Consider the following 115,343-nt stretch of genomic DNA (forward strand, 5'->3'; position numbering starts at 1 on the left):
ACCACTCTGGAGATAGAGTTTTCCCTTCGGGGACAAAGTGACAGGTGGTGCATGGTTGTCGTCAGCTCGTGTCGTGAGATGTTGGGTTAAGTCCCGCAACGAGCGCAACCCCTATTGTTAGTTGCCAGCATTGAGTTGGGCACTCTAGCAAGACTGCCGGTGACAAACCGGAGGAAGGCGGGGATGACGTCAAATCATCATGCCCCTTATGACTTGGGCTACACACGTGCTACAATGGATGGTACAACGGGCAGCGAGCTCGCGAGAGTCAGCGAATCCCTTAAAGCCATTCTCAGTTCGGATTGTAGTCTGCAACTCGACTACATGAAGCCGGAATCGCTAGTAATCGCGGATCAGCACGCCGCGGTGAATACGTTCCCGGGTCTTGTACACACCGCCCGTCACACCACGAGAGTTTGTAACACCCGAAGTCGGTGAGGTAACCTTTTGGAGCCAGCCGCCGAAGGTGGGACAAGTGATTGGGGTGAAGTCGTAACAAGGTAGCCGTAGGAGAACCTGCGGCTGGATCACCTCCTTTCTAAGGATATTATGGAATACACATTGCGTTTTCTTTGTTTAGTTTTGAGAGGTCTAACTCTCAAATTTAACTTGTTCTTTGAAAACTGAATACTATAGTAAATTCCACCTTATTATTTCTACCAGGAGATAATAAGGAAACAAACCAATTTTTACCAAGCGTAAAAACCGAAAAAGAGTTTTAAAAAACTTTTCGCAATCATACAACTTAACCAGTGGTTAAGTGAATAAGGGCGTACGGTGAATGCCTTGGCACTAGGAGCCGATGAAGGACGGGACGAACACCGATATGCTTCGGGGAGCTGTAAGTAAGCTTTGATCCGGAGATTTCCGAATGGGGGAACCTCATTGTTTTAATCGACAATGGCAAGTAAGTGAATACATAGCTTATGATGTGGTAGACGTGGTGAACTGAAACATCTCAGTAGCCATAGGAAAAGAAAGAAAAATCGATTTCCTAAGTAGCGGCGAGCGAACGGGAAAGAGGCCAAACCAAAGTGCTTGCACTTTGGGGTTGTAGGACTGAAGGAAGGTATGACAAGATCTAGCCGAATGATTTGGGAAAATCAATCGAAGAAGGTGAAAATCCTGTAGGCGAAAGATCGCGGCAGCCTGTCAGTATCCTGAGTACGGCGGTACACGTGAAATTCCGTCGGAATCCACCGGGACCATCCGGTAAGCCTAAATACTACCTAGTGACCGATAGTGAACCAGTACCGTGAGGGAAAGGTGAAAAGCACCCCGGGAGGGGAGTGAAAGAGTACCTGAAACCGTATGCCTACAAGCAGTCAAAGCCCGTTAAAGGGTGATGGCGTACTTTTTGTAGAACGGACCGGCGAGTGACGATAGCAAGCAAGGTTAAGCGGAAGAAGCGGAGCCTTAGCGAAAGCGAGTCTGAATAGGGCGTCAAGTTTGTTGTCGTCGACCCGAAACCAAGTGATCTACCCATGTGCAGGGTGAAGGTGTGGTAAAACACGCTGGAGGCCCGAACCCACGTCTGTTGAAAAAGGCGGGGATGACGTGTGGGTAGCGGTGAAATTCCAATCGAACTTGGAGATAGCTGGTTCTCTCCGAAATAGCTTTAGGGCTAGCCTTGGATGATGACTATTGGAGGTAGAGCACTGTTTGATCGAGGGGTCCATCTAGGATTACTGACATCTGATAAACTCCGAATGCCAAAAAGTTTTAGTCCAGGAGTCAGACGGCGAGTGATAAGATCCGTCGTCGAAAGGGAAAGAGCCCAGACCACCAGCTAAGGTCCCAAAGTATCAGTTAAGTGGAAAAGGATGTGGGGTTGCACAGACAACTAGGATGTTGGCTTAGAAGCAGCCATCATTTAAAGAGTGCGTAATAGCTCACTAGTCGAGTGACCCTGCGCCGAAAATGTACCGGGGCTAAACTGAACACCGAAGCTGTGGATCCGTGAGGATGGTAGGAGAGCGTTCTATAGGCAGAGAAGCTGGATCGTGAGGACCAGTGGAGCGTATAGAAGTGAGAATGCCGGTATGAGTAGCGAAAGACGGGTGAGAATCCCGTCCACCGAATGACTAAGGTTTCCTGGGGAAGGCTCGTCCTCCCAGGGTAAGTCGGGACCTAAGCCGAGACCGAAAGGGATAGGCGATGGACAACAGGTTGAGATTCCTGTACTTGTTTTATTTGTTTGAGCGAAGGAAGGACACAGGAGGCTAAGCTGAGCGCGGAGATGGAAAGACGCGTCCAAGCAGTAAGTGTGATGGTGAGTGAAAGGCTTGCCACAGAGTACACAAGCTGTGACGGGGAGAGAAATCAAGTATCGAAGCAGCCGATGTCACACTGTCAAGAAAAGTTTCTAGTGAGAATAAAGCAACCCGTACCGCAAACCGACACAGGTAGTCGAGTGGAGAACACTAAGGTGAGCGAGCGAACTCTCGTTAAGGAACTCGGCAAAATGACCCCGTAACTTCGGGAGAAGGGGTGCTGACCGCAAGGTCAGCCGCAGTGAATAGGCCCAAGCGACTGTTTATCAAAAACATAGGTCTCTGCCAAATCGGAAGATGACGTATAGAGGCTGACGCCTGCCCGGTGCTGGAAGGTTAAGAGGAAGGGTAAGCTTTCGAGCGAAGCTCTGAATTGAAGCCCCAGTAAACGGCGGCCGTAACTATAACGGTCCTAAGGTAGCGAAATTCCTTGTCAGGTAAGTTCTGACCCGCACGAAAGGCGTAACGATTTGGGCACTGTCTCAACGAGAGGCTCGGTGAAATTGTAGTACCAGTGAAGATGCTGGTTACCCGCGACAGGACGGAAAGACCCCATGGAGCTTTACTGTAGGTTGATATTGAATGTTTGTGTGACATGTACAGGATAGGTAGGAGCCGAAGAGATCGGGACGCTAGTTTCGAAGGAGGCACCCGTGGGATACTACCCTTGTGACATGACCATTCTAACCCGCGACCATAATCTGGTCGGGAGACAGTGTCAGTCGGGCAGTTTGACTGGGGCGGTCGCCTCCTAAAGAGTAACGGAGGCGCCCAAAGGTTCCCTCAGAATGGTTGGAAATCATTCGAAGAGTGTAAAGGCAGAAGGGAGCTTGACTGCGAGACCTACAAGTCGAGCAGGGACGAAAGTCGGGCTTAGTGATCCGGTGGTTCCGCATGGAAGGGCCATCGCTCAACGGATAAAAGCTACCCTGGGGATAACAGGCTTATCTCCCCCAAGAGTTCACATCGACGGGGAGGTTTGGCACCTCGATGTCGGCTCATCGCATCCTGGGGCTGAAGTCGGTCCCAAGGGTTGGGCTGTTCGCCCATTAAAGCGGTACGCGAGCTGGGTTCAGAACGTCGTGAGACAGTTCGGTCCCTATCCGTCGCGGGCGTTGGAAATTTGAGAGGAGCTATCCTTAGTACGAGAGGACCGGGATGGACACACCGCTGGTGTACCAGTTGTTCCACCAGGAGCACAGCTGGGTAGCTATGTGTGGACGGGATAAGCGCTGAAAGCATCTAAGCGTGAAGCCCCCCTCGAGATGAGATTTCCCATCTCAATAAGAGAGTAAGACCCCTGAAAGACGATCAGGTAGATAGGTTCGGAGTGGAAGCCTAGTAATAGGTGAAGCGGACGAATACTAATCGGTCGAGGACTTATCCAAAGGAAAAGTTGTATGACAAAGAGGAAGAGACTATAGATTCAGTTTTGAGCGAATAAGGCTCATATTGTGCGGTGACGATAGCAAGAAGGATACACCTGTTCCCATACCGAACACAGAAGTTAAGCTTCTTAGCGCCGAATGTAGTTGGGGGTTTCCCCCTGTGAGACTAGGACGTTGCCGTGCAAGAAAAAACTCGTATAAGATCAGCATTTTGTTGATTTTTATACGAGTTTTTTCTTGCCATGAGATAATTTTTATTAAATAAGAGTAAGGAGTGGGATGAAAAGGAAAAAGAGCCCTATAATTACAGTTTTGTACCGACTCCCAAAAGTTAAACCAAAAATCTAACCTTTGGAGGTCGGCATTTTTATGTCAAAGTATAGTTATCAATTTAAGAAAGAAGTTGTTCAAGCTTACTTAGAAGGTAAAGGTGGCTGCGCATTTCTTGCTAAACAATATGGAATAAAAAGTAAAAGTCAAATTCGACGATGGATAAACAAACAAGAGAAAAGAAAGAGAAGAAAGGCAAACGCCCAATGGGGCAGATTCAGTAGATACGAGTACAGATCGGATTACACAGTTGGAAGATGAATGATATTGGACCAAGTTAGAGAATGCTTTTTTAAAAGAGTTGAGGAGGTTGCGTTTAGAGGAAGAAACCAAAACGAAAAAAAGCTAACATCATACACAGCCTCCGAGGACAATTCAAACTGAAAGATCTTCTCAAATATACAGGTATGCCAAAAGCCACTTTTATGTACTGGCAGAAAAGATTCAATAGAAAAAATCCAGATCAAGAAATTGAAACAAAAATCATAGAAATTCGTCAAGAAAATAGAGATTACGGCTATCGGCGTATGACCGCTGCGATGAAAAATCAAGGCTTTCTGATCAATAAGGAAAAAATTCAACGACTCATGCAAAAATTAAAGCTTCAAGTTACTTCATATACGAGAAAAAGTCGAAAATATAATTCCTATAAAGGTAAATATGGTCGAATAGCGCCTAATAGAATCCATCGTCGTACTTTTCATTCAGATCAGGGTTGGGCTTATCAGATGAAAAGTTATACAGATCGCTTAAAGGCAGAACGAATTTTCCAAAGTATGTCCAGGAAAGGCAACTGTCACGATAATTCAGTGATGGAAAACTTTTTTGGCTTACTAAAACAAGAAATTTATTATGGGGTTATCTATTACAGTTACGAAGAATTAAAATCCGCCATAGAGAAATATATCAAGTACTATAACGAAAAACGAATCAAAGAACGACTAGGATGGATGAGTCCTGTTCAATATCGGATCAGCCTTACGGCTGCATAGAAAAACGTAGCAGTCGATAAAACTACTATGTTTAAAAAGTCTAACTTTTTGGGGTCACATCAAATTACAGTTTTCTAGGCTCTTTTTGAGAAGAAAGGTCTAAGTTAGTTTTTTGAATAAAATACAGAGGACGTTTCTTGCTCTCCATAAAAGTTTTACCTACATATTTGCCAACGATGCCTAAGGAAAGCATTTGTAGGCCTCCCATAGCTAAAATGACAACAATTGTTGAGGTCCATCCAGAGGTAGGATTTCCGAAAAGAAGGGTTCGTATAGCTAAAAAAATAGCATAGCTAATAGAAAGTATAAAAACTAAAAATCCTATAAAGGCTATAATGTCTAAAGGAACTTGTGAGAAAGAAAGAATACCTTCGATAGAATAGGTGAAGAGAGAAGTAAGATTCCATTTACTATCTCCAGCGCTTCGTTTTTCATTAGGAAAAGAAAGATAAGTTTTACGATAGCCTACCCAATTAAAAAGTCCTTTAGAAAAACGATGGACTTCTTGGAGAGCAAGGAGACTATTAACGATTGGCTTGTCCATGAGTCTAAAATCTGTTTCATTTTGGCAGAAAGGAATATCTGTCATGAGTCGGAGAAGTTCGTAAAATTTATGAGATAAAAAGGCTCGAATAGCAGCTTCCCCTTGGCGGTTTTGCCGTTGAGTAGCAATCATATCATATTGTTCCGTTTCCATTTCTTTTATCATGAGAGGAATGAGACGGGGAGGATGTTGCAGATCGACATCCATCGTAATCACCCACTCTCCTTGACTATAGGTAAGCCCAGCGACCAGTGCGGCTTCTTTGCCAAAGTTTCTTGAAAAAGAAAGATATTGAACGTTTGAATGCTTGGAAGATAATTTTTCTAAAACGGATAAAGTTTGATCAGTGGACCCATCGTCCACAAATAAATAATGAAAACTATAAGCAGGACAGACTGCTTCGATAGCCTGCATGGCTGCAAAATAGGGATTAATAGTTAATTCTTCGTTGTAACAAGGTACGATGACAGTAATAGTTTTCAATGGATCACCTCATAATCTTTTTTCATTATAACGAATTTTTTAGAATAAACATAGTCTAAGCAGGAGAGAAAAACAAGTAATCGCTAGATAAGCAGTAGTCGAGAATACATGGTATAATGTAAAAAAAGAAAAGGGAATGATTCGCATTAACAAGAAAAAACTGGGATTAATTTTCCTAACACTTATCTTAAGTATATTTGTTATTTTTCAATTGTCGGGACGGCGACTTCATTTTGTTCAACCGACTCCTTCTGCTAATACCCAAATGCAGGTGCAATATAGGGAAATTTATCGGGATGTTGAGCATGTCAGCCGATATGTGCATGAATATAAAAAATTGCCGCCTAATTATATCACCAAAAAGCAGGCCAAAAAAGCTGGTTGGAACAGTGAAACTGGAAATTTATGGGAAGTGACAGATAAAAAGACAATTGGTGGAGACGTGTTTGGCAATTATCAAGAAGAACTGCCTGTAAAAGAGAAATATCATGAAGCGGATGTTAACTATTATGGGGGCTATAGAGGTTCTGAACGGATTGTGTATTCAGATAAGGGAGCTATTTATTACTCTAAAGATCATTATAAGAATTTTAAGCGTTTGTATTAGCAGAGGGAAGTGGCGTTGTGACTCAAGAACGAACAGTAGTGGTTACTTGGAAAGCACTCAATCATTTCAGTGATCTGTACTGTATTTTTAATCCAATATTTTTGTCTCAAAAAGCAGAGGTTGATAATTTAGATGCTTTGTATGATCAACTAACAAGTGTTTCTCGACCGTTAAAAATTATCATTCAAGGAAGAGAGCACATCATGCAAGAACAAGACTGTCCCGCTCAGCGAGTGGTAGATCTTTTAGAGAATGCTGCGGAGGAAAATGAGACCTTACAACTTGAATGGGAGTAGATAAAATGATGATAAGTGTCTTGATGGTAGAGAGCAAAGTGAAATCTGATTTGCGAGTAAAGGCCTTACTTCCTAAGGCTTTTTCGATTATCCAAACGATTTATCAACCCGGAATTGTCATTGCACCTCAACAAGTGACGTCGACTCAATGGATAATTGGGTTTAATCATACTTCTCTTAGTTTTTTAGCTTATCGCTTTTTAGAACAACTCCTGTATCCATTAGATTTAAAAGGCGGAATCTCTTATGGAAAATGGGATAAAGAGGAGCTATGGGATAGTCCTGTGGTGGTTTATGCAGCCTATGCTTTAGATGAAGCTAAGGACCTCAAAACGATTCAAGTGTTATATAATGCAAACTATATGGAAGACCAATTAACCAATATGCTATTAAAAAGTTGGAGCCATATTCTTTATGAACAGTCTGAAATTCAGAGAACGCTAAGATTTTCATATGAAATTCAAAACCCACTCTTTTTGTCATATGGAATGATAAAAGAAGATTGGCCGTTTGATGAGATGGAAGCTGTCGAATTACTAAAAGTTCCATTTTATCAAGCGTATGAAAAATTGCAGGATTACCAAATGATGGATTTTAAAAAGAAAAAGGCTTTAAGATGTATAGATTTGCATCAAGCTATCTCTAGTGAAAGTTATTTAGTTACAGGCTTGTTTAAAAAGGGCTATGCCACTGCGATGGCGGCTATGAATCATACGACGCGGCAAAATATTGATTATCATATTCATAATGGGAGCTTTGCAGATGAGAGAAATTATGCAGCGGCATTAGTTTTACAATTAGAACGGGAAGAATTGGCGATTTAAGTCGATTTATGGGTAATATTTTTGTTACAATAGAAAAGAAGTAAAAATAAGGAGGCTTATTATGCAATATCGTTTGGATCTATCCAATGCAACGATTAAACGAAGAGCGGGACAAAGTTTAAAGAATAATCAAATAAAATTTGGACTAGCCGTTCTTTTGAACGCTGTGATTATTTTAGGAATAACAAGTGGAATAATGGGACTGTTGAAGGTAAAAATCGTTTTGCCTGAGCAGAGCTTGGATCAATTTTATGTTCAAACTCCTTCTTTTTTAAGGACGCTACTTGTTACTTTTAAGAATCAATGGGCAGCTCAAGATCTCATGATAATGGGAGGAGCCATCTTTGTATTGACCTTTTTATGTACACAATTGCAAGTTTTCGGCTTGACTTGGGGCAGTTTAAACATGGCAGATAGTGGGAAATTTAGTTGGAAATCGGTGTGGAGTCCGTTCACACATCGCCCTATTCGTCATTATTTTTTATCTCTTTTATCAGGTATTATTCAATATATGGCTACTTTTATTTTTGTAGGGACTTTTGTTTGTTTACTTGCTTTTTATTCTGTAGTCATTGTATCAACAGGACGTGCAGCAATTGGCCAGTGGACCTATTATCTTATTCATGCCTTGTATTTGACGATTATGGCCTTGGTAATGATCTTAGTGGGATTGTTTTCCGGATGGCTCTATTATGGCTTTAGTTTAATGACTTATCCATGCTATGATAATAGAAAGACAGGATTCTTCCGTGCTTTAAGAATGAGCTGGAGTTTGATGTCCGGTAATCGTGTGAGACTATTTAAATGGCGGATTTGGTACCGCCTACTCCCCGCTGCTTTAGTGACCGGCGTATTGGCTGGAATTATTGGAGCAAAGGATATTTTTATGACGAAGGGAACATCTTCTCTAGGAGAAATCGGCATTTGGACAGGTACAGGGGCTATAGCCTTTCTCTATATTTTATTCAATTGGCTGAAATCTTATGCAGTTGAAGCTGTCTTTTACCGCGAATTAACGTATCAGTATGCTTTTGCTCTGAATGAAAAATATCCAGGATTTGGAGCTGCTCCTGCTAAAGATCTTTCCACTTTTTATCACACAGAAGAGAGACCACAATTTACAGCAGATACGGTAGCTGTTGATGCAGGCATGCTCTTGGGACAAACAGCGGATTTGAAAGTTGAAGAAGATACGCTTTCAGAGGAAGCCTTTAAGGAACACTTTGGACCAGCTGAATCGGAAAAAGAGAGTGAAACGTTAAAAATTAAGAAACCCCAGGAGATTCCTCCTTTGTATGATTGGAATGTGACAGAAGGAGAAGAAACGAAGACAAGTCTTACGCCCCCTCCAGAAACAGGGAAAAAGTTAGCAGAAGATGATCATCCGATTTTGGTGATGTCGGATGTGGGAGAAGAAGAAAAGATCTCTTACGTTCCTGTCAAAGATCCTGATGAGATAGAGCCAATAGAAGAACCTAAAAAAATTCTTGAAAAGGAGGAGGAGTATGACTTTGTTGATCCTGGCTATGTCCTTGATAAAAGTCAACAAACTCCTGTGCAGCCTGCAGCTACTGTATTTGCACCATCGGAAGAACCAGAAATTGAAAAAGCTGAACAGCCTTTACAGCCTGAGCATGTGGAGCCTATTTTGAACATTCAGGATAAGAGAGATGTTCAAGTTAATCAATTAAAAAGTGAGGAGAAGATAACTATGGAAAAACAACCTTATAACCCTTATGGATACAATACACCTAAACGGACTAATTTTAAGAAAACTGAACACACTGAAGAGATTATTTTAGGTGCAGATAAAGCACAAGCAGATAATTATAAAAACAGTTTGATTCGTCCAGGAGATTTTGAAAAAGAAGATGACAAGAAGTAGAGATTTCTTGGAAGAGATGTAAAAAATCCATCTAGTCGTTAAAAGCAAACGACTGGATGGATTTTATTTTTGGGAAGAAGTTAATGCGATAGCAAGTTCATGAATAGCTGTCGCTTGTTTTAGTGGAATGCCTAAGGATTGAATGTCCTTAATGGAAGCATTACGAATATTTTTAAGACTTTTAAAGTGATTTAATACTTTTTGACGTGTTTTAGGGCCGACACCTGGAAGATTTTCTAAACGCGATTTGAAGGAATTTTTACTATGAAGTTGCCGATGAAAAGTTTTAGCGTAACGGTCGACTTCTATTTGAATGCGTTGTACGAGATGGAAAGCTTGAGATTTGGGATCCAGCGGGACAGCAGAGAGGCCTTCTCCAAAAATTAAATAGGAAGTGCGATGCTTATCATCTTTAACCATGCCTGCCACGGGGAGGCTTTCTAACCCTAATTCTTCTTTTAATACTTGACGTGCAGCATGAACTTCAATACTTCCTCCGTCCATTAAAATTAAGTGAGGAAGGGGCTTATTTTCTTTCAGAAGGCGACTGTATCGTCTGCGAATAACTTCTTGGCTAGCTGCAAATTCATTGGCTCCTTGGAAGGATTTGATTTTAAATTTTCGATAAGCGGATTTTTTAGGTTTCCCTTCTTCATAAACAACCATCCCACAGACATTATCGGCCCCTTGGATGTTAGAAAAGTCAAAACTTTCAATAGTATGTAGATAAGGCAAGCTAAGAGCTTGACTCAGCTCTTGGACTGCCCCTCGAGTTTTTTGTTCGTTCATTTCTAGTAATTTAAATTTTTGCTCATGGGCTAACTGGGCATTCTCTTGGGCGAGGATGAGCATTTTGTGCTTATCTCCACGTTGAGGTGTGACGACAGAAATATTAAGAGCTTCTTTAAGTAGAGATTTATCGATCGTTTTAGGGACGAGAATTTCTTTGGGTAAAGTATGACAAGAATTATGGTAGAACTGGGCAATGTAGGTCGTCATTTCTTCTTCGGGGGTATTATAGCAAGGGAAGAGAGCAGATTTACGCTTGATAATTGAAAATTGTCTGAGGAGAAAGACTTGAATACTTATCCAGCCATGATCATAGTAATAGGCAAAAACATCTCGATTATTATAATGCTTACTCATGATATTTTGCGGTTCTACAGTTTGTTCAATATAATGGATTTGATCTCTATAGTCGGCAGCTCTTTCGAATTGGAGGTTTTCAGCAGCTAGTTGCATTTTCTGTTGAAGATCTTTTTTTATGGTTTTCACATTTCCATTTAAAAATTGAGTAATGTGTTGAATTTGTTTTTGGTAAGTTTTGGGATCAATGGGATGATCACAGCAGCCAATACATTGTCCCAAATGGTAGTAAAAGCAAGCTCTTTTTTCCTTTCTTGAACATTTCCTTAGAGGATAAATCTTTTGGAGGAGATCTCTGGTTGCAGTGGCCGCGTTGATGTTAGGATAAGGTCCAAAATAAAGGCCACCATCTTTTTGAACATTGGAAGTGATAAGAAGTTGAGGATCTTTTTCTCGAGTAATTTTAAGATAAGGATACATGGTCCCGTATTTTAATAGGATGTTGTAATGTGGTTTGTAGCGCTTGATGAGATTGATTTCTAAGAGAAGGCTTTCCTTATTTGTAGTGGTCATAATAATTTCAAAATCAGCAATTTCTTGAACAAGTTGTGCAGTTTTGCCTGTATGATGACTTTTAAAATAGGAATGCACGCGATTAAAAAGATTCTTGGCTTTGCCAATATAGATAATACGCCGATTTTTATCTTTCATGAGATAACAGCCAGGTTTTTTAGGGAGTAATTTTAATTTTTTTTCAATCCATTCGCTAGCCATGAGTGACTTCCTTTCCTTTGTAACGCTTTTATTATACCAAGAGCTCGGAAGAAATGACTAGAAAAGACTTTTGCAAGGAAGCTTTTAGGGACGAAAGGGGCGGCTTATGCTAGAATAGACTTATTGGTGAACGAAAGTGAGGGAGGTATTATGAAACATCGATTAGGGTCACTTGTTAAAACTGCCCTATGCTTAGGCGGGGCGCTGGCGTATTACTATTATCAAAATTATTGCTTGCAATCGACACATTATATCTTGGAGAGTCCGGTTTATCCTTCACAAATGGAAGGATTAAAAATCGTTCACTTATCAGATTTAAATCTTCCAGAGCAGAGAGTTCCTTTCTCTCAATTAATTCGAAAAGTGAAAAAAGAATGTCCAGGGATGATTGCCCTTACAGGAAATCTCATTCATCAAGAATTAGCTTTTAATCCTCAAGAATTAAAAGCTTTTGCTTCGGAATTGGTGGCTATTGCACCTACCTTTATGGTCTATGGCGATCATGAAGTGCAAAGTACTTATTCTCGGCTTATGGAAGAATGTCTACAAGCAAGCGGGGTAAAAATGTTGCATGATCAAGCCATTACTTGGAACTATCAGGGAGACTCCATTACCATCATGGGCTTGATGGAAAAAGTGAATCGTCATTTTTTGAAGCGAGATCCTTTAAAATTTATTCGCTTAAGTAAGGAGCAGGAGGCTTTGCCTAAAATCCTTCTTGCTCACCATCCGGAAGCCTTCCTTCGTTATCATGATCAAGATGAAAAATCTCCAGATCTGGTTTTGACGGGTCATGCTCAAGGTGGACAGATTCAAGTTCCAGGAATAGGGGGCCTTTATGCTCCCAATCAAGGCTATTTTCCTTCGTATACAGAAGGGGTTTATCGCTTGCCAGGAAACCGTTACAAAGGAATGGTTATCTCACGGGGAATTGGACAGCCCCAATGGGAATTTCGTCTCCACAATCGTTCAGAGATGGTGTGTGTTACCCTCGTGAAGGATTGGCAAGCCTTTAAGAGTCGCTATATGAAGTGAGAGGGCTCTACTAGAAATTAAAAAGATAGGTGACCTATGGAAAATCAAACAAGATATCCTTTAAATGTAGAAAATCAAGGAAATTTAACTGAAAATGAGAGAAAATTACTTCTTATTTGGCAAAGCCAGGGATTTGATAAAGCAAGCTTGATCCAAGAAAAAGCTTATCTCCCTATTCGACAAGGGGAAAATATTCAAGGCATTTCACCTACAGGAACTGGTAAAACATTAGCTTATTTGTTACCTCTATTAGCAAATACTGAAGCCAATCATTATTTACAACTTGTGATCGTAGCCCCAACTCAGGAATTAGCTGGGCAAATTCAAACGGTTGTGAAAGTGTGGAGCAAACCTTTAAATTTACATTCTCAGCTATTGGTTGGAGGGGCTAATCTCAAACGGCAAATCGATCAGCTAAAACATAAGCCAGAGATCATAGTCGGAACGCTCGGAAGGCTAAATGAATTAGCAGATAAGAAAAAAATAAAATTAAATCAAGTGAAAGCTTTTGTCCTAGATGAAGCGGATCAACTAGGAGGAGAAGAGCGGTTAAGCTTTGTGAAAGCTTTCTATGATCGATTACCAAGAAGCTGTCAAACCTTAGCTTTTCAAGCTACGGTTCAGGAGAGCGAAAAGTTAAGTCAGGTGATGGATTTAACAGAAGTTATTGACGTGAGAAATCAGGTTGGCCCTAATCAGAATCGAAAATATACCTATATAAAAATGCCTGTCAGGAAACGCATAGACGGGCTCAGACGATTGGCTCATTTAGAAGGAATGCAAGCCTTAGTCTTTGTTCGGGCAAAAGCAGATATTGAAAAAATTAAAGCTCAGCTAACCTACCACGGGATTCCTTGCGAAGGGTTACATAGTGATTTATCTTCTCAAAAGCGTCAACAGATCATGCAGGCGTTTCATCAAGGAAAATTAATTTATTTACTAACGACAGATGTGACCAGTCGGGGAATTGATATTCCTCATTTACCTTATGTGATTGAGTATGATTTAGCGACTGATCAAGAAAGTTATATTCATCGAGCTGGGCGTACAGCAAGAATGGGTAAGTCGGGAACGATTATTAGCTTGGTCAATAATGACCATGTTATTCGAGAGTTGAAACATTTATTGCCTAAAGATCAAGTTCTCGTCGAATATTTCTTGTATGAGGGAGAACTTAGGGATTGCCCACCAGAGAAGACTTTTGACAAAACAAAAGCAACCTTGAAAAAGAAAAAAGAAAAGAAAAATAAGGCAAGGCCAAACGTTCTTCTCGGTAAGGAAAAACCGCATAAAAAGAAAAATAGAAAACGACAGCAGAAAAATAAAGGGGCAGGTCGCTTTAAAAAGTGAGAAGACTTAGCCAATGAAAAGGAGAACAAGAAATGAAACGTTTTGCTATTATATTAGCTGCAGGTAAAGGGACAAGAATGAAGTCCAAAAAATATAAGGTGTTACATGAAGTGGCTCATAAGCCTATGGTTGAACATGTCTTGGATCATGTGTCTTCAGCGGGATTTGAGAAAGTTATAACGATTGTAGGATTCGGAGCTGAAGAAGTGAAAAAAGTTTTAGGATCACGGACGAAGTTTGCTCTGCAAGAAGAACAATTAGGAACAGGCCATGCGGTTTTACAAGCGGAACAGTTTTTAGGCCGAGAAAAGGGAACAACTTTAGTGATTTGTGGGGATACGCCTTTAATTAGCCAAGAAGTTTTAGAATCTTTAGTCCAAAAGCACGCGGAAGAAGGAGCGAAAGCAACGATTCTTACGGCTCAAACGGAGCACCCTTTTGGTTATGGACGGATTATTCGCGACCAAGATGGATTGGTTCAAAAAATTGTGGAAGAAAAAGATTCGACAGAAGAAGAGAAACGTGTGACAGAAATTAATACGGGAACCTATGTATTCGATAATGAAAGTCTCTTTGAATGCTTGCACCAAGTAGGCAATGATAACGCACAAGGAGAATATTATCTACCAGATGTGATTGGAATTCTTCAAGCACAGGGTGAGCGAATTGCTGCGTATCAAATGGAGGATTTTAGTGCATCTTTAGGAGTAAATGATCGTGTAGCTTTGGCGAAAGCTAACCAACTTTTCTATCAAAGAAATAATGAAAAGTGGATGAAAGCAGGAGTTACCTTAGTAGATCCCTCTTCTACTTATATTGATCCAGAAGTGGTTATTGGAGAAGATACAGTGCTAGAGGCTAATGTCCGCCTCTTAGGTAAAACGACAATTGGACCGGATTGTGTTATTGATGCCTATTCGACAATTAGAGATAGTCAAATTGGACAGGGAGTGGTTATTCAATCCTCTCAAATTGAAGAGTCTCAAGTAGGCGATTATGTCACGATTGGACCAATGGCACACCTTCGGCCAAAGTCTAAACTTGAGGATTATGTTCATATTGGAAATTTTGTGGAAGTGAAGAATGCTACTTTAGGCAAACATACCAAAGCCGGCCACCTCACTTATATTGGAGATGCTGATCTCGGAGAAGATATTAATGTTTCGTGTGGTGTTATTTTCTGCAATTATGATGGTGTTCAGAAATATCGGAGTCAAATCGGAGACCATAGCTTTATCGGTTCCAATGCTAACCTGGTGGCACCAGTGAATGTCAGTGATCATAGTTTTATTGCAGCGGGGTCTACAATTACCAAAGATGTGCCTTCTAAGGCGCTGGCTTTAGGACGCTCCAAACAGGTAAACAAGGAAAATTATTGGGATAAACTCCCAATTTCTAAAAATCAATCGAATTCCTGAACAACTTCCTGTAGAAGTATGTTAGAATAGATACTAGAGACGTTTTAGTATTTATTTGATTAGGAGGAGCCTACGATAATGTCTGATATAAAAGTATTTTCTCTTAATTCCAATGAACCATTGGCTGAGAAGATTGCGGCATGTATGGGAGTAGAATTAGGAAAGATTGTGGTTAACCACTTTAGTGATGGTGAAATTCATATTAACATTGAAGAATCCATCCGTGGGGATCATGTCTTCATTATTCAATCTACCTCAGCGCCCGTAAACGATAACTTGATGGAGTTATTGATTATGATTGATGCTTGCCGTCGAGCAAGCGCTGAACAAATTAATGTGGTCATTCCTTATTTTGGTTATGCTCGTCAAGATAGAAAATCAAAACCACGGGAGCCGATCACATCCAAATTAGTTGCTAATATGATTGAAAAGACTGGAGCAACTCGTGTGCTTGTTTTGGATTTACATGCAGCACAAATTCAAGGATTCTTTGATATCCCAGTAGATCATCTCTATGGGGCGTCCTTATTAGCTAATTATTTCCTAGATAATCCTAACTATGTTGAAAAAGATATTGTAGTGGTTTCTCCTGACCACGGTGGAGTAACGCGTGCGCGTAAATTAGCTGAGTTCCTTAACGCGCCTCTAGCTATTATTGATAAACGTCGTCCGCGAGCTAATGTGGCAGAAGTAATGAATATTGTTGGAGATGTTCGGGGTAAGGACTGCATCATTATTGATGATATCATTGATACAGCAGGAACTATTACAGTAGCTTCTAAAGCTTTGATGGAAGCGGGGGCAACTTCTGTGAATGTTTGCTGTACCCATCCTGTACTTTCCGGCCCTGCTATTGAGCGGTTGCAAAATTCAGATATTCGAGAAATTATAGTTACAGATACTATCAATCTTCCAGAAGAAAAGAAGATTGACAAGATTAAAGTGGTAACAGTGGCAGAACTGATTGCAGAAGCCATTATTCGGATTCAAAATAATGAATCTGTGAGTCCATTGTTCAGAGAGAAATTCAAAGGCATTCGACACTAACACTTATTTATAAAATAAGAAAAGGGACGAATAAAAAGCTATCGGAAACTCCCGGTAGCTTTTTATATGGTGTGATTTTTTATAAAAATGGATTAAAATATAGAAATGAAGAAAACATCTGTACTTCTTTTTGGGGTACGGCTTTTCTTGCGTGAAAAGGAGTTAAAAATGAAGTTAGTAGTAGGGTTAGGAAATCCAGGCAAAGAATATGAAAATACACGACATAATGCCGGTTTTATTGTGGTGAATGAATGGGCTTATCGCAGTCATGAGGAGTTTAATCGGCAGGCTTTTAATGGCGTTTATTTTCAAAAGCAAGTGGCTGGCGAAAAAGTTCTCGTAGTAAAGCCTACAACATTTATGAATTTATCCGGACAATGTGTGGCTGGCTTCATGAATTATTACAAATTAGATTTAGAAGATCTTTTAGTGGTTTATGATGATATGGATATGGAAGTTGGACGTTTACGTTTAAGGAAAAAAGGTTCTGCTGGCGGACATAATGGAATGAAAGATATTATCAAATGCTTAAGCAGCCAAGAAATTCAACGGATAAAGTTAGGAATTGGGCATCCTAAGGGCAAAGGCTCCGTGGTAAACCATGTCCTTGGGCACTTTTCAACTGAAGAAAAGGAAGACATGTTAGAAAGTACTACCTTAGCAGCAGATGCTATTGAAGATTGGATACAGGGTGTTTCCTTTGAGCAATTGATGAATCGTTACAATCACTAACAACAAAAGAAGAGGAATGGTATGGATTTAGAAAGGTATTTTCAAAATTATATTTTTACAGAGAATGTGAAAAAGAGCTTAAGTAAGGGACATAGAGTTTTATATTTAGGCTTACAAGGGACAGCGAAGGCTTATGTTTGTCAAGCCATTGCTTCTTCAGCTAAAGGGCGAAAACTTCTCGTTATCGTAAACAATTTGCTCAACGCAGAGAAATTGAGTGAAGATCTCGCTAATTTTTATCCAGAAGATCGTATAAAAGTCTATACCACGCCGGAAACTGTTGTTGAGGATTTGGCGATTCAGAGTCCAGAAGCTTTAAGTGACCGTTTACAAGTGATGGAGTGGTTGGCTCAAGAGGATCAGGATGGTATTGTGATTTGTTCTTTATTTGCTTTGAAAAGGGCAGTTTTGCCACTCAAAGAGTGGAAAGAATGGACTTTATCTATTGAAAAGGGGCAAGACTTATCCGTTTCAGATCTTCAGGAGCGGCTGAATAGTTTAGGCTATGTACGTACGCAGGCAACTATGAAACCGGGAGAGATGAGTGTTAGAGGAGATATTGTAGATTGTTATCCCCTCCATCTGCCTTACCCTGTTCGCTGTTCCTTAGGTTTTGATGAAGTGGAGAAAATCACATACTTTGATCCTAATACGCAGAAAAGTATAGAAGAAAAAAACCGTGTGACGATTATCCCAGCTAAGGAATGGCTGATAAGAGGAGAAAACTTATCCCAAGCACTAAAGGATCTTCAAACCTATAAACGAAATTATTTAGCAAATCTTTCGGATGTAGAAGTTCGCGAACGATTAACTGCTGCTTTTGAGGAAGAAGAGCAAGTTTGGAAAGAAGGGAAAATCACTGAGAAAACGCCTTTCTTTTATCAAGCGATATGTTCTAAACAAGAAACTTTGTTAGATTATTTTTCGAAAGAAGATAGGATCGTAGTGGATGATTTGCCAAGATTACTGGAGATTAACCATGAAATTGATCAATCTGCGGCGCTCTTTTTCCAAGATAAGTTAGAACAAGGGCTTCTGCCAGGACTAGAAAACTACTATCAGAATTTTGCTGAAGTCATTCATCACGTTTCGCAACCTCTTTTTTATTTCGCACAATGGCAACGCGGGTATGGCAATATTCATTTTGATTGTGTTCATTCTTTTCAAACGCGGCCTATTACAACCTTTCACCAGCAGATGGAGAGTTTAAAAATAGAAATTGAAGCTTGGCTCAACAGGAAACGGACGGTCGTTATTTATATCAATCAAGCTGATAAGTTAAGAGAACTTGAAGAAACTTTAAATGCCTTATCGATTTTTTCGCAAGTGAGTTTGTCTGGAGAAATTTTTGAAGGGAAAGTGAATCTCCTTTTAGGACACTTGAATGCAGGTATTGAGTTTGTAGAAGGTCGATTGGTCTTAATGGGGGAAGGAGATATCTATCACAGTCAGCCAAAACGTCGGCGGCAGTTTTCCTCTGTCTTATCGAATGCAGAACGGTTAAAATCTTATCAAGAATTAAAACCGGGAGACTATGTTGTTCATATTAATCATGGAATTGGACAGTTTATAGGTATAGAAACACTAGAAGTGTTAGGAACACATAAAGATTATTTGACGATTATGTATGCCGATAAGGCAAGTATTCATGTTCCTATTGATCAAATGGACTTGGTTCAAAAATATGTTTCCTCTGAAGGTAAAGCTCCTCGTTTGAATAAAATGGGAGGCAGTGAATGGCATAAAACCAAGCAAAAAGTTAGTCGGCAGATTGAAGATATTGCAGATGATTTAATTGATCTTTATGCCAAGAGACAGATGGAAGAAGGCTATGCTTTCTCTCCAGATACTTCGGAACAAGCAGAATTTGAAGCGGCTTTTCCCTATGTGGAAACAGAAGATCAGTTACGCTCTATTCAAGAAATTAAGGCGGATATGGAAAAAATTCAACCCATGGATCGTTTGCTTGTGGGAGATGTCGGTTTTGGAAAAACAGAAGTAGCTATGCGGGCAGCTTTTAAAGCCTTAATGGATGGCAAACAAGTAGCCTTTTTAGTCCCGACGACTGTACTTGCTCAGCAACACTACGAAACGTTGAGTGAACGATTCAGAGAATATCCTTTTACGGTGGAATTGTTAAGTCGCTTTCGGACAACTTCTGAACAAAAAGAAGTGATTGCTGGCTTAAAGCAAGGAAGTGTGAATCTTGTTGTAGGGACTCATCGCTTACTTTCTCAAGATGTTTCATTTTTGGATTTGGGACTATTAGTCGTAGACGAAGAACAACGCTTCGGTGTGAAGGATAAGGAGCGATTAAAGAAGCTTCGGGAAAATGTGGACGTTCTTACCTTAACAGCAACCCCTATTCCTCGTACTTTAAACATGTCGATGATGGGGGTAAGAGATTTAAGTGTGATTGAAACGCCCCCAGCTAACCGTTATCCTGTTCAAACCTATGTAATGGAGCAGAATTATGGAGCGGTTAAGGATGCTATTGAGCGAGAATTAGCCCGAAACGGCCAAGTCTTTTATCTTTTTAACAATGTGAAAGCGATCCAAGAAAAGGCGTCAGAAATTCATCAATTGGTCCCAGAAGCTCGAGTAGCGATTGCTCACGGACGAATGACAGCTAATCAATTGGAAGAAGTCTTAATGGACTTCTTATCTGGAGATGATGATGTGTTAGTGACTACAACTATTATCGAAACAGGAATTGATATGCCGAATGTTAATACCTTGCTCGTTGAAAAGGCGGACCGCATGGGCCTTTCGACACTTTATCAATTAAGAGGAAGGGTTGGTCGGTCTAATCGAGTAGCTTATGCTTACTTTATGTATGAACCCAATAAAATGTTGAATGAAACGAGTGAAAAACGACTCATGGCCCTAAGAGATTTTACAGAATTAGGGAGTGGTTTTAAAATTGCTATGCGAGATTTATCTATTCGCGGAGCTGGGAATCTCTTAGGAAAACAACAACATGGCTTTGTGAATTCTGTGGGGTACGATCTTTTCCAACAAATGTTAGAAGAAGCGATTCAAAAGAAACAAGGTAAGTTGCCTAAGAAACGTGCCTTAATTACAGAATTAGATTTACAAGTGGATGCTTATATCCCGTCTACTTATATTTCAGATGAAAATCAAAAAGTGGAAATTTATAAACGGGTGAATCGCTTGACAACGATAGATGCAATGTGGGACTTAGATGAAGAATTATTAGACCGTTTTGGAGAACCTCCAATAGAAGTTCAGTGGCTCTTAAACGTAGGGGGGATTAAAGGGCTAGCGAGTCAAAATGGAATTGAAAAAATTCAGCAAAGAGGACATGCTCTGACTTTAATTTTTGCAAAACAAGAAGATCCACAAACACTTACTTCCGAAATTTTCCAAGCTTTATCTGATATTCCCATGAAAGTGCAAATGAAAATGGATGAGCAAAAATTAATGTTACAACTCAATACAGGAGAGTTAAAAGTAGATGCTTGGTTAGATTATTTAATACAATTTAATGACCGATTAAAAACGTTACATCAAAATAATCAGAAAAAAGAGGCCAATGAAAACAGCTAGACGAACAGTTTGTTTTATGTCTCAATAGAAAGAGGTAAACAGCGATGAGATTAGATAAATTTTTGAAATTAGCGCGTATTATTAAACGGCGAACAGTTGCCAAAGAAGTGACCGATCAAGGGCGGGTTCTGATTAACCAGCACCCAGCTAAATCCGGAAGTCAGGTTAAAGTAGGCGATCAAATTACGATTGATTTTGCCAATAAGGAATTAACGATTGAAGTTTTAGCCTTGATGGATTCTCCTAAAAAAGAAGAAGCAAGCAGTATGTACAAAATTCATTTGGAAAAATACAAAACAAACTCTGCTTATCCAGAATTTTATTAAAAATAGCCCCATATCAATCTTTGTGAAAAGAGTCGAAAAAAGGCGCTATACATTTATTAAAAATAAGGGTACAATTATAGAGATTACAAGAGGTTAGGAAGGATTCTTGAAATGCAGGCAGGAAATCAAAAAAAAGAGCACCGAATAACTTCCATATCACGTTATGCTAGCTCTAAAAATCTCAAAGAGACTTCTAGAGATCGATTGCATCGCTATGTGATGCGAACTATCTTAAGTGTATGTTTAGGAATTGCAGTTTTGTGTTTTGCAGGAGTCATTCACGGAGAAATAGCCTTAAAAGATTATCAGGCCCAAATTAAAGCTGCGGTAATGGCGCGAAATAATGAACAAAAACAGGTCGATCATTTGAAAAATCAAGTAGCGCTTCTTCATGATGATAATTATCTTTTGAAATTAGCGAGAGGACGTTATTATTTAAGCAAAAAGAATGAGATTATTTTCTCTACCCCAGAAGATAATGATTCGATTCAAGCTAAAAATCTCAATAAGGCCTATCTTCAAGCCCAAGAGAATCAAACAAGTAAATGATATTTAAAATAATCACAGGAGGATATGGAGTATAGATGACTATAAAAGTAGGAGACAAAGTAACTGGAAAAGTTACAGGAATTGTTAAATTTGGTGCGTTTGTGGATTTAGGAGAAGGAGAAAACGGACTGGTTCATATTTCAGAAATATCTGATAACTATATTAAAGATATCCATGATTTTGTAGCCGAGGGAGATGAAGTAACCGCAATTGTTACGAAAGTCCAAGAAGACGGCAAAGTGGCTCTCTCCATCAAGAAAGCAAAAGAAGATAATTTGAAGAAAGAGACTATTTCTGGAAAAGAAAATTTCCGTCACCCACGACAAACTTCAAAATTTAGTTCTAAAAAGCCTTCGAAAACAAGTGATTTTGATACCATGATGAATGATTTCTTAAAGGCAAGCGATGATCGTTTAAATGATTTAAAACGGAATACAGAAGGAAAGCGCGGTGGCCGAGGAGGTCGTCGGAGTTAAAAGAAACCGGATCTTCATCCGGTTTTTCTGCTTTAAGGGGTTGTTTTGTTTTAGGGAAGGAAGAAAAGAATGCTATTAGAAAAACTGAGTCGGCAATTAGAACAATTTTTACAAGAGGAAGATGCAGACTATTTTGAAAGTCAAAAGCCTTATGCTTTGGCAGTGTCGACAGGGGTAGATTCTATGGCCCTTTTGAAGGTGATGAAGCATTTATTTGATCGATTAAATCGCTCTTTTTTTGTTATTCATATTAACCATCGTTTACGGCAAGAATCTGAAGAAGAACAAGCGTATTTAATTCAATATTGTCAGAGAGAATCGATTGATTTAGTGGTAAGGATTTGGAAACATGCCCCTCTCAAAAGTAATATTGAAGGGCAAGCACGATGGTTTCGCTATCGAACCTTTGCACACGTATTACAGGAGAAAGGAAGTCTAAGACTCTTAACTGCGCATCATGCCGATGATCAAGTAGAGACGATATTGATGCGATTTTTAGATGGTTATGATTTATCTAGTTTACAAGGAATTCAGAAAAAATCGCCACTTTATACCTTCCCTAAAGCTCAAATCCTTCGTCCGTTTTTGACCGAATCGAAATTGAATTTTTATCAGTTGGTCAAGGAAGAAGGTGTGACCTTCTATGAAGATGAGAGTAATAAAGATGTGCACTTTAAGCGTAATCGCTTTAGACAAAAGATTTTACCGTATTTGGAGGAAGAGAGCCCGCATCTTAGAGAATACTTGTCTCAATTTGCCTATGATCTTCAAGGAATTCTAGAATTTGCTCAACCTGCTATAGAAAATTTTTGTCAAGAAACCCTTACGCTTAAAGAAGGGAAATGGGCGTTAGATATAGAATCTTTAAAGAGTCTTTCCGATTCTCAGCAAAGATTAGCCCTTAAGCAAGTTTTGAATAAGATAGCGCCTGAAGATTTTGGATCGTTTGGCCGACGGGGACAGGAGCAATTGCTGCAATTCTTGAAGGAAGGCGTGCCTCAAGGAACATTTGATTTGCCTGGACAGTGGCAAGTGGATAAGGTTTATCAGTGCGCCTATTTTTATGAACCTGGGCAAGAGGCTTCTCTTTTCAAAGCGCAAGTAGGTCTTTTAAAAGCGGGGCAAACCTATTGGATAGACGAAAAATGGGGAATAGCTTACGGAAAAACAGATTTAAAAGAGGCTGATTTATATCTTCCAGAAGAGTTAGGAGACCAAAAACTTTTGGTGAGACATCGGCAGGCAGGAGATTATCTTTTTTTACCTTCTGGTGATCGTCAAAAACTTCGTCGTTACTTTATTAACAACAAGTGGCCGGCAAAAGACCGCCAAGAAGCTTGGTTACTTGTCTTAGAAGATCGATGGGTGATTGGTATTCTTACAGCAAGTGGTGAGTGGAAATATCGCTATCCACTTTTTAAAGTTAAAGAAGAATTAAGCGGTTGGAAGATCAAAAGCCTTAAGAGAGCTTGTTATAACTTTTAATTTCCTTTAAATGTAAGAGGAAACTGTTGCGTATTGATTAGGACGTTTGCTACAATGAGTCATATTGAGTGCTAGGGAGGAAAATTTTCCTTCGGATTTAGCTCGAAAAAGGTTTCTAAAAAGGACAAAATTTTGATGACATAAGAACTGATTTTTAGAGACAAAAAAACTTTATTATACTTCATTCGCAAATAATGGTAGAATAAAGCAAGGATTTTAATAGAAATGGAGCGAAGACATGCAAAGAAAGCGACCGAAAAGACCGAAAAGCCTATTTACAAGTGGGTTGGTAATTATTGTCATTTTCTTAGCACTGCTTGGAATAGTGAATCTTTTTTCTAATGGAAGTGGTTCTAAGGCGACAGAAGAGATCAATCAATCTGAATTCTTACAAAAGTTAACGGATAAAAGAATTCAAAAAGTTCAAATCAAGCCACGAGCAGGCGCTTACGAAATTACCGGAGAATATCGTGAAAGGGAGCAAAAGACTGACCATACGACTTCCGGCAACATTCCAATTATTAACAATAAGAAACAAGAACCAGCCAATAAGTTTAGCGTTCATGTGTTAGCTAACGACTCCACGCTCGCTTTGATTAATAAGAAGGCACAAGAATCTGATACAGAAGTCGTTGCTTTAGAGAAAGATCAAACGAATATGTGGATTTCGTTATTGATGAATGCTCTTCCGATTCTGTTTTTCATCTTTATGATTTATATACTTACCTATTCTGGAGGTTCTGGGATGGGAAGAGGAAATCCAATGTCTATCGGCAAGAGTCGGGCAAAAGATGTCTCTAAAGTTTCGACAGTTCATTTTTCTCAAGTTGCCGGCTGTGAAGAAGAGAAACAAGAATTAGTAGAAATTGTTGACTTCTTGCGTAGTCCACAAAAATATCATGAAATCGGGGCGCGTATTCCAAAAGGGGTACTTTTGGAAGGACCTCCAGGAACAGGGAAAACTTTATTAGCGCGTGCAGTCGCTGGTGAAGCGGGCGTACCTTTTTATTCGATTTCTGGATCTGAATTTGTTGAAATGTTTGTAGGGGTAGGGGCAAGTCGTGTGCGTGACTTGTTTGATACTGCTAAGAAACACTCCCCATCCATTGTCTTCATTGATGAAATTGATGCGGTTGGACGTCGTCGCGGTGTAAGCACGGGTGGCGGTGGCCATGATGAGCGTGAACAAACCCTTAACCAATTATTGGTAGAGTTAGACGGATTTAATGAAAAAGATAACGTGATTGTGATTGCTGCAACCAACCGTTCGGATGTATTGGATCCCGCCTTACTTCGTCCAGGGCGTTTTGACCGCCAAATTTTAGTGGGAAGACCGGATGTTAAAGGGCGTGAAGCCATTTTGAAGGTTCATGCACGGAATAAGAAGTTATCTCAAAAGGTCAATTTAAAACGTCTTGCTCAACAAACACCAGGCTTTACAGGGGCAGAATTGGAAAATCTATTGAACGAAGCCGCCTTATTAGCTGCTAGAATGGATCGAAAAACTATTTCTGAAGAAGATGTAGATGAAGCTCAAGACCGCGTGGTAGCCGGACCAGCTAAACCAGGCCGTCAAAGCGGTAGTGATGAATTGAGAATGACTGCCTTTCATGAAGCAGGACATACAGTGTGTGGATTAGTCTTAAGCGACGCGCGTGTTGTTCATAAGGTAACTATTGTGCCGCGTGGACGTGCGGCGGGTTACGCTATTATGCTTCCAAAAGAAGATCAAGCCCAATTAACGAAGAAGACCTTGCGTGAGCAAGTGATTGGTCTATTGGGAGGGAGAGCGTCAGAAGAATTATTCTTCCATACACAATCTGCAGGAGCATCTAATGACTTCGAACAAGCAACCGCTATTGCGCGAGCAATGATTACGGAATACGGAATGTTTGAAGAATTAGGAACCGTATCTTACGAAGGAAACCATGGCATTAAAGGCAGTGTTTCTGGGCAAAAGACTTATTCTGGTGAAACGGCTGCTAAGATAGACCAAGTTTTACGTCAGTTTATGGATCAATGTTTAGAAGAAGCCAAAGAAATTTTAACCAAGCATAGTGATCAGGTAAAAGTGATTGCTGAGCACTTGTTAGAATTAGAAACTTTAAATGCTGATCAAATTAAGAGCTTATTTGATACGGGTGAATTACCACCAGAGAGTGAGGAAGAGGATCAAACAAATGAGCCTACTTCCTTTGAAGAAGCCAAAGAGAATCTAAAAAAAGCGACCACAAAGCGCCGGTTAGATAGTGAAAAATCAGACGGTAATCGATCGACTCTCCCAAAAGAAGAAGGGGAAGAGACCTCTGAAAAATAAGTCTTTAGATGGAAGCAGATAATTAGGAAGAAGCTCGAGCTTTAGAAGCTTGAGCTTTTTCGTACATTAAGAAGAATAGCGAAAAAGGAGTTTGAAAATGGAAGACCAATTGATTAAAGCCGTCGCTTATGATGGACAGGTGCGACTAAGTAGTTTAGTAGCCACGCACATGGTTCAGGAAGGCTGCCAAAGACACGATACTTGGTCAACAGCGAGTGCTGCTTTGGGGAGAAGTCTCATGGGAGGCGCTTTATTAGCTTCAGATATAAAAGATGATGCCATTATTACTTTGAAGATTATGGGCAATGGCCCTGTTGGTAAAATCTTAGTGACTGCTAATGGAAAAGGAGAAGTGAAGGGCTACTTAGACCAACCACATGTTAGCTTGGAAGAAAATTCGGAAGGAAAGTTGGATGTGAAAGGGGCTGTTGGAGAAGAAGGCAGTCTTACTGTGATTAAAGATTTAGGCTTGAAGGAGCCATTTTCAGGGCAAGTCCCTTTAGTTTCTGGGGAATTAGCAGAAGATCTAACTTATTACTTAGCAGTTTCTGAACAAATTCCATCTGCTGTAGGACTCGGAGTTTTAGTTAATCCTGATGAAAGTATTCAAGCCGCGGGAGGATGGATGATTCAGATGATGCCAGGAGCAACTGAGGAGACGATTCAAGCTGTAGAAGAAGCTGTCCAATCTCTTCCTCACGTCACTCAGCTGATAGAAGAGGGAATGGATGCTTCACAAATCGCAAATCGTCTCTTACCTCAAGGAGACGTCAAAATCTTGGATACAAGAACCGTTACTTTCCAATGCTCTTGTAGCAAGGAACGCTTTTCTAAAGGATTAATCAGTCTCGGAGAAAAAGAAATTCAACAATTAATAGACGAAGATGGGCAAGCAGAGGCCGTGTGCCATTTTTGTAATGAAAAATATGCCTATAATCGTCAAGAATTAGAGGATTTATTGGCTCTTTCGCGCTCATCCTCAGACAAGAAAAAGTGAAAAGGGCACCGTTGAAAAAGATGAGCTTTTGAGGAAGGCAGGGCCATGACTTTCTTTTTAGCGTGTTTTCTGATAAAATCAACAAGTATGTCAAAAGGAGAGAAGGAAAGAACCAATGATAAAGATAGGACCAATTGAAATTAAAAATCCTATTGCTGTGGCTCCTATGGCTGGAATCTCTAATGCCGCTTTTCGAACGATGGTCAAACAACAGGGAGCAGGCTTAGTGGTTTGTGAGATGATCTCTGACCAGGGAATCCATTTTCGAAATAAGAAAACATTGGAAATGTTGCACATTAAAGATGAAGAATGGCCGCTATCTGTTCAGATATTTGGTGGACATGCAGAATCTTTGGCTGAAGCGGCTCACTTTATCGAAACCCATACCAAAGCTGCTATTATTGATATTAATATGGGGTGCCCTGTTCAAAAGGTTGTGAAAACGGATGCTGGCTCTAAGGCCCTTTTGGATCCCAATGAAGTTTACCGACGGGTAAAAGCTGTCAAAGAGGCTGTTCATTTACCTGTAACGGTTAAAATGAGAACGGGTTGGGATGACCAACATATTTTAGCAGTAGAAAATGCATTAGCTGCCCAGGAAGCGGGAGCAAATATGATTGCTATGCATGGTCGCACCCGTGAACAACTCTATACAGGCAAGGCCAACTGGGAAATTATTAAAGAAGTGGCCAGTCATTTGAGCGTGCCATTCTATGGAAACGGGGATATTAGGACACCTGAAGAAGCAAATTTTGCGCTGGATAATTATGGCGTGGATGGGGTGATGGTCGGACGAGGCTGTTTAGGCAATCCGTGGGTGATTCATCGGATGGTTCATTATATTGAAACAGGAGAACTTTTACCTGAAAAAACAGGGGTTGAGCGAATTCAAGCGGCTTTGGAACACTTAGACCGTTTGGTTGCCTTAAAAGGAGAAAGAGTGGGCGTTAGAGAATTTAGAGGGATGGTGGCTTACTATCTAAAAGGAATTCCTCGCGCTGCTAAGGTGAAAGTGGCTTGTACACAAGCCGAAACAAAGGCAGAGGCTGATCAACTTTTAAATGATTTTAAAGCGTTCACAGCTTCTAGAGAAAAAGAAGTTCGCCCTAAACGCCTATCACGAGCGGAACGTCAAGCACAAAAAGAGGCTGAACAAAAGAATGTTTAAAAGAAAACTTGAAATTTGAATGAGAAACTGAGATTATAGACATAGTATTAGGAACTAGGGAGTGTTACGGAATGGCAAATGAAACAGAACACCATGAAGATATGAATGACCAAATGTTAGTCAGACGCCAAAAGGTAGAAGAATTAGAAAAAAATGGCTATAATCCTTTTGCGTCTGGTTTTGAACGAGATGCAGTCGCTCAAGATCTTCATGATAAATATGGGAACTTAGAAAAAGAAGAACTTGAAGATAAAGGGATTTATGTTCACCTTGCAGGACGTTTAATGACAAAGCGCGGCAAAGGGAAAGTAGGATTTGGTCATATTCAAGATATAAGTGGGCAAATTCAAATTTATGTACGTAAAGATGAAATTGGAGAAGAAGACTACACGAATATCTGGAAGAAATCTGACCTTGGAGATATTATTGGCGTATATGGTTTTGTTATGCGGACCAATACAGGGGAACTTTCTATTCATGTCAAAGAGCTCAAACACTTAACTAAAGCCTTACGTCCTTTACCAGATAAGTATCATGGCTTACAAGATAAGGAGCAAATTTATCGGCAACGGTATTTGGATTTGATTACCAATAGAGAAAGCTTCGATCGCTTCGTTAAGCGCTCTCATATTATTCGCGAAGTTCGTCGTTTCTTAGATGAACGCGGTTATTTGGAAGTAGAAACACCTGTTTTGCATAACATTCCTGGTGGAGCTAACGCGCGTCCATTTATTACCCACCACAACGCTTTAGATATGGATCTCTATTTGCGGATTGCTTTGGAACTTCATCTTAAACGTTTAGTGGTTGGAGGAATGGAAAAAGTTTATGAGATTGGTCGAGTATTTAGAAATGAAGGTATTGACCATACTCATAATCCTGAATTCACCCTCTTAGAAGTGTACACCGCTTATTCTACCATGTGGGATATTATGGATTTAGTTGAAGATCTCTATCGTTATGTCTCACAAACAGTTTTAGGAACAACAACTGTTACCTATGGAGAGGCTTCTCTTGATTTTGGAAAAGAATGGTGTCGGGTACATATGGTAGATGCTATTAAAGAGGTCTGTGGTGTAGATTTCTGGCAAGAAATGTCTGATGAACAAGCCCGTCAATTGGCGAAAGAACATCATGTAGAAATCAAGGAAACGGATGATTTCGGGCATGTCGTGAATGCCTTCTTTGAACATTATGTGGAAGAAACTTTAACGCAACCAACCTTTATATACGGACATCCAAAATCTATTTCTCCATTAGCAAGAACAAATGAAGAAGATCCACGGTTTACTGATCGGTTTGAAGCGTTTATTTGCGGAGCAGAAGCCGGAAATGCCTTTACCGAATTAACCGATCCAATTGATCAACGTCAACGTTTCGAATCTCAAGTAAGAGAACGCGAATTGGGGGACGATGAAGCGCAACATATGGATGAAGATTTTGTGGAAGCTTTGGAAACTGGTTTACCACCAACGGGAGGATTAGGAATCGGTATTGATCGTATGGTTATGATTTTAACGAATTCAGATTCCATTCGTGATATTCTCTTATTCCCAACTATGCGCAATAAATAGAAAATATTCTTTGACAATGAGGAATGGATGGGGCTCCATTCCTTTTTTTGTAGAGTTAAAAAGATATTTTATTAGTTATTGTGTAAGTTGTGTTACGCAGATGAAGAAAATGATTAAAATGATTTTTCAAGACAGCTTATAAAAATGTTGAGAAGGTCTTGACAGAAGAAGATGGAAATGTTAAATTAGACAAGGTGCTTTTTGTATACAGATTCCTGTAAAAGAACAGTCGTGCTGACTGATACATATGGCACAGATACAACGTCTGATAATCGATAGTTTTATCGGTTATTTCTTTTTCGTAAGAGATGACACACCAGGATGTGTGGCTTTAAAATGATTTTTTGGAAGGAGGAATAATAGTACATGCCTACTATTAATCAATTATTACGTAAACCTCGTAAATCAACCAAGGCAAAATCTAAATCACCTGCCTTAAATCGAGGCTACAACTCAATGAAGAAACAATCAACACATACAAATTCTCCTCAAAAGCGTGGAGTATGTACCCGTGTCGGGACGATGACACCTAAGAAACCTAACTCCGCTTTACGGAAATATGCGCGTGTTCGTTTATCCAACATGATTGAAGTAACGGCTTATATCCCAGGGATTGGGCACAACTTACAAGAACACAGTGTGGTATTGATTCGTGGTGGCCGTGTAAAAGACTTACCAGGGGTTCGTTATCATATTGTCCGTGGGGCTTTAGATACCGCTGGTGTTGATGAACGTCGTCAAGGTCGTTCTAAATACGGTACCAAGAAACCTAAGAAATAATTTTAAATCAGAAAGGAGGGCATTGAATGCCTCGTAAAGGACATATCGCTAAACGCGATGTATTACCAGATCCAATTTATAATTCAAAAATGGTGACCCGTTTAATTAACCAAATTATGCTTGATGGGAAACGTGGAATTGCTGGATCCATCTTATATAATGCTTTTGATATGATTAAAGAAGAAACAGGCAAAGATCCGATGGAAGTTTACCAAGAAGCTATGGAAAATATTCAACCTGTTTTAGAAGTTAAAGCTCGCCGTGTTGGGGGGGCCAACTATCAAGTACCTATGGAAGTTCGTCCAGAACGTAGCCGTACTTTAGCACTTCGTTGGTTAGTACAAGCAGCTCGTAGCCGTGGCGAAGGAACTATGCAAGTTCGTTTAGCTCGCGAAATTATGGATGCTGCTAATAATACAGGTGCTGCTGTTAAGAAACGTGAAGACACGCACCGTATGGCTGAAGCGAATAAAGCTTTCGCTCACTTCCGTTGGTAATAACTGCCCTGCTTTTTGCAGAGGGTTTGTTTATTAAAGAAAACTGAGCATATCATATAGAAAAGGAGAATGAAAGATGGCAAAAAGAGATTTCCCTCTTGAAAAGACAAGAAACATCGGAATCATGGCCCACATCGATGCAGGGAAAACCACTACAACCGAACGTGTCTTGTACTATACTGGTAAAATCCATAAAATTGGTGAAACTCACGAAGGTGCTTCCCAAATGGACTGGATGGAACAAGAGCAAGAACGTGGGATTACCATCACTTCTGCAGCTACGACTGCTCAATGGAAAGGTTATCGAGTAAATATTATTGATACCCCAGGGCACGTAGACTTCACAGTTGAAGTGGAACGTTCTTTACGTGTCTTAGACGGTGCGGTTACTGTTTTGGATGCACAATCAGGTGTTGAACCACAAACAGAAACCGTATGGCGTCAAGCAGATACTTACCATGTCCCACGTATTGTGTTTGCAAACAAGATGGATAAAATTGGTGCAGACTTCCTTTATTCTGTATCTACCATTAAAGATCGTTTAGGAGCAAATGCTCACCCTGTTCAATTACCAATCGGGGCAGAAGACAACTTCAAAGGAATTATCGACTTAGTTAAAATGAAAGCCGAAGTTTATGAAGATGACTTAGGAACGGTTATTGATGAAAGTGATATTCCAGATGAATACAAAGAAGAAGCTGAAAAATGGCGTACAGATTTAATTGAAGCTGTTGCTGATACTGATGAAGAACTCATGATGGCCTATTTAGACGGCGAAGAAATCAGCGAAGAAGAATTAAAAGCTGCTATCCGTAAGGCAACTTTGAATTTGGATTTCTACCCAGTTTTATGTGGCTCTGCCTTCAAGAACAAAGGGGTTCAAATGATGTTGGATGCTGTTATCGATTACTTACCAGCTCCTACTGATGTTCCTCCAATTGAAGCTCAAATGGCTGATGACCCAGATAAGACTTTTGAAGTGGTTGCTGATGATACCGCTCCATTCGCTGCTTTAGCCTTTAAGGTGATGACAGACCCATTCGTTGGACGTTTAACCTTCTTCCGTGTATATGCAGGAACTTTACAAGCAGGTTCTTATGTTCAAAATGCAACACGCGATACCCGTGAACGGGTTGGACGTATCTTATTGATGCACGCTAACTCCCGTTCTGAAATTGAAGAAGTCTTCTCTGGAGACATCGCAGCTGCTGTTGGTTTGAAGAATACCACAACTGGGGATACTCTATGTGATCCTAAGAACCCAATTATCTTAGAAAAAATGGAATTTCCAGAACCAGTTATTGAAGTTGCTATCGAACCAGATACCAAAGCTGACCAAGATAAGATGCAAATTGCTCTTGGTAAATTAGCTGAAGAAGACCCAACCTTCCGTGCTAATACAGACCATGAAACTGGTCAAACCATTATCGCTGGGATGGGTGAATTACACTTAGACATTATCGTGGATCGTTTGAAACGTGAATTTAATGTTGCCGCAACTGTTGGTGCACCTCAAGTTTCTTATCGTGAAACCTTCACCAAACCTGCTACTGCAGAAGGTAAGTTTGTTCGCCAATCTGGTGGTAAAGGACAATACGGGGATGTTTGGATTGAATTTACGCCAAACGAAGAAGGGGCCGGTTTTGAATTTGAAGACGCTATCGTTGGTGGGGTTGTTCCACGTGAATATATTCCATCTGTTGAAGTAGGTTTGAAAGATGCTATGGAAAATGGTGTCTTAGCAGGCTTCCCATTAGTTGACGTGAAAGCAAAACTCTTCGACGGGTCTTACCACGATGTCGACTCCAGTGAAGCAGCCTTCAAAGTCGCAGCATCTCTTGCTTTGCGTAATGCAGCTAAAGATGCCGGCGCTGTTATCTTGGAACCAGTGATGAAAGTTGACGTTGTTGTACCTAAGGACTACATCGGAGATGTTATGGGACACGTTTCTGCACGTCGTGGACGTATCGAAGGGCAAGAACCTCGTGGAAACGCAATTACTTTACACTCTTATGTTCCATTATCTGAAATGTTTGGATATGCAACCACTTTACGTTCAGCAACGCAAGGACGTGGTACCTTCACCATGACCTTCGACCACTACGAACCAGTTCCTAAATCTGTTGGTGAAGAAATCATCGCTAAATATGGAAAAGGTTCAGAAGAATAAAAAACTTAAATAAGAGACAGTCCTTGACTTTCTCAAGGACTATCTCATATAATAAAATTACTGAATCTATGATGTAAAATAGAAATTTAGTGTAAATTTTAGGAGGAATCATTAATAATGGCAAAAGAACATTTTGATCGTAGCAAACCCCATGTAAATATTGGTACTTTAGGACACGTTGACCACGGTAAAACAACCTTAACCGCAGCTATCGCAACTGTTTTAGCTAAAAAAGGCCTTGGTGAAGCTAAAGATTACGCTGCTATCGATAACGCACCTGAAGAACAAGAACGTGGTATTACCATTAATACTTCACATATCGAATATGAAACAGAAAATCGTCACTATGCTCACGTTGACTGCCCAGGCCACGCCGACTACGTTAAGAACATGATCACTGGTGCCGCTCAAATGGACGGTGCGATCTTAGTAGTTGCTGCTACTGATGGTCCTATGGCTCAAACTCGTGAACACATCTTACTTGCTCGTCAAGTTGGGGTTCCTTACTTCGTAGTCTTCTTAAACAAGACCGACATGGTTGATGACGACGAATTATTAGAATTAGTTGAACTTGAAGTTCGTGACTTATTATCTGAATATGGTTTCCCAGGAGACGAAATTCCAGTTATTAAAGGTTCCGCTCTTAAAGCTCTTGAAGGCGATGCAGATGCAGAACAAGCTATTGTAGACTTAATGGCTGCTGTTGACGAATACATTCCAACACCAGAACGTGATACCGACAAACCATTCATGATGCCAGTTGAAGACGTATTCTCCATTACCGGTCGTGGTACTGTTGCTACCGGTCGTGTAGAACGTGGTAAAATTGAAGTGGGTAACGAAGTTGAAATCGTTGGTCTTAACGAAAAATCTGAAAAGACAACCGTTACTGGTCTTGAAATGTTCCGTAAAACTTTGGACTATGCTGAAGCAGGGGACAACGTTGGTGCTTTATTACGTGGGATTACCCGTGACCATATTGAACGTGGTCAAGTTTTGGCACAACCAGGAACCATTACCCCTCACTACGAATTTGAAGCTGAAGTTTATGTTTTAACTAAAGAAGAAGGTGGACGTCACACACCATTCATGAACAACTACCGTCCACAATTCTACTTCCGCACAACCGATATTACCGGTGAAGTTATGTTACCAGAAGACACACCAATGGTTATGCCTGGTGACAACGTTACTATGCGCGTTAAATTGATTCACCCAATCGCTATCGAAGAAGGTACTAACTTCTCTATTCGTGAAGGTGGACATACTGTTGGTGCCGGTGTCGTTTCTAAAATTGATGCTTAATCATAGAGTTTGATGATGTAACAAGAAAAAGGGTTGAGAATTTTCTCGACTCTTTTTTTATTTGAAAATTTTCGCTATAATGGATATTGTTAAGCTTCAGCTTGGTGAGGGATTTAGGCTCGCTTGCTGAAGAGGGACGATTCATTCATAAGGAGGATGGTTATGAACACAAAAAAAGGTTGGCTTTTCAAAACAAGTTTGGCCATTGTAGGAGTATTAGTGATAGGCTATTTTGCAGGCTGCTATTATTATCATGATCATTTTTTGGCACATACACAGATAGCTGGCATTAATATAGGAAGAATGACACCCCAAAAAGCGAGTGATCACGTTCAAAAAGATCTAGATCAGAAGACGGTGACACTTACAGAAGCTGGAAAGGTTCTTAAAGAAGTGAAACCGAGTCAATATGGGCTCAATGCAGAAATTAAAGGAAGTTTAGATCAGGCGCTTGCACAGCAGAATAGATGGAAGTGGCCGCTGTCAATAGTTCCTTCTGCACATACACAAATTCAATTACAATTTAATGAAGCTCAAAAGGGGAAAATGGTCGATTTGTTGAAAGAATTGGGGATTAATAATAAGAAACGGCCTGCAAGCGAAAATGCTCGACTAGTAAAAAATAAAAAGGGAAATCAATTAAAAATAGAACCTGAAAAAGATGGCAAGCAAGTTTCTCCTGAACGATTAGGGGAGGCTTTAGCAGAAGCTTTAAGTCAAGTCAAAAATACAGTAGCGCTTGAACAAGCTTACCAATTAGCAGAAATTCGCCAAGACGATCCTTCTTTAACGCAAAAAATAACAGACTATCAAAAAGTTATCGGTAGTGATGTTAAGTTGTTGGTAGAAGATAAAGAATATCCTATTAAAAAAGAAGATATTCAGGATTGGGTTCTTTTCGACAATCAATTAAAAATGACAGTCGACAAAAAGAAAATTTCTGCTTATTTAAAAAATTTGAATCAAAAAATCGCAGGGTTATTAATCCCTCATGAATTTCAATCGACACTCTCAGGACAAGTCACTATTGTCCCAGGAATTTATGGCTGGCATATTGATCGCGATAAAGCTGTAGATCAAGTGGCTGAGGCTGTTTTATCAGGTGAAGGGAAAACCTTTGAACCAGCAATTGCTGGGAAAGGATACAAAGTTCCTAATTTCTTTGGGGATACTTATATAGAAGTAGATATTCCTCATCAAAAGCTTTTCTTCTATGAAAAAGGAGAAAAGACCTTAGAAACAGATGTTATTACAGGTCAAGACAAATCTCCAACGGTTCCAGGAGCAAACGAAATTTGGAATATGCAATCCCCGAGTGTTCTAAAAGCAAACTCTCCTATTACAGGAATTCCTTATGCGCAACCTGTTGATTATTGGATGGCCTTTGACTATCATGCGGAAGGTATCCATGATGCTCAGTGGCAACCCGCTTTTGGGGGACAACTCTATCGCAATATGGCAGGTTCTTATGGCTGCGTGAATACTTCCATTAAAATTATGCCGACCATCTATTCTAAATCTTATATTGGACTTCCTGTTATTATATTTAATGAAGAATCCCTTCATTAATATAGAAGAGAAATAACTATAGAAAAAAATAACGAGTTAAGAAGGGAAGCTTAACTCGTTATTTTTTGAATTTGAGTAAGTTGTAAAATGAAGTGCATAAAGAAAAGGACGACAAAAAACCAGTGAGGCTCTATACTTAAAAGCGTCTAAACCCAAGTAAAGGAGCACTCACCGGCTATGAAACACCAAGGTCATATGCACACCTTTCTGCAGAAAAACGCGGAATCATCCAAGCAATGCACCATGAAAGACATAAACAGAAAGAGATTGCTGTCGCCATCGACGTTAATCAAAGTACCATATCGCGTGAATTAAAACGCGTCAAATGACCTACGATCATCAATATGTTGATGTCTATCTAGCAGAGACTGGCTCGCGTGTTTATAAAGAAAATCGGTCAAATTCAAAGGAAAAAGGTGCTTTGTTCGGAAAGTCTACTTTCATAAAAGCTTTTGAAGAAGCTTTACTGACGCATAAAAAAGATCGTGTCTTCAGTGTTGATACTTTCACTCATAAGTACCGTAGAGAGCATCCTTTAGAAAGTGTCCCTTGCCCCAAAACGATGTATAAATATATCAACCTTGGGATATTAAGAGTGAAAAATATTGATCTTCCTATGAAAACACGGATTCGCCCAAGAAAGCAATCAAGTGAACCACGAGGAATGAATAAAAAGTTATTAGGAAAAAGTATTGATCAACGATGCCCAGCCATTCTTTCCAGAGAAGAATTGGGTCATTGGGAGCTTGATCTCGTGATAGGAAAGAAGAGCCGTGTATTATTACTCTAGTTGAACGGGAAACGCGAAAACTTCTCACCAGGAAGACTTGGAAGTGGGATGCCGCTTCAATTGTAAAGTCCGTAAAAAAGATGATTCTCAAAGAGGACCAAGAGTATTTAAAAACTTTAATGACCGATAACGGAAGTGAATTTTCTAATCTGTCACAACTTGAAAACGGACTAAAAGATATAAAGGCCTTTTTCACTCACGCTTATTCTGCCTGGGAAAAAGGAACTAACGAAAGGCATAATCGCATGTTAAGAGAATTCTTGCCTAAAGGGACCAGCTTTAAAAATCTGATATACCAAGAGTTGGCGCACTACACGAATACTATAAACAATCGCTTCAGAAAGATCTTAGATTATCAAACGCCCAATGACTGTTACATCATGGGAGTTGCGAAACTTCAGGATACCCTTAGAGAAGTAGGTTAAAGTGCTTAACCAAGTTTAGAGATTCAGGGTGGGCCAGTCAAGGTCCGCTACGCTTTCCCCTTGAATCTCTAAATAGTAATCAAGCACTTTAAGCTTGAGAAAATGGGCCAAGAATGATTGATTTTATCAGTCTTTTAGCTATTTTGCATGAAACTGAAATTTTTGAATTTAAATATGCATTTGATATTGCAATTTACCTTTTTTGAATTTGTTAAAAAAGATACTCAAAAAGCTTGCTCTCTAAAGAAAAAATCTGTATAATGGAAAGAGTGCTGCTGAATACAGGGGTAACTCTGTCTTGGTAGCCAGCTTTGAAATATGAGGTTGCGACACACCCGGATGCTTTGCCAAGAGGGTGTACCGGTAATTCATATGGAGCTAGTCAATATAAAATACTGACGAGGAGGAAAAAACATGGCAAAACAAAAGATTCGTATCCGCTTAAAAGCTTACGAACATCGTGCACTTGATCAATCTGCACAAAAAATCGTAGAAACCGCAAAACGTACAGGCGCTAAGGTAGCAGGTCCTATTCCACTACCTATCGAACGTTCACTCTTTACTGTTATTCGTGCGACCCACAAATACAAAGATTCTCGTGAACAATTTGAAATGCGTACTCACAAACGTTTAGTAGATATTGTCAATCCAACACCTAAAACTGTTGATGCTTTAATGAAGCTTGACTTACCATCTGGTGTTGATATTGAAATTAAGCTTTAATTAGTTAACCCAAATAAAAAACAAATAATTATGGAGGTGTAATCATGACTAAAGGAATCTTAGGAAAAAAAGTAGGTATGACGCAATACTTCACTGAATCTGGAGAATTAGTACCAGTTACTGTAATCGAAGCGCAACCAAACGTTGTTTTACAAGTTAAAACAATCGAAAGCGACGGCTACGAAGCTGTTCAAGTTGGTTTTGATGACAAACGTGAAGTGTTAGCTAATAAACCTCATAAAGGTCATGTAGCAAAAGCAGAAACTACTCCTAAGCGCTTCATTCGCGAATTTAACGGTGTTGAGCTAGGAGAGTACGAAGTAGGTAAGGAAATTACAGTTGAAACTTTCCAAGCTGGGGACATCGTTGATGTAACCGGTACTTCAAAAGGGAAAGGTTTCCAAGGCGCGATCAAACGTCATGGTCAACAACGTGGCCCTATGGCTCATGGGTCTCATTACCATCGTGCACCAGGTTCAATGGGTATGGCTTCAGATGCTTCTAAAGTATTCAAAGGTAAAAACTTACCAGGACAAATGGGTGGTCATACAGTAACTATTCAAAACTTGGAAGTGGTTAAAGTGATTCCTGAACAAAACGTTATCTTAATTAAAGGTAATGTTCCAGGTCCTAAACAATCTATGGTAGAAATTAGAGCTGCAGTGAAAGCTCAAGCAGCAGAATAATTGGGGAAGGAGGAAGAAAACAATGGCTAAACTTAAATTATTCAAACAAGACGGTTCACAAAACGGTGAAATCGAAGTAAAAGATGAAGTCTTTGCAATTGAACCAAATGAAACAGCAATTTTTGATGTGATTTTGATGCAACGTGCTTCTTGGCGTCAAGGCACCCATTCCGTTAAAAGCCGCGGCGAAGTGAGCGGTGGTGGACGCAAACCATGGCGTCAAAAAGGAACGGGTCGTGCTCGTCAAGGATCCATCCGTTCTCCTCAATGGGTAGGTGGTGGACGTGCGTTCGGACCAACTCCACGTTCATACAGCTTCAAATTACCTCGTAAAGTTCGTCGCTTAGCTTTACGTTCTGCTTTATCACGTAAAGTAAGCCAAGAAAACTTATTGGTAGTTGATGCTTTATCTTTTGACGCACCAAAAACCCAAGCTTTTAAAGAAGTATTAAACAACTTAAACGTTAATGAAAAGGTATTAATTGTTATCGACAAAGATAACACCAACGCTGTTCTATCTGCTCGTAACTTAGAAAATGTGACAGTGGTTGATCAAGAAAACGTTAACGTTTATGACTTAGAAAACAATGCGAAAGTGATCATGACTCAATCAGCACTTTCAAGCGTAGAGGAGGTACTTGCATAATGGCTGCTCAAGACATCATTCTTCGACCAATCATTACAGAAGCTTCTATGGAAGCGGCAGACGACAACAAGTACACTTTTGAAGTGGCTGTTAACGCAAACAAGACTCAAGTGCGCCAAGCAGTTGAAGAATTGTTCGATGTTCATGTCGTTAAAGTGAACATTTTAAATGTTCGCGGCAAAATGAAACGTATGGGGCGTTATGCTGGTTTTACTCGCAAACGTCGTAAAGCAATCGTAACAGTAGCAGAAGGGCAATCAATCCAACTTTTCGCTGCTGATGCAGAATCTGAAGAATAGGAGGGATTCAAGTGGCGATTAAAGTTTATAAAGCGACCTCCAATGGCCGACGTAATATGACAGGTTCTGACTTCTCAGAAATCACAAAATCAAAACCTGAAAAAACACTCTTAGACAAGCAACACCGTAAAGCTGGCCGTAACAACCAGGGCCGTATTACTGTCCGTCACCAAGGCGGCGGTCACAAACAAGCTTATCGGATTATTGATTTCAAGCGTATTAAAGATGACGTAGAAGGCGTTGTTAAAGCAATTGAATACGATCCAAATCGTTCTGCTAACATCGCTTTAATCCATTATACAGATGGTGTAAAAGCTTATATCCTTGCACCTAAAGGCTTAACCGTAGGAGCTCGTATCCAATCTGGTGAAGATTCAGATATTAAAGTAGGGAATGCTTTACCATTACAAAATATTCCGGTTGGTACTGTTGTTCACAACATTGAAACTAAACCTGGAAAAGGTGGACAATTAATTCGTTCCGCTGGTACCAGTGCACAAGTTTTAGGTAAGGAAGATAAATATGTCTTAGTTCGTTTGAACTCTGGCGAAGTTCGTTTGATCTTAGGTACTTGTCGTGCAACAATTGGTGCTGTTGGGAATGAACAACATGAATTGATTAACTCTGGTAAAGCTGGACGTTCACGTTGGTTAGGCAAACGTCCTACTGTTCGTGGTTCCGTAATGAACCCTAACGATCACCCACATGGTGGTGGTGAAGGTCGCGCACCTATCGGACGTAAAGTTCAAATGACCCCATGGGGCAAACCTGCTCGCGGTGTTAAGACACGTAATACAAATGCACGTAGCAACAAGTTAATTGTTCGTCACCGTAGCAAAAAACGTTAGAACTTAGATCATCCAGAGGAAAGGAGCCATAGCTAATGAGTCGTAGTATTAAAAAAGGACCTTTTTGTGATGACCATTTAATGAAAAAGGTTCTCGAACAACAAGGTAACGAGAAAAAGCAAGTAATTAAAACCTGGTCCCGTCGTTCAACAATTTTCCCTAATTTTATTGGGTTAACAATTGCTGTTCATGATGGACGTAAACATGTTCCTGTTTATATTCAAGAAGATATGGTTGGTCATAAGTTGGGCGAATTTGTCCCAACACGTACCTACCGTGGACACGCTTCTGATGACAAGTCAACAGGCCGTTAAAGCGAGAGGAGGATAAGTAAATAATGTCAGAAAAAACATTATCTGCAAAAGCTACTGCTAAAACTGTTCGAATTTCAGCACGTAAAGCGCGCTTGGTTATTGATTTGATCCGTAATAAAGCAGTTGGTGAAGCAATTGCTATTTTGAAAAACACTCCTCGCGCAGCGAGCCCAATTATTGAAAAAGTGTTAATGTCAGCAGTTGCTAATGCAGAACATAACTTTGAATTAGATACAACTAAATTAGTAGTTAGTGAAGCTTTTGTTAACGAAGGGCCAACTATGAAACGTTTCCGCCCACGCGCTAAAGGTTCTGCTTCACGTATTAACAAACGTACAAGTCATATCACTATTGTGGTGAAAGAAGTAGAGGGGGAATAATTAGTGGGTCAAAAAATTAATCCTACCGGTTTACGTATCGGAGTTATTAAAGACTGGGATGCGCGCTGGTATGCAGAAAAAGATTACGCAGATACTTTACTTGAAGACTTAGCAATTCGTAAATATGTTGATGAAAATCTTAAAGATGCAGCTGTTTCTAAAATTGAAATTGAACGTGCTGCTAATAAAGTGAATGTGAATGTTCATACCGCTAAACCAGGTATGGTTATTGGTAAAGGCGGAGCAGAAGTTGAAAAACTTCGCAAGAATTTGGACGTTTTAACTGGTAAACGTGTTCACATCAACGTTATTGAAGTTAAACAAGCTGACCTTATTGCAGGTTTAGTAGGCGAAAGTATTTGTGAACAATTAGAAAACCGTATTGCTTTCCGTCGTGCGATGAAACAAGCTATTCAACGTACAATGAAAGCAGGGGCACAAGGGATTAAGATTCAAATCTCTGGCCGTTTAAATGGTGCCGACATGGCGCGGACTGAAACATTAGTTGAAGGAACTGTTCCATTACATACCTTACGTGCAGATATTGATTATGCCTGGGAAGAAGCAGATACTACTTACGGGAAGATCGGTGTTAAAGTTTGGATTTGTCGTGGTGAAATCCTTCCAACAGCAAGTAATCAGGAGGGGGAATAATCATGTTAGTACCTAAACGTGTAAAACATAGACGTGAATTCCGTGGAAAAATGCGTGGAGAAGCTAAAGGCGGAAAAAAGGTTGCTTATGGTGATTTCGGTTTACAATCTTTAGATTCTAAATGGATTACCAATCGTCAAATCGAAGCAGCTCGTATTGCAATGACACGTTATATGAAACGTGGTGGGAAAGTTTGGATTAATATTTTCCCTCACAAACCTTATTCAGCTAAAGCTATCGGTGTTCGTATGGGTTCTGGGAAAGGTGCACCTGAAGGATGGGTTGCTCCTGTAAAACGTGGCAAAGTTTTATTTGAAATTGCTGGCGTTCCTGAAGAAGTCGCTAAAGAAGCCTTACGCTTAGCTTCTCATAAGTTACCTGTTCGTTGTAAAGTTATAAAACGTGACTTAGGTGGTGAATCGAATGAATAAATTTTCTGAATTAAAAAATCTTTCCGTTGCTGAATTAAATGCTAAGGAACAAGAGTACAAGCAAGAGTTATTCAATTTACGATTCCAATTGGCAACTGGTCAATTAGAGAATACCGCTCGTATTAAGCAAGTGCGCAAACAAATTGCCCGCATTAAAACAGCGTTACGTCAAGAAGAACTCGCTTAAGCAGGCTTAGACAGTAAAGGAGGATACCCCAAAAATGGCAGAAGAACGTAATAAACGTAAAGTCTTACAAGGCTGTGTGGTTTCTGACAAAATGGATAAAACGATTGTTGTTCAAGTAGACACTTTCAAGTTCCATCCAACTTACAAAAAACGTATTCAATATTCTAAGAAATACAAAGTGCATGATGAAAAAAATTCAGCAAAAGTTGGCGATATCGTAAAGATTATGGAAACACGCCCATTATCTAAAGACAAGTACTTCCGTCTTGTTGAAATTGTTGAAGAATCCGTTATTATTTAATAATTACTGGAAGGAGGATACTTAGAAAATGATTCAAACAGAAACTCGTTTAAAAGTTGCTGATAACTCAGGTGCTCGTGAAGTACTCTGTATTAGTGTTTTAGGTGGATCAGGTCGTAAAACAGCTAACATTGGCGATGTCATTGTTTGCTCTGTTAAGCAAGCTACACCAGGTGGCGTTGTCAAAAAAGGCGAAGTCGTAAAAGCTGTTATTGTTCGTTCAAAGAGTGGTTCTCGTCGTGCAGACGGTTCTTACATTAAGTTTGACGAAAATGCCTGCGTGATTATTCGTGATGATAAAACCCCACGTGGGACCCGTATCTTTGGCCCAGTAGCTCGTGAATTGCGTGAAAATAACTTCATGCGTATTGTTTCACTCGCTCCAGAAGTGCTTTAGGAAAGAGAGGTGTTCGGGATGCATATTAAAACAGGAGATAAGGTAGAAGTGATCGCTGGTAAAGACAAAGGGACCCAAGCTACCGTTTTAAAAACACTTCCAAAGAAAGATCGTGTAATCGTGGAAGGCGTTAATAAAGTTAAAAAGCATGAACGTCCTTCTCAAGCAAATCCACAAGGTGGAATTATTGAACAAGAAGCGCCTATTCATGTGTCCAATGTACAATTAGTAGATCCAAAGACAAATGAAAAAACACGTGTATCTATTCAAGAAGTTGATGGTAAACGTGTTCGCGTTTCTAAAAAGTCTGGCGAAGTCCTAGATTAATTCGGGAAGGAGGAGCAAACGGATTATGACAAATCGTTTAAAAGAAAAATATCTAAACGAAGTTAAAACAGCTTTAACTGAAAAGTTTAATTATACTTCACCAATGCAAGTCCCTAAAGTAGAAAAGATCGTTCTTAATATGGGTGTTGGTGACGCTGTTCAAAATTCTAAAAACTTAGAAAACGCAGTGGAAGAATTAACAAAAATTGCAGGTCAAAGCCCAATTATTACACGTGCTAAGAAATCTATCGCTGGTTTCCGGTTACGTGAAGGTATGGCTATCGGAACTAAAGTTACCTTGCGTGGTGAACGCATGTATGACTTCTTAGACAAGTTAATTAACGTTTCACTTCCTCGTGTGCGTGATTTCCGTGGAATTAGTAAACGCTCATTTGATGGACGCGGAAACTATACTTTAGGTGTTCGTGAGCAATTAATTTTCCCTGAAATTGATTTTGATGATGTTGATAAAGTTCGTGGATTAGACATTGTTATTGTAACCACAGCAAATACTGACGAAGAATCTAAAGAATTATTGGCACAACTTGGAATGCCATTCCAAAAATAGGACAAGGAGGCGAACGGTTTGGCTAAAAAAGCAATGATCGAAAAGAACAAACGTAAACCAAAATATTCAACACAAGCTTATACGCGTTGTGAACGTTGTGGACGTCCACATTCAGTTTACCGTAAATTCAAATTATGCCGTATTTGTCTTCGTGATCTTGCCCATAAAGGACAACTGCCAGGAGTTAAGAAGGCTAGCTGGTAATCTTAGTATAAGAAGGAGGGTTTACTTACATGGTATTGACAGATCCAATCGCGGACTTCTTGACACGTATTCGTAATGCAAACATGGTGCGTCATGAATCATTTGAAGTTCCAGCATCTAAAATGAAAGAATCAATCGCAAAGATTTTGGAAAGAGAAGGCTATATTAAAGGCTACGAAGTCATTGAAGATGGTAAGCAAAATATTATGCGTATTTTCATGAAATATGGCCAAAATAATGAACGTGTAATCACAAACTTAAAACGTATTTCTAAACCAGGTTTACGTGTTTATGCGCAAAGTGATGAGATTCCTAAAGTCTTAAATGGATTAGGGCTTGCGATTGTCTCCACATCAGAAGGCGTTATTACAGATAAAGAAGCTCGCCAAAAACATGTTGGTGGGGAAGTATTAGCTTACGTATGGTAAGCCATTATTAAAAAAGAAAGAGGTGCAGCCTAGATGAGTCGTATTGGTAAAAAGCCAGTCGAAGTGCCTAGTGACGTAACCGTTGAAATGAATGGGCATACAGTTACCGTTAAAGGGCCTAAAGGTGAATTGACTCGTGTATTTAGTACATTAGTTGATATTAAAGAAGACGGTAATCATTATACATTCGAACCAATTAATAATACGAAAGAAGCAAGTTCCATGCATGGAACTGCTCGTTCTATTTTCTTTAACATGGTGCAAGGCGTTCACGCTGGATACACAAAAGAATTAGAATTGACAGGGGTTGGGTATCGTGCCCAATTACAAGGAACTAAATTAGTTTTACAAGTTGGTTTATCCCATCATGTAGAATTTGAAGCTCCAGAAGGAATTTCCTTTGAAGTACCAAGCAATACAGAAATTAAAGTTCATGGTGCTGATAAAGAAAAAGTTGGTGAACTTGCAGCAAATATTCGTGCAGTTCGTAAACCTGAGCCTTATAAAGGTAAAGGAATTCACTATGTTGGTGAACATATTCGTCGTAAAGAAGGTAAAACTGGTAAGTAATTTTCTTAAAATTATTTATCATTATAAATATTTAATAGAGGTGACATAATGATTAGCAAACCAGATAAAAATGCATTACGTCAAAAGCGTCATGCACGTATTCGTCGTAAACTTTCTGGAACAGCAGAGTGCCCACGCTTGAGCGTTTTCCGCTCAAATAAACACATCTACGCTCAATTAATTGATGACGTAGCGGGTGTTACGCTTGCAAGTGCCTCTGATGATCATTCAGATTTAAATGTAGGGAATAAGACTGAAAATGCCGCTGCTGTGGGTAAAGCCATTGCAGAGCGCGGGAAAGCTGCAGGAGTAACAACTGTTGTCTTTGACCGTGGTGGTTACCAATATCACGGTCGTGTTCAAGCTTTGGCTGACGCTGCTCGTGAAAATGGATTAGAATTTTAAGCAAAGGAGGATACCCACACATGGCAAAAGATTTCAACCAAGTTGAGGAAAATAAAATTGAAGATCGTGTCGTAGCCATTAACCGTGTTACTAAGGTTGTAAAGGGTGGACGTCGTATGCGTTTTGCTGCCTTAGTGGTTGTTGGTGATAAGAACGGTCGTGTTGGTTTTGGTACTGGTAAAGCGGCTGAAGTTCCAGCTGCAATCAACAAAGCGATTGAAGATGGTAAGAAAAACATGATTTCACTTCCACTTGCTGGTTCTACCATTCCTCATGAAGTGATTGGTAAATTCAACGGAGGCTGCGTCATGTTAAAACCGGCTAAAGTCGGTTCTGGAGTAGCTGCTGGCGGCCCAGTTCGTGCGGTTGTTGAATTAGCAGGTATTTCAGATATTACATCTAAATCTCTCGGTTCGAATACGCCAATTAACATGGTTCGTGCAACCATTAAAGGCTTATCTGAATTAAAAGATCCAAAAGATGTTGCTCAATTACGTGGTAAATCCGTACAAGAACTATTGAGTTAAGGGAGGAGTATCCATGGCTGAAGTAAAAGTTACTTTAAAGAAAAGCTTAATCGGTCGTAAACAAGACCAAATTAAGACTTGTCAAGCATTAGGATTAACACGTCCTGGTCGTACTGTGGTGAAAACCCGTAATGCAGCGATTGATGGAATGCTTAACAAAGTTTTACATTTAGTGGAAATTGAAGAAGTTAAATAATTAATCAAAAGGGAGGTGCAGACGAAATGTCATTACACGAATTAAAAGCCGCTGAAGGAGCACGTCACAGCCGTAAACGTGTTGGTCGTGGTTCAGGTTCTGGTTTTGGAAAAACCTCTACCCGTGGTCAAAAAGGACAATTAGCTCGCTCAGGTGGCGGTACGCGCTTAGGGTTTGAAGGGGGACAAACACCTTTATTCCGTCGTATTCCTAAACGTGGTTTTACAAACATTAATCGCAAGGAATATGCTATCGTAAATTTAGATGATTTAAATATCTTTGAAAATGGTAGTGAAGTAACGCCTAAAGAACTTTTTGAAGCTGGTTTAATCAAAAAAGAAAAAGCTGGGGTAAAAATCTTAGGTAATGGAAGCTTAGAACGTAAATTAACCGTTAAAGCTGCTAAATTCTCAGCGTCTGCTAAAAAAGCAATTGAATCCGCTGGGGGAACTTGCGAGGTGCTCTAATGATTAGCACCTTGAAACAAGCCATTAAAGATAAAAATATAAGAAGCCGTCTTTTTTTTAGTTTATTGATGCTCATTGTGTTTCGAATAGGTTCACATATTACTGTGCCTTTTGTTAATGCAGAAGCTGTTTCAACCTTAGCAAGCTCAGGGTTGTTTGGGTTATTGAACACCTTTGGTGGGGGAGCCTTAGCGAGTTATTCGATTTTCTCGTTAGGGGTTTCTCCGTATATTACAGCTTCCATTGTTATTCAGCTGTTACAGATGGAAATTGTTCCTTCTTTTACAGAATGGTCAAAGCAAGGGGAAGTAGGTCGCCGAAAGTTAAACAAATGGACCCGATATTTTTCTGTTGTTATTGCGTTTTTCCAAGCAATTGCCATTTCGTTTGGTTTTAATTCGTTAGCGCAATACGGGTTAATTCAGAATCCTTCAACAGCAACCTATCTTTTAATCGGGTTGATTATGACTGCAGGTACTATGTTTGTGACTTGGATTGGAGACCAAATTACGCAATACGGAGTTGGAAACGGGACGTCATTAATTATTTTTGCTGGGATTGTTTCTCGTGTGCCAACAGAAGTAGTGGCTTTTGTTAATCGAAATATTTTGAATAGCCAAGCGGATAAATTGACGAATAATCTTCTCTATGGATTTGGTTTTATTCTGATGATGATTGTCGTTATTACTTTTGTGGTTTTCATGAACCAAGCTGAAAGAAGAATACCAGTCCGTTATTCAAAGAGAGCCAATGCTACAAGTCAAAAAGCACATATGCCGTTACAAATTAATTCCGCAAACGTGATTCCGGTGATTTTTGCGAGCTCCTTGATTATGGTACCTCAAACCCTTCTGAACTTTTTCAGAGCTTCTTATGGAGAAGCTGGGTGGTTTGAGTTATTAAATCGAGTATTTAGTTTAAAGGATCCTATGGGTATTGCGGTTTATGCAATCACCATTATTCTTTTCACATTCTTCTACTCACACATTCAGATTAATCCTGAACGTGTTGCAGAGAATTTTCAAAAGTCTGGGGCCTATATTCCAAGCGTTCGTCCGGGCTTAGCTACCGAACGTTATATTTCGACCGTTTTGAATCGGTTGAGCTTATTTGGATCAATCTTTTTAATGGTAATTTCTACAGCACCGTTGTTAGCTTCCTATTACTTAGACATGTCACAAAGAGTTGCTTTAAGTGGGACTTCTTTATTGATTGTCGTAGGGGTAGCGTTAGATACCTACAAACAGATTGAAGGTCGTTTAATTAAACATCGTTATGTTGGATTTATTCGCGAATAGAAAGTCTGGAGAGATACGAATGAAGCGTAATATTATTTTGATGGGCTTACCAGGAGCTGGTAAAGGGACACAGGCAGAACGTATTACAGAGAAATATGCAATTCCTCATGTTTCTACTGGAGATATGTTTCGTCAAGCAATGGCAGAAGGAACAGCTTTAGGAAAAAAAGCAAAATCCTACATGGATGAAGGTTCCCTTGTTCCTGATGAAGTTACAAATGGCATTGTAAAAGAACGTCTCTCACAAGCAACAGCTGAAGAAGGTTTTATGTTAGATGGATTTCCACGGACTTTGAATCAAGCCAAAGCACTAGATACAATTATGGCGGAATTAAAAACTAGCCTTGATGCTGTTTTATATATTGACGTTCCAGCTGAAGAATTAAAGAAACGACTAACTGGACGTATCATTTGTCGTGGTTGTGGATCAACTTACAATGTGAATTCTAATCCTCCAAAGGAAGAAGGCACATGTGACCGTTGCTCTGGGCATGAATTTTATCAACGCGATGATGATAAGCCAGAGGTTGTTGAAAATCGAATTAAAATAAACATTGAACAAACAGAACCACTCGTTAAGTTCTATGAAGAAAAAGGAATTTTGAAACGAATTCCTGGCGATATCGGTATCGATAATGTATTTCAACACATCAGCCAAATTATTGAAGAATAGTCTTGAAATAATAGCTGTTTTGTAGTAAAATGCATTAGTTAGTCGAAAGATAAAGCCTACTGATTGAAGCTATTACTTGAATAGACTGGGAGGATATGTTGTGGCTAAAGAAGATATGATCGAAATCGAAGGTACTGTTACTGAATCGTTACCAAATGCTATGTTCAAGGTTGAGTTGGAGAATGGCTTTGAAGTCTTAGCTCATATTTCTGGAAAAATGCGGGTCAATTATATTCGTATCTTACCAGGAGATCGCGTGAAGGTAGAGATGTCTCCTTATGACTTGACAAAAGGACGTATTACTTACCGATTCAAGTAATGGTGATAACAAGGAGGTATAAGAGTGAAAGTTAGAGCATCTGTTAAACCTATGTGTGAAAAATGTAAGGTGATTCGTCGTCATGGTCGCGTTATGGTGATCTGCGAAAATCCTAAACATAAACAACGTCAAGGTTAATTATTAGAGTAAGGAGGGACCAATTACATGGCACGTATAGCAGGAGTAGATATTCCTAGAGATAAACGCGTAGTTATCTCATTAACCTATATTTTCGGAATTGGAACAAAAACTGCAATGGATATTTGTAAAGCAGCTGATGTTAATATCGACACTCGCGTATGCGATTTAAGCAATGATGAATTAGATCGTTTGCGTAAAGAAGTAGATAAAATTAAAGTTGAAGGTGACTTACGTCGGGATATCAATATGGATATTAAACGTTTGCAAGAAATCGGTTCATACCGTGGTATGCGTCACCGTCGTGGTTTACCTGTTCGTGGGCAAAACACTAAAAACAATGCACGTACCCGTAAAGGTAAACGGGGCTTAGCAATTGCTAAGAAAAAATAGATAATATTTAAAAAGGAGGTTTCTATTCAACATGGCAAAAGCAAAACGTCAAACATCACGTAAACGTCGTGTCAAAAAACATGTTGAAAGTGGTGTTGCACACATCCATTCAACATTTAACAATACCATTGTTATGATTACCGATGAACAAGGCAATGCGATTGCTTGGTCATCTGCCGGGGCATTAGGTTTTAAAGGTTCACGTAAATCTACACCATATGCCGCTCAATTAGCATCTGAAACAGCTGCTAAACAAGCAATGGATCATGGGATGAAGACAGTAGAAGTATCTGTTAAGGGACCTGGTTCTGGTCGCGAATCAGCTATTCGTGCTTTACAAGCAGCTGGATTAGAAGTAACTGCTATTCGTGACGTCACCCCAATTCCTCACAATGGTTGTCGTCCTCCAAAACGTCGTCGTGTTTAGTCTTTAAAACGATTGATGCATGTGGACTTATTACAAGGTGCAAGTTTTCACGTTTTGAAAGGGGTAAACTATTAGGATGATCGAAATTGAAAAGCCAAATATCGAAACCATTGAAACGAGCGCGGACAACAAATTTGGTAAGTTTGTAGTTGAACCATTAGAAAGAGGTTATGGGACAACTTTAGGCAACTCTCTTCGTCGAGTACTCTTATCCTCATTACCAGGGACAGCTGTGACATCCATCAAAATCGAAAATGTTTTACATGAATTTTCAACGATTCCAGGTGTCCGAGAAGACGTTACACAGATCGTTTTGAATATTAAGCAATTAGCTTTAAAGCTGTATGATGTCGAAGAAAAGCAAATTGAAATTGATATGGTAGGGCCTGCAGAAGTAACAGCAGCAGATATTACTGCAGACGCGGACTTTGATGTAATGAATCCTGATTTACATATTTGTTCGCTGGCCGAAGGAGCTAGATTCCATATGATTATGACAATCAAAAATGGGCGTGGCTTCGTAAGAGCGGAGAATAATAAATCAGAAGATATGCCAATCGGCGTGATTCCTGTTGATTCCGTCTACACACCAATTAAAAAAGTTAATTATCAAGTAGAAAATACCCGTATTGGGGAAGTTAACAAGTATGACAAATTAACTTTGGATATTTGGACAGATGGTACGATTGCCCCACAAGACGCTTTAAGCCTTGCTGCTAAAATCTTAACCGAACATCTTGTTATCTTTGTGAATCTCACTGATGAAGCTCAAGAAGCTGAAATCATGGTAGAAAAAGAAGAAACGCAAAAAGAAAAAATGCTTGAAATGACAATTGAAGAATTAGATTTATCTGTTCGTTCTTACAATTGTTTAAAACGCGCTGGTATCAATACAGTGGATGAATTAACTCAAAAGACAGAAACTGAAATGATGAAAGTTCGTAATTTAGGACGCAAGTCTCTTGATGAAGTGAAGGCAAGACTCGATGCCTTAGAATTGTCTTTAAAAGATAATGATTAATTTCTTACAAAAGGAGGATATTGAAACATGAGCTATCGCAAATTAGGTCGTACCAGTTCACAACGTAAAGCGATGTTACGTGATTTAACTACTGATTTGTTGATTAATGAGCGCATTACAACAACTGAAACTCGTGCGAAAGAAATTCGTAAAACGGCTGAAAAAATGATTACTCTTGGTAAAAAAGGTGACTTAGCTGCTCGCCGTCGTGCTGCTGCTTACTTACGTAATGAAGTTGCAGAAGTACGTGCTGAAGAAGACAAGATTGTTATTGAAACAGCTTTACAAAAATTATTTAATGATTTAGGGAAACGTTATGCAGAACGTAATGGGGGATATACCCGTATCCTTAAAACAGAACCACGCCGTGGAGACAATGCTCCAATGGTAATTATTGAATTAGTCTAGCACGCTGAGTGTTATGATGGTAGTTATTTATTAATAACTCAGTCTAGCTCTTTCACCCTTAGTCGAAATATCGATTAAGGGTGAAATTTTTTTTGCGGAAAACTTTTAGATAAGGGTTTCTTAAAAAGGAGAAGCTTTATTCAAAAGGACCGCTATTTTTTTATTCTAAAGAATCTAAAATCCTTTATTTTGGAAGAAGGTATTTGATAAAATAGAGACATTGAAAGGAAGAGAGAGATGGATAAAAGAAGAAATTATTTTCCTCAGTTAGATGGCGTGCGCTTTCTGTGTTTATTAGCTATTATTTTATATCATTATTTTCCGAACCAGCTGTCAGGTGGTTTTTTAGCAGTTGATTTGTTTTTGATTTTATCTGGCTTTTTGCTGGCCAATCAGTTGACTGTATATGAAGAAGGCACTATAAGCTTCGGACGATTAATTTCTCATTTCTTTAAACGATTAGGAAAACTATTAAAACCTTTGTTGTTGTTTTTAGTGGTAAGTTTGATAAGTCTTGCTTTGTTTCGAAGGGATTTATTGACCAATGTGCGTTCTTCCGTTTTATCTAGTTTGTTCTTTGGAAATAATTGGGAACAGATTTGGCAAGGAAAGTCTTATTTCTCTAATTTTTTAAATCCTTCTATTTATACGCATTTGTGGTATTTGGGGGTCTATGCTCAGTCTGTCTTACTCTTCTATGGAGTGTATGCTTTTGTAAAAAAACGAACGAATCAAACGCAAGTCTTACGAATGGTTTTAATCGGTATTTCTCTTCTTTCAGCGATTTTGATGGCGGTATACTTTCAGGCAGGACAAGATCCGACTCGAGTTTACTATGGAACAGATACTCGATTGTTCTCTTTCTTTTTAGGAGCTTTTGGAGGGATTGGAATCCCTAAGAGTTGGCGACGGTTTCGGTCACGCTTTTCTTGGACAAAAAATTTAGATTTTTTCTTAGTAGGAATAGAGATTATTCTCTTCCTAGCAATGAAGTTTCTGACGGATGCTAGCCCACTGGCTTACTATGGAGGAATGTTTTTATGGGATCTTTTCGCTTTATGGTTTATTTTAGGTTTAACGATCAGACCCTCTTTTATCTCTAAATTGTTCAGCTTTTCTCCATTGGTGTGGTTAGGACAAAGGACGTATCCTATGTATTTATGGTATTACCCGATTTATATTTTATGCAGTGCAAGTGCTAGTGAGAATAGCTGGATAGGAAAACATATTTTCCTACAAATTTTGTTTATCTTAGTTTTAGGAATTGGCAGTCAAAGACTGTTGCAGGGGCCAACATTTGAAGTCCCTATCTTCTTTCGAAAAAAAGGTGAGCCCTTACATTTTAAAACAAGTATGAAAAGAATGTGTCAATCAACAGCTCCCCTTCGACAACGCTTTGTTTTTTGGTTATGTATGGGGAGTGTAGTTTTAGCTACAGGGATTCTGTTTCTGGCTCCAACGTCTGATCTTGCACAAGAATCGGATCGGTTGATGAAACAAAAGGCCCAACATCTCAATGTCCAAAATAAAAAAGAACTTGTCAATAATAAAGAAGAAGTGGAAAAATATAAAAACGAATTAACAGAGGACCAGAGTAGGTTACTAGAGCACTTTAGTGATGAAGAATTTCTACAAGCTAATGGGAAAGCCTTTACTTTTTTAGGAGATTCCTTAACGATAGATGTAGCGTCTGGGGTGACAGCTTTGTTTCCTCAATCGAACGTTTGTGCAAAGGTCGGACTACAAGTTTGGCAGGCTCCTTCCTTATTAGAAGAATTTAAAGGAAAAGAATCTATCCATGAAGACTTAGTGGTTGCTTTAGGATCTAATGGAACATTTACAGAAAAACAAATGAAACATTTATTAGAAATGACACAAGCAAAGAAAGTTTATTTTGTGACAACACATATTAATCGCCCTTGGAGAGAAAAAGTAAATGGTGATTTGAAAAAAATGTGTGACGAATCGCAAGGAAAGTATCGCTTAATAGATTGGTCTTCCTATTATCAATCGCATGCTACTGCGGATTGGCTAGCTCCAGATAAATTTCATTTTGTCGAACCAGGAATTCAAGCTTGGATTGATTTTGTGGGACATGCTCTTTTGGAAGACAAGGTCAACAATTCCTAAAAAGGTGAAAGAGTGTGCGTTCTAACTTGTAAAAGTATTTTTCATCAGGTATACTAAAATATGATTGATTGGCTTCGGGGCAGGGTGATATTCCCGACCGGCGGAAAAAGTCCGCAAACCGCGCACAAGCGGGAGAACTAGTGAGACTCTAGTACCGACAGTATAGTCTGATAGGAGAAGGCCAAGTGTAATATGATAATGTTAGCCCCATTTTTTGAAATGGGGTTTTTAGATAGAAAGAGGTAATCGTTTGGAATCGATACTCTCAGTAAAAGATGTTTGTTTTCGTTATGACAGAGAAGATAAAAAAAGAACGATTGATCACGTGTCATTTGATATCCAAGCAGAAGAATGGGTGGCTGTAATTGGGCACAATGGCTCTGGAAAGTCAACAATGGCCAAATTAATCGATGGGCTTTTGGAAGCAGAAAGTGGTCAAATAAAAGTTGCAGGTTTGGAATTAAATGAAGAAAATGTATGGGACATTCGCCATTCAGTAGGGCTTGTTTTTCAAAACCCAGATAATCAGTTTGTAGGGGCAACGGTAGAAGATGATGTGGCTTTTGGTTTAGAAAATATAGGTATGCCTCATCAACAAATGGTTGAACGTGTTCATTGGGCTTTGGAACAAGTGGGCATGTTAGCCTATCGGGAATATGAACCGAGCAATCTTTCCGGAGGGCAAAAACAACGCGTAGCCATTGCCGGCATTCTGGCTTTAGGTCCTGATATTATTATTTTGGATGAATCAACTTCTATGTTAGATCCTGCGGGGAGAAGAGAAGTCATGGCAGTTATTCGACAATTGAAGAAACAATCTAATTTAACGGTGCTTTCTATTACGCATGATTTAGAAGAAGCTTCGTGGGCAGATCGCATTCTAGTTTTCCGCGAAGGGAAAATTGTGCAAGAAGGCACACCAGCTGAGATTTTTTCTTTTGGAGAACAACTGATTGAGATGGGTCTAGGCGTTCCTTTTAGTGTACAGTTAAAACATGAACTCGAAAAAAGAGGGTTTGCCTTTGAAGAAGGCTATTATTCAGAGCAGAGGATGGTGGATGACTTATGCGTATTGAATTCCAAAATGTAGATTTTGCGTATGGCGTAGGGACGCCTTTTGAAATTCAGTCTTTGCATGAGGTTAATTTGGTGATCCCTGATGGAAGTTTTACAGCCTTTATTGGACATACAGGGAGTGGAAAATCCACGGCTATCAAACATTTAAATGGCTTGAATAAGCCGAGTAAAGGTTTAGTTAAATTGGATGATGACGTGATTACTGCATCGACTAAGGGAGAAATTTTAAGACGTGTTCGTCGAAAAGTAGGAATGGTTTTTCAATTTCCAGAATCTCAATTATTTGAGGAAACAGTCATTAAAGATGTGATGTTTGGTCCTAAAAATTACGGAGCCAGTGAAGAAGAAGCCGAAGAAAAAGCTACAAAAGCTTTAAAATTAGTAGGAATAGAAGAATCTATTTATAAAAAATCCCCCTTTGATTTATCAGGGGGACAGATGAGAAGAGTAGCTATTGCTGGTATTTTGGCAATGGAGCCTGAAGTTTTGGTATTAGATGAACCGACAGCCGGATTAGATCCACAAGGGCATCGAGAGATGATGGCGATGTTTTATGACCTTTACCAAAAACATCATCTAACAGTGGTCTTAGTGACACATCAAATGAATGATGTAGCTAAGTATGCGAACCATGTGATTGTAATGGCAAAAGGAACAGTAGCTAAAGAAGGTAGCCCAACGGAAATTTTTAAGGATCCAGCTTGGTTAAAAGAGCATAGCTTAGGGTTACCGGATGCGTTAAGTTTTAAGGAAAAGCTAGAGCAGCAAGCAGGTTTTTCTTTGCCAGGCAATCCTTTAACTTTAGAGACGTTAGCAGATAGTATTCAAGCGTATTTTAAAAGGGGAATGAAAGATGAAGAATAGTTTTATCATGGGGAGATACCTAGCAGGAGATTCTGTGATTCATCGTTTGGATCCTCGAACCAAATTATCTGTGATGTTTTTGATTTTGATCTTTATCTTTTTTGCTAATAATTTAGCCTCGTATGCGCTGTTTGGTGTCTTTACTATAGGAAGCGTGCTGCTGACAGGAATCTCTTTAAAAGTTTTTTTGAAGGGGTTAAGGCCGATGATTCTGTTAATCTTATTGACAGTAGGCTTGCAATTATTTTTCACGCGAACGGGAGAAATATACTGGCAATGGCGATTTTTGGCACTGACGGATGAAGGAATACGAAACGCCATCTTTATTTTTTTACGGTTTGTTTTCATCATCTTTATTTCTACGCTTTTAACGTTAACGACAAAACCTCTGGAAATTACAGATGGTTTGGAAAAATTATTATATCCGTTCAAACACTTTTTACCGGTTCATGAGATTGCTTTGATGTTATCGATTGCCTTACGATTTGTTCCTACTTTGCTAGAAGAAACAGATAAAATAATGGATGCTCAGTGGGCAAGAGGGGTTGATTTTAATACAGGAAGCTTGCTTCAACGTATCAAAGCTATCATTCCTATCTTAGTGCCTCTATTTGTGAGTGCTTTTGACCGGGCTTATGATCTCTCCATTGCGATGGAAGCAAGAGGTTTTCAAGGGGGAGAAGGTCGGAGCAAGTATCGACAATTAATCTGGCATTCCAAGGACACGTGGGCTGTATGGCTTACCGTCATCGTATGTTTGGTCGTCTTATACTTAAGAACTTAAAAGGGCAGCTTCTTTGAGGAGCTGGCCTTTTTGAAAGAAAAGAAAGGAAATAAAATGGGAAAGCGTTATAAAATTACCATGCAGTACGATGGCACGCCCTTTGTAGGCTTTCAGGTGCAACCCAACGGCAAAACCATCCAAGGCGAATTACAAAGAGCTCTCTCTATTATGACCAAGGGACAGAAAGTTTTTGTGCATGGCTCTGGTCGAACAGATGCAGGAGTTCATGCTTTAGGACAAGTCGCACATTTGGATTATCCAGGAGAAATTCGGTCAGAAGCTTTAATGAAGGCTCTTAATAGTATGACTGATGATGCCATTCAAATCTATCAAGTGGAAGAAGTTGAAAAGTATTTTCATGCGCGGTTTCATGTGCTTAAGAAGCGGTATATTTATCGCGTATCCTTGGCCCCATTCATTTCACCTTTTGAAAGAAATTATGTCTTACATCATCCTTATCGCACAAATATTAATCGAATACAGCAAGCCTTGCCTGTTCTATTGGGAGAACATAATTTTAAAAGTTTTTGTTCTACTAAAACAGATAAGACCGAATTTGATCGCATTCTTTATCGGGCAGAAGCCACTCTTTCAGAGGATGGAAAATCTCTGACGTTCACTTTTGAAGGCAACGGATTTCTTTATAATATGGTCCGTATTTTAGTGGGGACACTTTTACAGATTGGAGATGGCTTACGTCCGGTAGAAAATATGGTTTATCTTTTAGAAGCTCAAGACCGTCAGCAAGCTGGACCAACTGCGCCAGCCTGTGGACTTTATTTGGAACATGTTTCGTATATGGATTTGGCTCAGCGAATTCAGAAATCTGAGGCAGCAGGTTTCATCGAATGAAAGAAAGGGACGTCAAGCGATGGGGGTAGGCCTTTTATTTTTAATAGCGACTGTGTTAGTGGGCTTTTCTTATTATTTGTACAGGCATACGCGCCAAAGACGTTTTTTATGCTTTATTGGCGTAGGTTTGACTTTATGGGTGATACTCTGTGTTATCAGCTGGATATATTGGTGTGGCTAGAAAAGTATTTAAGAAATTAAGAATAAACAATTGACAATCAAAAAAAATACAGGTATTATATAAGACGGTATTGTTTGCCCCACGATCGGCCCCGGAAACCAATTGTGTTATGCAACAATCGTAGAAGTAAACGGAGGAAAAGAAACATGCGTCAAACTTATATGGCAAAAGCTAGTGAAGTTGAACGTAACTGGGTTGTTTTAGATGCGACTGATATTCCATTAGGTCGTTTAGCAGCTGTAGCAGCCAGCATGTTACGTGGTAAGAATAAACCAACTTTCACCCCTAACGTAGACACAGGTGATTATGTTATCATCGTTAATGCTGAAAAGGTTAAATTAACTGGTAAAAAAGCGCTCGATAAGAAATATTATCGTCACTCAGGTTATCCAGGTGGAATCAAAGAAACAACTGCTGGTAAACTTCGTGAAGAAAAACCAGAACGTTTAATTGAAACTGCTATTCGTGGGATGTTACCTAAGAGCCGTTTAGGTCGTAAGCAATTTACACATTTACATGTGTATGCAGGTAATGATCACAAGCATCAAGCTCAACAACCACAAGTTGTTGATTTAGAAAAGTTAATTTAAGGAGGGAACAGCAGTGGCACAAGCAAGTTATCAAGCAACAGGACGCCGTAAGGATTCTACTGCCCGCGTACGCTTAGTACCTGGTACTGGTAATATCTTCTTTAATGGAAAACCTATGGAAGAATACTTACCATACGCATCCTTATTTGTTATTGTTAAACAACCTTTAACTGTTACACAAACTGAAGGTCAATATGACATTCATATCAATGTTCAAGGTGGTGGATTCTCTGGTCAATCTGGTGCAGCTCGTCACGGAATTGCACGCGCATTACTTGAAGTAGATCCAGACTTCCGTAAACCATTAAAAGCAGCTGGTTTATTAACACGTGATCCACGTATGAAAGAACGTAAAAAACCAGGTCTTAAGAAAGCTCGTAAAGCTCCACAATTCTCCAAACGTTAATTGGGAGATCTTTACAAGTTTGGAAAGGTATTCAAGAAATTTTCTTGGATACCTTTTTTGTATGGACTTTTTATTATTGAAAAGAAGGTGTCCATTCTAGAAGGAAGAGCTGAAAAGTAGGTGCAAAGTAATGCTGAAAGCGCTTTTTTGCGTAGTATGCTATCTTTGCAGAATAGAACTTGATTTTATGGAAAGGTGACATGTGATGAGTAATTTTTAGAAATGTTACTGCTAGAATATCCAAGTGATGCTAAGTTCACGCCAAAGCATTTAAGAGATTCGGGAATGTTAATCGCTGAAATGAGTAATATTTCTAATAAAAAAGGTGTATACCTAGCTTCTATGGATGTAGCAATAAAGAAAATAGATAAAATAAAAGATATAGACAATACATCAGATGTGAGTTCATTTATTGTTCATTCTTCTAACGAAAATAAAATTTTGTTTGAAGAATTTGATCAATTTAAACGTACGTCAACATATTATCTGTATAATTTTTTTGATAAACAATTAATTAAAATTCATTATATTCAAGAAGTAGTACCCATCCATTATACTCAGGTAACGTGGATGTCTGATGGAGTAATTTTCAATTGTTATGATTCTGAAACCAAGCAGTATCTTACTTATATGTATTATTTTACGGATAGAAGGCTAAAACTTTTAATAGATCATAATAGCTCTAGCCTAATTAGTAAAGGGAAAGACATAATCTATATAAGTATTGATAATGTAAATTTAGAGACAAATATTGTAAGAAAAGATCTTGAAACTCGTCAAGTAAAAGTGATGGAGAGTATCAAGGATAAAAATAAATATATAGAAAGTTTACATGATAATGATGAAAAAATATTAAAAGTGATTAATGATAATGGAATGAAAAAATTTTTGAAATAGAGGATATGAGCGAGAGAGAAGTACAAATTTATGAACTGCCTTGGATTGAAAGTTTGACGTATAAAAAAAGATTTGTCACGTTTTTAGGAAATCCACGTACAAAAACAAGAGTAAGATCTCAATATTATCTGTTGGATGTCGAAAATAAAATAGATTATGTATATGTACCGACCCCCAAAAGTTAGACCAAAAATCTAACTTTTGGAGGTCGGTATTTTTATGTCGAAGTATAGTTATCAATTTAAGAAAGAAGTTGTTCAAGCTTACTTAGAAGGTAAAGGTGGCTGCGCATTTCTTGCTAAACAATATGGAATAAAACGTAAAAGTCAAATTCGACGATGGATCGCTAATTACAAGGCTTATGGGGATAAAGGCTTATTGAGGTCTAGAAAACAAAATTCTTATTCTTTTGAAGCGAAGCTAGCTATTGTACAATTATATTTATCAAGTGAACTCTCCTATCAGGACATAGCGATTAAGATGGGGATAATGAATGCAGCCCTTGTTGCTCAATGGGTTTCTCGCTTTCGATTAGCTGGTCCTGATGCATTGAGAAGCCATAAGAAAGGGCGTAAACCGACGATGGATAAACAAACAAGAGAAAAGAAAGAGAAGGAAGGCAAACGTCCCAATGGGGCAGATTCAGTAGATACGAGTACAGATCGGATTAAACAGTTGGAAGATGAATGATATTGGGCCAAGTTAGAGAATGCTTTTTTAAAAGAGTTGAGGAGGTTGCGTTTAGAGGAAGAAGCCAAAACGAAAAAAAAGGTAACATCATACACAGCCTCCGAGGACAATTCAAACTGAAAGACCTTCTCAAATATACAGGTATGCCAAAAGCCACTTTTATGTACTGGCAGAAAAGATTCAATAGAAAAAATCCAGATCAAGAAATTGAAACAAAACTCATAGAAATTTGCCAAGAAAATAAAGATTACGGCTATCGGCGTATGACCGCTGCGCTGAAAAATCAAGGCTTTCTGATCAATAAGGAAAAAATTCAACGACTCATGCAAAAATTAAAGCTTCAAGTTACTTCATATGCGAGAAAAAGTCGAAAATATAATTCCTATAAAGGTAAATATGGTCGAATAGCGCCTAATAGAATCCATCGTCGTTTCTGCACCTCGATTCCTCACCAAAAGGTGACAACTGATACGACTGAATTTAAATATTACGAAGTCGATAAAAAGGGGCGTATGACGATGCACAAGCTAAGCTGTATTTAGATTCCTTTATGGATATGTTTAATAGCGAAATCTTAAGATATAGTATCGATAGAAGCCCTTCTGCTATCAATGTGATGACAGCTTTAGATCAAGCCATTCAAGTAACATCAGATTGTCCTTATCGTCGTACTTTTCATTCAGATCAGGGTTGGGCTTATCAGATGAAAAGTTATACAGATTGCTTAAAGGCAGAACGAATTTTCCAAAGTATGTCCAGGAAAGGCAACTGTCACGATAATTCAGTGATGGAAAACTTTTTTGGCTTACTAAAACAAGAAATTTATTATGGGGTTATCTATTACAGTTACGAAGAATTAAAATCCGCCATAGAGAAATATATCAAGTACTATAACGAAAAACGAATCAAAGAACGACTAGGATGGATGAGTCCTGTTCAATATCGGATCAGCCTTACGGCTACATAAAAAAACGTAGCAGTCGATAAAACTACTACGTTTAAAAAAGTCTAACTTTTTGGAGTCACATCAATAATAAAGAGAGTGTTCTTTTTTTATCTAGTAAAGGAATCTTTTGGGTTCAATTTAAAAAGGAAGAAGATCAGATTCCTAAAGGAGAAATTTTTACGAATGAGAATAGCGTGATGAGGATGTATTGGTTTAAGGAGGAGAAATCATGAAACAGCAGAGCTTGAAATTAATTTTTTCGTTAGTCTTTTTACTTGTCAGCTTTGGCTGTTCAGATTGTCGAGTAGGCGCTCCGACTGAAGAGACTTTCAGAGAGAAAGTAGCGACAGAGCCCCGGACGTTAGAAGAAGCGCCTTCTTCTGCAGGCATTGCTCCCGGAGACCAATCCTCTGATCAGGAAGCATCCCTTCAAGTAGTCGCAAGTCGTCAGCCCTCTCAACCCTCCAGTGAGAAATCCCAGACAGAAACGAAAGCAACAGATTTACCTCAGCAGGCTTCGCTCAAGCAGGTCTTGCTGGTCTCTCCCCAACTGCAAGAAGTCTGGTATTATTGTGCGCCAACAACTGTTAGTATGATGCTATCCGCGAGAGGGATTCGGATCGACCAACACACGTTAGCGATGAAAATGAGAACTTATGAACCCTATGGGACGCATAACCGAAATATCAAAGATGGCTACCCCATGTATTACACGATTGATTCTGGGTGAGTGTATGGTGGCAAGCCAGGAGATCATAATGTGATAGGGATTGGTTACAAGTGGCGGGAAGATAGGCGGTCGATTGAGTATGTCTACTACTTAGATCCTTCGACCAGGGCGCAAGATCCCGTATATGGCGGTTTAAAAATCATGCCCCCAAGAGAGTTGCTCGAGGCAACCGTTATCTGTGGTGAGCCTAACTATGGCGGGTAGTGCCATTAAGAATGCGGAGCATCGTTATAGAAAAAGTGCTAGCTTCTTTGTATCAATCGACAAAGAGGCTAGCGCTTTTTAGGTTGGTGTAGCAATTTGTTGAAGGAAGGTTTTTGCTCTTATGGGAGAGGTTCTCCTGTTCCCCTTTTTTTAGAGGAAGGGACTAATTTTTAAGCTTGCATTTATAAAGAAGACCCCTTAAAATTAAGCAATACCATTGAGTTAATAACATTCTAAAAAGATAGGGGAATATGAATGGTAAAAAAATTTAAAGCAAGACTCATCAGTGGAGGAATAGCTTTTCTTTTAGGAACAGTGATTTTGACAGGTGTAGTTGGCAATTATTTTGTGAATTATGCTTTAGTGCCTCAGCATGGAGGACAGGAACGAAAAGTGAAAGATCCTAAACAAGAGAATGAGGGACTCGCTCGGAGGAAAAAAGAAGAAAAAGAAGCGAGAGATCGTTGGTTAACGGCAGTTAAGGAGCAAACAGAAGAAGTAAGTATTTCTTCGAAGGAAGGCTTACGCTTGGCGGGTCACGCTTATCGGCAAATTTCACCTACGCACAATTGGATGATTGTGGTTCACGGCTATCAATCGAGTGAAGAGGAGTCTCAAATTTTAGCTCAACATTTTTATCAAGCGGGCTATCATGTGCTCACCTATAGTCAGAGAGGATGTGGGAAGAGTGAAGGCGACTACATTGGGATGGGGCTTTTGGAGAAGGAAGATCTGAAGAGATGGACTCAGTGGGTAATTGATCAAGACGCGGACAGTCGGGTGATTTACCATGGAACGTCAATGGGCGGAGCAACTGTGCTATTGGCGAGTGGCGAACAGCTTCCAGATCAAGTGAAAGCTATCGTTTCGGATTGTTCTTATACAAGTATTTGGGCGATCTTTGCTTCTGAATTGAAGGCTCGTTTTTCTCTACCGAGTTTTCCAGTCTTGGATATGGCGAGAGCTGTGGGGAGATTTAGAGCGGGATATGACATCAAAGAAGGCGATGTAGAGCAGGCAGTCAGCCAGAGCCAGCTTCCTATTTTCTTCCTCCATACAAAAGAGGATACATTTGTTCCTGTAGAGATGGTCCAAAGTCTCTATCAAGCTAAAACAGGGGGTCAGAAAGATCTCTTCATTTATGAAACAGGAAAACATGCAGAAGCCAAGTATCATCCCGATTACTATGAGAAAATTCAGAGCTTTATTGAAAATATCAAGCAAAATAAAGCAAGGACGTTCGATTTTAAACGAACGTCCTTTTAAATTAGAGATGAGGAAGTTGATCTTCTTCCTGTTTGAGTGGAAGGGTAAAGAGTTGTGGATAGTCAAAACAATGGGGTTGACGAGCGGTACAGATATATCGGCCAAATCGGACAAGGGCTTGGTGAGCTTGGCGCCATTGGGTGGGAGGAAGAAGAGAAGTGACGCGTTGTTCGACTTGTAGAACGGTAGCGTCTTTGGGCACAATGGCGTGATGTTTACAGACACGTTGAACATGGGTATCTACTGCAAAGGCGGGAATATCAAAAGCGATACTGAGCACCACACTCGCTGTTTTTCGACCTACTCCACTTAAACTTTCTAAATTCTTTCGATTGGAAGGCACTTTTCCGTTAAAACGCGTCACAATTTGTTGAGCGGTTTGTTGGATATATTTGGCTTTGTTTTTGTAGAGACCTATGGTATGAAGGTAAGGTTCTAAATCTTTAGGATGAGCTTGAGCGAGGGCTTCAGGGGTTGGATAGTCACGAAATAACGCAGGTGTAACTTTATTTACCCCTTGATCGGTGGTTTGAGCGCTTAAAATAACAGCTATTAAAAGTTCAAAGGGATTGCGGTGATGAAGTTCGGTTTCTACTTTTGGATAGAGAGCAATAATCTCTTGGAGTAGGTAATAAGCATTTTCGTTAGATAACATGAGCATTTTCCTTTCTTTTTGTCTATTGTAGCAAAGACAGAGGAAAAAAGGAGGAATCTTGCTTCTATAAAAAAGGGCTCTATAAAGAGCCCTAAAAGGTGATGACTGCATTAAAATTGACAGGCACTTCTACCCGCAATGCGTCCGAAAGTGAAGATGTCTGAGAGAGAATTCCCACCTAAACGATTGTTTGCATGGATGCCACCGGCAACTTCGACACAAGCGAATAGTCCAGCAATAACTTGATCTTGACAATTCAAAACTTCTGCATTCGTATTAATTTTTAAACCACCCATGGTATGGTGAACAGCTGGTTTTCTAAGAGTAGCATAGAATGGAGCAACTTCAATCTTGAGATCGAAAGCATTCTTATGGAAGTCAGGATCTTCCCCTTGATCAACGTAGTGGTTATAAGTGTCTACCGTTTTTTTTAAGACAGCAGGGTTCTTGCCAAATCTTCAATGGTATCTGCACGGAAAAGAGCGCCTGAAGCAATTTGTTCTTCCGTTTTTTCTTGATTGGTGTTGTAAGCGGTCTTCTTAATTTCATCGTCAGCAATCAAGTAGAATAGACTGCCGTTAGCGATGGCAGCTTTGGAGATTTCATCGCGAGTTCCAAATTCATTTACGAAACGTTTCCTTTGTTGGTTCGCCATTAAGAAGTTAGCAGGAGGAACCTGTAAACCAGTGAAAAGTGCTCCTGTTTGAGGATCACAAGTTGGTAACATTTGAATCATACCCATGTCTACGAGATCTACGTTGACTTGTTGACCTAAACGAATCCCGTCCTCTGTAAGAGCAGGTGAATTAGAGGTCTTAATATCGTCATCAATTTTTTCCCAAAAGGTATTGTATTGTTGCAACATCTTAGTGTTGGCACCAAAACCACCTGTGGCAAGGACAACAGATTTCGCGTGAACGGTGATTGGTTCTCCCTTGATGCCGCCATACGCCCATTTTCATCCGTTAAAAGCTCAGTAGCACGTGCATCGAGGAGAATTTCGCCGCCGTTGTTCGTGACATATTTTTCTAGAGCACTAATAAAAGCGTATCCTTGGTCTGCTTTTGGTCTATGTTCACGTCTCCACACAGCACCTACTGGCATTTCAACAGTTCCTTTATCAAAATCAACCCCAATTTTTGCAAGCCAATGAACAGATTCTAGAGCATGGTCGGTTAATTCTTTCACTAAATCATAGTTACCGTAGACTTTGTTGCCATTAGGATCTGTTCTTTTTCCGCCTAAGTAGGTTTGAATACGGTGAAGTAAGGTGGAATCGAATAAGTAATTTTCACCTTGTTTTGTTTTTTCGAGATAAGTGTGAATTTCTTTTTTCAATTGACGGAAATCTTCAAGATATTCTGGATCAATTTCTTTTTCATCTGTAGCAGCGATATTTTCGAGGGTGTGCGCTTCACCTGCTAGAGCTGAGAATTCTTTTTGCCATTCTGGATCAGCCGCATTTATGGGGCCGCCTGTCCGAATAGTGTTGCCTCCTAGAGCAGGGAATTTCTCAAGTAAAATAACTTTTTTATTGTTTTGAAGAACAGTAGCTGCAGCTGCTAGACCAGCTCTGCCTCCCCCAATAACTACAACATCTGTGGTTAAATCTTTGGCTTCGTCTGCTTCTTTTTTAGGTTTTGGACGTTTTTTGAAGATTTCGGGATCTTCACCTGCTTCTCGGATAGCATCTGCTACTTCTTCAATAATTCCTAAACTTGAAATGGTGGCACCAGAAACAGTGTCCACATTCAGCGCTTGTCCTTCAATAATAGAAGACGGAACAGTGGTAAAGACAGGATAGGAAATGCCCTTACTTTCTTTACTAGAGTCCACGTCGATCTTTTCAATCCGATCTGAGGACAAGGTCACTGGCAAGGAGCCGTTGTGACCTTTCGCGCGAACATGATACGTGCCTGCTTGAAACATTTCTTTCATAATATCTACCTTCCCTTTATGTGCTTATTATATTATAAAAAGATAAAACTAAGCTGTAAATAATGAAAGCGCTCTCAACAACTTTGTGAAAAAGGTTAAGATATAAGGCAAAAATAAAGCAAAAAAATTGTAGATATATTTACAAAGAATTATTAAAAAAAGACTTAAATTTTATAAGAAAAGTGGTATATTAGTAACAATTTAAATAAAAAGAAGGGATGAGTGAGATGACAAGAAGAGTCGCTATTATTGGAATGGGAAATGTTGGCGCAGCTGTCGCCCATCAATTAATTATCGAAGGAAAAGTAGATGATTTGGTATTGATTGATAAGAATGAAAATAAAGTAAGAGCAGATGCGATTGATTTTGAGGATGCTTTAACCCATTTGCCTTACCATGTGAATATCATCGTGAATGATTATGAACGATTAGGGGAGATGGATGTGATTATCTCTACCTTAGGAAATATGAAACTTATCGATCCTCAAAGGCCAGATCGTTTTGCAGAGCTTCGCCATAACAAGGAAGAAGTGGCTAAAGTGAGCGAAAAAATTAAACGTTCAGGTTTTAAGGGAATTCTTGTGGTCGTAACGAACCCTTGTGATGCGATTTGTATGCTTTATCAAGAAGGCACAGGACTTTCAAAGGAAAGAGTGATAGGAACAGGAACTTTACTCGATTCAGCTCGCTTGCATCGATCTTTAGGGAAATTTTTCAAGGTGCATCCTAAGTCTGTACAAGGTTACAGTTTAGGAGAACATGGAGATTCTCAATTTGTGGCATGGTCTAATGTTTCTGTTTTTGATCGAAATATATATGATTTATCTGAAGAGATGGCTGCCGATTTGGAAGCAATTGAAGAGGAGACGCGTCAGGGTGGACATACGGTATTTTTCGGAAAGCACTACACAAATTATGGAATTTCGGCAGCGGTTGTGAGATTAGTTTTAATCATACTTTCAGATGCCCATGAGGAGTTGCCGGTTTCAAATTATCGAGAAGAATACGGCACTTATCTTTCTTATCCTGCAATTGTGGGAAGACAAGGAATTATAAAACAATGTCAGTTAAAATTAACCGATGAGGAGTTAGAAAAGTTAAAACGTTCTGCAGAAACGATTCTTGCAAAAGCGAATTATTCAGAGTAAAAAAGCATAAATAAAGCAGCAGAGTATTTTTGAAACCTGCTGCTTTATTTTGATTTAATGATAGTCTTTAAAGTAACTTATAGAATTTTGAGGGGAAAGCTGACGAAGGTCATTTCTAGTTTCTTTAGGGAGGGACCCACCGTAATCCATAAATTCGACTAAATCTTTAAAGGCTTTTTCAGGAATTGCTAAGTCTTTTAGCCGTTCCGAACGGTAAGAAAGGTCGAGCTGATCTTCTTCCCCACGTTCTAGTTTGTCAACAAAGTCTGGTTCCATTACAAATACAGAAGATAATCCCACCATATCTGCATTTTGTAGAGCTTCTAGGGCCTTATCAGGGGTGTTAATGCCGCCGGTTGCGATCAGAGGAACTCGACCATTAAGATGATCTTTGACAATACGGTTGACGTATTCTCCTTTATATTTTCCGCCTCTTGCCTTATCTAAGTAAATGTCGTGCCCCCAAGAAGCACTGGCGTAGTATTGAATATCTGCTACATCAAGTAATCGATCAAAGTAATCGTTGAATTCATCGACGGTGTACCCCACTTGCATGCCTCTTCTTTCTTCTGGGGTTCCTCTAAACCCGAGAATGAAATGTGTAGCGTGACAAGCATCAATCATTTTTTGGATAGCTTGGGTAGCTTTTACTCCAAATCTTGCACGGTTTTCTAAGGTTTGTGGTCCGTACTGGTCGGTTCGCTTATTCGAAAAAGGAGAGAAGAATTGTTGAGGAAGTAAACGTTGGGCATTAGAAATTTCTACTCCATCAAATCCGGCTTCAATAGCTCGTCGGGTAGCTTGTGCGTATTGTTCTACAACGTGTTTAATTTTTCGCTCACTCATAGGTAGGACATCATGCTCCACTGGAGATTGGAGATGCATGTAGGAAGGCCCATAAACGACGTGATAGTCTTTTAAGGTAGCTTTTGCGAAACGTCCAGCATGAGTTAATTGAAGAATAGCTTTGGCTCCATTTTGTTTCATGGCGTTAGCCAGTTTAGAGAGTCCTTCGATAAATCGGTCATCACGGACACTTGGGCCATATTCAAAGAGTTGACCATAATCCTCGATGTAAGCTGCAGTAGTGACTTGGAGAGGGGCAGAGTGACTTCTCCTTTTAGCGTAGGCAATATCTTCTTCACTGACAAATCCTTCGAGACTAGAAGAATTTGTCGTTAGAGGGTTGAGGGAGAAGCGATTAGCAAGCTCAATGCCATTGGGTAACCGAATAGGTTGGAACAAGGGTTGATATTTTTGTGTGGTTTGTGCATTCATATAAATCTCCTATCTTTATCAATTAAAAAGTCTTTTTCTTTTATTGTAAGCTCTAATAGAAAAAAATCAATTCAGAGAAGGCTGAGGAAGGTTATAAAAGTTTTATTCTCACCTTAAAAATGATAGTATAAGAAGGAAGAGGTTAGGGATTAGACGGGAGGATAAAATGATAGATTATAGTGTGTTAGATTATGCGATTATTGATGAAGGAGAAACGGCTCAACAAGCCTTAGGGCATACGATTGAAATGGCCCAATTAGCAGAGGAGTTAGGCTATAAGAGATTTTGGATAGCAGAGCACCACAATTTACCCGCTTTCGCTTCGGCCAGTCCAGAAATTATTATGGGGGAAGTGCTGAATAAGACCCAGCATATTAAAGTCGGGTCAGGAGGCGTGATGGTTGTTCATTATAGTCCCTATAAAGTAGCAGAAATTTTTAAAACGTTAGCGGCTTATCACCCAGGACGAGTTGATTTAGGCTTGGGCAATAATCAAGGAACTGCGGTAGTTCATAAGGCTTTGGATACCAAAGATAAAACTTCTTATGAAGAAAAGTTAGCAGATGTTTATGACTATCTAACGGATAAGTTAACTGAAGAAGGCTCACCAAGTAAAGAAAAGACCTGTTCAGCTATTTTACACTGTAATCCCAAAATTACAGAGGTTCCGGAAATGTGGGTACTCTCTAATTCTGTGAAACGAGCTAAAATTACGGCAGAGTTAGGCTTAGGGTATGTCTATGGGATTTTCCCTCAAGCTCAAGAAAAAGCCTTAGAGATTGGCCGCCAAGCAGCAGAGGCCTATCGAAAATATTTTAAACCTTCAAAAGCTCTGCCAGAACCACATGTCATTTTTGCGGCTTTTGTTGCGATTGATGATGAAGAACAAAGGGCTAAAGAATTAACTAAGATTTTGGATTTGTGGTTAATGGGAAAAGATCAGTTTTCTTATTATAAACATTTCCCAACGCTTAAAGAAACTCGACAAACCACGATCAGCGCAAAGGAAGCAGTTGTTATTTCTCAGAACAAACATCGGATGATAACTGGGACTAAAGAAGAAGTAAAAGAGCAGCTTCAAAAATGGTGTCAAGGGATGCAGGTGGATGAAGTGCTCTTAATGCCTTTAATGCCCGGAGTTGAACAAAGAAAGAAAAGCCTGAAACTTTTGGCAGAATGTTGTCAAGAAATTCAGTTATAAATTCTAATTAAAAAGAAGGGCTGTTTAATTTAAAAGAATATGTTACAATGGAGTGAAAGCTATTAAAAGAAGTGAGGAATGATTTTATGATAAAACGTGGGAATTACCTATTTGTTGAAAAGGAAGGCGATACTTACACACTTTCTATGACACCAGAGTTACAAGATGATATCGGAACTGTGGGTTTTGTGGAATTTGCAGCTGAAGATTCTCTTCAAAAAGATGCTCCTATTTTGAACCTTGAAGCCTCCAAAACTGTTATGGAAATTCAATCCCCTATCTCAGGAAAAGTGGTTGAACGTAATAAAGCCGTAGAAGATAAGCCAGCACTTTTGAATTCTGAAAAAGCTGAAGAAAATTGGATTGTTCGTTTAACAGATGTTAACGAAGCAGATTTTGACGCATTAGAAGAAGCTTAAGACATTCTATGTGGAAAAGACTTGTCTTTTTCACATAGATTTTTTTGATTTTGAAGGCTATACGAAGAGGAAAAGAAATGGAAGAAAAAGCTAAAACGCTACTTAAAGAAATGATTAGGTATCTCTTAGAAGAAAAGGGCGAAGAAGTTTCTTTTCAAGAAGACGGTTTATTGGATCAATGGCGGGGGTTAATCAATCAAAGACCCGCTTCTGCTATTGATCCAGTTTATCTTCAATTAGAAGATCAATTCTTGCCGATATGGAACCAAGCGGGAAGAGTGAAGGTCCCTTTAAGTAAGATCTCTTTAAAAAAAGAAAATTTGTATCTTTTTAAAGGAGATATCACTAATTTAGAGGTCGATGCGATTGTCAATGCCGCTAATTCGAAATTATTAGGCTGCTTCATTCCTAATCACCAGTGTATTGATAATTGGATTCAAACACGAGCAGGCGTACGCATGCGTTTGGAGTTAGCTGATCAGATGGCGAAACAGGGTCATGCAGAAGCCATCGGTAAAGTGAAATGGACGTTAGGCTATCATTTGCCCGCTCAAAAAGTTTTTCATACGGTAGGCCCTCACGTGGATAAGCTTCCTGTGAGTGGATTAAGGCAAGACCTCCTAAAGAAATGTTATTTATCTTGTTTAGAAGAAGCAGATAAACAAAGGATAAAGACAATAGCCTTTCCTTGTTTGTCTACAGGAGAATTTCATTTTCCTAAAGACTTAGCTGGACAAATTGCTTACCGGACTGTGAGAGATTATCTCGAAAAAAATCAATCTTCTCTTCGAGTCATATTCAATGTCTTTACATCAAAAGATGAAGAAATTTATCATCGCTTATTAGAAGATCACGTGAAATAGGAAAGGAAGTTATTATGGAAGAACCATCTCTTTGGCGTGCTATGCAATTATCGGCTGATAAGGAAGCTGATTTTTTACGAACGGCTTTAGAAGAAGCCGAAGCGATTGTAGTTGGTATTGGCGCAGGAATGTCTGCAGCTGATGGATTTACCTATATTGGATCGCGCTTTGAAAAAGCTTTTCCTGACTTTATTAAAAAATATCATCTCTTGGACATGCTGCAGGCTTTTTTATATGATTATCCTACCTGGGAAGAATACTGGGCATTTGCGAGTCGCTTTGCTATTATGAACGGTATTGAGCAAGAAGCTGGTAAGTCTTATCAACACCTGAATCAATTTTTGCAAGGGAAAAATTATTATGTGATCACCACAAATGCAGATAATTCTTTTCCGAAGGCAGGTTTCTCAGAAGATAAAGTTCATTACTATCAAGGCAAATATGTGTTGATGCAATGTAGCAAGCACTGTCATCCAAAGACTTATCGAAAGGATGACCTACTTTATCAAATGCGCGATCAACAAAAAGACATGAAGATCCCTAGTGAACTCGTGCCTCGTTGTCCGGTGTGTTCTGAACCTTTAGAAGTAAATAAACGAACTGCTGAAAATGGTATGGTAGAAGATGCAGACTGGCATCGTCATCAAGCAGATTATGAGGCGTTCATTCAAGCCAATAAAGGTAAGAAAATCCTTTACTTAGAAATTGGGGTAGGGAATACGACCCCTCAATTTATACGGGAACCTTTCCAAGAATGGACAGCAGAAAATCCAAAAGCCCTATATGTGATGATGAATCAGAAACCTTACCATATTCCAAAGGATATTCGCTCCCAGAGTCGTCGATTAAAAGAGAATTTAGCGGATGTGATTCAAGCCTTGTAAATGAAACAGCTCGTCTTCCTTTAGAGAGAAGGCGAGCTGTTTTAAAAGAGAAAATTCTAAAATAATTTGTGTGTTAATGAAGTGAGGACTTTTTTTCTAGAAGATGAGATGCGATATCTTTTAGAGAACTAGCAAAGATATAGTGATCGAACTCTTCTTGAGGGATTAATCCAGCTTCACACATGGTTTTTAGAGTGGTTTTTAATGGGTCATAGAAATGATCAAGATTATAAATGATAATTGGAGTAGTAGCGTGGTGGAGTCGTTTCCATACTAAAGCATCGAAAAGTTCTTCCATTGTTCCAATCCCTCCTGGAAAGACAATCATAACATCTGGACTTTCGATGAGTTTAGCTTTTCTTTCATCCATTGTTTTTAAAACGTGGAGTTCACTCAAATGTTGATGAGGCTTTTCGCGGTGAACAAGGATTTCGGGAATATAGCCGATAACATAAGCGCCGTTTTCTAAGGCGCTGTTTGCTAAAACGCCCATCAAACCTGTCTTAGCTCCTCCATAGATTAATTGATGATTATTTTGACCGATCCATTGGCCGAGTTCTTGGATAGCGGTTTTAAAATTCAATTTTTTCCCAGAATTTGCACCGCAAAAAACAGTAATTTTCATGACATAATGTCTCCTTTTTGACAATAAATTGATATAAAATATTTTGAATTTAAAGAATTGAAAATCCAGTCCTTTAGTGAAGAAAAAAGTCTAAAAAGTGATGCGACTTTGAAAAACGGACTTTGACAAAAAAGTTTAAAAACGCTACAATAACTATATGATGATAACTCCTATTTAAAGGAAATGTGACCAGATTCACAGTTCGTCATCATGATTACTAACCCCTTAAAAACAGGTTGGCCTTATGACCAGCCTGTTTTTAATTTGTGTTAAAAGGTTGGAGACTATTCATCATAACCATGAGGGCTAGATTCTTGCCAATGCCAGGAATCTCTACACATGTCGTCTAATGTTTTTTCTGTTTGCCAACCGAGTAATTCTTTGGCGTAAGAAGGATCTGCATAGCAGGAAGCCACATCTCCTGGACGTCTAGGATCAATCACATAAGGAAGGGAAAGATGGTTAACTTTTTCAAAAGTTTGAACTAAATCGAGAACGGAGTAACCTTGCCCCGTTCCTAAATTAATAGTTTCTAATCCTTCATGTTCTTCAGCATATCGAATAGCGGCCACGTGACCTTTGGCGAGATCTACGACATGAAGATAATCGCGAACACCGGTCCCATCAGGAGTATCGTAATCATTCCCAAAGATATGGAGTTTTTCTAATTTACCGATGGCTACTTGGGTAATATATGGCATTAAGTTGTTTGGAATACCTTGAGGATCCTCGCCGATCAATCCGCTTTCATGGGCACCAATTGGATTAAAGTAACGCAATATGGTGATTGACCAATTAGGATGGGCTTTGGAAGTATCCTTTAGAATTCGTTCTCCCATTAACTTGGTATAGCCATAAGGATTCGTAACTTGACCAGTTGACATTTTTTCAGAGAGAGGAGAAGGATTCTCTGTTCCATATACTGTTGCGCTTGAAGAGTAAACAATACGCTGGACCTTATGTTTATTCATGGCTTTAAGAATGGATAATAATCCGCCTAAGTTATTAGAATAATATTTAATAGGTTTTTGAACAGATTCGCCGACCGCTTTAAAGGCAGCATAATGAATGATAGCTTCAATCGTTTCTGTTTGAAAAATATGGTCAAGCTTTTCTTCGTCCAGAATATTCACTTGATAGAAACGTGGACGTGTGCCAGTAATTTTTTCGATGCGATCAATAACGGTTGCCTTACTATTAGAAAGATCATCAACAATAACGACATCATAACCAGCTTGAATTAATTCAACAGTTGTATGGGAACCGATATATCCCGCTCCACCAGTAACTAATATGGACATAATTTTCTCCTTTTTTCTTTGCGTTTATCTTTGCGTTTAATTAATTGTATTATATCATCGAAAAGGAGAAAGAAATTGAAAAAATTCGTTAAACATTATTAAAAGCGCTTTCACAAAAATTGTTCTTCTTGGAAATATTTTGTATACTTAATAAAGAAGAGTTTTTTTAACAATGAAAATAAAAATAGGGCGATAAAAAAATTGGTGATAAATTTTTTATAAAACATTGTGAAGTATTCACCTTTTCTGTATAATAAGAATTGTGAAAATATGTTTATTTAGGAGGCGAAATTATGGGAAAAGCGGTTAGTGACTTGACGCTTGATGAAAAACATTTTGCTAGGCAGCAAGCGAGCGCGAAAGCCTCCGACGTTTTGCTAAAAATACGTCGAGAAAGGGGCTTATCCCAAGCACAGTTAGCAGAAGTTTCAGGACGAAAGCAGAGTTATATTTCGAGAGTAGAATCTCGTCAACAAAATATAAGTTTGGGGACTTTACAAGAAATTGTAAACTCTGTCGGAGCCGAGTTAATTATAGATGTTGATCTGCATTAAGTAAGCAAATCAAAGAGACAAAAGTAACTATTGAGGAAAATTTTCCTTGATAGTTATTTTTGTCACAAGGGGAATGATAGCTTATGCAAAATTGTCAAAAGGATCTTAAACTATGTGTGGAAAAAAATATAAACCAGAAAAGTTAATTGATCTTTCAGATTATGCTAAAGTTAGTTATTATTACAAAGAGGCAAAAGAATCTGAAGGATATTTCGTTAATTTTTGTAATCAAAGTTTATTGATTTTTGAATGCAAAGGAACTTTAGAGACAGTAACTAGACAGAAAGCTATTATTTTAACGGATAAGGGAGATTTTATACAAACCGGTGAGAAATTGGAAAAGCTACTGTCTCTTGCGGTCACCAATTCTGTAAATAGTTTAAATATGAAAGAGGATGTTAAAAAACATATTCCGTTAATCATTGATAAAGGTTTGTTTGTTTATTTTAATCATAAAAGGAATCCTGTAAGGGCTTATGTCAATATATCTTTATTTCGAGATATTATTCCTCGAAATAACCAAGTTGTTTTAGTTTCATTAAGTGAATTGAAGCTAGTTTTAAAGTCTTCTTATTCTTCGATGATGAAGAGTTTGAATAAAGCCTATATTCCGTTGGTGTTACTTTATGATTTAATTCGAAGTAATCCTTTAGTAAAAGACCCTTTAATTCGAGAAAAAACGTTATTTGAGCATGTTCTTTATTATGGAAGACAGTCTAAAGTAATTTCTCCAGAGGATGTTCGTGAAGAATTGAAGAAGATTTATCGCAAATTGATATCTTTTGAGTAAAAATCTATAAAAAGGAGACAAAGCAATGAAGAATGGACCGATTAAACTGAGTGAGTTAGCTTCTCAGGGAGAGAAACAGCAAAAGCCAGTCAAAAAAAATATGAAAGGGACGGTCCAAGGAGAAGGTAGAGCGGATGCATTTACTGGACGTGTGATTAGTGAGATTGAAGTTCAACAAAGACATAAAAAGAGATATAATCTTTATGTGAATGAGCGCTTCTTTTTGGGCATTAGTGAGGAGACTCTCGTTCATTTTGGCTTATATAAAGGGATGGATTTGACAGAAGAGCAGTTGTTGGCTATTCGTAACAAGGAATTAGAAAATCGAGCGTATCAAGTGGCTCTGGTGTATTTGTCTCATAGCTTACGTTCCAAAAAGCAAATTGAAGAACGACTTGAAAAGGAAGAAACTGAGCCGGAATACATTGAACGAACCTTACACCGATTAGAAGAATTGGGATTGGTGGATGATGTTTCTTTTGGTGCTTCTTATGTTCGCACGCAAGCTTTGATTAGTCGAAAAGGCCCCGAATTTATACAGAAAGAATTGAAAAAGAAAGGACTCACAGAAGAAAATATTCGCAAGGCTTTAGAAGAATATCCAAGACAGCAGCAATTAGAGAATTGCCGTTATTTAGCAGATAAGAAATGGTTTGCTAATCAAAAGCGATATTCTTTTCGGAAAAATCAAGAAAAAACGTGGTTCTATTTATATAGTAAGGGCTTTGAAAAAGAAATGATTCAAGCAGTAATTAGTGAATATAAAGAAGAAGTCGGGAGTAATCAGGCGACTTTGAAGAAAGAGCTAGAAAAGTATTGGCGAAAGTATCGTTATTTAGATAAAAAGCAGAAAATTTATAAAGTAAAATGTGCGCTCTATCGAAAAGGTTTTGAGAGTGATGAAATTAATAATTGCCTAGATCAAAGGCAAGAAGAGGAGGAATTAGGTGACTGCGATTAATCAAGATTTTTCTCTAAAAGGCTGGTTAGGGAAATCAGCAATTGAAGACATTGGGCCAAACATTGAAGGGGTAGAGGTCTGGGGCCCTAAGACGGTTCAAGCATTTCGCAAGCAACTCTTGGCCTGGTATGATCAAGAAAAAAGAGATCTTCCCTGGCGAAAAGAAAAAGATCCATATGCCATATGGGTATCAGAAATTATGCTTCAGCAAACGCAGGTGAATACAGTAATTCCCTATTATCACAAATTTATGCGGCAATTCCCTCATGTCCAAGCTCTTAGTCAAGCGAGTGATGATGATCTTTTAAAAGTATGGCAAGGTTTAGGCTATTATTCACGTGTTAAGAATATGAGACAGGCTGCCCAACAAGTGATGGAGGAATACGGAGGAAAATTTCCAAAGACACAAGCGGAGTTAAAAAAGTTAAAGGGGATTGGACCTTATACCTCTGGGGCAATTGCTTCGATTGCGTTTAATGAAGCGGTCCCTGCGATAGATGGAAATGCTATGCGGGTGTTTAGTCGCTTATTTGCGATTAATGCAGATATTAGTAAGGCTAGAAATCAACGGATTTTTAAAGCAGTGATCGCTTATGTGTTAGATCCCAAACGCCCAGGAGATTTTAATCAAGCTTTGATGGATTTAGGTTCTTCTTATGAATTGCCTAAGCAACCTTCAGATCCAGAAAGCCCGATTAGGAATTTTAATCTGTCTTATCTTACAAATACCAGTCAAAATTATCCTGTTAAGCAGTCTAAAATAAAAACAAAGACTATCTCGTTGAATGCGCTGTTGGTTCGTAATGAACGGGGACAATTTCTCATCCAGAAAAGGCCAAGCAAGGGCTTATTGGCTAATTTATGGACTGTTCCCCTTTTTGAACAAACCACGCAGGATAAGCCATCTTATGAGAATTTGGTTGAAGAAACGCAGGAAATTTATCACTTTCATCCTATTGTTATGAAGACACCTATTGGTCATGTTAAACATGTTTTTTCGCATCGTATTTGGGAGATTGATCTCTATTTTGCTGAACTTTCTTGGACGAAAACGGAGCTAACGGAAGTTGAAAAGACAGACTGGCTTTATTTACATGATCTTGATCAACATGCTTTTCCGACGGTTCAAATGAAAATTTGGAAAGCTCTTTATGATTATTTGAAGAATGATGAATAACAAACTAAAATGGCTCTTTTTGAGGGGCCATTTTAGTTTGGTTAAGTTTTATTTGATATGCACAATTTCTTATTTATAAGATAGACATTTGTATAATTTTTGCTAAAATAGGGAAAACAAATTGATTTGAAGGGAAGTTTGCTATGACGAAAGCATTAACTGATACTGTGACTTTACGCCATGGAGCGAGGATAAAAGGACGAATTGTACAACCCCCTATGTTGACAAATAGTGGATTAAGTGGTGGATTTGTGAGTCAAGATACGCTAAATTACTATACAACACGTTCAGAATCAGCAGGAATGGTTATTGTAGAATATTGTTACGTGATTAAAGATGGAGGCCCTTCTCATACTTGGGCAGCTAATAAAGAACAACTAAGTGTGCAAAGTGATGAACATATTGAAGGACTTCGTAAAATTGCTCAGTCTCTTCAATCTAAAGGCAATAAAGCTATTCTACAAATCAATCACTCAGGGAGAGAATCGAACTTTCCAGCTAGACATGGCGGAAGAGCTTTAGCCCCAAGTGCTATTGATTTTAGTTTCTTAGATTATCCTGTTGAAGAAATTACTGAAGAAGAAATTTATAAAGTTATTGAAGCTTTTGGTTTGGCTACAAGACGCGCTATTCAAGCTGGATTTGATGGTGTAGAAATCCACGGCGCTAACCATTACCTTCACCAACAATTTTTCTCTAAATGGTCGAATCAGCGCCAAGATAAGTGGGGAGGTTCTTATGAAAATCGTACTCGCTTTATTAGAGAAGTAAATGATCAAGTGTTTAAAGTAATTCGTGAAGAGGCTCCTAAAGATTTTATCGTTGGCTACCGAATTAGTCCAGAAGAAATTCATGGAGTGAATGTGGGATACACTTATCAAGATTCTACACGTCTCGTGGAAGATCTTGGTAAACATTATGATTTTGATTATATTCATATCTCTAATTTAAATTATAAAAATAAACCAGCTGGGCAAAGTTCTACATATGCTCAACTTTATCGGCAGGTCCTTCCTGATGATGTTAAAATTATTGTAGTAGGTGGAATCACTAATGAAGAAAAGGCCAAGGATGCTTTGAATTATGCTGATTTTGCTGCAGTAGGGCGTGGCACTTTAATTGATCCACAATTTGGTAAGAAAATTATGGAAGGTCGCGGAAATGAGATTGTGACTGAAATTTCGCCAGAGCAGGCGGAAATTTCTAAATTACCACCTGCCTTAATTACTCTTTTTTCTGATGAGAAAATGCCCCTTCAAATGCCGGGGAGAGAATCTTTATTCCATTTACATGGTCAAGATAAAGAATATTACCGAGAAGGTTACTAAATTTTGAAGGAAGAATATAACAAAAAACGTTGTTAGTAAAAACTAACAACGTTTTTTGTTACAAAGTTAATAGTTTTGATAGAGAACAGATCATCACAGTCGGAGGATGATTACGATTTTTTACGCATTCTTTTGTTATAGCGTCTACGGCGATTACGTTTTGCTTGAGTGAGTTGGCAATAACGCGAAAACCATAATTTAACATAAGCCTTTGAAAAAGGCCCCTTGCCCTCTTCGATCCAACGAACAAGTTCTTTAAGATGACTTTTGATGATAACATCTAGCTCTTTAGAATAATGCATGTAGGCACCGTGTTCGAGATATTCATCGATATCAAGTAATTTTTTTTCACCGTTAGGGAAAATCTTTATATCTAAGTCATAGTCGATATACTTTAATCCTTCTTCATCGATGACATAAGGGGAAGCAAGGTTGCTATAATAAGACACCCCATTCGATCGAATCATAGTAACGATATTGAACCAATATTTTTTATGGAAATATAGCAAAGCGGGTTCACGCGTTACCCAACGCCGACCATCAGATTCAGTGACGAGAGTATGATCATTGCAAGCGATGATACTTTGATCATTTGTTTTAAGGACCATGCAATCTCTCCACGTTCGATGGAGTGAACCATCGTGTTTATAACTTTTGACTGTGATGAACTCTCCTTCTTTCGGATGATACATCACATGACCTACTTTCTACACTCAGGTATTAAAAACCAAAGTCAGAACTAGTATAACATAGTCACTAAAGCGAGTGTATAGGTAAAATAAATTTTTCTCGTTTTCTCTTTAGGATCATGTTACAATCAAAGGAAGAATAGGGAGGCGGTTGTGAGAGATGAATGCATCTAGTCAGCAGCAAAAGAAGATAGCCTTGATAGCTACTTTAGTCACTTTAATTTTGGTGAGTGTGACATACTATGTTGGTCAAGTCAAAGGAAAAGAAACGTGGAGAAATGATCAAGCACAATTAGCGGAGAAACAAGAAGATAAAAGTCCGCTGACTTTTGAGCAAACCCGTCAAAAAGCAAAAGTGAGTGATTATTTAGCTTATCTGAAAGCACAAGGGCAAATACCTAAAGTCACGTTTGTAAATACAAAAAGTAAAATGTTAGAAGGAATGACTCAAAGCTTAAATCAATTCAAGAAGGAAGATTTGAAAGATTTAGTGGTAAAGGTGGATGATCTTAAAAATTACAATAGTAAAGATCTATTGGCCAGTTCTTGGATTAAGAATTTTCCTAAAGAGAAATCACATTTGTTGGTACTCCCTCTACCCACTGTAGATGATTATCATGATGGCATTTCGATGGAAGACTCTGTCGAAATTTTGGAACATATCTATGCTCAGATTCGGGTAGATAGTCCAGAGACGAATATTTTATTTGTTCATTTGCCGAGTTTAACGCAGGCAGATCATTCAGATGAGAAATATGGAGAGTATGTCAACAAAGTTTCGGAGGCTTTGAAAAATAAAGGGTATAATGTTTTGGATATTAGTCAAAACTTTGAAAGAGCAGCAAAAGAAGCTAAAGGAGATCTCTATGAAGCTGAAGGCACTTTTACTGATAAAGGCTTACAAGTTTTGAAATCAGAGTTTGAAAAAGCTTTGTTAGAACAAGAATTTGATTTTAGTCGAGGTTATAAGGGAGATAATGAAGACTGTCAACAATTAGAAGAAAAATTGGCTCAAAAGAAAGCAGAGGAAGAATCACGAAAAGCGGAGCAAGCGTCTGCTCAAGAAGCAGAGAAAGAAAAACAGCAAGCAGTTCGTCAGTCTCAGGAATCTGCAGTATCTCGCCAACCTTTGCAATCCCAAGCCCAAGCGGCGCCATCTCCTAATGGAATTTATTCACCCAACAGAGGGGGAGCGGTGTATCAGCATCCTGTACCTGTTAATCCGCCAACAGGTGCCCAAAGCATTGGAGGACAATCGGCCCCGGTAAGACAACGATAAATCGGATAGCATTCATTCAAGAGTGGAACTCTTTAAGAAAAAATGGACATTATCCATAAAAGATAGAAAAGCAGCTAAGAGGCTAATCTCTGTAGCTGCTTTTTGTTTATTCAATATTTGCCTTTATGATTGGGAGTGAAGTTTATCTTCTAGAGCATAGTGTTGACGATCTTCGTCGTGATAAGTATGGTAGGAACGAACCAGTGTATTTAAATGAATTAAGGAATTTTCTACTTCAATCATAGCCCCAGATAAAAGAATCAGCGCATTACTTTTTTCTAACTGAAGGCGGACAGCTTCAGGCTCATCGGTTTGTATGATTGTAATTTCTTCTAGAATTTCATCCATTAATTCATTGCGTCGCGCTTTCGTTGGTTGAAAGAAATTAACTTCTGAAGGCGAGATACGCCCGTCGAATTTAAGGAAAATTTGTTCATGAGCGGCACAAAGTGTTTCGATCCGTTCTCGAATAGAAGCTCTTAAGTGATCATCGAGGACAAAAAGAACATTGGTGTGGGTATGAATGATATAGAGAAGGTTTGTAATATCTTTAAGGGCTTGAATAAAGCTTCGATAAACGACAAGTTGTCGCTTGCGGGCAATGACGTGGTCAGGAAGCCAGATAGGTTCTTCTTTAGTCAGAAGAAAGCGCTCATTGATTCCATTAATCTTTTTATAGGTCCATTCCAAATCTGAAGTTAAGGAAGAATATTCACCATTTTTTCTAAGGATGGCACGTAAGCGTATGAGAATTTCAGAAGAAGTCGATGTAATCTCCTGATAAAGGACATTATCATACTTAGGAGGCATGATGAACGCATTAACAGCGATCGCTATGGCAACACCTAAAATGTTTTCAAATACACGAAAGGTCGAAACAAAAATTAATTCTTCGATACCACTGACTTGCCTTAACATAATAATGACGACAGTAATGGCTGCTAATGAAATCACTTCTTGAAGTTTTAAAGCGTTCATAATAGCGATAAAAATGATGACGGTTAAGCCTACCACAATGGCATTATTGCCAAAAAAGTAGTACATCACAACAGCAGTTAATCCACCAGAAAAAGCAGCGATTGCGCGTTTGAATAAGGTATCCCATGTCTTTCTAACGGATTGCTGGAGCCCTAAGATGACTACAAAGGTTGGCTGCATGACGTCTATATTGGGGAGTAAAGAGGAAATGAGCATTGCTAAGATAACTCCAATTCCTGTTTTTATGGTTCGTGCACCTAATTTCATGAAGATCTCCTTTTCATTAGTTGGTTTATTAATATCATACAGGCTAAAGGCCGTAAATGCTAACAAATTATGATAGAATAAGATAGAAAATGAACGTTAAGGGCTTTCTTTCAAGAAAGGGTGTGCAAAATGACAAATCCTGGTCAAATCTACCAAGAAGCTATTCATTATCTTCAACAACATAAGTTGCGATTGACACGTTCTCGTCGAAGAATACTCAAGTATTTAATTGCCAGTGAATGTCACCCAACGGCAGAAAGAGTCTATAAAGAACTTGTTCAAAAAGAGGAAGAAGTTTCTTTGGCAACTGTGTATAATACTTTGAATCAATTGGCATCTATTGGTTTAGTTAAAGAAATTCGATTGCAAGATGGAAGCCGTCACTTTGATTTCTTTTTACAAGAGCACTACCACTTGATTTGTACTGAGTGTGGACAGATTGTTGATTGGTATGAAAGGGAACAACGATTGAAGGATGCGATTAATCAAATAGAAAATTCGGGGGATCGCTCTACAGATTTTCAATTGGAAGGTTATCGTATAGAGTTTTATGGAAAATGTGCGCATTGTGTGGATTCAAAAGAAAACCAGAGTTAAATGTTAACTCTGGTGATATAGAAATTAACTTTTGGCTTTTTGGCAGGCGGCAATAACTGCTTCAATCACTGCAGAACGTAAACCTTTATCTTCTGCTACACGTACACATTCAATAGATGTTCCAGCAGGCGAACACACATCATCTTTTAATTGCTCAGGATGGTTATGTGTCTCTATAACCATTTGAGCAGATCCAGCCACGGTTTGAGCAACTAAGGCAAGGGCTTGCTGACGAGGAAGTCCTTGCTGACAGGCTGCATCTGCCATCGCTTCAATAAACATATAAACCAATGTTGGACTAGAACCACTAACGCCGGTAATAGTATCCAATTGAGCTTCCGTGACTTGCTCAACGAGCCCCATTTCAGATAAAAGCTCTTTCGTAAGAGCTACTTCATCCGGACTAAGCGCTTCGTTAGGTGTAAATCCGATCACTCCTGCCTGGATAGCAACGGGAGTATTTGGCATCATCCGAACAATTTTATGACCCGTTGAAAGGAAAGAAGCAATAGAAGCAATAGAATATCCCGCGGCGGAACTAATGATTAAACTTTCTTTTTTAAGAGAAGGAGCGATTTCTTTGAGGACATCGTCCATATTATAAGGTTTAACAGTTACAAGCACGATGTCTGCATTTTCGACAGCTTTTAGGTTATTAGTAGAAGCCTCAATTCCATACCGTTCAGCCACTTCTTTAGCTGACACTTCTTCGTGTGTTGTGGCATAGAGATGTTTGGTGTCGACAAAATGGTTACTCAATAGGCCTTTTATAATAGATTGACCAATTTTACCAGCTCCGATAATAGCTATATTTTTCAAAATAAAACTCACTCCTTTGAAACATTTATTACATATCTATCATATCAGAAAGAGCCACTTATGCGATTAATAAATTTATTAAAAGCTTCCTTTTCGATTACAAAACTCTATGATAGGCGTCAAAAATTTATTATATGTGGCTTATTTTTTACTTTAGGAAAGAGGAATCTTCTTTTTTAGTTGGAGATAGCAATTACCAAGCGAATTATTTTTGTTTTTGCGGCAATTTTAGCAAAAGAGGTTCCTTCTCCATTTTGGGCCGTGATTGTTTTGAAAATTATTGTGGGATTTATGCTAAGAGAACTATATCTTCGAATGCATTTTTTGTAGTATGGAAGGATCATTAAAAGAATTTTTCTGGTGATTGATTTGGCAAAATCAAAAAAATAAAAAAATTTGTTGACAAGAAGATCAAATCTTGATATTCTAAATAGGCTGTTTCTGAGAGAGCGGCAAGATACTTATCAGTGTTTAGCTTGTAATGAAAATTACACGTCAAACAAAATAAAAAAAGTCCTTGACAAAGAAACGCCTAACACTGTATAATAGCTCTTGCTGGTTAATCGTTTAAGCGGTCCGAAACTGCTTAAACATGCAGCAAAAAAAGTTTTAAAAATATGTTGACATCTAAAATGAGATGTGATAACATAATTGGGTCGCTGTTAAACAGCAACTGAAAGATAGACCTTTGAAAACTGAACAAAGAAGACGAACCAAATGTGTAGGGATAGTTAGAAATAACTAAACCAACAATTCAAGCAATAAGTCTAGACTAGACTCAAACAAGTCAGCAAAAATGAGCTAAGAACAGTTCATGAATTCTTTCATGAGAGTTTGATCCTGGCTCAGGACGAACGCTGGCGGCGTGCCTAATACATGCAAGTCGAGCGAACAGAGAAAGTGCTTGCACTTTCAAAGTTAGCGGCGGACGGGTGAGTAACACGTAAGGAACCTACCGATAAGCGGGGGACAACATCCGGAAACGGGTGCTAATACCGCATAGGAAGTTTGTTCGCATGAACAAACTTAGAAAGATGGCTCTGCTATCACTTATCGATGGCCTTGCGGTGCATTAACTAGTTGGCGAGGTAACGGCTCACCAAGGTGATGATGCATAGCCGACCTGAGAGGGTAATCGGCCACATTGGGACTGAGACACGGCCCAAACTCCTACGGGAGGCAGCAGTAGGGAATCTTCCGCAATGGACGCAAGTCTGACGGAGCAACGCCGCGTGAGTGAAGAAGGTTTTCGGATCGTAAAACTCTGTTGTAAGAGAAGAACAAATTGTAGAGTAACTGCTACAGTCTTGACGGTATCTTACCAGAAAGCCACGGCTAACTACGTGCCAGCAGCCGCGGTAATACGTAGGTGGCAAGCGTTGTCCGGATTTATTGGGCGTAAAGGGGGCGCAGGCTGCTTCTTAAGTCTGATGTGAAAGTCCACGGCTTAACCGTGGAAGTGCATTGGAAACTGGGAAGCTTGAGTACAGAAGAGGAAAGTGGAACTCCATGTGTAGCGGTGGAATGCGTAGATATATGGAAGAACACCAGTGGCGAAAGCGACTTTCTGGTCTGTCACTGACGCTGAGGCCCGAAAGCGTGGGTAGCAAACAGGATTAGATACCCTGGTAGTCCACGCCGTAAACGATGAGCGCTAGGTGTTGGAGGGTTTCCACCCTTCAGTGCCGCAGCTAACGCATTAAGCGCTCCGCCTGGGGAGTACGACCGCAAGGTTGAAACTCAAAGGAATTGACGGGGACCCGCACAAGCGGTGGAGCATGTGGTTTAATTCGAAGCAACGCGAAGAACCTTACCAAGTCTTGACATCCTTTGACCACTCTGGAGATAGAGTTTTCCCTTCGGGGACAAAGTGACAGGTGGTGCATGGTTGTCGTCAGCTCGTGTCGTGAGATGTTGGGTTAAGTCCCGCAACGAGCGCAACCCCTATTGTTAGTTGCCAGCATTGAGTTGGGCACTCTAGCAAGACTGCCGGTGACAAACCGGAGGAAGGCGGGGATGACGTCAAATCATCATGCCCCTTATGACTTGGGCTACACACGTGCTACAATGGATGGTACAACGGGCAGCGAGCTCGCGAGAGTCAGCGAATCCCTTAAAGCCATTCTCAGTTCGGATTGTAGTCTGCAACTCGACTACATGAAGCCGGAATCGCTAGTAATCGCGGATCAGCACGCCGCGGTGAATACGTTCCCGGGTCTTGTACACACCGCCCGTCACACCACGAGAGTTTGTAACACCCGAAGTCGGTGAGGTAACCTTTTGGAGCCAGCCGCCGAAGGTGGGACAAGTGATTGGGGTGAAGTCGTAACAAGGTAGCCGTAGGAGAACCTGCGGCTGGATCACCTCCTTTCTAAGGATATTATGGAATACACATTGCGTTTTCTTTGTTTAGTTTTGAGAGGTCTAACTCTCAAATTTAACTTGTTCTTTGAAAACTGAATACTATAGTAAATTCCACCTTATTATTTCTACCAGGAGATAATAAGGAAACAAACCAATTTTTACCAAGCGTAAAAACCGAAAAAGAGTTTTAAAAAACTTTTCGCAATCATACAACTTAACCAGTGGTTAAGTGAATAAGGGCGTACGGTGAATGCCTTGGCACTAGGAGCCGATGAAGGACGGGACGAACACCGATATGCTTCGGGGAGCTGTAAGTAAGCTTTGATCCGGAGATTTCCGAATGGGGGAACCTCATTGTTTTAATCGACAATGGCAAGTAAGTGAATACATAGCTTATGATGTGGTAGACGTGGTGAACTGAAACATCTCAGTAGCCATAGGAAAAGAAAGAAAAATCGATTTCCTAAGTAGCGGCGAGCGAACGGGAAAGAGGCCAAACCAAAGTGCTTGCACTTTGGGGTTGTAGGACTGAAGGAAGGTATGACAAGATCTAGCCGAATGATTTGGGAAAATCAATCGAAGAAGGTGAAAATCCTGTAGGCGAAAGATCGCGGCAGCCTGTCAGTATCCTGAGTACGGCGGTACACGTGAAATTCCGTCGGAATCCACCGGGACCATCCGGTAAGCCTAAATACTACCTAGTGACCGATAGTGAACCAGTACCGTGAGGGAAAGGTGAAAAGCACCCCGGGAGGGGAGTGAAAGAGTACCTGAAACCGTATGCCTACAAGCAGTCAAAGCCCGTTAAAGGGTGATGGCGTACTTTTTGTAGAACGGACCGGCGAGTGACGATAGCAAGCAAGGTTAAGCGGAAGAAGCGGAGCCTTAGCGAAAGCGAGTCTGAATAGGGCGTCAAGTTTGTTGTCGTCGACCCGAAACCAAGTGATCTACCCATGTGCAGGGTGAAGGTGTGGTAAAACACGCTGGAGGCCCGAACCCACGTCTGTTGAAAAAGGCGGGGATGACGTGTGGGTAGCGGTGAAATTCCAATCGAACTTGGAGATAGCTGGTTCTCTCCGAAATAGCTTTAGGGCTAGCCTTGGATGATGACTATTGGAGGTAGAGCACTGTTTGATCGAGGGGTCCATCTAGGATTACTGACATCTGATAAACTCCGAATGCCAAAAAGTTTTAGTCCAGGAGTCAGACGGCGAGTGATAAGATCCGTTGTCGAAAGGGAAAGAGCCCAGACCACCAGCTAAGGTCCCAAAGTATCAGTTAAGTGGAAAAGGATGTGGGGTTGCACAGACAACTAGGATGTTGGCTTAGAAGCAGCCATCATTTAAAGAGTGCGTAATAGCTCACTAGTCGAGTGACCCTGCGCCGAAAATGTACCGGGGCTAAACTGAACACCGAAGCTGTGGATCCGTGAGGATGGTAGGAGAGCGTTCTATAGGCAGAGAAGCTGGATCGTGAGGACCAGTGGAGCGTATAGAAGTGAGAATGCCGGTATGAGTAGCGAAAGACGGGTGAGAATCCCGTCCACCGAATGACTAAGGTTTCCTGGGGAAGGCTCGTCCTCCCAGGGTAAGTCGGGACCTAAGCCGAGACCGAAAGGGATAGGCGATGGACAACAGGTTGAGATTCCTGTACTTGTTTTATTTGTTTGAGCGAAGGAAGGACACAGGAGGCTAAGCTGAGCGCGGAGATGGAAAGACGCGTCCAAGCAGTAAGTGTGATGGTGAGTGAAAGGCTTGCCACAGAGTACACAAGCTGTGACGGGGAGAGAAATCAAGTATCGAAGCAGCCGATGTCACACTGTCAAGAAAAGTTTCTAGTGAGAATAAAGCAACCCGTACCGCAAACCGACACAGGTAGTCGAGTGGAGAACACTAAGGTGAGCGAGCGAACTCTCGTTAAGGAACTCGGCAAAATGACCCCGTAACTTCGGGAGAAGGGGTGCTGACCGCAAGGTCAGCCGCAGTGAATAGGCCCAAGCGACTGTTTATCAAAAACATAGGTCTCTGCCAAATCGGAAGATGACGTATAGAGGCTGACGCCTGCCCGGTGCTGGAAGGTTAAGAGGAAGGGTAAGCTTTCGAGCGAAGCTCTGAATTGAAGCCCCAGTAAACGGCGGCCGTAACTATAACGGTCCTAAGGTAGCGAAATTCCTTGTCAGGTAAGTTCTGACCCGCACGAAAGGCGTAACGATTTGGGCACTGTCTCAACGAGAGGCTCGGTGAAATTGTAGTACCAGTGAAGATGCTGGTTACCCGCGACAGGACGGAAAGACCCCATGGAGCTTTACTGTAGGTTGATATTGAATGTTTGTGTGACATGTACAGGATAGGTAGGAGCCGAAGAGATCGGGACGCTAGTTTCGAAGGAGGCACCCGTGGGATACTACCCTTGTGACATGACCATTCTAACCCGCGACCATAATCTGGTCGGGAGACAGTGTCAGTCGGGCAGTTTGACTGGGGCGGTCGCCTCCTAAAGAGTAACGGAGGCGCCCAAAGGTTCCCTCAGAATGGTTGGAAATCATTCGAAGAGTGTAAAGGCAGAAGGGAGCTTGACTGCGAGACCTACAAGTCGAGCAGGGACGAAAGTCGGGCTTAGTGATCCGGTGGTTCCGCATGGAAGGGCCATCGCTCAACGGATAAAAGCTACCCTGGGGATAACAGGCTTATCTCCCCCAAGAGTTCACATCGACGGGGAGGTTTGGCACCTCGATGTCGGCTCATCGCATCCTGGGGCTGAAGTCGGTCCCAAGGGTTGGGCTGTTCGCCCATTAAAGCGGTACGCGAGCTGGGTTCAGAACGTCGTGAGACAGTTCGGTCCCTATCCGTCGCGGGCGTTGGAAATTTGAGAGGAGCTATCCTTAGTACGAGAGGACCGGGATGGACACACCGCTGGTGTACCAGTTGTTCCACCAGGAGCACAGCTGGGTAGCTATGTGTGGACGGGATAAGCGCTGAAAGCATCTAAGCGTGAAGCCCCCCTCGAGATGAGATTTCCCATCTCAATAAGAGAGTAAGACCCCTGAAAGACGATCAGGTAGATAGGTTCGGAGTGGAAGCCTAGTAATAGGTGAAGCGGACGAATACTAATCGGTCGAGGACTTATCCAAAGGAAAAGTTGTATGACAAAGAGGAAGAGACTATAGATTCAGTTTTGAGCGAATAAGGCTCATATTGTGCGGTGACGATAGCAAGAAGGATACACCTGTTCCCATACCGAACACAGAAGTTAAGCTTCTTAGCGCCGAATGTAGTTGGGGGTTTCCCCCTGTGAGACTAGGACGTTGCCGTGCAATTCTTTTTATTCCGCAATAGCTCAGTTGGTAGTAGCGCTTGACTGTTAATCAAGATGTCGTAGGTTCGAGTCCTACTTGCGGAGTTTTGGCGAGTAATCCTATGGCATAGATATTGGAGAGTTGTCCGAGAGGCCGAAGGAGCACGGTTGGAAACCGTGTAAACGGGAAACCGTTTCAAGGGTTCGAATCCCTTACTCTCCGTTAATGTTGGCCCGTTGGTCAAGCGGTTAAGACACCGCCCTTTCACGGCGGTAACACGGGTTCAAATCCCGTACGGGTCATAAAATTGGAGAATTAGCTCAGCTGGGAGAGCATCTGCCTTACAAGCAGAGGGTCGGGGGTTCGAGCCCCTCATTCTCCATTTAAGGTCCGGTGGTGTAGGGGTTAACATGTCTGCCTGTCACGCAGAAGATCGCGGGTTCAAATCCCGTCCGGACCGTTTCTCATTTGGTCTGATAGCTCAGTTGGTAGAGCACTTGATTGAAGCTCAAGGTGTCGGCAGTTCGATTCTGTCTCGGACCATATAGGGAGGGATAGCGAAGCGGCCAAACGCAGCGGACTGTAAATCCGTTCCTTCGGGTTCAGAGGTTCGAATCCTCTTCCCTCCATATAAAATTCTCATTTGTGAGAATAGGGACATAGTTTAACGGTAAAACTACGGTCTCCAAAACCGTCAATCTGGGTTCGATTCCTAGTGTCCCTGTTACATAGAAATATGTAAAAAACTGAAAATGGCGAACGTGGCGAAGTGGTTAACGCATCGGTTTGTGGCACCGACACGCGGGGGTTCGATTCCCCTCGTTCGCCCTTTTATTGGGGTATCGCCAAGCGGTAAGGCAACAGACTTTGACTCTGTTATGCGTTGGTTCGAATCCAGCTACCCCAGTTTTATTATATCTAGTGATATATTATGATTAGGTATAGTGGCGGTATAGCCAAGTGGTAAGGCACGGGTCTGCAAAACCTTTATGCGCCGGTTCAAATCCGGCTACCGCCTTTTGTATATATCATGCCGGCGTGGCGGAATTGGCAGACGCGCGGGACTCAAAATCCCGTGCCTTCACGGGCGTGTGGGTTCGACCCCCACCGCCGGCACTAAGAAAAGCCCAGAAATGATCATTTTTCGACGTTTCTGGGCTTTTTTATTGCTCAATTGATAAGTTGAAGAAGCTGACAAAAAAGTTATTTTTATTTATACTAATGTCTGAAGATAAAGAGAAGTTTTAAATTTTAGGAAGGAAAAATAAAGTGAAAAAGCCTCTTATTTTTAATCATCAAATTGCCTTAAAGAAGCCAGAAAATATTCGAAATAAAGAGGCATATTGTCCTTTCTGTGATGTGGCACATTTGAAGCAAATCTTTAGGCAAGAGGGCCAAAAAATTTGGTTAATGAATAAGTACCGTACGTTTGAGGATGCCTATCAAACGATCATTATAGAATCGTCTGAGCATTGGAAAGATATTTCTTCGTATAATCAAAGTGAAAATCGCTCGATTTTTAGATTTACGTTTGATTGTTGGTTGGAAATGCTACATGATGATCGATTCCATAAGGTTCTCTTTTTTAAAAATCATGGACCACTTTCAGGTGGGAGTATTCGCCATCCTCATTTTCAAATTGTAGGTTTACAAAATAAGGAAAACGAGGATGAAGTGACTATAGAAAATTTAAAGGGAGTAGAAGTGGTTTCTAAAGGTTCGGTAAGCGTAAATATATCCACTGCTCCGATAGTTGGAGCCAATGAGTTTAATGTGTTTATTGGAAATTTAGAAGACTTAGATATTTTTGCGGATGCTGTTCAGGGAATTGTAAGATATGTTTTAAAACATACTTTTTTCGCAAACTCAGATTCTTATAATTTATTTTTCTATGCCATGGCAGGAGGTTACTATTGTAAAGTTATGCCACGATTTATAACGAGTCCGTATTTTATAGGTTTTAAAATGAGTCAAGTATTAAGACCAGAGGAGTTAGTGAAAATTGCTGAACAGATAAAGCCATTCCTTCCCCTTTGAATAAAGGAAAGTGGCTTTATTTTTTTATTTGTGAAATTTTGATTAGCCTTTAGAATATTCAAGATAAGTATTGACTTTCGATAACTTGCTTTATACAATGAGACCTGTGATTACATAAAGGTTTTATATCTATCTTTATGTGATTAACTGAACGTAGGAAAGGAAAGTAAAAATGACAAAGATTTATATGTATGGTGTCAGTGAACAAGAACGCGAATCAGCACAACGTTGGGGAGAAGAGAACAATATCGAATTGTTCTTAGACGAAGATATTTTAATGGCTGATACAGTTGATCGTTGTAAGGGATACGATGGTGTCAGCACATATCAATACACTCGTTTAGATGATGCTGTTTATCCAAAATTAAAAGAATTCGGCATCAAAAACATTGCACAACGTATGGCAGGATTTGATCCTTATAACTTAGAATTAGCAAAAGAAAATGACGTGATCATTTCTAACGTTCCTGCTTATTCTCCAGAATCTATTGCTGAATATTCAGTGGGTCAAGCTATTAACGGTATCCGTAATCTTTATACAATTAATCACCATTCTTTAAACCATGATTTCCGTGAATCTTTATTTATTCGTGGTTCTCGTGTAGGTGGTAAGACAGTTGCTATTTTAGGAACTGGACGTATTGGTCAAGCAACTGCTCGTTTATTTAAAGGGTTAGGTTGTAAAGTTATTGGATATGACCTTTATCCAAACGATAAATTAGGCGACTTGTTGGAATATCGTGACACACCAGAAGATTGTGTAAAAGAAGCAGATATTATTTCTTTACATATGCCAGCAACTGACGATACCTATCATATGTTTGATACAGATATGTTCAAATTATGTAAGAAAGGCGCTATCTTAATCAATGCAGGGCGTGGGGTTTTAGTAGATACAGAAGCTTTATTAGATGCCTTAGATGAAGGTCATTTATCTTTTGCAGCTTTAGATACTTACGAACATGAATTTGAATATGTCAAACATGATTACCAAACAAAAGCTATCACTGATCAAACCTTCTTACGGTTATTACATCACCCACTTGTTAGCTACACTCCACACATTGCTTACTATACAGATGAAGCTGTTCAAAACATGGTCTTCCACGCTTTAAACGCAACGAAATCTGTGATTGAAACAGGGGATACTAAATTACGTGTTAACTAATGTCAGTTTGACCATGAAGATGATCCATTGAAAGGAAAGAAGAGTTGGCTTTAGGCTAGCTCTTCTTTTTAATTTCTCATAAGCGGATTAAGTGGTACAATATGCAAAAACAAGGAGTAGGAGATTTGATATGTCAAATAAAAAAACGAGCATCAAAAAAGTAAATTCAGCTCTAAGAGAGGGACTAGTAATGGTTCCTGAAGTCATTCAAGAAGCTCCAGGTATTCAGGTATTTGGACACATTTTGAAGTCTTTTCTATATTCTACAGATGTAGCGACGATTACTTACTCTAATGCGGATGCGATTTTGGCCGTCTATCCACAAACTCCCCATCCTAGCATTATTTCAGCGATTCTTCAAGTTTCTACTCAGCCTGTCTTCGCTGGAGTAGGTGGTGGAAAAACTAATGGAATGAGGAGTGTAGAGATCGCTTTATTATCCGAAGCAGAAGGTGCTATTGGAGTAGTATGTAATGCTCCTATGCCGATAGAAACAATTCAAGCCATTGAAGATAGAATTGACTCTCCGATTATTTCAACTGTCCTTTCGGAATATGATCTGGTGGAGAAATTAAAGAGTGGGGTAGATATTTTCAATGTGGCCAATGGGCGTGAGACGCCAGATCTAGTCAGACGAGTTCGTCAACAGTTTCCAGATATTCCTATTATAGCCACAGGTGGGAAGACGGAAGAAAGCATTCGTGCTGTTATTGAAGCGGGGGCGGATGCAGTTTCTTGGACGCCACCAACAAATGTTGAGTTGTTTCAATCGATTATGAGTAAGTATCGTAAGCAGTCAGAAGCTCAATTTAAATCCTCACATGAGGGCTTAACTTTGGATGATTATGAGGAGAAATATGGACAGGTAGAGGACGAATAAAAAGAATTAGTCTATAAAATAAAAAACGTCTTAGAAAGTTGAACCTTTCTAAGACGTTTTTTATTTTATAGAGAGAAAAGGGCTAATGTCCCTCTGCAAAGGTTAGAGTTTCGTTCTCTAAGGAAGCAATCCGAACGACTGAATAGATGTCTACGCCATGATCTACGATTCTTTGACGACCATCTTGGAAAGATTTTTCAATACAGATCCCCACACCTACAATTGTGGCATTAGCTTGTTCAGCAATGTTAATGAGGCCCATAGCAGCTTCACCATTAGCTAAGAAATCATCGACAATAAGCACACGATCCTCTTGATTGAGGTATTGTTTACTGATAACAACATGTGAATCAGTATTTTTGGTATAGCTGTGAACGATTGTTCCGTAGGTTTCGTCGTTTTGTAAGGTAGAAGGTTTTTGTTTTTTAGCAAAAAGCATAGGAACGCCGAGTTTAGCAGCTATGGTAATGGCTGGAGCGATCCCACTTGCTTCAATAGTGAGTACTTTGGTAATTTTTTTGTCACCGAAGTGAGTAAGTAATTCATCCGCAATATTTCCAATAACGATAGGATCAATTTGATGGTTAAGGAAGGAATCTACTTTCAAAACATTATTAGGAAAAACCTTACCATCTTCTAAAATACGTTGTTTTAAATCTGACACCGTTATATCCTCCTTAATGATGCATGGGTTACAGTTCTTTTATTTATCTATTGTAACTCTTTTAGTCTTAAAAAGCGAACGTTTTGTTACAGAAGTTAAATATATTTCGTAAATATGTGAATTCTTTATTATCTACTTAATTTGGAGTATAATAAAGCGAATTTTTATGAAGGAGAATAGAAGGAATGACTAATCATATTGTATTATTTGAACCTGAAATTCCAGCAAATACGGGAAATATTTCAAGAACATGTGCCGCAACAGATACGCACCTCCATTTGATCGAACCCTTGGGCTTCCAGGCAGATGATAAACATCTTAAACGTGCGGGACTAGATTATTGGGATGCTGTATCAATTACTTACCATGAAAATTTAGAGGCGTTTATGAATTATTTAGGAGATCGTCCTCTCTTTTTAGTGTCTAAGTTTGCAACGAGAGATTATACAGATATTGACTATACTGATCTTGGAGATGATATTTTCTTGATGTTTGGGAAGGAAACGACAGGCCTACCAGAAGAATTTATGCGAGAACATCAAGGCCAATGTATTCGTATTCCAATGGATGATACTCATGTAAGATGCTTAAATTTGTCGAACTGTGCAGCTATTTGTATTTATGAAGTTTTACGTCAGCAAAATTTTAATCAGTTAGAACGCGTACATCTTTATCCCAAAGATAAATTAGCCTATTTAAAGAAGCCCTAAAAAGTCTATAAAAAAAGGTAAATTTCCTAAAGGACACTTAGTTTTTGAAAAGGGATAGGGTAAACTAAATTTAAAGTATAGAGAGGAGGCAGGCATGAAATCAGAAGATATCACGAAACTAACAGAGAAGGTATCTTTTAAAGAGAGATTTAAGGCGTGGAATAGACGTTGTCATTTAGTAAAATGGATACTTTTTCTGGGATTGTTGGGAGGATTTATTTTTGAATCTTATCTCGTCATAGGGGCTAAGTTGACGGATGTGGATAATTTGCAAAATAAGTTGCAATTAACGACAGAAGTCTTTGACCGAAATAACCAATCAGTAGGAGAATTAGCAGACGGTAAAGGCACTTATGTGACTTTGGAACAGATTTCTCCAAATATTCAAAAGGCCGTCATTTCGACAGAAGACCATCGATTTTATCAGCATCATGGTTTCGATTTGATAGGGATTGGGAGAGCTTTAGTTGGATTTGTGATTCATCGAGGGAATGTTGTTGGAGGAGGGTCCACTTTAACGCAACAACTGGTGAAGAACTCTTTTTTGACGAATGAACAGAGCCTTCTAAGGAAATTCAAAGAATTATTTATTGCTTTGGAAGTAGAGAAAAAGTACTCAAAAGAAGAAATCTTAGAGATGTATTTGAACCATAGCTATTTTGGAAATGGGGTTTATGGGGTAGAGGATGCTTCTCAAAAGTACTTTGGAACATCAGCGAAAGATATAAGTGTCAGCAATGCGGCAGTATTAGCAGGAGCACTTAAAGCCCCTAGCCTTTATAATCCTATTGATAATTATGAAAAGACGAAAAACCGTCGAGATACAGTCCTTGGCTTAATGGTGGATAATAAAGTCTTAAACAATGAAGAAGAACAGAAGGCGGTTCAAACCAAACTGCCTAAAATGAATAATCCGGTCAAAAGTGAACAGTCGCCTTATCCTTATTACTTTGCTGGGGTGTTAGAAGAGGCCATGAATAAGTATGGATTATCTGAAGAAAAGATTATGAACGGGGGATATAAAATCTATACCTGTTTGAATCCTTCTTATCAAAAGCCTTTGGAAGCTACCTACCATAATAAGCGACTGTTTCCGATGAATCCTACCGGAGACACTTCTCAAAGCGCTACTGTGGTCTTAGATCCTTATAATGGAGGAGTACTCGCTTCTGTAGGTGGGGTAGGCGATTATTCTTTTAGAGGCTTTAATCGTTCGACACAGATGAAGCGGCAACCGGGTTCTATTTTAAAACCGTTAAATGTCTATGTCCCAGCCCTAGAATCAGGGTATAAAATCAATTCTATTGTTCCAGACGAAGTTCGATCCTATGGGGAGGACAACTACAGACCAGAAAATTGGAATTTCCAATATCAAGGCAAGTTGCCCCTATGGCAAGCTTTAGCACTTTCTAAAAATACGAGTGCCGTGTGGTTAATGAACCAGGTGGGCGTGAATAAGTCTATGAAAAAATTAGATGATTTTGGAATTCCTTATGGCCAAGAAGACTTATCTTTAGCTTCCGCTTTAGGGGGGCTCACGAATGGGGTATCACCTATCCAAATGGCTTCAGCTTATACCACGTTTGCCAATAATGGCAAACGGTCAGAAGCCTATTTCATCACCAAGATTATAGGCCCTAACGGAAAAGAAATTGTACACGAGCAAGCCCCTAAGCAAAAAAATGTCATTTCCCCTGAATTAGCCAAACAAATGACGAGCATGATGCTAGCAGTTTATGACGGGCAATACACTGGAGCAATTTGTGAACCTGCGGGGTATCAAGTAGCTGGTAAAACAGGGACTGTGGAATTAACGCTCGGTAATAAGAATTTAGCAGGCTATAATGATGAATGGTTTGTGGCGTATACGCCAGATGTTGTGGTGACCAGCTGGTATGGTTTTGATCAAACCACTGAAAAGAACTATTTAGCGGCAAATGCACCCGTGACTTCTCACATTTCTTTTAAACAGGTGTTAACTGGAGTGTTAAATGCAAGCCCTCGAACGCCATTCAAAATTCCTTCTGCAGCTAATCAAAATTACGGAGGAAGTTACTCTTCATCCAGCGATAAAGATGATAAAAAGAAGAATGTTAAGAAAAAGAAAGAATTGATTGATAAGGTCATTCGGGAAGGAAAAGATCTTATGAAGCAATTTAAACGTATTTTCTAATAAGAGATTAAGAAAGCAAAAAACGTCTAGTAGCTTTTCAAATAAGTGGTTTAATGGTATAGTGATAAAAATGACAAAGAGGAGAGATTCTGTTGGTAAATATTTATGACACAATTAATGAATTAGAACGTAATGTACGCAATTTAGAAGCTTACAACGATTTAAATCAAGCCATGGATGCTGTACTTAAGAACGAAGAAGCACGTCAAATTTATATCGAATTCAGAAACTATCAATTGGCTTTACAAAGTAAAATGATGGTTGGAAAAGAACCGAGTGAAGACGATATGAAGAAAGCTCAAGAAATGCAAGAATCTTTAGGGAAAAATGAGCTTTTAAGTGACTTAATGAAAAAAGAACAAGCCTTAAATAAATACGTTGAAGATGTTAATCAAGCGATTATGCGCCCAATTCGTGAAATTTATAATAAGGCCAATCAAAAAATGGATGTTAAGGAAGACTAAGTCTTTTACCTCGAAAAGCAGCCGATCACTTATCGGCTGCTTTTCTTTTTATAAAAAGAAAGTAGAAGCCCTGAAGCTATAATCTGCCTACCACTAGCTTTGAAATTATGCTAAACTATTAAGGTGAATGTAAAGAAGGGAGAAGGGCTGATGATTCGGTTTATCCATGCGGCAGACCTGCATTTAGGGCAACCCATGAAAAAGATAAAAACACAAAATAAAAAATTATACCATTCTCTCTTAAAGGCAACAGAAGAAAGTTTTTTCCGATTGATTGATATTGCTATCAACGAAAAGGTGGATTTCGTATTGTTGGCAGGAGATCTTTATGATAATCCTAAGGGAAGTTTGCAAGAACAGTTCTTGTTGAAGCAAGGCTTAGACCGGTTAGCTCAAGCTAATATCAAGACTTTCATGCTTTTCGGAAACCACGATCACTTGGCAATGGCTCAAGATCATTTGCGCTTCCCAGAGGAAGTAACGGTCTTCCCGAGGGAGATAACAACGGTCCACTTTACCAGTAAAAGTAAGGAAGAAGTGGCTATTACAGGTTTTTCTTATGATCAAAGGTGGATCCGAGAAGATATGGCAAGGAAATTCCCTAAAAGATTCGACAAAGCGGATTATCATTTAGGAATGTTTCATGGACAGGAGCGCCAAGGTCGGTCGGATAAGGATCATTATTGCCCCTTTACAAGAACATCTTTGGAAGAACTGGGCTATGATTATTGGGCACTCGGGCATATTCATAAGAGTCAAATCCTTCAAGCGAGGGTCCCTATTGTTTATCCAGGGAATATTCAAGGAACCCATTTTAAAGAAAAAGGTCCTAAGGGCGCTTGCTTAGTCACTTTATCTAAGGGAAGGGAAGCTGAGATAGAATTTGTAGAAACAACAGATTGGCAATTCTATGAACAGCCTATAAAACTTCCACTCTTGGATGGAGTGGATGATCTTAGAGAAGTCTTTGAAAGGACTTATCAAGAAGTGAAGCGAACGGCAGAGGAAGAAGGCTTGCATTTGTTAACGCAATTTTGCTTTCAACTTTCATTAACCGACAAAGATAACTTGCTTCTCTTGAAGAGATATGGGGAAGAGTTAATGGATCAGTTGCGCTGGCAAATAGACAATAAAGATAATAATTTTGTTGCTTACCCAATCACTTATAGTATAGAGGTAGATAGAAGCGAGCAAAAAAGAGTTTCGAATTTATACCAACAAGCACTTTTAGAAAAGTGGCAAGAGTATAAAGATCCAGCTAAATTTGAAGCTTTACTTCAAGCTTTATTTCGTCATTATCACTGGCAACGCTATCTAAAAAAAGAAGTGGATGATGAGCAATTTCAAGAAGATGTTTACCAACAAGCCCTGAATAAAATGGATTTATCGACGACAAATTATCGACAGAAACAGTGGAGGGATTAAGGAAATGAAAATTACCCAAATTGAAATTTATGGTTATGGCAAATTTGTTCAACGCCAATTTAAACTAGATAACCAATTTAATGCCTTTTTAGGCAATAACGGAGCGGGCAAGTCCACGTTGATGAGCTTTATTTTAAGTATTATGTTTGGTTTCCCTAATACAAGACGCAAAAATAACCGAAATTTTGATACCAATCCACAGGTCACTTTTGGGGGGAGAATTTTCTTTGAAGATACGCCTTTAGGAGAATGTGTGATTGAACGGACGAAGGCACAAGGCCACCAACAATTGTATCTTACTTTGACCGGACAAGAAAAAGAGGAAGTCAGTGATTTTGATCGCTTATTCGGTAACTTAAAACGGGAGGATTATCTGGCTTACTTTGGATTTACAGAACCTGATTTAATGCAATTTATTTGGGAGTCTGAAGAAGATTTTGCGCATTCCTTAATGAAGATGGGGGTAATAGGAGCAGATACGCCAGATGATCAGTCTGTTCAAGAGCTTAGGGATCATGCGGATCAAATCTATCGCCCTCAAGGACAAAATCCTTCACTCAATCAGTCCATGGATCAGTTTGTTGTGTTAGATCAGCAAGTTTCTAGCGCTCAAGAAGAGGAAGAGAGTTATTTTGAATTAGAGCAGACGCTGACACAAAATCAGGAAAATCTCACTCAGCTGCAAGAAGAAGAAGAAAAATTAAAGAAAGAAAGCATGGCTCTTCAGTTGGCTGATCAACAAAGTGAGGCAGATCAAGAACGGGTTCATTTAGGCTTTGAGTTAGCCCAATATAATGGCCCTCAATTCTCAGAAGGAGACCAAGATAATTGGAGCCTTCTTAAGACAAATTTAGCCTTTTACAACAGTGAATATGAAGAATTGAATCCAGACGGCGTGATGATTATGCCAAGTGGGGATGAAGAGACCGAAGAATTAGAGCCAGGTGTGCAATGGATGCAAGAGCATGCCGATCAGCTCAACGGCATGCTAAATCAAGCGAGAACTTATCAAGATCAAATTCAATCCAACTCTCAAATCCATGACAGTATCGTGGAAAAACGCTATCAAGAACAGAATTTATTACAAGCTCTAGGAGCAGAAAGTTTGGATGAATTGCCGGAAGACATGACGCCAGAGGAAAGAGAAGAATGGCAAAAGCGCCAGCAAGCCATTGACAGTCGCCGAGTTTTCTATCAAAATACCAAAGCTGGACTTCAAAGCCTTATGGGACAATCGGATTCTTTGGGAGAAGAACGTCAACAAATTAGCAATGACTACGAAAAATTTAAGGCAACGATTTATAAATATACCTCAACCTGGATTCGACCAGTAGGGATTGCTTTCTTAGGAACTGGAATTATTTTTTATGCCATTTCCTTACTCCATAAGAGTCCATTCTGGAAAGGTGCTGGTTTACCTGCTTTAATTATTGGTTTCTTATTCGTAGTGATTGGTTCTATCCAACAGTTGAAGGGGAAGTCCTACGTTCATCGAGAAGAAAAAGCTTATCAGTTAGATTTGAGAGATATTGATAGTGAAAAAGCTGAAATTCAACGGCAAATTGATAATCAAAATCAACAAATTAAAGAACTAGAGGAAGAATCTCAACAATTTACAGAAGAATTGATGGCCTTTATGCAAAGTAAGGGCGGAAGCGAGTATATCATGCCATTAGTATGGTTACAAACCGATTATGTTGAAAAAATTAACCAATTGGAAGAAGAAATTAATAATCTCCTTGACCAAACAGGAATGGGAGCGTTAAGTCAGGCTTATCAAGAAGAATGGACAAGTTATAAGCAAGCCATTAAATCGAGCTACTTGGCTTTAGATAGCCTCTATCGCCGGTTTGAAGAAGATTATCGAATTTATTGGGATAAAGTAGCTAGTGTTTCTCCAGAGGAACAAGCCATTAAGATAAAAACAGAGAAGTTAATCAGTTTGAACAAGCAAATTGATTACTTGAAAGGAATTCAGCAAAACTTCTTAGATCAATATGGGTTTAGTACAGAAGAAGAACTGAACGAAGCTTTTGAAATTTATAATGAATTTAAGAAAAAAGAAGAACGTTATAACTTCTTGAATGAAAATCTTAACCATGTGGCTTCAGAACTTAATCAAAGTAAACGTCCTTTGGAGGAGTTAATTCGTGAGAATGACGATCGCTTAGCAGATGTTCATCAAAGAGTGCAATCCCTCATGGAAGAAAATGCGAAGTTAGAGAACCAAATGGAAAACATGCGAAACAGCCAAGCCTTACAGGAACTCGAACAAGAAAGACAAAACACACTCGATGAAAGCTATGACCAAGCGGTAGACTGGGCATCTGATCAATTAGCAGCTCAAGTGATGCAAGAAGCCAGTGTAGGTCAAGGCAAAGACACTGTGGAGCGAGTACTGACGCAAGCTAACCGTTATCTCTTTGATTTGTCGAATAATAAATTTGAAAAATTACGTTACACCGAAAATTCTGTTGAAGTGTATCAAACTTTAAGTGGAGATTGGGAAAACGTTTCTCAACTTTCTCGTGGAGAAAAAGCACTTCTCTTTGTTGCTATGCGGTTTGCTTTCTTAGATGCTCAACTCGGTCATCAGGATCTCCCTATTCTCATTGATGAAGGATTTGCCCATTTAGATGCAGAATATCGTGATAATATTTATCGCTTCTTAAAAGAAAAGAGCACTTCTCGTCAAATGATTGTATTTACTTTTGATGAATCGATCACAGAAGGCATTTCAAACGAACAGGTCTGCTGGTTATAAGCTTAGAAAGGAAAATGTTCATGATGGATAATCGCCGCATTTACGATATCCCCAAACAGGAAAAATTTGAAATTTATATATTAATTAAAAATGTCCAGGTTTTGAAGGATAGAAATGATCGAGAATACATGGCGTTTACTTTCCAAGATAAATCTGGAACTATTGTGGGAATGTATTGGAGCGCTTTACCAGAAGAAGTGAAGAAGTTTACGAGTGGAACGATTGTCCGATTAAGAGGAATGCGTGATATTTATAATGGGCAGCCTCAAGTGAAGATTATTCAAATGAGAGTAGCAGAAGAAGGGCTATCTCCAAACGATTTTATTATCGAAGGACCTGTTTCTAAAGAAGAAATGCAAAAAGAAATTGCTGATACCATTAAAGAAATTGTGCACCCTAAAATTCGAGCCATTGTCCAGACCATTATGAGTCAGTATCGGGAGAGTTTTTATAGTTATCCAGCAGCTAAGAGCCATCACCATGCTTTTATTGGGGGATTAGGTTTTCATACCTTATCAATGCTCCGCCAGGCGAAGGCCATCGCTAACCAGTATCCAGTGATTGACAAGAGCTTGCTATATGGGGGAGTCATTCTCCATGATGCGGCGAAGGTGATTGAATTTAAGGATCCTCTAAGTGGGGAATATTCCCTTGAAGGCAATCTTATAGGGCACATTAGTTTGATGGGGCAAAAGATTAGTTTGGTAGCAAAACAGCTAGGCTATCAACAAAAAGATGAGGCAGTGGTTCTCTTGAAGCATATGATTTTGGCCCATCACGGGGAATACGAATATGGAAGTCCTGTTCGCCCTCAACTTCTTGAAGCGGAAGTTTTACATCGAATTGATGACTTAGATGCTAAATTAAATATGATAGAGAATCATCTTAAAGAGGTAGAGCCTGGACATTTTAGTTCGAAAATCGTTGGTTTAGATAGTCGAACTTTCTATAAACCTGGAGACGAGTATCTTCAAGATAAATAAGTAATAAAAATCATCCAAGAATTGGTGTTGGTGCCTATTAAAACGGGCATTAGCACCATTTTTTGTTAAAGAGAGTAAGAATGAGAGAACGAAAAATTTAAAAATCAAAAAAAGAAAGAGAAAAAACGGGAGGATAGAGAGAGGTGGTTATAATGAAACAAGAAGATATTGGAATTGCCCTCCGAGATCTTCCCCAGTCTATTCGCCCAAGAGAAAGGTTAATATCGGAGGGACCTGAAGCACTTTCAGATTATGAGCTATTGGCTATTATCATTAGAAGTGGGGGCAAAAAAAATAGTGCTTTACGCATTGCAATGATGATGCTTCAAAGTTTTCAAACTTTATATCAAATGAGAGAGGCCTCGCTGGAAGAGTTGCAGGCTTTTGAAGGGGTGGGGTTAACCAAAGCTGTAGAACTCAAAGCCATGATGGAATTAGGAAAACGAATGACTTATGCTAAACAAGAAAAAAAAGGAGTCATTTTGTCGAGCGATCAAGCCAGTCAATTGTTTATAGAAGATATTGGCCATTATCAGCAAGAGAATGTGTTAGTATATTATCTAAATGTGAAAAACGAAATTATCAAAAAGAGAATTATATTTGTAGGGGGCTTGGCCTCTTCTGTGGCTCACCCGCGTGAAATTTACAGAGAAGCTGTTAAAGTGTCTGCTGCTCAAATCATTGTCGGACATAATCATCCTTCAGGAAATCCCGAACCCTCTCAAGCAGATATTGAATTTACTAAACGCTTATCAGAAGCGGGAAAATTACTTGGCATTGAGTTATTGGATCACATTATTGTAGGCATAGAAAAATCCCTCAGTCTAAGAGAAAGAGGAATTTTTTGAAAGCCTTATATTAAAAATCTAAGTCAAGTTGATTAAGCGCGTACTTGTAGTAGAGAGTAGCCATCAATAAGAGGAGCGTCCAATAAATTAAAAAGAGTAAGTCCGTTTTGAAAAAAAGTACAGCAAGTATTCCCGATAAAACAATACTCAATACAGATAGAGACCGTAAAGTTTTAGTAGAAGGCGTATCGAAATAGAAAGAACTCAGCAAGAAAAGTATACCTATCAGTAAGGCTAAGTAAGAGGGATGTATCCCTGTGCAAAATATGCCAACGGTTTGATATTCCATCAAATTCAAGGAAATAAGGATTTGACATGCGAAGACAATAGGGCAGAGGATAGGTGAAATTTTTTGAGAGAGAATAGGACTATGGCTGAGTACCCATAGAATGCTCATCAAACTCGCAGGCAGCCATCCGTTCAAGAGACTAGTGAACAATATCAAGCACAACAAGAGAATCTCCAATAGAATTAAATGTTTAGGCGTCATATGACGGTGAGTCAATGGAGCGTTGGTGAGTAAAAAGTAGAGAACCATGGTGCCAAAGCAGAAAAATAAAGTCACGAAAAAATTTGTCCATTTCCACTGAGGGAAAAGGTGCATGGTGACAATATTCGGCAAAAGAAAAAGGCCCCATAAGAGAAAATAAAAATAAAGTAAAGGATGCCCACCTTTAAATTTTTGGAAGGCTTTCAAGGGGTGGGAATTAAAGGACATGCGAAGGTCTCCTCTCTATGATAAATAATTTAGGCGGCTGATTTTTTTGATTAATAAATTCGAACTGCCCACAGGAAAATTGCTTTTGATCAATTTGGGATAAAAAGTGTTGAATAGCTTGATATTCTTCTTGACCGCCAGGGTGTTCGATATAGGAAGCAATGAGCAATAGAGCATTGGACTTTAAGCGATGAAGACACTGCTGAATGGCTTGACAGCTACTTTCGGCATGTGTAGTGAGCGTTTTATCCCCCTTGGGCAAGTAACCCAAATTAAAAATCACGCAATCAAAGCTAATTTGTGGACCAAGGATTTTATCAAGTTTGGCATGAGAGGCTTGAAAAAGGTGAACATTTTCTCCCAAATTCAACGCTTTGAGGCGCTCTTGAGTGGCTTGTAAGGCTTGGGGTTGAATATCAAAACCATAAACTTGGCCGCTTGGGCCCACTAATTGCGCTAAAAAAGCCGTATCATAGCCTCGACCAATCGTCGCATCAAGTACACAGTCCCCGACTTTTACATGGTCAAGAATCAGTTGGTGGGTAATTTGTACAATATTTTTAAACATAAAAACTCCTTTATAAAGTTTATTATAAACGATTTTAAATGAAAAGTAAGGAAGGATTCTAAGCTTTCTTTGTTTTACGCTTTCTTTTTTACCGCGCTTTGCTTTATAATAGAAAGGTAGAAACTCATAAAGGAGGACGGAGAGACATGACCCTTTTTGACCCTAGTTACTTAACTCATAAAAGAATCTTAAAGCAAAGTGCGGTATTACTAAGTTCAGTACTTGCCTTAGGTGGGCTCCATCAGTTAGTGCACCCCACATCAGCCCAAGCGGCAGAGCATAACAACTTACAGAAAACGAATAATGCTTTTTTAAATAAAATTTTACCTGACGCTTACGATTTAGCGAATAAAAATGATCTTTATGCTTCCGTGATGATGGCTCAAGCGGCCTTAGAATCGGGATATGGAAGCAGTCGCTTATCTCAAGCTCCCTATAATAATCTCTTTGGAATCAAGGGAAGCTATAAGGGACAATCTACTCGGATGAATACCTTAGAAGATGATGGACACGGAAATTATTACCAGATCAAAGATAGTTTTAAAAAGTATCCAAGTTATAGAGAATCTTTACAAGATTATGTAACGACTTTGAAGAAGGGACCATCCTGGAATCCGAATTACTATAAGGGCGCCTTTAAAAGCCAAACGAACTCTTATCGAGAGGCTACTGCTTGGTTAACGGGGCGGTATGCTACGGATACAGCCTATGCCGGCAAGCTGAATAGTATTATTGAAAGTAATGGGTTGACACGCTATGATCAAGTGAATCCAGCAGTCGAGAATTTAAAAGCTGAAGGGCAGCCGGCTGTCAAGAGCCAGTCTCGACTCCGTTCATCTGCTCCAGTGAATGAAGAAGTCAAAACTTATACCGTTCGTTCTGGGGATAGTTTATGGGCAGCTTCTCAAATTTTAGGAACCACTGTAGACGCTCTAAAAGCGGCCAATGGCTTAAAGTCAGACTTAATTTTCCCAGGGCAAGTGTTAAAATTAACCCCTTCTTCTTTCGCTTTGCAAGAAGAGGCTCCAAAAGAGCAAGTACAAAAGGAAGTGCAGCGACCAGAAAGCACTAAGTCTTATACGGTACAACCAGGAGATGGCTTATGGCGAGTCGCTCAAGCTTTAGGAACGACTGTTGAAGAGTTGAAACAAGCTTATGGATTAACTTCAAATCTCATTTTCCCAGGGCAAGTTTTCTCCGTTAAAACTTCAGGAACTGTAGAGGAAGTCCCTGCTCCTGTTCTGGAAAGCCAAAAAGCAGAAAAAGTGGAGACTCAGGTAATCGAAGAAGTTTCTTCACCACAAACCTATCAAGTTCAATCTGGAGATACTTTATGGAAAATTGCGCGGGATAATGGCTTGACAGTAGAACAATTGAAGCTAGCAAACAACTTGCAGTCTGATCTTATTTTTGTAGGACAATCCCTTCAATTAGCGGCTAGACCAGGGCAAGTCAAAATTTCAAAAGAAGAAGCTCCTGCCGCTCAGACTTCTTCTCAAGGAAACTATGTCATTCAATCTGGAGATACGCTTTCTCAAATTGCGGTCACTTATGGTGTAAGACTTGGAGATTTACTTCAAGCCAATGGCCTAAAAGTAAGTGATATTATTTATCCAGGACAAGTTCTGACATTACCATAACTGTGATTTTTGTAAAAAGCTGGCGATGTGGTAGCTTTTAGAATTAGCCGAAAGGTTGAATTCCTTGAAAGACCCGCGTCAGCTTTTCTTATGGTTTCAGTATGGTCTAAGAATAGAAAAATTTTTAGAAAGGAAGAAAAAGATTGACGCAATCGAACAAGTTACTTTTATTTGATGGAAGCTCTCTTGCTTTTCGTGCGTTTTATGGCTTGCATGATTTAGATCGCTTTAAAAATAAGGAAGGCCTGCATACCAATGCACTCTATGCTTTTCATTTAATGTTGACACATCTCTTAGAAGTGGAAAAGCCTACCCATGCTTTGGTAGCTTGGGATGCTGGAAAAACCACTTTCCGAACAAAAATGTACAAAGATTATAAAGGAGGCCGGGCCTCTACGCCTACTGAATTTAGGGAACAAATGCCTTTCTTTAACCGATTACTAGATGGATTCGGGATCTCCCATACGGAATTAGTGAATTACGAAGCCGATGATATTATTGGAACCCTAGCGATGCAAGCAGCAGAAAAAGGCTTGGAAGTTGTCATTGTTTCTGGAGATAAAGACTTAACACAGTTAGCTAGGGATCACGTCAGGGTGGAGATTACGCGCAAGGGAGTTACGCAATTAGCCACCTATACGCCAGAAAGTATTCTCCAAAATCAAGGCATTCGACCTGAACAAATTATTGATGTCAAAGCTTTAATGGGAGATAGTTCAGATAACTATCCTGGCGTCACTGGCATTGGAGAAAAAATCGCCCTAAAATTAATTCAAGATTTTGGCTCCGTCGAAGGGGTTTACGAAAATTTAGATCAAGTCACTGGAAAAAAGCGTTTAGAAAATCTAAAAAATGACAAAGAACAAGCCTTTCTCTCTAAGACGCTGGCCAAAATTATTTTGGATGCGCCCGTTGAAGTAAAAGTAGAGGAGCTGGCTATTCCTGATAAAAATATTCCTTTATTGACGGATTTTTACCGGGAGATGAACTTCAATCAATTCTTGACCCAATTACTAGGAGAAGAAAAGCAAGGAGAAATTTCTGAAAACCAAGACCTCTCAGTGGATTATGAATGGGTATCTGAAATCACAGAAGAGCAGATTCCCACAGAATCTGCTGCTTTCTATGTGGAAATGTTAGAGACCAACTATCATCTTGGAAAAATCCTTGCCCTCGTTTGGAAAAAGAAAGATAAGATTTATGGGGCATTCCCTGAAGTAGCATGGGCTTCAACCGCTTTTAAGGAATGGCTAGCAGACGAGACCCGAAAAAAGAAAGTCTTTGATAGCAAACGAACACGGATTATGTTAGAAAGAGCGGGAGTGACTTTTGAAGGGGTGGAAGAAGACCTCTTGATTGCGGCTTATTTGATCTATGCTAAAGATTTAAGCGGGGACCTTGCTCAAATTGCGATGGAATTAGGTCAAACCCAATTACCTTTTGAAGAGCAAATCTATGGAAAAGGCAAAAATCGCAGCCTTCCAGAAGATCAAACGAAAGTAGAAGCATATCTTGCCCAAAAGGTTGCTATGATAGATACTTTGTTGCCAATGCTTTGGAAGCGTCTAGAAGAAGATCAGTTGATGGATTTATATCGGCAAATGGAATTACCTTTAGCTAAGGTCTTGGCCAATATGGAAAGTCAAGGGATGTATGTATCTATAGATAGCCTAAAATCTTTGGCAGAAGAATATAAGGAACAACTTAAAGTCTTAGAAGAGGCGATTTATCAAGAAGCCGGAGAAAGCTTTAACATTAACTCTACCCAACAACTTAGTCATATTTTATTTGAAAAAATGGGACTGAAGGGGGGCAAGAAGACGAAATCCGGAAAGTATTCGACCGCTCAAGGAGAATTAGAAAAATTAAAAGGAGAAGCTATTATTGATTTGATTTTAGACTATCGCCAATTAGCTAAACTCCAATCGACTTATGTGGAAGGTATTCTAGATGATATTCATACCCAAGATCAGAAAGTGCATACGCGCTTTATCCAAACCCTAACCACGACAGGACGGTTAAGTTCGGCAGACCCTAATCTTCAAAATATTCCGATTCGAACAGAAGAGGGGCGAAAAATTCGGAAAGCCTTTCTATCAGAGAAAGAAGATTGGGTGATTTTCTCATCCGATTATTCTCAAATTGAATTAAGGGTATTGGCACATATGTCAGGAGATAAACACTTGAGAGAAGCCTTCCTAAAAGGGAAAGATATTCATACCGCTACTGCCAGCAAGGTCTTCCACAAACCAGAAGAAGATGTCAGTTCAGAGGAAAGACGAAAAGCCAAGGCCGTTAATTTCGGCATTGTGTATGGTATTAGTGACTATGGTCTCAGCCAAAATCTTCATATCTCTAGAGCAGAAGCCAAACAGTTTATAGACAAATATTTTGAAATTTATCCTGATGTAGCGAAATATATGACGCGAAGTGTAGAAGTGGCTAAAGAAAAGGGCTATGCCGAAACGCTCTTTCATCGGAGACGGTATTTGCCGGATTTGAAAGCTAAAAACTTTAATCTGCGCTCTTTTGCGGAAAGAACGGCTATGAATTCTCCTATCCAAGGCACCGCAGCGGATATCATCAAAGTGGCCATGCTCCATATGGCAAAAGTCCTAGAGAAGAGCGATTTAAAGTGCAATTTGTTATTGCAAGTCCACGATGAGTTGATTTTTGAAGTGGCTAAAAGTGACCTTGCTCGTTTAGAAGCACTTGTAAGGCAAGTGATGGAAGAAGCCGTGAGCCTTTCTATTCCTTTGGTTGTAGATTGTAACTACGGAAAAACCTGGTACGATGTCAAGTAAAGAAGTGGAGGATGAACAATGACCTATCGTTTGGGACTTACAGGTTCGATTGCAACAGGAAAGTCGACGGTTAGTCGCTATTTTAAACACTTAGGCTTTCCTGTCGTGGACGCAGATCTTGTGGCCCGCCAAGTCGTAGAGCCCGGAGAAGAAGGCTTAGAGGCCATCGTGAAGGAATTTGGAGAAGAGTATGTCTTCCCTAATGGCCTTTTAAATCGTAAAAAATTAGCGACAACGATTTTTTCAAACCCAGAAGCGCGAAAACGTCTTAATCGGGTGGTGCAACCTTGCATTCAGTCTAAAATAAAAGAAAAGGTGAAAAACTACGAGGCAGAGGGGAAAGACTTGATTGTTTTAGATATTCCACTGCTTTATGAGATGAAATATGAGCAAGAAGTGGATGCTGTCATGGTGGTTTATGTGCCGGAAAGTATCCAACTTAAGCGTCTAATGGCGAGAGATCATCTGGAGGAGTCAGAAGCCATTGAGCGAATGATTTCTCAAATGAATATTGAGCAAAAAGTCCGCCGAGCAGATGTTATCATTGATAATACGGATACTATCCACTCTACAGAACAGCAAGTGGAAGCTTGGCTAGCAATTAATGGTTTTGCCCCTTCATAATGAATGAAAATCAGGCATCCTCTTGGAGAGTTTAAGATCAGATACGATCTTTCTTAGCGACTCTTTAAGTCGGGATGCTTTTTTGAATTTTAGTAGGCGAGTCATTCTAGTCGATAAAAAGCATAATAATTTGTGATTTATAAGGGAAAAACAGAGGTTCTTGTTGAAGAATATGGACTTTTAAAGATATAATATAATAAGAAAAAGAGGAGGAAATAAAAGCAAAAAAGGATCCTTTCATCCAAAGTTTCACTGAAGAAAAAGGGACGCTCCTCCTCCCTTCCAGTAGGTTGAATAAGTTTGTATTAAGGAGGTTAAGGGAATATGCGATGCCCAAGATGCCATGAAAGTAACACGAAAGTGATTGATTCTAGGCCGGTAGAGGATAATTTCTCTATTCGGCGTCGTCGCTTATGTAGTCATTGTGATTTTCGCTTTACAACCTTTGAAAGTATTGAAGAAAAACCCCTTTTAGTCGTTAAGAGGGATGGAACTCGGGAAGAGTTTTCAGATAAAAAATTATTGCAAGGCTTGGTACGCTCTTGTGAGAAACGTCCAATTGCTTTGGAAACGTTGGAAAATGTTGTGAAGCAAATTGAGTCAGAGGTGCGACAAAAGGAACAAAATGAAGTGCCATCGACTTTAATTGGTGAGATGGTTATGGATATTCTGCCTTCTATTGATGAAGTGGCTTATATCCGTTATGCGAGTGTGTATCGGCATTTTGAAGATCCAACAGTCTTTTTAGAAGAGATCAAGCAACTCAAAGCAATGCAAGCCTCGAACGAAGATAAAACACGCGAAGAAGCTAAGGGAAAGACAGAAGAGAATTAAAACAAAGAGAAGGGAGAGAACATTGTGAACAATTGGGAAACGTTAAATCCTAGAGAAGGGCTACGGATTATCCTTCACTCTCCCTTTACAGATTGGGATTTTAAGGTACTAAGCTATCTTTATCAACCAATTATTGGAGCCAAGGCTTTTGCTTTATATATGACGCTTTTGACCTATTTGAAAAAGGGAGCGACAAGTTCAGAGGACCTTTCTCATGCCCAATTGATGGATCAATTGGTATTTAGTAAGGAAGACTATATTAGAAGTCGCCATCGTTTAGAAGGAATTGGCCTACTCAATGTGTTTATGAATAAAAAGAAATGGGAAGAACCACAAGTCCTTTATCAATTACTTGCGCCAGTTTCTTCTGATAAGTTCTTTCAAGATGCCATTATGTCTACTCTCCTCTTGGATCATGTGGGGGAGAAAAGATTTAATCAACTCAAAGAACAGTTTTCCTTATCCGAATATGCAACGATTAAAGCCGAAGACTGGGACAATATCACGATTAGTTTTCAAGACGCTTATCATCAGGTGAGTTCGTATGCCAAAGAGGCCACAGCCTCCTTCGATACTCTTATCCATGTCTCTTCTCCCAAACAATTGTTAGACAAAAAACAAATGACTTTTGATATGAAGTATTTTGTGGAATTAGTGAGAGGAAACTTCCTCAGCGAAAATGCAGTAACGAATACAGTGAAACAAATGACGCTCTCTCTTCACCAGCTTTATGGGATGGGAGAGGAAGATTTAGCCAAGTTCCTTCTGCAGGCTGCAGATATTCGCACCAATCAAGTCGATGTTTCTTATTACCAAAGTTTAGCCGTGAAAGCCGCTGAAGAAACTTCTTTAAAAGCTTCTCAAATTCAAAGGACGGAAAAGGTTCCCACTCCTCCCCTTTCACCCCCTCCATTAGATGCGGCTAGTCAACAGTTAGTCCAATTAGCTAAAGCCTATCCGCCTGCCAGCTTTGCACGCTCTATCAAAGAACAAAAGGGCGGTTATCTAACCACTAAAGAAGGCCATCTCCTTCAGAAATTACTCAATCAACAGGTGATTGATCCAGGAAGTTTGAATATTTTGATTCATTATTATTTGGTGACGGAGAGCCAATCTTCCTTACAAGCCAATGTTGTGGAAGCAACTGTCAATGATTGGGCGCAAAAGGGAGTCAGAAGTCCAGAGCAAGCTGTTCAATATCTGAATCAACGCGCGATGGCTATCTATCAAAAGAAAACCGCCAAGCTTCAAAAAAAGAAAACTTACGGGCGAAAGACCTATCAAGAAGTTCAACCTAAGTGGTTGAAACAAAAAGAAAAAACGGATCAAAAGAAAGAAGTCCCACAAAAAGTAGATGAAGGGAAAACAAAAGCTTTAGAAAAGCGGATAAAAGCTTTGCAAAAGGAGGATAAGGCATGAGAAATATTGGCCAAGAATTAGAAAAAAAAGTTAGAAATCCTCGCGTACAGTCTCAATTAAAAGAAATGAAAAAAGAAATTTTAAGTGATTCGGATGTGCAAGCTTTTTTGAAGAGCCACCAAGACCAGGTGGATGAAGCTATGATCCAGCGGTCGCTTTCTAAACTTTATGAATTTGTTCAACAAAAGGAAGCACTAGCAAAGGGCGAAAATACGAAGTTCCTGTACTTTTATCCAAAGTTGATAATGAACGTTAATTATATCGACTTACAGTATGTGGCCAATGATGAATTCTTAGCCCAAGAAAAAGAAAGACATCGGAGAAAACGGGTTCTTTTGAGGGACCTTCCTCAAGATTTAAGGGAAGCCAGCTTACCGAAGTTTGATGTAAGCGAATTCCAAAGACAAGAAGCGTTAACATTAGCCCTAGAATTTATAGAAGGCGTTCACCCTAATTCCTCGCTCAAAGGGAAAGGGCTATATCTATATGGCCCTTTTGGGGTAGGCAAGTCCTACCTGTCAGCAGCTATTGCTAATCAATTAGCAGAACTTGGACATACGACCATGATTCTCCACTATCCAAGTTTTATTACTCAGATGAAACAAGCCATTAAAACCAATAAAGTCCAAGAACGTTTGACAGAACTTAAAGAAGCAGAAGTTCTTGTGCTGGATGATATTGGGGCAGAGAACAATTCTTCCTGGGCGCGTGATGAAATCTTAGGCGTTCTCTTACAAGGGCGACTCAGTAGCGGACGTCCGACTTTCTTCACATCTAATTTCTCGATGGAAGAATTAGGAAAACATCTGGCCCATAATAATCAAGGGGACGAAGAAGTCGTTAAGGCAGAACGAATCATGGAACGGATACATGCTCTTAGTCGAGAAGTGGCTATGGGAGGACGCAACCGGCGTTACGGAGCTTAAAAACTTTAGGGGAACTATTGAAAAAGTAAAAAATATGCGTATAATAAATTCATATGAGAAGAACAAGTGCAGGATGGTTTAAAGAGACGAATGTAAAAGCTGAAAACATCCGAACAAGTACTGCAGGCGACCGCTTCTTGCTTTTCAGCGATGAGTTGAACGTTCAGCTGGCGTTATTCAGCTTAAGAGGCATCTGTAGAGATGCAAATTGGGGTGGAACCACGATTAAATAAGAACTAGTCGTCCCTTCTGAGAATTTCAGAAGGGGCGTTTTTTTATTGAGGAGGAAGAAAAATGATAAAATTAACTTTCCCAGATGGGGCAGTCAAAGAATTTGAAGAGGGCGTAACGGGACGCCAAGTGGCTAAATCCATCAGTAATTCCTTGGCCAAGCGGGCCGTTGCCATTGAATTAAATGGTCATTTAAAGGGATTCGATGAAGGAATTCATGAAGAAGGAAACGTTCGGATTATTGATCCTAAGCAAGCCGATACTGCGCAAGAAGCCCTAGATATTCTAAGACATTCCAGTGCACACCTTTTAGCGCAGGCTTTACGTCGCCTTCATCCTAACATTAAGTTAGGGGTAGGCCCAGCCATTGAAAACGGCTTTTATTATGACACCGATAATGGGGAAGGCTTCCAAGTCAGTGAAGAAGAACTTCCTGAAATTGAAGCCCTCATGCAAAAACTAGTGCAAGAAGACTTCCCAATTGAAGGACGGGTGGTCACTCGCCAAGAAGCCAAAGAAATGTTTAAAAATGATCCTTACAAATTGGAAATTATTCATGACCTCTCAGAAGATGAAACCCTCACGGTATACAGTCAAGGCGAATTTACAGACCTTTGCCGTGGCGGCCATGTGCCTTCTACAGGCTATATTAAACATTTCAAACTGCTCTCTCTTGCGGGCGCTTATTGGCGTGGAAAATCTGAAAACCCAGTGATGCAAAGAATTTACGGGACAGCTTACTTCAATGAAAAAGATTTGAAAGAAGATATTAAACGTCGCCAAGAAGCCAAAGAACGTGACCACCGCAAACTGGGCAAAGAGTTAGATCTCTTTATGGTAGATCCAGAAGTTGGACAAGGACTTCCTTTCTGGTTGCCAAAAGGGGCAACGGTTCGTCGCATCATTGAACGCTATATCATCGATAAAGAAGTAGCAGCTGGTTATCAACACGTTTACACGCCTGTTATGGCCAATGTGAACCTCTACAAGACCTCTGGCCACTGGGAACACTATTCAGACGACATGTTCCCACCAATGACCTTTGAAGATGGGGAATCCTATGTTCTTCGTCCAATGAACTGCCCTCACCACATCAAGGTTTACCAAAATCATGTTCATTCTTATCGCGAACTCCCTATTCGTATCGCAGAATTAGGGATGATGCACCGCTATGAAAAATCAGGTTCTCTCTCTGGTTTACAACGTGTCCGGGAAATGACCCTGAATGACTCCCATATCTTTGTACGTTTAGATCAAATTCAAGAAGAATTTACCCGCGTCTTAAACTTGATTCGTGAAGCTTATCGGGACTTCAATATTACCGATTATCGTTTTCGTTTAAGTTATAGAGACCCTAAAGATACCCATAAATACTTTGATAATGATGAAATGTGGGAAAAAGCGCAAGCCATGTTAAAGGGCGCTATGGATGATTTAGGCTTGGATTATTTTGAAGCAGAAGGAGAAGCTGCCTTCTATGGACCAAAACTCGATATTCAAGTGCGTACAGCCTTAGGCAACGAAGAAACCTTATCCACTATTCAATTAGACTTCCTCTTACCTGAACGGTTCAACGTCACCTATGTAGGAGAAGATGGTCAAAATACCCATCGCCCAGTGATGATTCACCGTGGCATTGTTTCAACCATGGAACGGTTTATGGCCTACTTGATTGAAGAATACAAGGGAGCCTTCCCAACTTGGTTAGCGCCTGTTCAAGCCGTGTTAATTCCAGTGAGTGAAGAAAAACACGCCGATTACGTTTACCAAATCGCTAATACCATGAAAGCAAAAGGCTTTAGAGTAGAAGTCGATGATCGCAATGAGAAGATGGGCTACAAGATTCGGGAAGCTCAAACACAAAAAGTCCCTTATCAATTAGTCTTTGGGGATAACGAAATAGCAAACGCCCAAGTCACTGTCCGCAAATATGGATCAAAAGCAACAGAAAGCTTGGCAATGGATGACTTCCTAGCTATCCTTTCTCATGATGTAGAAACAAAAGGTCGCAAGGACGATTAATTTCACTTAATAAAAATAAAACACGCGGGAAGCTGTATGTTCAACAGCTCCCCGCGTGTTTTTATGTGTGTAGGATGTAAGGATGTGTTTTCTTTTTTAAAGAAGAGTTCCTTTTGGAATAATCAGAACTAAAGAAAGATCATTGACATTGGTGCCTGTTGGGCCAGTGACTATGAGTTGGTCAATAGCCTTTAAGGCATGGTAAGCATCATTTCTTTGAAGGACTTCATGAATTTGGAGTCCTTTTTCTTTTAAGCGTGTTAAAGTTTGACCGTCAGAATAGCCGCCTGCGGCATCTGTTGGGCCATCTGTACCATCACTCCCAAAACTGAGCACATGAACACTGTCCAAGCCATCAATCACTTCCGCAGCCGCTAAAGCAATTTCCTGATTGCGTCCGCCTTTGCCGTCTCCTGTGACATGTACGACAGTTTCTCCACCGATTAGAAAGGCAAGAGGGCGTGTACTTTCTGCATAGTTTTTACCGATCGCTCCCATAAATTTCCCAGCTTCCCGAGCCTCACATGCTAAAGAAGAGGTGAGGAGGGTCACTTGGAAGCTGTTTTCCTCAAGAAAAGCTTGGGCAGCGGTGCATAATTCACTCACACTTCCAGAGAGGTGGGTGGTGACGTTATCTAATTGCTTAGGAGTTTCATGAGTGAGCGCTTCTTGGGCTTGGTCAGAGAGTGACAACTGATATTTTTCGACGATCGCTTGCGCTTCTTTGCAAGTGGAAGCATCAGGATAAGTAGGACCAGAGGCAATCATATCAATCGGATCCCCGATAATGTCGCTTAAAATAATATTGTAAACGTGGGCAGGTGCACAACATTCCGCAAACCTCCCACCTTTGACAGCGGAGAGACGTTTGCGAATGGTGTTAATTTCTACGATGTCAGCCCCTTTAGCCAGAAGAGCATTTGTAATTTGTGTTAATTCTTCAAAAGAAACCAAGGGCTTCTCAAAGAGAGCAGATCCCCCACCAGATAGTAAGACGACTACTAAGTCCTCTGAGGTCAGAGAACTGACCAAGTCCATAGCGGCTTGGGTCGCTTGGAGTGTGTTGTGATCTGGAATAGGATGACCAGCTTCTAAGAGGGTGACGTTAGCTAACTCC

General features: G+C 39.6%; 105 protein-coding genes, 12 tRNA genes, 6 rRNA genes, 4 pseudogenes and 1 riboswitch (2 of these 128 cut by a window edge). Of the genes and pseudogenes, 113 read left to right on the forward strand and 14 right to left on the reverse strand.

Going from position 1 to position 115,343, the window contains the following annotated elements; genetic code table 11:
* From AWM71_RS04340 to AWM71_RS08135, 5 genes and pseudogenes are all read left to right on the forward strand, one after another.
* Window positions 1-538, forward strand: a 16S ribosomal RNA gene (locus AWM71_RS04340) (it extends 1,011 nt beyond the left edge of the window).
* Window positions 539-754: 216 nt separating this feature from the next.
* Window positions 755-3,661, forward strand: a 23S ribosomal RNA gene (locus AWM71_RS04345).
* Window positions 3,662-3,728: 67 nt separating this feature from the next.
* A 5S ribosomal RNA gene (rrf, locus tag AWM71_RS04350) occupies window positions 3,729-3,844 on the forward strand.
* Together the 16S, 23S and 5S rRNA genes form the textbook arrangement of a ribosomal RNA operon.
* A 186-nt stretch (window positions 3,845-4,030) precedes the next feature.
* Window positions 4,031-4,252, forward strand: coding sequence for a helix-turn-helix domain-containing protein (locus AWM71_RS08350; RefSeq protein WP_060776814.1), 222 nt, complete (start codon window positions 4,031-4,033; stop codon window positions 4,250-4,252).
* A 13-nt stretch (window positions 4,253-4,265) separates the two neighbouring features.
* Window positions 4,266-4,983 (forward strand): annotated as a pseudogene (locus AWM71_RS08135) (IS3 family transposase); the annotation flags it as partial.
* A 64-nt stretch (window positions 4,984-5,047) separates the two neighbouring features.
* On the opposite strand, the gene AWM71_RS04365 reads toward AWM71_RS08135, so the two are convergent.
* Window positions 5,048-6,010 (reverse strand): glycosyltransferase family 2 protein, encoded by a 963-nt coding sequence (locus tag AWM71_RS04365; RefSeq protein WP_060776816.1) that lies wholly within the window; start codon window positions 6,008-6,010, stop codon window positions 5,048-5,050.
* 136 nt (window positions 6,011-6,146) lie between these two features.
* On the opposite strand from AWM71_RS04365, the gene AWM71_RS04370 reads away from it, so the two are divergent.
* The 4 genes from AWM71_RS04370 to AWM71_RS04385 all read left to right on the forward strand — a co-directional run bounded on the left by AWM71_RS04370 (window position 6,147) and on the right by AWM71_RS04385 (window position 9,622).
* The gene (locus tag AWM71_RS04370) at window positions 6,147-6,617 is read left to right on the forward strand and encodes a ribonuclease domain-containing protein (protein ID WP_060776817.1); all 471 of its coding nucleotides are present in this window, start codon (window positions 6,147-6,149) and stop codon (window positions 6,615-6,617) included.
* Window positions 6,618-6,634: 17 nt separating this feature from the next.
* Window positions 6,635-6,913: a barstar family protein gene (locus tag AWM71_RS04375; RefSeq protein ID WP_060776818.1), complete on the forward strand. Its 279-nt coding sequence runs from the start codon at window positions 6,635-6,637 to the stop codon at window positions 6,911-6,913.
* A gap of 5 nt (window positions 6,914-6,918) precedes the next feature.
* Window positions 6,919-7,737, forward strand: a complete 819-nt coding sequence (locus AWM71_RS04380; protein WP_144428632.1) for a hypothetical protein — start codon at window positions 6,919-6,921, stop codon at window positions 7,735-7,737.
* Between the two features lie 61 nt (window positions 7,738-7,798).
* Window positions 7,799-9,622: a DUF975 family protein gene (locus AWM71_RS04385; protein WP_060776820.1), complete on the forward strand. Its 1,824-nt coding sequence runs from the start codon at window positions 7,799-7,801 to the stop codon at window positions 9,620-9,622.
* Window positions 9,623-9,685: 63 nt separating this feature from the next.
* Here AWM71_RS04385 and uvrC read toward each other — a convergent pair whose 3' ends face one another.
* Window positions 9,686-11,482, reverse strand: coding sequence for an excinuclease ABC subunit UvrC (gene uvrC, locus AWM71_RS04390; protein WP_060776821.1), 1,797 nt, complete (start codon window positions 11,480-11,482; stop codon window positions 9,686-9,688).
* Between the two features lie 150 nt (window positions 11,483-11,632).
* Between uvrC and AWM71_RS04395 the strand changes: the two genes are divergently transcribed.
* The 60 genes and pseudogenes from AWM71_RS04395 to AWM71_RS04695 all read left to right on the forward strand — a co-directional run bounded on the left by AWM71_RS04395 (window position 11,633) and on the right by AWM71_RS04695 (window position 62,914).
* Window positions 11,633-12,517, forward strand: a complete 885-nt coding sequence (locus AWM71_RS04395) for a metallophosphoesterase (protein ID WP_060776822.1) — start codon at window positions 11,633-11,635, stop codon at window positions 12,515-12,517.
* Between the two features lie 36 nt (window positions 12,518-12,553).
* On the forward strand, window positions 12,554-13,867 hold the full coding sequence (locus tag AWM71_RS04400; protein ID WP_082632712.1) for a DEAD/DEAH box helicase: 1,314 nt from the start codon (window positions 12,554-12,556) through the stop codon (window positions 13,865-13,867).
* A gap of 32 nt (window positions 13,868-13,899) precedes the next feature.
* A complete protein-coding gene (glmU, locus tag AWM71_RS04405; RefSeq protein WP_060776823.1) occupies window positions 13,900-15,285 on the forward strand; it encodes a bifunctional UDP-N-acetylglucosamine diphosphorylase/glucosamine-1-phosphate N-acetyltransferase GlmU in 1,386 nt (461 codons plus the stop codon).
* A gap of 78 nt (window positions 15,286-15,363) precedes the next feature.
* The gene (locus AWM71_RS04410) at window positions 15,364-16,332 is read left to right on the forward strand and encodes a ribose-phosphate diphosphokinase (protein WP_060776824.1); all 969 of its coding nucleotides are present in this window, start codon (window positions 15,364-15,366) and stop codon (window positions 16,330-16,332) included.
* Window positions 16,333-16,500: 168 nt separating this feature from the next.
* A complete protein-coding gene (pth, locus tag AWM71_RS04415; RefSeq protein ID WP_060776825.1) occupies window positions 16,501-17,064 on the forward strand; it encodes an aminoacyl-tRNA hydrolase in 564 nt (187 codons plus the stop codon).
* 21 nt (window positions 17,065-17,085) lie between these two features.
* Window positions 17,086-20,634, forward strand: coding sequence for a transcription-repair coupling factor (gene mfd / locus AWM71_RS04420; protein ID WP_060776826.1), 3,549 nt, complete (start codon window positions 17,086-17,088; stop codon window positions 20,632-20,634).
* Between the two features lie 44 nt (window positions 20,635-20,678).
* Window positions 20,679-20,960, forward strand: a complete 282-nt coding sequence (locus tag AWM71_RS04425) for an RNA-binding S4 domain-containing protein (protein WP_060776827.1) — start codon at window positions 20,679-20,681, stop codon at window positions 20,958-20,960.
* 111 nt (window positions 20,961-21,071) lie between these two features.
* The gene (locus AWM71_RS04430; protein WP_060776828.1) at window positions 21,072-21,509 is read left to right on the forward strand and encodes an FtsB family cell division protein; all 438 of its coding nucleotides are present in this window, start codon (window positions 21,072-21,074) and stop codon (window positions 21,507-21,509) included.
* Between the two features lie 35 nt (window positions 21,510-21,544).
* Window positions 21,545-21,985, forward strand: a complete 441-nt coding sequence (locus AWM71_RS04435; protein ID WP_060776829.1) for a S1 domain-containing RNA-binding protein — start codon at window positions 21,545-21,547, stop codon at window positions 21,983-21,985.
* A gap of 69 nt (window positions 21,986-22,054) precedes the next feature.
* Window positions 22,055-23,470 carry a tRNA lysidine(34) synthetase TilS gene (gene tilS / locus AWM71_RS04440; RefSeq protein ID WP_060776830.1) on the forward strand — a complete coding sequence of 472 codons (1,416 nt, stop codon included), beginning with the start codon at window positions 22,055-22,057 and terminating at the stop codon, window positions 23,468-23,470.
* A gap of 238 nt (window positions 23,471-23,708) precedes the next feature.
* Window positions 23,709-25,787, forward strand: coding sequence for an ATP-dependent zinc metalloprotease FtsH (gene ftsH / locus AWM71_RS04445; protein WP_060776831.1), 2,079 nt, complete (start codon window positions 23,709-23,711; stop codon window positions 25,785-25,787).
* 97 nt (window positions 25,788-25,884) lie between these two features.
* On the forward strand, window positions 25,885-26,784 hold the full coding sequence (gene hslO / locus AWM71_RS04450) for an Hsp33 family molecular chaperone HslO (protein ID WP_060776832.1): 900 nt from the start codon (window positions 25,885-25,887) through the stop codon (window positions 26,782-26,784).
* A gap of 115 nt (window positions 26,785-26,899) precedes the next feature.
* Window positions 26,900-27,952: a tRNA dihydrouridine synthase DusB gene (dusB, locus tag AWM71_RS04455; RefSeq protein WP_060776833.1), complete on the forward strand. Its 1,053-nt coding sequence runs from the start codon at window positions 26,900-26,902 to the stop codon at window positions 27,950-27,952.
* Window positions 27,953-28,023: 71 nt separating this feature from the next.
* On the forward strand, window positions 28,024-29,526 hold the full coding sequence (lysS, locus tag AWM71_RS04460) for a lysine--tRNA ligase (protein WP_060776834.1): 1,503 nt from the start codon (window positions 28,024-28,026) through the stop codon (window positions 29,524-29,526).
* Window positions 29,527-29,892: 366 nt separating this feature from the next.
* A complete protein-coding gene (rpsL, locus tag AWM71_RS04465; RefSeq protein ID WP_060776835.1) occupies window positions 29,893-30,306 on the forward strand; it encodes a 30S ribosomal protein S12 in 414 nt (137 codons plus the stop codon).
* Between the two features lie 26 nt (window positions 30,307-30,332).
* The gene (gene rpsG / locus AWM71_RS04470) at window positions 30,333-30,803 is read left to right on the forward strand and encodes a 30S ribosomal protein S7 (protein WP_060776836.1); all 471 of its coding nucleotides are present in this window, start codon (window positions 30,333-30,335) and stop codon (window positions 30,801-30,803) included.
* A 76-nt stretch (window positions 30,804-30,879) separates the two neighbouring features.
* A complete protein-coding gene (gene fusA / locus AWM71_RS04475; RefSeq protein WP_060776837.1) occupies window positions 30,880-32,973 on the forward strand; it encodes an elongation factor G in 2,094 nt (697 codons plus the stop codon).
* A gap of 117 nt (window positions 32,974-33,090) precedes the next feature.
* Window positions 33,091-34,278 (forward strand): elongation factor Tu, encoded by a 1,188-nt coding sequence (tuf, locus tag AWM71_RS04480; RefSeq protein WP_060776838.1) that lies wholly within the window; start codon window positions 33,091-33,093, stop codon window positions 34,276-34,278.
* A gap of 162 nt (window positions 34,279-34,440) precedes the next feature.
* A complete protein-coding gene (locus tag AWM71_RS04485) occupies window positions 34,441-35,847 on the forward strand; it encodes a L,D-transpeptidase family protein (protein WP_060776839.1) in 1,407 nt (468 codons plus the stop codon).
* A 224-nt stretch (window positions 35,848-36,071) separates the two neighbouring features.
* Window positions 36,072-37,062: pseudogene (locus tag AWM71_RS08725) on the forward strand (IS30 family transposase).
* 414 nt (window positions 37,063-37,476) lie between these two features.
* Window positions 37,477-37,785 (forward strand): 30S ribosomal protein S10, encoded by a 309-nt coding sequence (gene rpsJ, locus AWM71_RS04495; RefSeq protein ID WP_060776840.1) that lies wholly within the window; start codon window positions 37,477-37,479, stop codon window positions 37,783-37,785.
* 44 nt (window positions 37,786-37,829) lie between these two features.
* A complete protein-coding gene (rplC, locus tag AWM71_RS04500) occupies window positions 37,830-38,471 on the forward strand; it encodes a 50S ribosomal protein L3 (RefSeq protein ID WP_060776841.1) in 642 nt (213 codons plus the stop codon).
* 22 nt (window positions 38,472-38,493) lie between these two features.
* The gene (gene rplD / locus AWM71_RS04505) at window positions 38,494-39,117 is read left to right on the forward strand and encodes a 50S ribosomal protein L4 (protein ID WP_060776842.1); all 624 of its coding nucleotides are present in this window, start codon (window positions 38,494-38,496) and stop codon (window positions 39,115-39,117) included.
* The gene (gene rplW / locus AWM71_RS04510; protein ID WP_060776843.1) at window positions 39,117-39,416 is read left to right on the forward strand and encodes a 50S ribosomal protein L23; all 300 of its coding nucleotides are present in this window, start codon (window positions 39,117-39,119) and stop codon (window positions 39,414-39,416) included. The genes rplD and rplW overlap by 1 nt, the downstream gene beginning before the upstream one ends.
* 11 nt (window positions 39,417-39,427) lie before the next feature.
* A complete protein-coding gene (gene rplB / locus AWM71_RS04515; protein WP_060776844.1) occupies window positions 39,428-40,264 on the forward strand; it encodes a 50S ribosomal protein L2 in 837 nt (278 codons plus the stop codon).
* 35 nt (window positions 40,265-40,299) lie between these two features.
* Window positions 40,300-40,578, forward strand: a complete 279-nt coding sequence (rpsS, locus tag AWM71_RS04520) for a 30S ribosomal protein S19 (RefSeq protein ID WP_060776845.1) — start codon at window positions 40,300-40,302, stop codon at window positions 40,576-40,578.
* A 23-nt stretch (window positions 40,579-40,601) separates the two neighbouring features.
* The gene (gene rplV, locus AWM71_RS04525) at window positions 40,602-40,958 is read left to right on the forward strand and encodes a 50S ribosomal protein L22 (RefSeq protein WP_060776846.1); all 357 of its coding nucleotides are present in this window, start codon (window positions 40,602-40,604) and stop codon (window positions 40,956-40,958) included.
* Window positions 40,959-40,961: 3 nt separating this feature from the next.
* Complete coding sequence (gene rpsC / locus AWM71_RS04530; RefSeq protein ID WP_060776847.1) at window positions 40,962-41,612, forward strand: 30S ribosomal protein S3; 651 nt, start codon at window positions 40,962-40,964, stop codon at window positions 41,610-41,612.
* 2 nt (window positions 41,613-41,614) lie between these two features.
* On the forward strand, window positions 41,615-42,043 hold the full coding sequence (gene rplP / locus AWM71_RS04535; RefSeq protein WP_060776848.1) for a 50S ribosomal protein L16: 429 nt from the start codon (window positions 41,615-41,617) through the stop codon (window positions 42,041-42,043).
* Window positions 42,036-42,230, forward strand: a complete 195-nt coding sequence (gene rpmC / locus AWM71_RS04540) for a 50S ribosomal protein L29 (RefSeq protein ID WP_060776849.1) — start codon at window positions 42,036-42,038, stop codon at window positions 42,228-42,230. The genes rplP and rpmC overlap by 8 nt, the downstream gene beginning before the upstream one ends.
* 34 nt (window positions 42,231-42,264) lie before the next feature.
* Window positions 42,265-42,531, forward strand: coding sequence for a 30S ribosomal protein S17 (gene rpsQ / locus AWM71_RS04545; protein WP_060776850.1), 267 nt, complete (start codon window positions 42,265-42,267; stop codon window positions 42,529-42,531).
* 28 nt (window positions 42,532-42,559) lie between these two features.
* Window positions 42,560-42,928 carry a 50S ribosomal protein L14 gene (gene rplN, locus AWM71_RS04550; protein ID WP_060776851.1) on the forward strand — a complete coding sequence of 123 codons (369 nt, stop codon included), beginning with the start codon at window positions 42,560-42,562 and terminating at the stop codon, window positions 42,926-42,928.
* Window positions 42,929-42,946: 18 nt separating this feature from the next.
* A complete protein-coding gene (rplX, locus tag AWM71_RS04555; RefSeq protein WP_060776852.1) occupies window positions 42,947-43,255 on the forward strand; it encodes a 50S ribosomal protein L24 in 309 nt (102 codons plus the stop codon).
* Between the two features lie 25 nt (window positions 43,256-43,280).
* Complete coding sequence (gene rplE, locus AWM71_RS04560) at window positions 43,281-43,823, forward strand: 50S ribosomal protein L5 (RefSeq protein WP_060776853.1); 543 nt, start codon at window positions 43,281-43,283, stop codon at window positions 43,821-43,823.
* A gap of 18 nt (window positions 43,824-43,841) precedes the next feature.
* Complete coding sequence (locus AWM71_RS04565; RefSeq protein ID WP_060776854.1) at window positions 43,842-44,027, forward strand: type Z 30S ribosomal protein S14; 186 nt, start codon at window positions 43,842-43,844, stop codon at window positions 44,025-44,027.
* Between the two features lie 29 nt (window positions 44,028-44,056).
* Window positions 44,057-44,455: a 30S ribosomal protein S8 gene (rpsH, locus tag AWM71_RS04570; protein WP_060776855.1), complete on the forward strand. Its 399-nt coding sequence runs from the start codon at window positions 44,057-44,059 to the stop codon at window positions 44,453-44,455.
* Window positions 44,456-44,488: 33 nt separating this feature from the next.
* The gene (rplF, locus tag AWM71_RS04575) at window positions 44,489-45,025 is read left to right on the forward strand and encodes a 50S ribosomal protein L6 (protein WP_060776856.1); all 537 of its coding nucleotides are present in this window, start codon (window positions 44,489-44,491) and stop codon (window positions 45,023-45,025) included.
* Window positions 45,026-45,073: 48 nt separating this feature from the next.
* Window positions 45,074-45,430, forward strand: a complete 357-nt coding sequence (rplR, locus tag AWM71_RS04580; protein WP_060776857.1) for a 50S ribosomal protein L18 — start codon at window positions 45,074-45,076, stop codon at window positions 45,428-45,430.
* 20 nt (window positions 45,431-45,450) lie between these two features.
* A complete protein-coding gene (gene rpsE, locus AWM71_RS04585; RefSeq protein ID WP_060776858.1) occupies window positions 45,451-45,957 on the forward strand; it encodes a 30S ribosomal protein S5 in 507 nt (168 codons plus the stop codon).
* A gap of 13 nt (window positions 45,958-45,970) precedes the next feature.
* The gene (rpmD, locus tag AWM71_RS04590; RefSeq protein ID WP_060776859.1) at window positions 45,971-46,153 is read left to right on the forward strand and encodes a 50S ribosomal protein L30; all 183 of its coding nucleotides are present in this window, start codon (window positions 45,971-45,973) and stop codon (window positions 46,151-46,153) included.
* 26 nt (window positions 46,154-46,179) lie between these two features.
* Complete coding sequence (gene rplO, locus AWM71_RS04595; RefSeq protein ID WP_060776860.1) at window positions 46,180-46,620, forward strand: 50S ribosomal protein L15; 441 nt, start codon at window positions 46,180-46,182, stop codon at window positions 46,618-46,620.
* Entirely contained in the window at window positions 46,620-47,918 is a 1,299-nt protein-coding gene (gene secY, locus AWM71_RS04600; protein ID WP_060776861.1) for a preprotein translocase subunit SecY, read from the forward strand. The genes rplO and secY overlap by 1 nt, the downstream gene beginning before the upstream one ends.
* A gap of 19 nt (window positions 47,919-47,937) precedes the next feature.
* Complete coding sequence (locus tag AWM71_RS04605; protein ID WP_060776862.1) at window positions 47,938-48,591, forward strand: adenylate kinase; 654 nt, start codon at window positions 47,938-47,940, stop codon at window positions 48,589-48,591.
* 100 nt (window positions 48,592-48,691) lie between these two features.
* Window positions 48,692-48,910: a translation initiation factor IF-1 gene (gene infA / locus AWM71_RS04610; RefSeq protein ID WP_060776863.1), complete on the forward strand. Its 219-nt coding sequence runs from the start codon at window positions 48,692-48,694 to the stop codon at window positions 48,908-48,910.
* A gap of 24 nt (window positions 48,911-48,934) precedes the next feature.
* Window positions 48,935-49,048: a 50S ribosomal protein L36 gene (rpmJ, locus tag AWM71_RS04615; protein ID WP_060776864.1), complete on the forward strand. Its 114-nt coding sequence runs from the start codon at window positions 48,935-48,937 to the stop codon at window positions 49,046-49,048.
* A 27-nt stretch (window positions 49,049-49,075) separates the two neighbouring features.
* On the forward strand, window positions 49,076-49,441 hold the full coding sequence (gene rpsM, locus AWM71_RS04620) for a 30S ribosomal protein S13 (RefSeq protein WP_060776865.1): 366 nt from the start codon (window positions 49,076-49,078) through the stop codon (window positions 49,439-49,441).
* Between the two features lie 31 nt (window positions 49,442-49,472).
* Window positions 49,473-49,868, forward strand: coding sequence for a 30S ribosomal protein S11 (gene rpsK / locus AWM71_RS04625; RefSeq protein ID WP_060776866.1), 396 nt, complete (start codon window positions 49,473-49,475; stop codon window positions 49,866-49,868).
* Window positions 49,869-49,944: 76 nt separating this feature from the next.
* Window positions 49,945-50,889 carry a DNA-directed RNA polymerase subunit alpha gene (locus AWM71_RS04630; protein WP_060776867.1) on the forward strand — a complete coding sequence of 315 codons (945 nt, stop codon included), beginning with the start codon at window positions 49,945-49,947 and terminating at the stop codon, window positions 50,887-50,889.
* A gap of 27 nt (window positions 50,890-50,916) precedes the next feature.
* Window positions 50,917-51,297, forward strand: a complete 381-nt coding sequence (gene rplQ, locus AWM71_RS04635) for a 50S ribosomal protein L17 (protein ID WP_060776868.1) — start codon at window positions 50,917-50,919, stop codon at window positions 51,295-51,297.
* A gap of 237 nt (window positions 51,298-51,534) precedes the next feature.
* Complete coding sequence (locus AWM71_RS04640) at window positions 51,535-53,427, forward strand: acyltransferase family protein (RefSeq protein ID WP_060776869.1); 1,893 nt, start codon at window positions 51,535-51,537, stop codon at window positions 53,425-53,427.
* 66 nt (window positions 53,428-53,493) lie between these two features.
* Window positions 53,494-53,613: riboswitch (FMN riboswitch) on the forward strand.
* A 64-nt stretch (window positions 53,614-53,677) separates the two neighbouring features.
* A complete protein-coding gene (locus tag AWM71_RS04645) occupies window positions 53,678-54,517 on the forward strand; it encodes an energy-coupling factor ABC transporter ATP-binding protein (protein ID WP_060777461.1) in 840 nt (279 codons plus the stop codon).
* Entirely contained in the window at window positions 54,493-55,368 is an 876-nt protein-coding gene (locus AWM71_RS04650; protein ID WP_060776870.1) for an energy-coupling factor ABC transporter ATP-binding protein, read from the forward strand. Before AWM71_RS04645 ends, AWM71_RS04650 begins: the two co-directional genes overlap by 25 nt.
* A complete protein-coding gene (locus tag AWM71_RS04655) occupies window positions 55,358-56,152 on the forward strand; it encodes an energy-coupling factor transporter transmembrane component T family protein (RefSeq protein ID WP_060776871.1) in 795 nt (264 codons plus the stop codon). The genes AWM71_RS04650 and AWM71_RS04655 overlap by 11 nt, the downstream gene beginning before the upstream one ends.
* Before the next feature lie 30 nt (window positions 56,153-56,182).
* Complete coding sequence (gene truA, locus AWM71_RS04660) at window positions 56,183-57,004, forward strand: tRNA pseudouridine(38-40) synthase TruA (RefSeq protein WP_308299432.1); 822 nt, start codon at window positions 56,183-56,185, stop codon at window positions 57,002-57,004.
* A gap of 327 nt (window positions 57,005-57,331) precedes the next feature.
* Window positions 57,332-57,775 (forward strand): 50S ribosomal protein L13, encoded by a 444-nt coding sequence (rplM, locus tag AWM71_RS04665; RefSeq protein WP_060776872.1) that lies wholly within the window; start codon window positions 57,332-57,334, stop codon window positions 57,773-57,775.
* Between the two features lie 13 nt (window positions 57,776-57,788).
* Window positions 57,789-58,181, forward strand: coding sequence for a 30S ribosomal protein S9 (gene rpsI / locus AWM71_RS04670; RefSeq protein ID WP_060776873.1), 393 nt, complete (start codon window positions 57,789-57,791; stop codon window positions 58,179-58,181).
* A 285-nt stretch (window positions 58,182-58,466) separates the two neighbouring features.
* Complete coding sequence (locus tag AWM71_RS04675; RefSeq protein ID WP_060776874.1) at window positions 58,467-59,078, forward strand: hypothetical protein; 612 nt, start codon at window positions 58,467-58,469, stop codon at window positions 59,076-59,078.
* A gap of 219 nt (window positions 59,079-59,297) precedes the next feature.
* Window positions 59,298-60,735: pseudogene (locus tag AWM71_RS07940) on the forward strand (IS3 family transposase).
* Between the two features lie 208 nt (window positions 60,736-60,943).
* The gene (locus tag AWM71_RS04690) at window positions 60,944-61,444 is read left to right on the forward strand and encodes a C39 family peptidase (protein ID WP_060776875.1); all 501 of its coding nucleotides are present in this window, start codon (window positions 60,944-60,946) and stop codon (window positions 61,442-61,444) included.
* Window positions 61,445-61,903: 459 nt separating this feature from the next.
* Window positions 61,904-62,914, forward strand: a complete 1,011-nt coding sequence (locus tag AWM71_RS04695) for an alpha/beta hydrolase (RefSeq protein ID WP_060776876.1) — start codon at window positions 61,904-61,906, stop codon at window positions 62,912-62,914.
* A gap of 1 nt (window position 62,915) precedes the next feature.
* Here AWM71_RS04695 and nth read toward each other — a convergent pair whose 3' ends face one another.
* Together nth and AWM71_RS07945 are read right to left on the reverse strand one after the other, a co-directional pair.
* Window positions 62,916-63,569: an endonuclease III gene (nth, locus tag AWM71_RS04700; RefSeq protein ID WP_060776877.1), complete on the reverse strand. Its 654-nt coding sequence runs from the start codon at window positions 63,567-63,569 to the stop codon at window positions 62,916-62,918.
* 110 nt (window positions 63,570-63,679) lie between these two features.
* Window positions 63,680-65,495, reverse strand: a pseudogene (locus AWM71_RS07945) (FAD-dependent oxidoreductase); the annotation flags it as partial.
* Window positions 65,496-65,734: 239 nt separating this feature from the next.
* Between AWM71_RS07945 and AWM71_RS04715 the strand changes: the two are divergent.
* Window positions 65,735-66,655: an L-lactate dehydrogenase gene (locus AWM71_RS04715; protein ID WP_060776879.1), complete on the forward strand. Its 921-nt coding sequence runs from the start codon at window positions 65,735-65,737 to the stop codon at window positions 66,653-66,655.
* Between the two features lie 54 nt (window positions 66,656-66,709).
* On the opposite strand, the gene AWM71_RS04720 is transcribed toward AWM71_RS04715, so the two are convergent.
* Window positions 66,710-67,933: an NADH-dependent flavin oxidoreductase gene (locus AWM71_RS04720; protein WP_060776880.1), complete on the reverse strand. Its 1,224-nt coding sequence runs from the start codon at window positions 67,931-67,933 to the stop codon at window positions 66,710-66,712.
* 166 nt (window positions 67,934-68,099) lie between these two features.
* Here AWM71_RS04720 and AWM71_RS04725 point away from each other — a divergent pair, with 166 nt between their 5' ends.
* The 4 genes from AWM71_RS04725 (at window position 68,100) to AWM71_RS04740 (ending at window position 71,300) form a co-directional block, all read left to right on the forward strand.
* Window positions 68,100-69,134, forward strand: a complete 1,035-nt coding sequence (locus AWM71_RS04725; RefSeq protein WP_060776881.1) for an MsnO8 family LLM class oxidoreductase — start codon at window positions 68,100-68,102, stop codon at window positions 69,132-69,134.
* 86 nt (window positions 69,135-69,220) lie between these two features.
* A complete protein-coding gene (locus AWM71_RS04730) occupies window positions 69,221-69,553 on the forward strand; it encodes a glycine cleavage system H family protein (protein WP_060776882.1) in 333 nt (110 codons plus the stop codon).
* 77 nt (window positions 69,554-69,630) lie between these two features.
* Entirely contained in the window at window positions 69,631-70,416 is a 786-nt protein-coding gene (locus AWM71_RS04735) for a protein-ADP-ribose hydrolase (RefSeq protein WP_060776883.1), read from the forward strand.
* Window positions 70,417-70,430: 14 nt separating this feature from the next.
* Window positions 70,431-71,300, forward strand: a complete 870-nt coding sequence (locus AWM71_RS04740; RefSeq protein WP_060776884.1) for an SIR2 family NAD-dependent protein deacylase — start codon at window positions 70,431-70,433, stop codon at window positions 71,298-71,300.
* A gap of 73 nt (window positions 71,301-71,373) precedes the next feature.
* On the opposite strand, the gene AWM71_RS04745 is transcribed toward AWM71_RS04740, so the two are convergent.
* Both AWM71_RS04745 and galE read right to left on the reverse strand, forming a co-directional pair.
* On the reverse strand, window positions 71,374-71,925 hold the full coding sequence (locus AWM71_RS04745; protein ID WP_060776885.1) for an LOG family protein: 552 nt from the start codon (window positions 71,923-71,925) through the stop codon (window positions 71,374-71,376).
* 284 nt (window positions 71,926-72,209) lie between these two features.
* Window positions 72,210-73,226 carry a UDP-glucose 4-epimerase GalE gene (galE, locus tag AWM71_RS04750; protein ID WP_060776886.1) on the reverse strand — a complete coding sequence of 339 codons (1,017 nt, stop codon included), beginning with the start codon at window positions 73,224-73,226 and terminating at the stop codon, window positions 72,210-72,212.
* A 293-nt stretch (window positions 73,227-73,519) separates the two neighbouring features.
* Here galE and AWM71_RS04755 point away from each other — a divergent pair, with 293 nt between their 5' ends.
* The 5 genes from AWM71_RS04755 to AWM71_RS04775 all read left to right on the forward strand — a co-directional run bounded on the left by AWM71_RS04755 (window position 73,520) and on the right by AWM71_RS04775 (window position 78,036).
* Window positions 73,520-73,780 carry a helix-turn-helix domain-containing protein gene (locus AWM71_RS04755; RefSeq protein WP_060776887.1) on the forward strand — a complete coding sequence of 87 codons (261 nt, stop codon included), beginning with the start codon at window positions 73,520-73,522 and terminating at the stop codon, window positions 73,778-73,780.
* 112 nt (window positions 73,781-73,892) lie between these two features.
* A complete protein-coding gene (locus tag AWM71_RS04760; RefSeq protein WP_060776888.1) occupies window positions 73,893-74,570 on the forward strand; it encodes a hypothetical protein in 678 nt (225 codons plus the stop codon).
* A gap of 25 nt (window positions 74,571-74,595) precedes the next feature.
* Window positions 74,596-75,531 (forward strand): RecX family transcriptional regulator, encoded by a 936-nt coding sequence (locus AWM71_RS04765; RefSeq protein ID WP_060776889.1) that lies wholly within the window; start codon window positions 74,596-74,598, stop codon window positions 75,529-75,531.
* The gene (mutY, locus tag AWM71_RS04770; protein WP_060776890.1) at window positions 75,518-76,708 is read left to right on the forward strand and encodes an A/G-specific adenine glycosylase; all 1,191 of its coding nucleotides are present in this window, start codon (window positions 75,518-75,520) and stop codon (window positions 76,706-76,708) included. The genes AWM71_RS04765 and mutY overlap by 14 nt, the downstream gene beginning before the upstream one ends.
* Before the next feature lie 143 nt (window positions 76,709-76,851).
* On the forward strand, window positions 76,852-78,036 hold the full coding sequence (locus AWM71_RS04775; RefSeq protein ID WP_060776891.1) for an oxidoreductase: 1,185 nt from the start codon (window positions 76,852-76,854) through the stop codon (window positions 78,034-78,036).
* 110 nt (window positions 78,037-78,146) lie between these two features.
* Here the strand turns inward: AWM71_RS04775 and AWM71_RS04780 are convergent, their stop codons facing one another.
* Window positions 78,147-78,728 (reverse strand): DUF402 domain-containing protein, encoded by a 582-nt coding sequence (locus tag AWM71_RS04780; RefSeq protein ID WP_060776892.1) that lies wholly within the window; start codon window positions 78,726-78,728, stop codon window positions 78,147-78,149.
* A 157-nt stretch (window positions 78,729-78,885) separates the two neighbouring features.
* Here AWM71_RS04780 and AWM71_RS04785 point away from each other — a divergent pair, with 157 nt between their 5' ends.
* A complete protein-coding gene (locus tag AWM71_RS04785; protein ID WP_060776893.1) occupies window positions 78,886-80,004 on the forward strand; it encodes a hypothetical protein in 1,119 nt (372 codons plus the stop codon).
* Window positions 80,005-80,127: 123 nt separating this feature from the next.
* Here AWM71_RS04785 and AWM71_RS04790 read toward each other — a convergent pair whose 3' ends face one another.
* Window positions 80,128-81,249 carry an FUSC family protein gene (locus AWM71_RS04790; RefSeq protein WP_060776894.1) on the reverse strand — a complete coding sequence of 374 codons (1,122 nt, stop codon included), beginning with the start codon at window positions 81,247-81,249 and terminating at the stop codon, window positions 80,128-80,130.
* A gap of 129 nt (window positions 81,250-81,378) precedes the next feature.
* On the opposite strand from AWM71_RS04790, the gene AWM71_RS04795 reads away from it, so the two are divergent.
* Window positions 81,379-81,846 (forward strand): Fur family transcriptional regulator, encoded by a 468-nt coding sequence (locus AWM71_RS04795; protein ID WP_060776895.1) that lies wholly within the window; start codon window positions 81,379-81,381, stop codon window positions 81,844-81,846.
* A gap of 24 nt (window positions 81,847-81,870) precedes the next feature.
* Here AWM71_RS04795 and proC read toward each other — a convergent pair whose 3' ends face one another.
* The gene (gene proC, locus AWM71_RS04800) at window positions 81,871-82,665 is read right to left on the reverse strand and encodes a pyrroline-5-carboxylate reductase (protein ID WP_060776896.1); all 795 of its coding nucleotides are present in this window, start codon (window positions 82,663-82,665) and stop codon (window positions 81,871-81,873) included.
* Between the two features lie 822 nt (window positions 82,666-83,487).
* Between proC and AWM71_RS04805 the strand changes: the two genes are divergently transcribed.
* The 18 genes from AWM71_RS04805 (at window position 83,488) to AWM71_RS04890 (ending at window position 92,409) form a co-directional block, all read left to right on the forward strand.
* Window positions 83,488-85,036, forward strand: a 16S ribosomal RNA gene (locus AWM71_RS04805).
* Between the two features lie 216 nt (window positions 85,037-85,252).
* Window positions 85,253-88,159, forward strand: a 23S ribosomal RNA gene (locus AWM71_RS04810).
* 67 nt (window positions 88,160-88,226) lie between these two features.
* Window positions 88,227-88,342: ribosomal RNA gene (gene rrf, locus AWM71_RS04815) — 5S ribosomal RNA — on the forward strand.
* 12 nt (window positions 88,343-88,354) lie between these two features.
* Window positions 88,355-88,428: transfer RNA gene (locus AWM71_RS04820), tRNA-Asn, on the forward strand.
* 31 nt (window positions 88,429-88,459) lie between these two features.
* Window positions 88,460-88,546: transfer RNA gene (locus AWM71_RS04825), tRNA-Ser, on the forward strand.
* Between the two features lie 8 nt (window positions 88,547-88,554).
* Window positions 88,555-88,626 (forward strand) — tRNA-Glu (locus tag AWM71_RS04830).
* 7 nt (window positions 88,627-88,633) lie between these two features.
* A tRNA-Val gene (locus AWM71_RS04835) sits at window positions 88,634-88,706 on the forward strand.
* 5 nt (window positions 88,707-88,711) lie between these two features.
* A tRNA-Asp gene (locus AWM71_RS04840) sits at window positions 88,712-88,784 on the forward strand.
* A gap of 10 nt (window positions 88,785-88,794) precedes the next feature.
* Window positions 88,795-88,867 (forward strand) — tRNA-Phe (locus tag AWM71_RS04845).
* A gap of 5 nt (window positions 88,868-88,872) precedes the next feature.
* Window positions 88,873-88,953: transfer RNA gene (locus tag AWM71_RS04850), tRNA-Tyr, on the forward strand.
* Between the two features lie 24 nt (window positions 88,954-88,977).
* A tRNA-Trp gene (locus tag AWM71_RS04855) sits at window positions 88,978-89,048 on the forward strand.
* Between the two features lie 31 nt (window positions 89,049-89,079).
* A tRNA-His gene (locus AWM71_RS04860) sits at window positions 89,080-89,152 on the forward strand.
* Window positions 89,153-89,159: 7 nt separating this feature from the next.
* Window positions 89,160-89,231 (forward strand) — tRNA-Gln (locus AWM71_RS04865).
* A 39-nt stretch (window positions 89,232-89,270) separates the two neighbouring features.
* Window positions 89,271-89,342: transfer RNA gene (locus AWM71_RS04870), tRNA-Cys, on the forward strand.
* A gap of 14 nt (window positions 89,343-89,356) precedes the next feature.
* A tRNA-Leu gene (locus AWM71_RS04875) sits at window positions 89,357-89,440 on the forward strand.
* 153 nt (window positions 89,441-89,593) lie between these two features.
* On the forward strand, window positions 89,594-90,361 hold the full coding sequence (locus AWM71_RS04880) for a DUF4931 domain-containing protein (protein WP_060776897.1): 768 nt from the start codon (window positions 89,594-89,596) through the stop codon (window positions 90,359-90,361).
* Window positions 90,362-90,533: 172 nt separating this feature from the next.
* Window positions 90,534-91,529 carry a D-2-hydroxyacid dehydrogenase gene (locus AWM71_RS04885; RefSeq protein WP_060776898.1) on the forward strand — a complete coding sequence of 332 codons (996 nt, stop codon included), beginning with the start codon at window positions 90,534-90,536 and terminating at the stop codon, window positions 91,527-91,529.
* 130 nt (window positions 91,530-91,659) lie between these two features.
* On the forward strand, window positions 91,660-92,409 hold the full coding sequence (locus AWM71_RS04890) for a beta/alpha barrel domain-containing protein (protein WP_060776899.1): 750 nt from the start codon (window positions 91,660-91,662) through the stop codon (window positions 92,407-92,409).
* An 82-nt stretch (window positions 92,410-92,491) separates the two neighbouring features.
* Here the strand turns inward: AWM71_RS04890 and AWM71_RS04895 are convergent, their stop codons facing one another.
* Complete coding sequence (locus AWM71_RS04895) at window positions 92,492-93,073, reverse strand: xanthine phosphoribosyltransferase (RefSeq protein ID WP_060776900.1); 582 nt, start codon at window positions 93,071-93,073, stop codon at window positions 92,492-92,494.
* A gap of 185 nt (window positions 93,074-93,258) precedes the next feature.
* On the opposite strand from AWM71_RS04895, the gene trmL reads away from it, so the two are divergent.
* From trmL to radC, 7 genes are all read left to right on the forward strand, one after another.
* Window positions 93,259-93,783, forward strand: coding sequence for a tRNA (uridine(34)/cytosine(34)/5-carboxymethylaminomethyluridine(34)-2'-O)-methyltransferase TrmL (gene trmL / locus AWM71_RS04900; RefSeq protein ID WP_060776901.1), 525 nt, complete (start codon window positions 93,259-93,261; stop codon window positions 93,781-93,783).
* A 94-nt stretch (window positions 93,784-93,877) separates the two neighbouring features.
* Entirely contained in the window at window positions 93,878-95,956 is a 2,079-nt protein-coding gene (locus tag AWM71_RS04905) for a transglycosylase domain-containing protein (protein ID WP_060776902.1), read from the forward strand.
* 92 nt (window positions 95,957-96,048) lie between these two features.
* Window positions 96,049-96,420 carry a YlbF family regulator gene (locus AWM71_RS04910; RefSeq protein WP_060776903.1) on the forward strand — a complete coding sequence of 124 codons (372 nt, stop codon included), beginning with the start codon at window positions 96,049-96,051 and terminating at the stop codon, window positions 96,418-96,420.
* A 150-nt stretch (window positions 96,421-96,570) separates the two neighbouring features.
* Entirely contained in the window at window positions 96,571-97,845 is a 1,275-nt protein-coding gene (locus AWM71_RS04915; protein WP_060776904.1) for a metallophosphoesterase family protein, read from the forward strand.
* Between the two features lie 4 nt (window positions 97,846-97,849).
* On the forward strand, window positions 97,850-100,609 hold the full coding sequence (locus tag AWM71_RS04920) for an ATP-binding protein (RefSeq protein ID WP_060776905.1): 2,760 nt from the start codon (window positions 97,850-97,852) through the stop codon (window positions 100,607-100,609).
* Window positions 100,610-100,629: 20 nt separating this feature from the next.
* The gene (locus AWM71_RS04925) at window positions 100,630-101,592 is read left to right on the forward strand and encodes a 3'-5' exoribonuclease YhaM family protein (protein ID WP_236701106.1); all 963 of its coding nucleotides are present in this window, start codon (window positions 100,630-100,632) and stop codon (window positions 101,590-101,592) included.
* A 152-nt stretch (window positions 101,593-101,744) separates the two neighbouring features.
* On the forward strand, window positions 101,745-102,440 hold the full coding sequence (gene radC, locus AWM71_RS04930) for a RadC family protein (protein WP_060776906.1): 696 nt from the start codon (window positions 101,745-101,747) through the stop codon (window positions 102,438-102,440).
* 10 nt (window positions 102,441-102,450) lie between these two features.
* Here radC and AWM71_RS04935 read toward each other — a convergent pair whose 3' ends face one another.
* Both AWM71_RS04935 and mnmM read right to left on the reverse strand, forming a co-directional pair.
* Window positions 102,451-103,158 (reverse strand): hypothetical protein, encoded by a 708-nt coding sequence (locus tag AWM71_RS04935; RefSeq protein WP_060776907.1) that lies wholly within the window; start codon window positions 103,156-103,158, stop codon window positions 102,451-102,453.
* On the reverse strand, window positions 103,148-103,726 hold the full coding sequence (mnmM, locus tag AWM71_RS04940) for a tRNA 5-(aminomethyl)-2-thiouridylate-methyltransferase MnmM (protein ID WP_060776908.1): 579 nt from the start codon (window positions 103,724-103,726) through the stop codon (window positions 103,148-103,150). The genes AWM71_RS04935 and mnmM overlap by 11 nt, the downstream gene beginning before the upstream one ends.
* 146 nt (window positions 103,727-103,872) lie before the next feature.
* Here mnmM and AWM71_RS04945 point away from each other — a divergent pair, with 146 nt between their 5' ends.
* The 7 genes from AWM71_RS04945 (at window position 103,873) to thrS (ending at window position 114,226) form a co-directional block, all read left to right on the forward strand.
* On the forward strand, window positions 103,873-105,366 hold the full coding sequence (locus tag AWM71_RS04945) for a LysM peptidoglycan-binding domain-containing protein (protein WP_060776909.1): 1,494 nt from the start codon (window positions 103,873-103,875) through the stop codon (window positions 105,364-105,366).
* A gap of 143 nt (window positions 105,367-105,509) precedes the next feature.
* On the forward strand, window positions 105,510-108,170 hold the full coding sequence (gene polA / locus AWM71_RS04950; RefSeq protein ID WP_060776910.1) for a DNA polymerase I: 2,661 nt from the start codon (window positions 105,510-105,512) through the stop codon (window positions 108,168-108,170).
* An 18-nt stretch (window positions 108,171-108,188) separates the two neighbouring features.
* Window positions 108,189-108,794: a dephospho-CoA kinase gene (coaE, locus tag AWM71_RS04955; protein WP_060776911.1), complete on the forward strand. Its 606-nt coding sequence runs from the start codon at window positions 108,189-108,191 to the stop codon at window positions 108,792-108,794.
* A gap of 324 nt (window positions 108,795-109,118) precedes the next feature.
* A complete protein-coding gene (gene nrdR, locus AWM71_RS04960; RefSeq protein ID WP_060776912.1) occupies window positions 109,119-109,628 on the forward strand; it encodes a transcriptional regulator NrdR in 510 nt (169 codons plus the stop codon).
* A gap of 24 nt (window positions 109,629-109,652) precedes the next feature.
* Entirely contained in the window at window positions 109,653-111,047 is a 1,395-nt protein-coding gene (locus AWM71_RS04965) for a DnaD domain protein (protein WP_060776913.1), read from the forward strand.
* Window positions 111,044-111,973: a primosomal protein DnaI gene (dnaI, locus tag AWM71_RS04970; protein WP_060776914.1), complete on the forward strand. Its 930-nt coding sequence runs from the start codon at window positions 111,044-111,046 to the stop codon at window positions 111,971-111,973. Before AWM71_RS04965 ends, dnaI begins: the two co-directional genes overlap by 4 nt.
* A 294-nt stretch (window positions 111,974-112,267) precedes the next feature.
* Entirely contained in the window at window positions 112,268-114,226 is a 1,959-nt protein-coding gene (gene thrS / locus AWM71_RS04975) for a threonine--tRNA ligase (protein ID WP_060776915.1), read from the forward strand.
* A gap of 96 nt (window positions 114,227-114,322) precedes the next feature.
* On the opposite strand, the gene AWM71_RS04980 is transcribed toward thrS, so the two are convergent.
* A protein-coding gene (locus AWM71_RS04980) for a glycerate kinase type-2 family protein (protein ID WP_060776916.1) crosses the window boundary here: on the reverse strand, window positions 114,323-115,343 show its 3' portion. It continues 227 nt past the right edge of the window; only the last 1,021 of its 1,248 coding nucleotides appear in the window; its start codon lies off the right edge, out of view; it ends in the stop codon at window positions 114,323-114,325.

Source organism: Aerococcus christensenii (assembly GCF_001543105.1).
Taxonomy (GTDB): Bacteria; Bacillota; Bacilli; order Lactobacillales; family Aerococcaceae; genus Aerococcus; species Aerococcus christensenii.

Excerpts from the sequence above, each read along its gene's own strand:
- AWM71_RS08350 (WP_060776814.1), top strand. The coding sequence starts at position 4,031 with ATGTCAAAGTATAGTTATCAATTTAAGAAAGAAGTTGTTCAAGCTTAC.
- AWM71_RS04370 (WP_060776817.1), top strand. The coding sequence starts at position 6,147 with ATGATTCGCATTAACAAGAAAAAACTGGGATTAATTTTCCTAACACTT.
- AWM71_RS04380 (WP_144428632.1), top strand. The coding sequence starts at position 6,919 with ATGATGATAAGTGTCTTGATGGTAGAGAGCAAAGTGAAATCTGATTTG.
- AWM71_RS04385 (WP_060776820.1), top strand. The coding sequence starts at position 7,799 with ATGCAATATCGTTTGGATCTATCCAATGCAACGATTAAACGAAGAGCG.
- uvrC (WP_060776821.1), bottom strand. The coding sequence starts at position 11,482 with ATGGCTAGCGAATGGATTGAAAAAAAATTAAAATTACTCCCTAAAAAA.
- AWM71_RS04395 (WP_060776822.1), top strand. The coding sequence starts at position 11,633 with ATGAAACATCGATTAGGGTCACTTGTTAAAACTGCCCTATGCTTAGGC.
- AWM71_RS04400 (WP_082632712.1), top strand. The coding sequence starts at position 12,554 with ATGGAAAATCAAACAAGATATCCTTTAAATGTAGAAAATCAAGGAAAT.
- glmU (WP_060776823.1), top strand. The coding sequence starts at position 13,900 with ATGAAACGTTTTGCTATTATATTAGCTGCAGGTAAAGGGACAAGAATG.
- AWM71_RS04410 (WP_060776824.1), top strand. The coding sequence starts at position 15,364 with ATGTCTGATATAAAAGTATTTTCTCTTAATTCCAATGAACCATTGGCT.
- pth (WP_060776825.1), top strand. The coding sequence starts at position 16,501 with ATGAAGTTAGTAGTAGGGTTAGGAAATCCAGGCAAAGAATATGAAAAT.
- mfd (WP_060776826.1), top strand. The coding sequence starts at position 17,086 with ATGGATTTAGAAAGGTATTTTCAAAATTATATTTTTACAGAGAATGTG.
- AWM71_RS04425 (WP_060776827.1), top strand. The coding sequence starts at position 20,679 with ATGAGATTAGATAAATTTTTGAAATTAGCGCGTATTATTAAACGGCGA.
- AWM71_RS04430 (WP_060776828.1), top strand. The coding sequence starts at position 21,072 with ATGCAGGCAGGAAATCAAAAAAAAGAGCACCGAATAACTTCCATATCA.
- AWM71_RS04435 (WP_060776829.1), top strand. The coding sequence starts at position 21,545 with ATGACTATAAAAGTAGGAGACAAAGTAACTGGAAAAGTTACAGGAATT.
- tilS (WP_060776830.1), top strand. The coding sequence starts at position 22,055 with ATGCTATTAGAAAAACTGAGTCGGCAATTAGAACAATTTTTACAAGAG.
- ftsH (WP_060776831.1), top strand. The coding sequence starts at position 23,709 with ATGCAAAGAAAGCGACCGAAAAGACCGAAAAGCCTATTTACAAGTGGG.
- hslO (WP_060776832.1), top strand. The coding sequence starts at position 25,885 with ATGGAAGACCAATTGATTAAAGCCGTCGCTTATGATGGACAGGTGCGA.
- dusB (WP_060776833.1), top strand. The coding sequence starts at position 26,900 with ATGATAAAGATAGGACCAATTGAAATTAAAAATCCTATTGCTGTGGCT.
- lysS (WP_060776834.1), top strand. The coding sequence starts at position 28,024 with ATGGCAAATGAAACAGAACACCATGAAGATATGAATGACCAAATGTTA.
- rpsL (WP_060776835.1), top strand. The coding sequence starts at position 29,893 with ATGCCTACTATTAATCAATTATTACGTAAACCTCGTAAATCAACCAAG.
- rpsG (WP_060776836.1), top strand. The coding sequence starts at position 30,333 with ATGCCTCGTAAAGGACATATCGCTAAACGCGATGTATTACCAGATCCA.
- fusA (WP_060776837.1), top strand. The coding sequence starts at position 30,880 with ATGGCAAAAAGAGATTTCCCTCTTGAAAAGACAAGAAACATCGGAATC.
- tuf (WP_060776838.1), top strand. The coding sequence starts at position 33,091 with ATGGCAAAAGAACATTTTGATCGTAGCAAACCCCATGTAAATATTGGT.
- AWM71_RS04485 (WP_060776839.1), top strand. The coding sequence starts at position 34,441 with ATGAACACAAAAAAAGGTTGGCTTTTCAAAACAAGTTTGGCCATTGTA.
- rpsJ (WP_060776840.1), top strand. The coding sequence starts at position 37,477 with ATGGCAAAACAAAAGATTCGTATCCGCTTAAAAGCTTACGAACATCGT.
- rplC (WP_060776841.1), top strand. The coding sequence starts at position 37,830 with ATGACTAAAGGAATCTTAGGAAAAAAAGTAGGTATGACGCAATACTTC.
- rplD (WP_060776842.1), top strand. The coding sequence starts at position 38,494 with ATGGCTAAACTTAAATTATTCAAACAAGACGGTTCACAAAACGGTGAA.
- rplW (WP_060776843.1), top strand. The coding sequence starts at position 39,117 with ATGGCTGCTCAAGACATCATTCTTCGACCAATCATTACAGAAGCTTCT.
- rpsS (WP_060776845.1), top strand. The coding sequence starts at position 40,300 with ATGAGTCGTAGTATTAAAAAAGGACCTTTTTGTGATGACCATTTAATG.
- rplV (WP_060776846.1), top strand. The coding sequence starts at position 40,602 with ATGTCAGAAAAAACATTATCTGCAAAAGCTACTGCTAAAACTGTTCGA.
- rplP (WP_060776848.1), top strand. The coding sequence starts at position 41,615 with ATGTTAGTACCTAAACGTGTAAAACATAGACGTGAATTCCGTGGAAAA.
- rpmC (WP_060776849.1), top strand. The coding sequence starts at position 42,036 with ATGAATAAATTTTCTGAATTAAAAAATCTTTCCGTTGCTGAATTAAAT.
- rpsQ (WP_060776850.1), top strand. The coding sequence starts at position 42,265 with ATGGCAGAAGAACGTAATAAACGTAAAGTCTTACAAGGCTGTGTGGTT.
- rplN (WP_060776851.1), top strand. The coding sequence starts at position 42,560 with ATGATTCAAACAGAAACTCGTTTAAAAGTTGCTGATAACTCAGGTGCT.
- rplX (WP_060776852.1), top strand. The coding sequence starts at position 42,947 with ATGCATATTAAAACAGGAGATAAGGTAGAAGTGATCGCTGGTAAAGAC.
- rplE (WP_060776853.1), top strand. The coding sequence starts at position 43,281 with ATGACAAATCGTTTAAAAGAAAAATATCTAAACGAAGTTAAAACAGCT.
- rpsH (WP_060776855.1), top strand. The coding sequence starts at position 44,057 with ATGGTATTGACAGATCCAATCGCGGACTTCTTGACACGTATTCGTAAT.
- rplF (WP_060776856.1), top strand. The coding sequence starts at position 44,489 with ATGAGTCGTATTGGTAAAAAGCCAGTCGAAGTGCCTAGTGACGTAACC.
- rplR (WP_060776857.1), top strand. The coding sequence starts at position 45,074 with ATGATTAGCAAACCAGATAAAAATGCATTACGTCAAAAGCGTCATGCA.
- rpsE (WP_060776858.1), top strand. The coding sequence starts at position 45,451 with ATGGCAAAAGATTTCAACCAAGTTGAGGAAAATAAAATTGAAGATCGT.
- rpmD (WP_060776859.1), top strand. The coding sequence starts at position 45,971 with ATGGCTGAAGTAAAAGTTACTTTAAAGAAAAGCTTAATCGGTCGTAAA.
- rplO (WP_060776860.1), top strand. The coding sequence starts at position 46,180 with ATGTCATTACACGAATTAAAAGCCGCTGAAGGAGCACGTCACAGCCGT.
- secY (WP_060776861.1), top strand. The coding sequence starts at position 46,620 with ATGATTAGCACCTTGAAACAAGCCATTAAAGATAAAAATATAAGAAGC.
- AWM71_RS04605 (WP_060776862.1), top strand. The coding sequence starts at position 47,938 with ATGAAGCGTAATATTATTTTGATGGGCTTACCAGGAGCTGGTAAAGGG.
- rpsM (WP_060776865.1), top strand. The coding sequence starts at position 49,076 with ATGGCACGTATAGCAGGAGTAGATATTCCTAGAGATAAACGCGTAGTT.
- rpsK (WP_060776866.1), top strand. The coding sequence starts at position 49,473 with ATGGCAAAAGCAAAACGTCAAACATCACGTAAACGTCGTGTCAAAAAA.
- AWM71_RS04630 (WP_060776867.1), top strand. The coding sequence starts at position 49,945 with ATGATCGAAATTGAAAAGCCAAATATCGAAACCATTGAAACGAGCGCG.
- rplQ (WP_060776868.1), top strand. The coding sequence starts at position 50,917 with ATGAGCTATCGCAAATTAGGTCGTACCAGTTCACAACGTAAAGCGATG.
- AWM71_RS04640 (WP_060776869.1), top strand. The coding sequence starts at position 51,535 with ATGGATAAAAGAAGAAATTATTTTCCTCAGTTAGATGGCGTGCGCTTT.
- AWM71_RS04650 (WP_060776870.1), top strand. The coding sequence starts at position 54,493 with ATGCGTATTGAATTCCAAAATGTAGATTTTGCGTATGGCGTAGGGACG.
- AWM71_RS04655 (WP_060776871.1), top strand. The coding sequence starts at position 55,358 with ATGAAGAATAGTTTTATCATGGGGAGATACCTAGCAGGAGATTCTGTG.
- rplM (WP_060776872.1), top strand. The coding sequence starts at position 57,332 with ATGCGTCAAACTTATATGGCAAAAGCTAGTGAAGTTGAACGTAACTGG.
- AWM71_RS04675 (WP_060776874.1), top strand. The coding sequence starts at position 58,467 with ATGTTAATCGCTGAAATGAGTAATATTTCTAATAAAAAAGGTGTATAC.
- AWM71_RS04690 (WP_060776875.1), top strand. The coding sequence starts at position 60,944 with ATGAAACAGCAGAGCTTGAAATTAATTTTTTCGTTAGTCTTTTTACTT.
- AWM71_RS04695 (WP_060776876.1), top strand. The coding sequence starts at position 61,904 with ATGGTAAAAAAATTTAAAGCAAGACTCATCAGTGGAGGAATAGCTTTT.
- nth (WP_060776877.1), bottom strand. The coding sequence starts at position 63,569 with ATGTTATCTAACGAAAATGCTTATTACCTACTCCAAGAGATTATTGCT.
- AWM71_RS04715 (WP_060776879.1), top strand. The coding sequence starts at position 65,735 with ATGACAAGAAGAGTCGCTATTATTGGAATGGGAAATGTTGGCGCAGCT.
- AWM71_RS04720 (WP_060776880.1), bottom strand. The coding sequence starts at position 67,933 with ATGAATGCACAAACCACACAAAAATATCAACCCTTGTTCCAACCTATT.
- AWM71_RS04725 (WP_060776881.1), top strand. The coding sequence starts at position 68,100 with ATGATAGATTATAGTGTGTTAGATTATGCGATTATTGATGAAGGAGAA.
- AWM71_RS04730 (WP_060776882.1), top strand. The coding sequence starts at position 69,221 with ATGATAAAACGTGGGAATTACCTATTTGTTGAAAAGGAAGGCGATACT.
- AWM71_RS04735 (WP_060776883.1), top strand. The coding sequence starts at position 69,631 with ATGGAAGAAAAAGCTAAAACGCTACTTAAAGAAATGATTAGGTATCTC.
- AWM71_RS04740 (WP_060776884.1), top strand. The coding sequence starts at position 70,431 with ATGGAAGAACCATCTCTTTGGCGTGCTATGCAATTATCGGCTGATAAG.
- AWM71_RS04745 (WP_060776885.1), bottom strand. The coding sequence starts at position 71,925 with ATGAAAATTACTGTTTTTTGCGGTGCAAATTCTGGGAAAAAATTGAAT.
- galE (WP_060776886.1), bottom strand. The coding sequence starts at position 73,226 with ATGTCCATATTAGTTACTGGTGGAGCGGGATATATCGGTTCCCATACA.
- AWM71_RS04755 (WP_060776887.1), top strand. The coding sequence starts at position 73,520 with ATGGGAAAAGCGGTTAGTGACTTGACGCTTGATGAAAAACATTTTGCT.
- AWM71_RS04760 (WP_060776888.1), top strand. The coding sequence starts at position 73,893 with ATGTGTGGAAAAAAATATAAACCAGAAAAGTTAATTGATCTTTCAGAT.
- AWM71_RS04765 (WP_060776889.1), top strand. The coding sequence starts at position 74,596 with ATGAAGAATGGACCGATTAAACTGAGTGAGTTAGCTTCTCAGGGAGAG.
- AWM71_RS04775 (WP_060776891.1), top strand. The coding sequence starts at position 76,852 with ATGACGAAAGCATTAACTGATACTGTGACTTTACGCCATGGAGCGAGG.
- AWM71_RS04780 (WP_060776892.1), bottom strand. The coding sequence starts at position 78,728 with ATGTATCATCCGAAAGAAGGAGAGTTCATCACAGTCAAAAGTTATAAA.
- AWM71_RS04785 (WP_060776893.1), top strand. The coding sequence starts at position 78,886 with ATGAATGCATCTAGTCAGCAGCAAAAGAAGATAGCCTTGATAGCTACT.
- AWM71_RS04790 (WP_060776894.1), bottom strand. The coding sequence starts at position 81,249 with ATGAAATTAGGTGCACGAACCATAAAAACAGGAATTGGAGTTATCTTA.
- AWM71_RS04795 (WP_060776895.1), top strand. The coding sequence starts at position 81,379 with ATGACAAATCCTGGTCAAATCTACCAAGAAGCTATTCATTATCTTCAA.
- AWM71_RS04885 (WP_060776898.1), top strand. The coding sequence starts at position 90,534 with ATGACAAAGATTTATATGTATGGTGTCAGTGAACAAGAACGCGAATCA.
- AWM71_RS04890 (WP_060776899.1), top strand. The coding sequence starts at position 91,660 with ATGTCAAATAAAAAAACGAGCATCAAAAAAGTAAATTCAGCTCTAAGA.
- trmL (WP_060776901.1), top strand. The coding sequence starts at position 93,259 with ATGACTAATCATATTGTATTATTTGAACCTGAAATTCCAGCAAATACG.
- AWM71_RS04905 (WP_060776902.1), top strand. The coding sequence starts at position 93,878 with ATGAAATCAGAAGATATCACGAAACTAACAGAGAAGGTATCTTTTAAA.
- AWM71_RS04915 (WP_060776904.1), top strand. The coding sequence starts at position 96,571 with ATGATTCGGTTTATCCATGCGGCAGACCTGCATTTAGGGCAACCCATG.
- AWM71_RS04920 (WP_060776905.1), top strand. The coding sequence starts at position 97,850 with ATGAAAATTACCCAAATTGAAATTTATGGTTATGGCAAATTTGTTCAA.
- AWM71_RS04925 (WP_236701106.1), top strand. The coding sequence starts at position 100,630 with ATGATGGATAATCGCCGCATTTACGATATCCCCAAACAGGAAAAATTT.
- radC (WP_060776906.1), top strand. The coding sequence starts at position 101,745 with ATGAAACAAGAAGATATTGGAATTGCCCTCCGAGATCTTCCCCAGTCT.
- AWM71_RS04935 (WP_060776907.1), bottom strand. The coding sequence starts at position 103,158 with ATGTCCTTTAATTCCCACCCCTTGAAAGCCTTCCAAAAATTTAAAGGT.
- mnmM (WP_060776908.1), bottom strand. The coding sequence starts at position 103,726 with ATGTTTAAAAATATTGTACAAATTACCCACCAACTGATTCTTGACCAT.
- AWM71_RS04945 (WP_060776909.1), top strand. The coding sequence starts at position 103,873 with ATGACCCTTTTTGACCCTAGTTACTTAACTCATAAAAGAATCTTAAAG.
- coaE (WP_060776911.1), top strand. The coding sequence starts at position 108,189 with ATGACCTATCGTTTGGGACTTACAGGTTCGATTGCAACAGGAAAGTCG.
- nrdR (WP_060776912.1), top strand. The coding sequence starts at position 109,119 with ATGCGATGCCCAAGATGCCATGAAAGTAACACGAAAGTGATTGATTCT.
- dnaI (WP_060776914.1), top strand. The coding sequence starts at position 111,044 with ATGAGAAATATTGGCCAAGAATTAGAAAAAAAAGTTAGAAATCCTCGC.
- thrS (WP_060776915.1), top strand. The coding sequence starts at position 112,268 with ATGATAAAATTAACTTTCCCAGATGGGGCAGTCAAAGAATTTGAAGAG.